Genomic DNA, 115,343 nt, shown 5'->3' with positions numbered 1-115,343 from the left:
TCCTGGGGCGCCATGCTGGACCCGTATGTCCCCGGCCGCTGGCAGTACCGCTCGCTCACGGTGAACTACCGCACCCCGGCCGAGATCATGGCCGTGGCCGCGGCGGTCCTGGCCGACTTCGCACCCGATGTCGCGCCGCCGGAGTCGGTGCGCGCCGGCGGCGTCCAGCCGTGGTCGCGCCAGCTGCCGAAGGCCGAGATGCCTTCCGCCATCGCGGATTTCATCCGCGACGAAGCGGGCCGCGAGGGCACCAGCATCGTGATCGGCCCGCCCGGCATGCCGGGCACCGTCCCGGCGTCGGAGACCAAGGGCCTCGAGTTCGACGCGGTCCTGGTGGTCGAACCCGACCACATCCTCGCCGATGGCCCGCGCGGCGCGGCCGAACTCTATGTCGCCCTGACCCGCGCCACCCAGCGCCTGGGCGTCCTGCACGAGGGCCCGCTCCCCCGGTCCCTCGCCGGGCTCCAGCGGGTCGAGGCCTACACGTCGAAGTAGAGCTCGAATTCGTAGGGGTGCGGGCGGACATTGATCTCGGCGATCTCGTTGTCGCGCTTGATGCGAATCCAGGTGTCGATGAGATCCTCGGTGAAAACCCCACCCTGGGTGAGGTATTCGTGGTCGTCCTCGAGGCGGTTGATGACCTCCTCGAGGCTGCCGGGGGTCTGGGTGACCTCGGCGCTCTCCTCGGGGGTGAGTTCGTAGAGGTCCTTGTCGACCGGCAACGCGGGCTCGATCTTGTTGGTGATGCCGTCCAGGCCCGCCATCATCATGGCGGCGAAGGACAGGTAGGGGTTGCCCGAGGAGTCGGGGCAACGGAATTCGAGGCGTTTGGCGGCGGCGCTGGTGCCGGTGACCGGGATGCGGACGGCGGCGGAGCGATTGCGCTGGCTGTAGACCAGGTTCACCGGCGCCTCGTAGCCGGGCACCAGACGCTTGTAGGAGTTCACGGTCGGGTTGGTGAAGGCCAGCAGTGACGGGGCGTGGTGGAGCAGCCCGCCGATGTAGTGGCGGGCCAGGTCCGAGAGCCCGGCGTATCCGGCCTCGTCGTAGAACAGCGGTGACCCGTCCTTCCACAGCGATTGGTGCACGTGCATGCCGGACCCGTTGTCGCCGAACAGTGGTTTGGGCATGAAGGTGACGGTCTTGCCGCCCTCCCAGGCGGTGTTCTTGACGATGTACTTGTAGAGCATGAGATCGTCGGCGGCGGCGAGCAGCGTATTGAACTTGTAGTTGATCTCGGCCTGTCCGGCGGTGCCGACCTCGTGGTGGCCCTTCTCCAATTCGAATCCGGCGGCCATCAGATTGGTGCACATCCGGTCGCGCAGGTCCACATCGTGGTCGTAGGGCGCGACCGGGAAATACCCGCCCTTGGGCCGGATCTTGTAGCCGCGGTTGGGTGTGCCGTCGGCATTGAATTTCTCGCCGGTATTCCAGTCCGCCGAGGCCGAATCGACCTCGTAGAAGGCCCGGTTCATGGTGGTGTCGTACACGACGGAATCGAAAATGTAGAACTCGGCCTCGGGACCGAAATAGGCGGTGTCGGCGATACCGGTGGAGCGCAGGTATTCCTCGGCCTTGCGGGCCACATTCCGCGGATCGCGACTGTAGGCGGCACGGGTGTGCGGGTCGTGGACGAAACAATTGATATTGAGGGTCTTGGCCGTCCGGAACGAATCCAATTGCGCGGTCCGCAGATCCGGCAGGAGCAGCATGTCGGACTCGTGGATGGCCTGGAATCCGCGCACCGACGAGCCGTCGAAGGCGATGCCGTTGTCGACCAGATCCGGGCCGAACATGCTGGCCGGGATCGAGAAATGCTGTTGAATGCCGGGGACGTCGCAGAATCGGATGTCGACGTATTCGACTTCCTCGGCGTTGATGTAGTCCTGTACTCCACTGGTGGTAGGGGTGATCACCGCTCGCTCCTCGTGGCCGTTCACGCCTACCCGATCGGACGGCCCGGTCGGGGTCCGGCGGTCCTGTTCGTGCTAACACGATACGTCGCGCGCATAACTCACGGACCCGAATCAGCTTGCCCACCAAGATCATTCGTTAAATTCCGTTGACCCGGATGATCTCCCAGTGGCCCACGAGCCCGAACACGACCGACCAACTCCCCCACCTTTGTCACTGTGCACAAATCAGCCGTCCCAGATCTTCGTCATTGCCAATGGCCCCGGCCGTCCTTTGTGCGGTGTGCTGGGTCTCGTGAGTTCTACACCGGCTGCGGGAACGGCCCCGCGCACGATGGTCGAGGCGTTCCAGGCCAATGTGGCCCGCTATCCGGGGGAGGTCGCGCTGCGCACGCTCGGCGGCGAGGTCGCCATCACGTGGCGCGAGTACGGGGATCGGGTGCGCGCCATCGCGGCCGGGCTGGCGGCGCGCGGCATCGGACGCGGCGACACCGTGGCCTTGATGATGACCAACCGGCCGGAATTCCACCTGTGCGACACCGCGATTCTGCACACCGGCGCGACCCCGTTCTCGGTGTACAACACCAACCCGGTGGACCTGCTCGTCTACCAGTTCGGCAATGCGGGCAACAAGGCGGTCATCTGCGAGAAGCAGTTCGCGCCGCAGGTGCTCGAGGCGGTCGCGAAGGCCGCCGCGCAGGGCATCACGGTCGAGCAGGTGATCTGCGTGGACGGGGCGCTCGAGGGGTGCGTCACGCTCGACGAGATCGAGGCGACCGAGAACGATGCCTTCGACTTCGAATCCGCCTGGCGCACCGTGGATCCCGAGGATCTGCTGACCATCGTCTACACCTCCGGCACCACCGGCCCGCCCAAGGGCGTGGAGCTCACCCACACCAATTTCCTCGAGAACGCCCGCGTGGTGGACGAATTCGGCGGCGGCTCCCCCGCCGACAAGGTGGTCTCCTACCTGCCCGACGCGCACGCCGCCAACCGCTGGTTCGCGCACTACCTGTCCATGCTGACCGGCGGCCAGATCACCACCTGCCCGGATCTCAAGCAGGTGGCCTCCGCGTTGACCGAGGTGCATCCGACGGTGTTCCTGGGCGTGCCCCGGGTGTGGGTGAAAGTCAAAGCGGCCCTGGAGGAACGGTTCGCCGCCGAGTCCAGCCCGGTCAAGCGGGCGCTCATCGCCTGGGCCATCGAGACCGGCCGCAAGCGGGCGCGCGCGGCCTCGGACGGCCGCTCCCAGAGCCTGCTCGACACGCTCCAGTTCCGGCTGGCGGATCGCCTGGTGCTCAACACCATTCGCACCCAGCTGGGCATGGATCGCATCCGCATCGCCGTCACCGGTTCCGCGCCCATCCCGAAGGACACCCACGAGTTCTTCCTCGGCCTGGGCCTGCCGCTGTGCGAGGGCTACGGCATGACCGAATGCACCGCGGGCGCGACCGTCGACCGTCCCGACCGCATCAAGATCGGCACGGTCGGCCGCCCGCTGCCCGGCGCGGAGGTCCGCATCGCCGACGACGGCGAGGTCCTGGTGCGCGGCAAGATGGTCATGCGCGGCTATCGCAACGCCCCGGACAAGACCGCCGAGACCCTCGACGCGGACGGCTGGCTGCACACCGGCGATATCGGCGAACTCGACGCCGAGGGGTTCCTGAAGATCGTCGACCGCAAGAAGGAACTCATCATCAACGCGGCGGGCAAGAACATGTCGCCGACCAATATCGAGAACACGATCACCGAGAACACCCCGCTGGCGGGCACGGTGGTCGCCATCGGTGAGGGCCGCGCCTACAACACCGCGCTCATCTGCCTGGACCCCGATCTGGCCGCCGCCTTCGCCGAGCGCCACCAGCTAACCGACCGGAGCCTGGCGGCCCTGGCTCAGGACCCGACGGTGCTGAAGGCCCTGCAAGAGGGCATCGATGCCGCGAACGCCAAGCTCTCACGCGTCGAGCAGATCAAGAAGTTCGCGGTGCTGCCGGAGGTGTGGGCACCGGGCAGCGATAACCTCACGGCGACCGGCAAACTCAGGCGCAAACCAATAGCTATCAACTACGCCGCTACTATCGAAGCGCTGTACGGGTAGTAGGAGAGTTGATGCACGCGCGATTGCGGGACCGAGCGCTCGAGGAGCTGTACCGGCGCGCGGTCGTGGCGCGCGAGGCCGTCCCCGAGGCCGTCGGCCCCTACCGCACCCTGCCGGAACCGCTGGTCACCAGCGGTTTCGAGCGCGGCACCAAGCTGAATGTGGACCTGTTCTTCGACTACATTCGCACCGGTCGCGCGCCCTCCCCGGAGGACACCCACGAGCTGGTGCAGATCGCGTTGAGCCGGGTGCGCGACGGTGAGACCCTCGAGGATGTCCTGAGCCGCTACAGCGTGGGCGCGGAGTACATCTGGTCCCAGCTCAAGGCGACGGCCACCGGGCCCGAACGCGAGCTGCTCAATGACGCGGCGGTGTCGCTGCTGCAGTACGTCACCCTGATGACCACCCGCATCGCCACCGCGTGCGTGCAGCGGGCGCACGATCCGCGCTGGGAGTTGCTGGAACGTCGCCGAGCCATTGCCGATGCCCTGCTGACCGGTCGCGATCCCATCGAGTGGGCGGAGGAACCGGCCATCGCGGTGCCGGACGCGTTCCTGGTGGCCGTGTTCCGGCTCGGCGCGGCCAAGAGCGTGGACACCAGCGAATTGCGGCATCGTGTCGAGGCCATCCCCGGCGTGTTCCTGCGGCTGGACAGCGGCGGCTGGACCGCGCTGCTCCCGCTGCACCCCGGCGACGATGGCACGGCGACCGTGGCCGCGCTCTCGGGTCGGCTCCCGGTGCACGGCACCCGGCCCGCCCTTGGGCAGGCTGCACAACCGGGCGAGGCCCCGCTTCCGAAAACCGGTCCGCCCGCACCGTTCTGGGTCGGGGTCGCCGTGGCCACCGCCCGCGCCGAGGTGCCCGCGATCTTCGCGGAGGCCCGCGTGCTCGCCGAGCTGGGTCGCTGCCTGGATCGCCCGCAGCCGGTGTGCCGTCGTCCGGACCTCATGTTCGAATACACCGTGGCCGCGGGCGGTCCCGCGCGCATCGGTCTGGCGGCGGTGCTCGCACCGCTGGATTCGCAGCCGCTGCTGGCCGAGACGCTCGAGGTCTTCGTGGACACCGGATTCAACCAGCTGGCCACCGCGCGCCTGCTCAATATCCACCGCAATACGGTCACCTACCGGTTGGCCCGGGTGCACGAGCTGACCGGTCTGGATCCGCACCGCCCGACCGATGCCATGACCCTGTCCGCCGCCCGCATTGCCCGCCGCCTGGAATCCGCCTCGTTCGCACCGTAATTCGCGTCGCGCGCCACCCATCGGTTTGGTCATATGCACAATGGGCCGTCGCACAGTCTTGGCTATTGCCGGTAGCGACGCGGCGGCGCTGTGCGGTGTGCTCAAACCCGACGACGAGGTCATGCGATTCGGCACACGGCCTCCCTACATCCGCAGAGGTAGATCGTTGAGTAGCTTCATCCGGCCGCGCCGCTGCCGTCTCGCGCCCTGGGCCGTGGCCGGTTTCTCGGTCCTGGCCATGACCGTCACCGCCACCACGCCCGCCGGGGCCGCGCCCGTGTGGGGGCCGGTGCCGAACGCGCCCGCGAATTTCGGTCTCCCGTCGGACTATCAGCCGACCCCGGAGAAGTACGGCGTGGGATATCAACTGGGGCAGATTGTTCCGATGTCCGACGGCACGCAATTGCAGGCCGAGCTGCGCTATCCCACCGATCCGGCGACCGGGCAGCGTGCCGCGGGTGATTTCCCGGTGATCGTCAACTTCACCACCTACGGCGCGGTCACGAGCGCGTTGACCGCCGCGATCACCAGCGTCATCGACGAACTGCACATTCAGCTGCCCGATCAGCTGAAGGACGCCCGCCGCATCATCAACCAGGCCACCTCCATGCAGGACATGCTGGTGCGGCACGGCTATATCGAGGTGACCGCGGATGTGCGCGGCACCGGCGGTTCGACCGGGGCGTGGAGTCCGGCGTCCAAGCAGGACGGTAGGGACGGCGCGGAGTTGGTGGACTGGGCGGCGAAACTGCCCGGCTCCAATGGCAAGGTCGGCATGTACGGCTATTCGTTCCCGGGCCTGTCGGCCATGCGGACCGCCGAAACCGTCGGCCCCGATTCGCCGTTGAAGGCGATCGTCCCGTTCGCGGTGCCGAACAATATCTTCGACGAGGTGCTCAATCACGACGGCATGATGAGCCCGCTGCTGCTCACGGTCATCTCGCTGATGGTCCCGTATCTGAGCCTGATCGGGCCGTTCGTGAGCGCGGTCGTCTCGCCGCAGCAGTTCCTGAAGTCCCTCGCCGATCACCTGGCCGCGGTGGTCGGCCCGGATACCAGCACCGTGAAGCTGCTGTTCGACGCCTACACCGGCGGCGCCACCGCCTACGACAACTCCTGGTGGCAGGACCGGCGTTTCGAGACCGATCTGCACAACCTGGTGGACAAGGGCATCGCCATGTACCAGGTCGACGGCTGGTGGGACCTGTACCAGGAGGGCGCGGTACGCAATTACGCGCAGCTGCAGAACCTTTCGGCCGGACGCGACCAGTTCGCACCCATGGCCGCGGATCAGAAGGCCGACGGCCGCTACCAATTGCTCATGGGCCCTTGGTATCACGTCGGTCTGGGCCTGGGACCCGGCTCGCGCATGGACACCGATCTGATCACCCTGGCCTGGTTCGACCGGTGGCTCAAGGACATTCACAACGGCGTGGACGAGACCGCCAACCCGCTGCACGTGATCGACACCAACAACAATGCCGCCGACACCGCCCGCTACCCGTTCGAGCAGGCCGCCATCCAGCAGCGCTACTTCGACGGCGACCGGCTCGTCGCCGACAAGCCCGGGTCCACCGACGCCTCGGATCACTTGGACTACACCGGCATCGACACCATCTGCAACCGCGAGTCGCTGGGCCAGTACGCGGCGGGCCTGTTCGATTTCGTGTTCCGCGTCTTCACCGTCTCCAACCCGTGCACCGAGTGGGTGCAGGGTCCGACGGCGGGCCTGCGCTACACCATGGACCCGGTCACCGAGCCGACCATGCTGGCCGGTCCGTCGAGTGTCACCCTGTACGCCAATTCGACGGGCACCGACGCCGCCTTCCAGGTGTGGCTCGACGATGTCGCGCCCGACGGCACGGCCGTGAACATTACGGGCGGTTCGCAATTGGCGAGTCAACGCACCCTGGATCCGGCCAAGACCTGGAGCGATGCCGACGGCACCGTCTACGCGCCCGAACACACGGTCCTGAAGGAGAACGAGCAACTGCTGGCCCCCGGTGACGTGGTGAAGATGGACATCAAGATCCGCCCCGCCTTCCACCGCCTCGAACCGGGCCACGCCCTGCGCCTGCGCATCACCTCGGGCACCTTCCCCTCGACCATCCCCAACCCCGCCGATCTGGGCCGCCTGCTGGGCACCTCGCAGCAGATCCAGCGGAACTCGCTCTACCCGTCGGCATTGGTCGTGCCGCTCGCACCGGCGGGCTCGTTCACGCACTGAGTGGGTCGGCCGAACCGGTTGCGCTACAGGTGCATCCAGTTCGGCCACACCCGCGCCCACGGCTTCTTCTCACCCGTGCACACCCAGATGGTGACGTCCTGGGTATTACCCTTGAACCCGAGCCGGGTGTTGACCTTGCCGACCGGTTCCACATGCTCGAACTGGCTGCGCAACACCGCCTCGTAGCCGCCGACCGCGATGACCGCGCTGGCATTGTCGGGCGGGGTGCCGAAGTAGCCGAAGCCGCGGCTGGGACTGTAGATCGGCGGCAGCTCCTTGCGACCGAGTTCGTCGAGAGCGCTTGCCTGCCAATAGGTGTCGGTGATGATGACGGGGTGCGCCGCCTCCTGCGGCGGCAGGGCACGGTAGACGCGAATCACCTCGTCGGTGAGCTCGTGCCAGCCGAAGGACCCGTAGACGCCGATATTGATGGCCGCCTCGGCGTCGTCCTTGGGCGGGCGCACCTGGTCGGCGGGCCGCCACGGCGTCGAGTACAGGGTGAAAGCCGTTGCGACCGAGGCCAATACCGCGACGAAGGCGACGAGCACCCGCCGCCACAGCGGCTGCACGCGCTCGGCCGTCCCGACCACACCCACCGCGCCCGCCGCGATCATGACCGCGTACATGCCCGCCGCGTAGTAGATCCGGCCGCCGGTCAGCAGGAACGCCGCGAACAACAGCAGCAGCGTCACCCCGAGAAATCGATACGGCCGCAACGATTCCCACCGCAGCAGCACCCACAGCCCCCACAACAGCAGCAGGGCCCCCAGATACCCGGCCAGGCTCACCGACATCGGCACGAACAGCAGCCGTCCGCCCAGAATCCCCTGCTCGGCCCCGATCACCCCGCCCATCTTCAATTGCGGCCACGCATGCCGCGCCTGCCAGAGCAATTCCGGAATGGTCGCCACCACCACGATCGCGCCGCCGACCCACAGCAACGGCCGCCGCACCAGCTCGCGCGGCCCGCACAGCAGACCGCTCGCCGCGACCGCGATCCAGAAGAACGGGATCAGCCACTTCACCTGCATGTCCACCGCGGTCACCAGCGCCGCGGCCAGCAGCAGCCGGTCGTCGCGGGTGCGCACCCAGCGCACGATCAGCCAGGTGATGATCACCCACAGCGCGGTGTCGACCGCATTGGTGGTGAGCATGGTGCCCTGCAGCAGCAGGAACGGTGAGCTCGCGTACCCGAGGGCGGCCAGCAGTTGCGCCCAGCGCCCACCCTCGAATTCGCGGGCGAGCATGGCGCACAGCACGATCGCGGTCACCGTCAACGCGACCGACGGCAGCCGCAGCACCAGGAACGATCCGGGTGCGAGGGTGTCCATCGACCGGGCCAGCAGCGGCAGCACCGGCCCCTGGTCGGCGTACCCGAACGAGGGTCGCCGCCCGGCGGCCAGGAAGTACAGCTCGTCGCCGAAATATCCGTAGCGCGAGGCCGACAGCACCAGTACCACCGCCGCGGGCACCGCGACCGCCGCCACCGTCCACCACGCCATGGGCGGGCGATCCTCGACCTTGGCATGCCGCCCCGAACCGGGCCGCGGGGCCGGGCGATCCACCACATCGGTCACTGCGCACTCCTGCTCGGCGGGACACGCTCCGGACAAAAGGGAATCTACAGCTTCTTTTCGGCAAACCGGCGATATGGCGCGGACCGCCCTTGCCGCCGGTCCCCTCGGCCTATACTCGATGCCGGTGTGACTGCCGCGCAACGCGTTTCAGCGAAGGAGGCCCGGCATGACCGAGCAAACACCGGAGACCAATCCCTACGGCACCCCGACCACGAGCGGTCCGGAGCCACTCCGCTCGTATCAGAAGCAGCTCAATACCGTGATGCGAACCCTGCTCAAGGTGCCCTTCCTGGGCCCGCAGGTCGGCAAGCGGCTGTGCGTGCTGCACGTGGTCGGCCGCAAATCCGGCAAGGTGTACGACATACCGGTCGCCTATACCCGCCACGACGGCGACATCCTCATCGGCACCGGCAAGTGGGCGTGGGTGAACAATATTCGCAAGGGCACCCCGCTCGCGGTGTCCTTCGGCGGCCCGAAGCGAACCGCCGACGCCGAGGTGCTCACCGACGCCGAATCGGTGGTGCGGCTCTCGGAGGTCATCGCGCGCGACAACAAGCAGTGGGCCAAGTTCAACGGCGTCGGCTTGGATGCCCAGGGCAACCCGAACAAGGCCGACGCCTACCAGAGCTGGCAGAAAGGCACCGTGATCATCCGGCTCACGGTGCACTAGCCCGGCGCTTCAGTCGACGCGGCGGGCCTGGACGTAGTCCTCGGCGTTCAGGCCCACCAGCACCTGCCGCACCAGCGGCGGGGCCCACGAGGCCGACGCGTCGTGCCCGACCACCGGATCGGCCAGCGTCACCGTGTGCCCGCGGGTCTCGAATTCGAAGGTCCCCGCCGCCCGAATGTTCTCGAGCCAGTCCACATCCCGCCCGTAGGTCAGCGCGATGCGATAGCCGCCGTCGCGCTCGAAGACCATGACCGGGGACCGATACACCCGCCCGGACTTGCGGCCCTTGTGAATCACGATCCCGAAGAACGGCGCGACCCGGGCCATCACGCCCAGCACCGGGTTGCTCACCTTCCGATTGATCCGCGCGAGGGCCTGGGGCAGCGGCATGGTCTCGTCCTCCCTGACGAAAACGGTTGCGTCCCTGACGCTACGCCGCCCCGACCGTCCGCGCTCGGCATCGCTAGGGTGGCGTCGAGGACGCCGGGTGACGCGGCGCGACGGGAAGGAGAACCCGGCCCATGCCGGAGATGATCGCGGTCTACGACGCCGCCGGTCGCGAGATCGGCGCGCAGGAGCGCGCGGTGGTGTACGCCGAGGGGATCTGGCATGCCAGCGCGGGCGTGCTGGTGCGTTCGCGCGATGGTTCGAAGGTGTATGTGCACAAGCGAACCGACACCAAGGCCGTCTTCGCCGGTATGCACGACTGCCTGGCGGGCGGGGTGCTGGGCCCGGGTGAGGATCCGGCCGAGGCGGCGGTTCGAGAACTGGGCGAGGAGCTCGGTATCGAGTTGGGGCCGGGCGACGAGCGTCCCGTGCCGCTGGTCAGCGCGTCCTGGGACGGCGAGTGGGCCGGGCGGCCGATGCGCTGCCATCTGTTCGCCTACGAACTGCGCTACGACGGCCCGATCCGGCATCAGCCGGAGGAGATCGTGGACGGATGGTGGTGGACCGACGCCGAATTGCGCTCACACCTCGCGGACCCGACCTGGCCGTTCGTCCCCGACACCCGCAGCCTCATTCCGGATCTCCTGCGGTAATCGGCCCCGGACACAGCGACAGCCCATCGAATCCCGCGCGGCTCGATGGGCTGTCGTAGCTCGGTGGCTCAGTTGCCGGTCGAACCGGGGGTGCCACTGCCCGAGAACAGTCCCTGGATGGTCTTGATCAAGACCTGGGCCAGGAAATCGGAAGCGGATCCAGTTCCCACGTGCTACTCCTCATCTATACAAACGACATGTCGGGCATGTGAATCATGCACGGTTCACATTCGAGGGGAAGCTGTTTCCGCTGGAAACTTTTCCCCGACCCAACCGGAGCTCCACGGTAGAACGGGTTTCACCAGGGTTTATATCGTTTCGATAAATATGTGACTTACATCACACGCTTATCCGGATGACGCGCTCGACCCAGCCCATGCGGCGAAGGCTCCCGGGTTGCGGGTCTGCAGCAGAACCCGTCCCGGTCCGGTGAAATCGAAGACCAGCCCCTCGCCGGATTTGAGCGATTGCAGCGAGCGGCCCGACACCGCGCGGCGAATGAGGAAGTTCATGGCCAGGTCGTAGGCGACCACGTGCCCGGTGTCTATCGTGACCTGTTCGCCGGGGCCCAAATCGATGACATCGATGGCCCCGAACACCCCGAGCACCACCTCGCCCTGCCCGTGCGCGCGCAGCCCGAAACCGCCCTCGCCGCCGAACAGATTGGCCAGCCCACCCCATTTCGCCTCCACGGTGACCCCGTGCGAGTTGGCGATCCACCCGCCGCGGCTGATGAAGAAGGGACGCTCGGGGGTGATCGGTAGGGCGAGCATGTCGCCGGGCAGTGCCGGGGCCACGTCCACCCAGCCGCCCTCCGGCGGCGCGGTGAACGTCGACACGAAGAACGACTCCCCCGCCAGCACCGACCGCTTGAGCCCGGCCAGGATGCCGCCTTCGGCCTTGGCGGCCAAGGCGACTCCCGCCGAATGGGCGACCATGGCCCCGGTCTCGACGCGCATGGGTTCGCCCCCGGCCAGGAAGCATCGGGCAATGGTCGACGACGGATTGTGCCGCAACTCCACCTTCATGCCGCGAGATTAACAGCGCGGACCGGCGCGGGGGCGAACCTCACGATCGCGTTATTTGCCGCCCTCAGTGAGGGTGACCGGCTGTGCGGTGTAAGAGGTTCCGGTGACATCGACGCCTTGGCTCTTCAGCAGATCCAGGGCCTTGGTGACGTATTCGACGGTGTAGGCCGAGGTGTCGGGGTCCTTGGTGAGGACGGTCTTGCCCTCCTGGTTGCGGGTGGTCTTGGCGATGGCGACGGTGCGGTCCCAGGCGGTCTTGTCGATCATCCCGATTCCGTTGGGGGACGGCCAGATCAGCTTGTTGACCTCGGTGATCTGCCACTGCTGGTGGCTCGCGCCGAGGGTCGATCCGGCGGCGACGGTGAGGTCGCGGCACTTCTCGACATTGTCGCGGCAGTAGGCCCAGCCCTTCAGCGAGGCGGCGATGAACTTCACCGTCTGGTCGGCGTATTTGCTGTCCTTCAGCTTCTCGGTATTGGCCCAGATGGCGTCCTGGAGCATGGCCACGCCCTGGTCGTTCCAGTCGATGGTGGCGAAATCGTCCGCGGTGTAGAGCTTTCCGGTGGCCGGGTTCTTCACCTCAAGCAGCTGGGCGTACTCGTTGTAGGACATGGCCTGCGCGGCGTCGATGTCGTGGGCGAGGAAGGCGTTCATGTCGAACTGCTGCTGCACGAGGGTGACGTCCTTGGACGGGTCCAGGCCCGCCTTGGTCATGCCCGCGAAGAGCTCGAATTCATTGCCGTAGCCCCAGTTTCCGACCTTCTTGCCCTTCAGGTCGGCCGGGCCGGAGATGCCCGCGCTCTTGAACGACACCTGTTTGGTGCCGGAGCGCTGGAAGATCTGCGCGACATCGGTGATGCCCGCACCGGCCTCCCGCGACGCGAGGGCCTTGGGTACCCACGCGATGGCGTAGTCGGCCTGCCCTTGGGCCAGGACGGTCTGGGGGACGATATCGGTTCCGCCGTCGAGGATTTGGACGTCGAGGCCTTGCTCCTTGTAGAAGCCCTGCGAGACGGCGGCCAGGTAGCCCGCGAACTGGCCCTGCTTGAACCACTGCAACTGCAGCTTGACCTTGGTGAGTCCGTCGGAGGTGGTGGAATTGTCGGTGGTGCTGCATCCGGACAGTGCCGCCACCGCCAGGGTGGCGGCGGCCAATACGGCCCGGATCCGGAATCTGCGTGCGGTACTTCTCATTTCGATCTCCCAAGGATGGTGCGGGGTCTGCGGGTGAGCTGCTCGAGCAGCAGCACGGCGGCCAGGAACACCAGGCCGAGGAGCATGGCGGCCAGGACGTAGGCCCAGGCGCGCGGGTAGGCGGTATTGGCGGCGGCGGAGGTGATGCGGCTGCCCAGACCGTGTTGGAGGCCGCCGAAGTATTCGGCGATGATGGCCGCGATCACCGCGCCGGGTGCGGCGATGCGAAGGCCGGTGAACAGGTACGGCAGCGCGGCGGGCAGGCGCACGGTGCGGGTGATCTGCCAGCCGGTGGCCGCGTAGGCGTGCATCAGGTCGGCCTGCACGCGCGGGACCTGCCGCAATCCCCGTGCGGTGCTGACGAAGACGGGGAAGAAGACCACGATGGTGGCGACCAGGCGGCGGGGTAGGTCGGTGGTGGTGGAGTACATGGAGTTCAGCAGCGGGGCCAGGGCCACGATCGGGACGGCGGCGGCACCGGCGGCCAGTGCGCCGAGAATGCCGTTCACGACCTGGAATCGGACCGCGACAATGGCGGCGGCGATACCGAGCACCGCGCCCGCGAGCAGGCCGACGAGGGCGTTCTTGCCGGTGGCGACGGCGGCTTCGAGGATCGCGTGATGGTTGTCCCCGAAGGCCTTTCCGATGGCGCTGGGTGAGGGCAGCAGGAAGGTGGGCACCCCCGCCGCGACGGTCAGCACCTGCCACAGGACGAGCAGGGCAACGCCGAAAAGCACCGGCGGCAGCCAGGTTCTGAGGACGTGGGTCATCGGATGTCCCGTCCCGCGGTGCTTTTCGGCGTGCCCGTACCCCCGTGCCCCTCATGCAAGGCGGCACGGACGGCGGCCACGGCGGAGAAGAACTCCTCGCCCGACCGCACATCCTCCTCGCTGTCGCGGTCCCAGCCGCCGGTGGACAGGATGTCGGTGATCCGGCCCGGTCGCGGTGACATGACCACGACGCGGTCGGACAGGAAGACGGCCTCGGGAATCGAGTGCGTCACGAAAAGCACCGCGGCCCCGGTCTCTTCGGCGATCCGCAGCAGCTCGCCCTGCATCCGCTCCCGGGTCATCTCGTCGAGCGCGCCGAAGGGCTCGTCCATCAGCAGCAGGGGCGGCTTGCGGGCCAGGGCCCGCGCGATGGCGACGCGCTGCTGCATGCCGCCGGACAGTTCGGCCGGAAAGCGGCGGGCGAACTCGGTCAGGCCGGTGATCTCCAGCAATTCGGCGCTGCGAGAACGCCTTTCCTGCTTTCCGACGCCGTGCAGCTGCAACGGCAGCTCGACATTCTCCTGCACGGTCCGCCAGTCGAGGAGTCCGGCCTGCTGGAACGCGATCCCGTAGTCCTGATCGAGCCGCGCCTTGCGCGCCGTCTTCCCGTGCACCACAACGGTTCCCGAACTGGGTTCTTCGAGGTCGGCGACAATGCGCAGCAGGGTGGACTTGCCGCACCCGGAGGGGCCGATCAGTGAGACGAATTCGCCCGCGGCGACGGTCAGGTCGATGTCTTGCAGGGCGGTCACTGCTCCCGCCCCGAAGATCTTGCCGACCGCCCGCAACTCGATGGCGGGCACGGCGTCGGTGGCGGGTTTCGATAGGGACGCGGATGCCTCCACGGTCACGGGGTACCTCCGGACGAACAGCCGATATCGCTTGGGCGCGTGGCCCGTTCGGCATTGGCAGGGATGGGTAGAGCTCGAATCAACGCCGTGCTCCCGAGGTGTGGCCCGGGCGGGCATAGCGGCGCAGCAGCCCTTCGAGCGCGGCGACCAGCCCGGTCAGCACCACGCCCAGCAGCGCGGCGGCGATGACCGCCGCGTAGAGCCGGGCGGCATTGCCGGTGGACTGTTGGGAGAACACGATGATCTGCCGCCCGATCCCGCCCGCGGTGCCGGTCGAGATCTCGGCGACGACGCTGCCGATCACCGACGCGGCGGCCCCGAGGCGCAGCGCGGGCAGGATGTGCGGCACGGCCGCGGGCAGCCGCAGGTGCAGCAGTGTGGCCCACCAGCCGGCCGCGCAACTGTGCAGCAGTTCGACCGAAGCCTTTGCCGGAGACTGCAATCCGCGCAGGGTGCCGATGGCGACCGGGAAGAACACCAGGTATGAGGCGATCACCACGATGCTCATCCACGGCTGCCAGGGCTGCCCCGCGATATTGATCTTTCCGCCCCACCCCGCGACCAGCGGCGCCAGCGCGATCAGCGGAACGGTCTGGGAGACGATCACATACGGCAGCAGCCCCCGCTCCACGAACGAGAACCGCTGCATGAGCACGGCCAACGCGATGCCGACCAGCGTGCCCAACCCGAGGGCCAGCAGCGCGAGTTCCAAGGTGAAACCGGCTGTGCGCAGCAGGGTCGCGCCGACCGTGGTCTTCCCGTCCCGCTCACCCAGCACCGTCAGCACCGCCCAGGAGTGCGGCAGCGCGGCGTCGGTGGTGCGCGGGAGCACCCGCTGACCCCCGACGCTCACGCCATTGGCGGGCACGAGCGCCTTCACCAGTTCCCAGACCGCGATCACCAGCGCGAACGCGGCGACCGGATACAGCAACCGCCAGCCGCCGCCCGCACCGCGTCGCGTGCGGGCGGGCACGGGTGGCGCGCCCGCCAATTCGACGGCATCGGCGGTCCGCACCACCGTCGGGGTCGTCATCCGCTCACCGTCGCTTCGATCGGGTCGGCCAGGCGGGGCAGGACGGATTCGCCGTAGGCCTCGAGGGTCGCGGTCTTGGCGTCGTGCTGCAGGTAGACGGCGAACTGGTCGACGCCCATGGCCTTCAGTTCGCGCAGGCGGGTGAGGTGTTCGTCGGGGGTGCCGAGCACGCAGAAGCGGTCCACGATCTCGTCGGGGACGAACTCGGCGTGGGTGTTTCCGGCGCGGCCGTGCTCGTTGTAGTCGTAGCCGCGGCGGCCGGCGATGTAGTCGGTGAGCGCGGTGGGGACCTCGGAGTCCGCGCCGTAGCGGGACACGATGTCGGCCACGTGGTTGCCGACCATGCCGCCGAACCAACGGCATTGCTCGCGTGCGTGTTTCAGCGCGCCGATGGTGCCGTCGGTGATGTAGGCGGGGGCGGCCACACAGATGGTCACCTCCTTCGGATCGCGACCCGCGCGCTCGGCCGCGGCGCGCACGCGAGCGATCGTCCAGGCGGTGATGTCGGGATCGGCGAGTTGGAGGATGAACCCGTCGGCCACCTCACCGGTGAGATCCAGTGCGCGCGGGCCGTATCCGGCCACCCACACCGGCAGCCGGGAGTGCTGCGCCCACGGGAATCGGATGGTGGTGTCGCCGACCTTGGCGCTGCGGCCATTGCCCAATTCCTGGATGACCCTGATGGATTCGCGCAGCGTCGCGAGCGTCGCGGGCCGCCCGCCCAAGGTCCGAACCGCCGAATCACCCCGCCCGATCCCGCAGATCGTGCGATTGCCGAACATGTCGTTGAGCGTCGCGAAGGTGGAGGCGGTGACCGTCCAATCCCGGGTGGACGGATTGGTCACCATCGGCCCCACCACCACCTTGCGGGTGGCCGCGAGGATCTGGCTGTAGATGACGTACGGCTCCTGCCACAGCAGGTGCGAATCGAAGGTCCACACGTGCGAGAACCCGTGCGTCTCGGCGATTCTCGCCAGCTCCACCACCCGTGACGCGGGCGGCGTGCACTGCAGCACCACACCGATATCCATGCGGCACTCTCCCCTTCGTTGCTCGGGTGATCAGATGAGGTTCTGGGACAGTCCGCGTTTGAGGAACCGGCCGTGCCCGGCACTGCCCAGGTACTGCCCGCCGTCGACCAGGACGCGACCGCGCGAGAGCACGGTGTCCACGTGGCCGTCGATCTCGAAGCCCTCGTAGGCCGAGTGGTCCATGTTCATGTGGTGGGTCTTGCCCAGGCCGATGCTGGTGTGCCCGTTGGGGTCGTAGATCACCACGTCGGCGTCCGCGCCCGGGCTGATGACGCCCTTGCGCGGATACAGTCCGAACATGCGCGCGGGCGCGGTGCAGCACACCTCCACCCACTTCTCGAGCGAGATGCGGCCGTCCTTGACGCCCTGGAACATCAGGTCCATGCGGTGTTCGACGCCGCCGATCCCATTGGGGATCTTGCTGAAATCGCCGACGCCGAGCTCCTTCTGGTCCTTCATGCAGAACGGGCAGTGGTCGGTGGCCACGGTGGTGACGTCGCCGGTGCGGATGTAGCGCCACAGCTCGTCCTGATGGCCCTCGGCGCGGGCGCGCAGCGGGGTCGAGCACACCCATTTCGCGCCCTCGAAACCCGGTGCGCCCAGGTTCTCCTCGAGGGAGAGGTACAGGTACTGCGGGCAGGTCTCGCCGAAGACGTTCTGGCCCTTGCCGCGGGCCTCCGCGATCTGTTCGAGGGCCTGCTTGGCCGAGACGTGCACGACGTACAGCGGTGCGCCGGTCAGCTGCGCCAGCATGATCGCGCGGTGGGTGGCTTCTTCCTCCATCTGCCACGGCCGGGTCACGCCGTGGTAGTAGGGGGAGGTCTCACCCCGCGAAAGCGCCTGTTCCACAAGCACATCGATGGCTATCCCGTTCTCGGCGTGCATCATGAGCACCGCGCCGAGATCGCCCGCGGTTTGCATGGCGCGCAGGATCTGACCGTCGTCGGAGTAGAAGACGCCCGGGTAGGCCATGAACAGTTTGAAGCTGGTGACGCCCTCGGACACCAATTCGCTCATGCCCTTGAGGGATTCGGCGTCCACCGAACCGACGATCTGATGGAAGCCGTAGTCCACGGCGCACTTTCCGGCCGCCTTCTCGTGCCACAGGGCCAGGGAGTCCTGGACCCGTTCCCCCGGCTTCTGGACCGCGAAATCCACGATGGTCGTCGTCCCGCCCCACGCGGCCGCGCGGGTGCCGGTTTCGAAGGTGTCGGAGGCTTCGGTGCCGCCGAAGGGCAACTGCATGTGGGTGTGGCCGTCGACGCCGCCGGGGATGACGTAGTTGCCGGTGGCGTCGATGACGGTGTCGGCCGTGGCGGCCAGGTCGGTGCCCAGCGCGGTCGAGCCCGGTTGCACCACGGCGGCAATGGTTTCGCCGTCGATCAGGACGTCGAGGGGTTGAGATCCGGTGGCGGACACCACTGTTCCGCCGTGGATGAAGATCCGGCTCACGGCTCCACCAGCTTTCCGTAGGCGTCCGGTCGCCGGTCGCGGTAGAAGGCCCAGCGGTCGCGCACCACCTTGATCAGGTCCATGTCGAGGTCGCGCACCACGAGTTCGGGCGCGGTGTCGGAGGCGACCTCGCCCACGAACTTGCCCTCGGGATCGACGAAGTAGCTGGTGCCGTAGAAGTCGTCGTCGCCGTACTCCTCGATGCCCACCCGGTTGATGGCCCCGATGTAGTACTCGTTGGCGACGGCCGACGCGGGCTGCTCCAACTTCCACAGATAACTCGACAGTCCGCGCGAGGTCGCCGAGGGATTGAAAACGATCTCCGCGCCCGCCAATCCGAGCGCGCGCCAGCCCTCCGGGAAATGCCGGTCGTAACAGATGTAGACGCCGATCCTGCCGACCGCCGTATCGAAGACGGGCCAGCCGAGATTCCCGGGCCGGAAGTAGAACTTCTCCCAGAAACCGTTGACGTGTGGAATGTGATGTTTTCGATATTTTCCGAGATAGGTGCCGTCGGCGTCCACCACGGCCGCCGTGTTGTACAGCAGCCCCGGCTGTTCCTGCTCGTAGACCGGCAAGATCATCACCAGCCCGAGCTCCCGCGCCAATGCCGCGAATCGCTCCACGGTCGGCCCGGGCACCGACTCGGCGTAGTCGTAGAACTTGGTGTCCTGCAACTGGCAGAAATACGGGCCGTAGAACAGCTCCTGAAAGCAGATCACCTTGGCCCCGGCCGCCGCCGCTTGCCGCGCATAGTCCTCATGCGCCTTGATCATCGACTCTTTATCGCCGGTCCAGCTCGTCTGCACCAGCGCCGCTCGAACAATCGCCATAGCTTGTGATACTGCACCTGAAACGAATCCGCTTGTGTTACAAGTTGATGGAAACAGTTTCGTGACCGTAAATCCTCCGACCCGGCTCCCCGACTCCTCCGACCAGGCACGCAGAATCGCACTGTGACAACCGAACTCGGACCACCCCACGCGGCCGGGGACGATGCCATCTCCAACGACACCGCCGACCCGACCGACAACTCCGCCGCCGCGCTGGCGCTGGCCGTGCACGACCGCACCGCCACCGGCATCGCCGCCGCGATCAGCCATCGCATTCGCTCGGGTGCGCTGCCGCCCGGAACCCGCTTGCCGACGGTCCGCGAGGTGGCGCGGGAGCTGCGGGTCTCCCCCGCCACCGTCAATCAGGCCTGGCGCGCGCTGGCCGCGGCCGGGGCCATCGTGGCCCGGGGTCGAGCGGGCACCTTCGTCGAGGACCTGCCGCACCTGTGGACCGCACCCGCCGTCGGCCGCTATCAGCGGCTGCATCCGCAGTCCGACAACGCTTTTCGCATCGATCTCTCCCGCGGTACCCCCGATCCGGCGCTGCTGCCCGATCTGACCTCGGCCCTGCGCGCGCTCGGCGACGAGAGCCGCGACGATCTCTCGGCCACCTACCTCGGCGAGGCCGTGCTCCCGGAACTGGAGGCGGCCGTGCGCGCGGACTGGCCCGCGCGCGCCGAACGATTCACCGTGCTCGACGGCGCACTCGACGCCGTCGACCGACTGCTCGCCGCACATGTCCGCCTCGGCGATGCCGTCATCGTCGAAAATCCTTGTTTCCCACCCTTTCTGGACATGCTAGCCCGACTCGCCGCCCGCGCCGTGCCGGTGGAGGTGGACCGTTGCGGCATGCTCGCCGACCGCCTGTCCGCGGCCTTGGCCGCCCACACCCCCGTCGCGGTGCTGCTCCAACCTCGGGCCCAGAATCCGACCGGAGGCTCGCTCACGGCCCAGCGCGTCCGCGAACTCGCCGATGTGTTGGCCGATGCGGCCGTCGTCGCCGGTGCCGCGCCGCTGATCATCGAGGACGATCACAGCGCGGGCATCACCCATGCCCCGCTGCGTTCCCTGGCCACCCGCCTACCGGCCCGCACCGTCCACATTCGCTCGTACTCCAAATCCCACGGTGCGGACCTGCGGCTCGCGGCCGTGGGCGGCCCCGCCAGCTACCTCGACCCGCTCCTCGAGCGCCGCATGCTGGGCCCCGGCTGGTCCTCCCGCCTGCTCCAACGCGTCCTGCTTCACATGCTCACCGACGACACCGCCCGGGCGACCGTCACCACCGCCCGCACCATCTACCGCGCCCGCGCCGAGGCACTGCGAAAGTCCCTGTCCCGCTACGACATCCAGCTACCCCCCGGCGACGGCATCAATCTCTGGTTCCCGGTGGCCGACGAGAACGCCGCCCTCATCTCACTGGCCGCCGCGGGCATCAAGGCCGCGCCCGGCGGCCCCTTCGAGGTCACCGACCATCCCCACACCGATCATCTGCGCCTGACCGTCGCCGCCCTCGGCGATGCCGAAATCCCGGAGGTGGCACGCCATCTCGCCACCGCCGCCGAGGCGACGCCGACCTACCGCCGCGCCCGTCGTCCCTGAGGCCGATACGCGGCGAGGAAGACCTCGACCCCCGCATCGGCGTATTTGTCGAGTTCGGCTGCGCTGAACTCGGTGTCGTCGCCGCAGAACATGACCTTGTTGACCGGGATCGAAACCACCAGCCAGGTGAAGTGATTCGCCGCCAGGTCCGGATCGTCGACCTGCAGCAGGCCGCGGTCGGTCAGCTGGGCGAAGCAGGAGGCGAGCATGGCGTGCACGCGTTCGGGTCCCGCGTCGAAATAGGCGCGTCCCAGGTGCGGGAAGCGCCCGGCCTCGGCGATGACCAGTCGCCGGACGCGCAGTTGCGCGCTGCGGGTGAGCAGGTAGACGAACCGGTGCGCGACATCGCGCAGCGTCGACTCCACGTCGTCGGTGGCGGCGAGTTCGCCGATGGCCTCGCGGAAGATCTTGTCGATCCCCTCGAGTCGATCCAGCACGATGTGTTCGAACAGCTTGTCCTTGCTGCCGAACCGTTTGTAGATCGTCTGCTTCGAAGATCCTGCGACAGCGGCGATCTCGTCGGTCTTCGCGCCGACGTACCCGTCGCGCAGGAAGACTTCCATCGCGGCTTCCATGATGCGCTGTCGCGCCTGCTCGGCCGCACTGCTCTCCATTGACACGCTAGAGAGTGTACCGTACTGTTCAGTTCACCCAGAACTGTACCGTACGGTTCACCCTCGATGGAGAATCTTATGCGCAAGATCATTTCCAGCCTGTTCGTTTCCGCCGACGGCGTCGCCGAAGCCCCCGAAACCTGGCACTTCCCCTACTTCAACGACGAAATGGGCGCTGCCATCGGGGCGGCCATGGCCACCTCCGACGCCATGCTGCTCGGCCGCGTGCAGTACGAGCAGTTCGCCGCCCACTGGCCGACCAGCGACGACGAGTTCGCCGACTTCATGAACAACCAGAAGAAGTACGTCGTCACCAACACGCTCACCGAAGCCACCTGGAACAACACCGAAATCATCACCGGCGACGTGCGGTCGGGCTTGGAAGCGCTCAAAGCATCCGAGGGAGCCGACATCGCCATCACCGGCAGCCTCACCCTCGTGCAGTCCCTCCTGCGCGACGGGCTGCTCGATCAGCTGCAACTGTTCGTCCACCCCGTCGTCCTCGGCAAGGGCGCGCGCTGGTTCGACAAGCTCGACGACACCGTCGAACTGAAGCTGTCCTCCGCCGAAACCTTCACCACCGGCGTGATCAACCAGATCTACGCCCCCGCCAAATAGCAATCGGCACGGTCGCGATAGGAAGGTTTCCCGAGCCGTCACTTCGAGGAGACCGTATGGACCACCTGGAAATTCGCGCTGCCCTGCGCGAACTGGTCGAGCGCTACGCGGCGCACGCCGATCGTCGGCGCGACGCCGCGATCGCCGAACTCTTCACCGAGGACGGCACTCTGGTGATCGAGCGGGGCGGCGCTCGACCCACAACCACCGTTCGCGGCCGCGCCGCTATCGAGGCCGCGATGAAGCCCCTGGACCGCTACCGAGTCACCCAGCACGTGATCGCGAATCAGCTGCTCGATTTCTCGGGAGATGCGGTACATGGCGAAACCTACTGCACCGCTTCACATGTCTACGACACCGAGGACGGGCCACGCGTGTTCGTCATGCATATCCGGTATGCCGACACCTTCGAATACGACGGCCGGAACTGGCTGTTCGCGGAGCGTCGCCTACTCGTCGATTGGACCGAGGACCGTGTGATCACGGTCACGTGAACCGGGCAGTCCGTTACAGTCGCTCGGGGCCAAGCGATTGGCCCATTAATGCGATACCCCAATCGACGTTGTTTGGAGGGACACGTGAATACGCTCGCCCGAAGCACCACCCGATTCGCCCTCGCCGCGGCCGCCGTCGGCACCGCTTTCACCCTCGCCACCGGCACCGCCGCCGCCGACGACTGGCCGGTTCAGCAGCCCAACAGCCCGATCTACGTCCACGACGCCACCGGTTTCCTCACCCCCGCCGACCTGGACTACTGGAACCCCTTGGTCAACCAGCCCCGCCTGACCTCCCCCTACGGCAACTCCACCCGAGTCGTCTGCGCCGGATTCCACGGCGTGGACACCGACTGCTGGCAGGCCGACGCCGACGGCAACCCCCACAAACTGAAGCGCTTGCAGGCCAACTTCCCGAACCTCACCGGCTCCAGCGCCCCCGGCGGCGGCGTCAGCCACTGGGTCTACCCCGGATTCATCCCCGGAATCAGCTGACCGACAACGGTATCCGCACAAGCGAAGGGGCTCGCATCCGAAAGGATGCGAGCCCCTTGTAGTTTCCCTGCCTACAGGTACTGGCCGGTGTTGGACTCGGTGTCGATGGCGCGGCTGGCGCTGGCGTTCTTGCCCGTCACCAAGGTGCGGATGTAGACGATGCGCTCGCCCTTCTTGCCGGAGATGCGCGCCCAGTCATCGGGATTCGTGGTGTTGGGGAGGTCTTCGTTTTCGGAGAACTCGTCAACGATCGAATCGTAGAGATGCTGGATGCTCAGGCCCGGATTGCCGGTTTCCAGGACGGACTTGATGGCGTACTTCTTGGCCCGGTCCACGATGTTCTGGATCATGGCGCCGGAGTTGAAGTCCTTGAAGTACAGGACCTCCTTGTCACCATTGGCGTAGGTGACCTCCAGGAAGCGGTTGTCCTCGCTCTCGGCGTACATGCGGTCCACCACGCGTTCGATGGTGGCCTGCACGCACTTGCCGCGATCGCCGTCGAACTCCTCGAGATCCTCCGAGCGCAGGGGCAGCGTCTCCGTGAGGTACTTGGAGAAGATGTCCTGTGCCGCTTCGGCATCCGGGCGTTCGATCTTGATCTTCACGTCCAGGCGGCCGGGCCGCAGGATCGCGGGGTCGATCATGTCCTCGCGGTTGGAGGCGCCGATCACGATCACGTTCTCGAGGCCCTCGACGCCGTCGATCTCCGAGAGCAGCTGCGGCACAACGGTGGTCTCCACATCGGAGGAGACACCCGAACCGCGGGTGCGGAAGATCGAGTCCATCTCGTCGAAGAACACGATCACCGGAGTACCTTCGGACGCCTTCTCGCGAGCCCGCTGGAAGATGATCCGAATGTGGCGCTCGGTCTCGCCCACGAACTTGTTGAGCAGCTCGGGACCCTTGATGTTGAGGAAGAAGGACTTGGCCTCCTTGGCATCCTCACCGCGCGCCTCGGCGATCTTCTTGGCCAGCGAGTTGGCGACGGCCTTGGCGATCAGCGTCTTACCGCAACCGGGCGGGCCGTAGAGCAGCACGCCCTTGGGCGGCCGCAGCGCGTACTCGCGGAATAGATCCTTGTGCAGGAACGGCAATTCGACCGCGTCGCGAATCTGCTCGATCTGGCGCGAGAGGCCACCGATGTCCTCGTAGTTGACATCCGGCACCTCTTCGAGGACCAGATCCTCGACCTCGGCCTTGGGAATCCGCTCGAAGGCGAATCCGGCCTTGGTGTCGACCAGCAGCGAATCACCCGGCCGCAGTTTGCGAATCGGGCGATCCGGATCTTCCAAATCATCCACGTCGACCAGCGCGGACAGCGGCCCGGACAACCAGACCACCCGCTCCTCGTCGGCATGCCCGACGACCAGGGCGCGACGCCCGTCGTCGAGAATCTCACGCAGCGTGCCGATCTCGCCGATGGCATCGAAGCTGCCCGCCTCGACCACGGTCAACGCCTCGTTGAGGCGCACGGTTTGACCGTAGGTCAGGGTGGTGGTGTCGATATTCGGCGAACACGTCAGCCGCATCTTGCGCCCCGAAGTGAACACATCGACCGTCTGATCGTCGTACACGCCGATGAGGACGCCGTAGCCCGAAGGTGGCTGGCCGAGGCGATCCACTTCCTCACGGAGAGCGACCAGTTGCTGGCGCGCTTCCTTCAAGGTGTCCATCAGTTTGGTGTTGCGAATCGTCAGCGAATCGATGCGCGCTTCCAATTCCCGTGTGCGATCCGGCGTGTCGGCGAGTTGCCTCCGGAGTGCAGCGGCCTCGGCACGTACCGCCTCGAGTTCCCTCCAGGCTGCCGAATCCGAATGTTCGATGGGGCTCATGATGCTGCTCCTCCCAGTCCCGGTCTATCAACGCTACCGGGCTCTAACCGTTCCCGCTTTCCGACATGGTTTCGTCGTGATCACATCTAGGCTGCGGCCGACCTGCCGAGCAGGCATGTTAGCCTGCCCTAACCTGTTTCCGGTGAGTTAACACCGGACCAAGCCGAAAGGTGCCGTTGATGCTCCTTCCCACCAGTCGTACCTCTGGTATGCGCAACGTCACGCGGACGCTCCGTGTTTCCAGTCGGACACTCCGTGTTTCCGTGGCTACCGTCGCGGCCCTCGCCGCCGTTACGGCAACTCTGACCGGCTGCAGCTCGGACGACAAGGGTTCTTCGTCCTCCAAAACCACATCATCGACGGCCGCCGCCGCGCCCGCGCCGACCGCGGAGACACTGCAGGGCATCCTCACGGCCTTCGCCGACCCGGCCAAACCGGCTGCCGACAAGGCCAAGTTAGTCGTCGATGGGGACAAGCGTCTCGGAAATATCGACACCATGAACCAGGGTCTGGCGCATTACCAGGTCGGGTTCACCGTCGGCGACATCAAACAGGACGGCACCAAGGCCGACGCGAAAGTGTCGGTGACCTCGCCACACGGCACCATGCCGGACGTTCCGATGACCTTCGCCTACAGCGACGGCGCGTGGAAGCTGTCCGACGCCGGGGCGTGCACCATCCTCGGCATGGCCCGCGCGGCCTGCCAGTAACACCCGCTCGATTCACGAAAGTTCACGAAAGGCACGTTCGTTCATGCTCGCTCGCTCGATTCGTCTGTCCCTGTCCGTCGCCGCGGCCGCCGTCGCGCTCACCGCGGGCGCGGGTGTCGCGGGAGCCGACACCCCCGCGCCCTCGGCCGAGGAGCTGCAGACGACCCTGACCCGCTTCACCGACCCGTCGGTTCCGGCCGCGGACAAGGCGAACCTCATGGTCAACGGCGGGGCGCGCACCGCCAACCTGGACAAGATGAACCAGGGCCTGGCGAACTACGGCACCATCGGCTGGACGGTCTCGGACGTACAGGCCAACGGCGACAACGCCAATGCCTCGGTCGCGATCTCCTCCCCGCACGGCACCATGCCGGGCGTGCCCATGACCTGGCAGCACACTGACGCGGGCTGGCAGCTGTCCGAGAGCACCGCCTGCACCATCCTGGCGATGGGCAAGGCGCCCTGCTGAACCGGGAAAACCGCCCGCACACAAGCTGATACGCGAGAACCCCCGCCGAATGTCGGCGGGGGTTCTCGCGTCGAGAGATATATCTTGCGTCAGCCCTTGGACGGACGCCGCTGCGGCTTGGGTGCGGTGACACCGTCGGCGAGGCGGCGGGCCTTCACCAGGAACGCCGTGTGGCCCTGCATGCGATGCTCGGGGCGCACGGCCAGCCCTACCACGTGCCAGGGCCGGACCATGGATTCCCAGGCGGTCGGTTCGGTCCAACAGCCTTGGCGGCGCAGGGCTTCCACCACTTCGGAGAGCTGGGTGGTGGTGGCCACGTAGGCGAGGAAGACGCCGCCGGGGATGAGGACCTTGGAGACGGTCTCGAGGGCGTCCCAGGGCTTGAGCATGTCCAGGATCACCCGGTCGACCTGCTCGCCGGAGTAGTCGGCGACATCGCCGAGGGTGAGTTCCCAGTTGGCGGGGCGTTCGCCGAAGAAGCGCTCGACATTCTTGACCGCGTGCTCGGCGTGGTCCTCGCGGATCTCCCAGGAGATGACCTTGCCCTCGGGGCCGACCGCGCGCAGCAGCGAACAGGTCAGCGCGCCCGAGCCCGCGCCCGCCTCGAGGACCTTCGCGCCGGGGAACATGTCGCCCTCGTGCACGATCTGGGCGGCGTCCTTGGGGTAGATGACCGCCGCGCCGCGCGGCATGGACAGCACGTAGTCGGTGAGCAGCGGGCGAAGTGCCAGGTAGGGGGTGCCTTTGGCGGAGTTGACCACGCAGCCCTCGTCGGCGCCGATGAGGTCGTCGTGCTTGATGTGCCCGGCGTGGGTGTGGAACTCCTTGCCCTCCTCCAGGATCACCGTGAACTTGCGCCCCTTGGCGTCGGTCAGCTGTACCCGGTCACCGATCTCGAAAGGGCCGGTCCGTCTGGCCGTCATGCTTCTCCGTTCTGCGTGGTTGTCGCGAGTTCGCGTGGTCGTGCGTCGCTGCGATGCCGTCGTGCGTCGCTGCGGTTTTGCTGTGGCTCGAACGCACGCACCTTGTCGGTGCCTGCGTTTAGCCTGCCAGGTATGTCGGTTGACGTGATCAGTACCCCGGAGACAGAGCGCTTCGCCCCACGGGGGCCCGCGCTGTCGCCTTCGCGGGCAATCGATTTCAAGCAGTGCCCGTTGAAGTACCGGCTGCGCGTCATCGATCAGATTCCGGAGCCGCCCTCGCTGGCCGCCGTGCGCGGCACCGTGGTGCACGCCGTGCTGGAGGCCCTGTTCGGCCTGCCCGCCGCCGAGCGCGATGTCGAGGCGGCCCTCGCGCTCGTCGAACCCGCCTGGGCCGGTGTGCGCGAATCCCGGCCCGAGGTGGGCGGCCTGGTTCCCGACGAGGCCCTGGAAGGCTTCCTCGCCGAGGTCCGCAAGCTGGTCGGCGTCTACTTCCGGCTCGAGGATCCGACCGGGTTCGATCCCGAATCGTGTGAGACCTTCATCGAGGCCGAACTGCCCGACGGCACGCCCCTGCGCGGGATCGTGGACCGGCTGGACCGTTCGGCCGCGGGTGAGCTCACCGTCGTCGACTACAAGACCGGTCGCGCCCCGGGCCTGGCCTACGAAACCAAGGCGCTGTTCCAGCTGAAGTTCTACGCCCTGGTCCTGCTCCGGACCCAAGGCCGGGCACCCGCCGAACTGCGGCTGATGTACCTGGCCGACGGCGTCACCCTCACCTATCGGCCGGACCCCGAGGAGCTGTTCCGATTCGAGCGGATCCTCTCCGCGCTCTGGGCGGCGATCGTGACCGCCGCCGAGACCGGGGAGTTCCCGCCGAGCCCGGGGTGGATGTGCCAGTACTGCGATTTCAAGCGACTATGCCCGGAATTCGGTGGCACCCCACCGCCTTTCCCGTCCGGTGAGGACGAGCCCCGCCCGGAGCCCGCCCTGCTCCCCGAGGACTAGAAGGCGCGGCAGGAGCGGATGTCGGTGGCGAGGATGGCCTTGGCACCCAGATCCGCGAGCTGATCCATGAGCTCGTTGCCGTTCTTGCGCGGCACCAGCGCGCGCACGGCGACCCAGTCGGGATCGGTGAGCGGGGCGATGGTCGGCGATTCCAGCCCGGGGGTGATGGCGACCGCCTCGTCGAGCAGCGACTTGGGGCAGTCGTAGTCCAGCATGAGGTACTGCTGGGCGAAGACCACGCCCTGGATGCGCGCGACCAGCTGGTTGCGGGCCTTGTCGTGCTGGTCGGCGCCCTTGGCCTCGATCAGCACGCCCTCGGAGTCGCACAGCGATTCGCCGAAGGCGACCAGGTTGTGCTGGCGCAGGGTGCGCCCGGAGCCGACCACGTCGGCGATGGCGTCGGCGACGCCGAGCTGGATGGAGATCTCGACCGCGCCGTCGAGGCGGATGACCTCGGCCTCGATGCCGCGCGCCTTCAGATCCCCGCGCACCAGGTTCGGGTAGGAGGCGGCGATGCGCTTGCCGTGCAGGTCCTCGACCTTCCAGTCCTGCCCGGCCGGGGCGGCGTAGCGGAAGGTGGAGCGACCGAAGCCGAGCGCGAGCCGTTCCTGCACGGGCGCACCGGAATCCAGCGCCAGATCGCGGCCGGTGATGCCCAGGTCCAGCTCGCCGGAGCCGACGTAGATGGCGATGTCCTTGGGCCGCAGGAAGTAGAACTCGACCTGGTTGGCCGGGTCCAGCACGCTCAGCTCACGCGAGTCGGTGCGCTTGCGGTAGCCCGCCTCGGAGAGGATGCCGACGGCGGATTCGGAGAGTGCGCCCTTGTTGGGGACGGCGACGCGAAGCATGGGAGGTCCTTTCGGAACGAAGGGAAGACGGTGACGACAGGGGGACGAGCGAACGGCGGCCGCGCTCACGGGAGCGCGGCGCACCGGCGCGTCACAGATGTCGGTACACGTCCTCGAGCCGCAGGCCGCGGCCCACCATCAGCACCTGCACCCAGTAGAGCAGCTGCGAGATCTCCTCGGACAGTTCCTCATCGCTCTGGTACTCGGCGGCGATCCAGACCTCACCCGCCTCCTCGAGCACCTTCTTGCCCTGCGCATGCACGCCAGCGTCCAGGGCGGCGACGGTGCCCGACCCCTCGGGGCGGTTGGCGGCACGATCCTGCAGCTCGGCGAACAGGGCTTCGAAAGATTTCACGGGGAGTGATTCTCTCAGACGGGCGCACACTCCCCGCAATCGGTTATACGGTGAGCAGTTCGGTCAGTTCGGCCACCGCCCCGCGCAGCTGCTCGGCGAACGCGTGCATGGCCGGGGCGACCTGCTTGGGTGTGGCCAGGTAGAGGTTCCAGCGGTCGGGCAACAGCACGTAGGCGATGCCGATGCACTTGGGGCTGGTCGAGCCGAAACCGAAGAACCGGATGTTCACCGACGGCGCGGAGCTGGTGCTCAGGTAGTCGTCGCGGGTGATGATCCAGCCGGGGCTGTCGTAGAAGGCCATGGGCGCGGTCGCCCCCAGCTGTGCGCCGCGACGGCGCTGGATCCACTGCAGCTCCCACAGATGCTGCTCGGGCGCCTCGCCGCGCTGGCATTCCTGGGCGCGGCGCACGTGCGCCTCGGCGGCGGCGCGCACGGCCGCCAGCTTGGCGTCCTTGTCCAGCGCCGGATCCTCCATGGCCGCAACGAATTCCAGCATTTCCGGGGTGATCACGCGCATGGCCTCGGTGCGGCCGTTGCGGAACTGGCGGGTGGCGATGGATTCGTAGGTCGCGCCATTGAGGCCCTTGCTGCGCTTGTGCGCGAGCTGATAGCTCAACTGGGCCAGGGCGTCCGGAGAGATGCCCAGGCTCTTGGCCCGCTGCGTCCCGAAGTCGAACGATACCGTGGTGGTGGCGTTGTCGGCGGCGTACTGCGCGAAAGACGCGGCGGCGGAGGCGATCTCGGTCTTGGCCTCCGGGCCGAGCACGAATTCGATGGGTTCGGTGGCGGGCAGGCCCTGCGGCTGCGCCCCGGACTGCTCGGCGTGCGCGGTCACCGGCGCTTCGAGCAGGGTGTCGACGAAGGACAGGATGGTGGTGCCGTCGAGCCCGCAGTGCTCGACATTGATGCCCGCCTCACCGTCGGCGAAGACGATGAACGACACCGACTTGTCGAACCAGCGGTTGCCGCTGTCGCCGTGCAGCAGCTGATCGCAGGCGTGCAGGGTGTCGCGGGGGGCGAAGTCCTCCAGGCAGATACAGAACAGCGCCGTCTCGATGGTGTCGAAGGCCGCGGCATTGGTGGGCCGCAGCGCGGCGTACACCGGGGCCCAGTCGGCGCGGGCCAGGGTGGTCAGATGCCCGGGCGCGGCATTGGTGGCGGCGCGGCGCGCGCCCGCCTTCATGACGGCGCGCAGACCGGCGACGAGGTCCTCGGGCGTGTACGGCGCGCCGCCCGCCCCGATAACGTCCATCCGGAACATGTTGCCGCGATAGAAGACAACGATGTGCCGCGCCTGCGAATGCCCCGGCCATTCCTCGGTGTAGGGCACCCGCACCGTGTCCTGCGGCGTGTTCGGGATGCGGGTCTCGGAGAACAGGAACTTGTTCTGCGCCATATTGAGTCGGGTCCCGCGCTGGGTGGCGGGCGGGATCTCTTCGGAGTCCAGGCGCAGCTTGTAGTTGACCGCGGCCGAGATCAGCGCGGCGGCCCGTTCGCTCTGGTCCGCGCTCGTGGAGGCCGCCAGGACGGTGTCATCGCGGAAGAGGAAGAAGAAGTTGGCGTTCAACGCGATTCGGTCCCGGCGACCCAGATACCGGGAGGGCCAGAACTCGTCGAGCCAGCTGCCGACGCCGGGGGTGCGGTCGTAGCGTTCCAGGTCGGCCTGCAGGGTGCGGGCGGGGCTGTCGGGGCGCAGCAGGTCCTCCACGGCGGCCGCGGTGGCGGCGTACTGGTCGGAGGTCAGCAGTGGCGCGCACCAGTGCAGGAATCGGGTGCAGCTTTCCTCCAGCGTGGGCAGCGGGACGCGGGGCAGCTGCTCGTCGTATGCGAAGGTGCTGTCGCTCAAGGGGTGTCCTCGGTGTCGATGGGTCAGGGGTGGCCTGGCTTTTGCACACGCGTGACCGCCCCCCGAGCGATCACTGCCCCCATTCTTGCCATCGAACCGGCCGGCGCGCCAGCGATTCGAGCGAATCCCGACACGCCGGGAACGGGAGCTGCTTTACTGCGCCACAACAGTTTTCATGCGAGCCACTGACCGGAGGATCCCGGCTCGCACAGGGTCTTCAAACGCACGTCCACCTCGTCGGCGCCGAGATAGTATCCGGTCTGCTCGAATCCGCCGATGGTGTGCACCGGGTAGTCGCCGTAGCCGATGCGCAGGAAGTCGTCGCCGCTGAGTCCGTGCACGGCCCAGTCGAAGGCGACCCGTGTGCGGGCCACGATCGTGCGCAGCGCGCCCAGGTGGTAGCCCCGGGTCACGAATTGCGCTGGGACGCCGCGCAATCCGATCTTGAGCGGGCGCGCGAGGGCATCGCGGCCACCCAGGTCGACCACCAGCCCCAGATCCGTGTGCCGGTAGGGCTTCACCTCTCCCCCGCGCAGGGTGGCGAGGAGATTCTTGGCCATGTGCTTGCCCTGGCGCATGGCGTGCTGCGCGGTGGGCGGGCACACCTTGTCCGGGCCCGCGGCCAGATCGGGGACCGCGGCCGCGTCGCCGAGCGCCCACACGCCCCGCAGTCCGGGCACGCTGAAATCGGGGTGGACGACAATGCGCCCGTGATCGGTGTCGGCCCCGAGGTGTCCGGCCAATGGGCTGGGCGCGACTCCGGCGGTCCACAGCACGGTCCGCGACGGAATGAACCGGCCGTTGGTGAGCGTGACCCCGCGCGCGGTGACCTCTTTCGCCGAGGCGCCCGAAATGAGTTCGATGCCGCGTTCGGCCAGAATCTTTTTCGCGTCGTGGCCCAGCCGCTCACCGAGCTCGGGCATGATCCGGTCGCCGTGGGTGACCAGATGCCAGCGCACCATGGTCGATTCGGCCTGCGGGAAGTAGCGGCGGGCGGCGGCCTGGCAGACCTTGTTGAGCACCGCGGTGGTCTCGGTGCCCGCGTAGCCCGCGCCGATGGTGACGAAGTTGAGGCGCTCGCGGTCGATGTCCTCCTCGCCGCTGACGGCGGCCACGTCGAGCTGGCGCAGCACGTGGTCGCGCAGGTACATGGCCTCCGACAGCGTCTTCATCCCGAACCCGTGCTCGCTGAGCCCGGGCACGTCCTGGATGCGGGTGATGCTGCCGGGAGCCAGGACCAGGTGATCGAATTCGTAGGCGCATTCCTCACCGGAGTGCCGCCGCACGATGATCTGCCTGGTCTTCGGATCGACGCCGACCGCCATGCTGGGAATCACCTCGGTGCGCCGCAGCACCCGCCGCAGCGACACCGAGACCGAGCGTGGGTTGAGCGTGCCGGAGGCGACCTGCGGCAAGAGCGGCAGATACAGCAGGCCCGCATCGGGCGTGACGAGTTGGACCGACGCCTCGTCGGGCTTGACGCGGCGTTCCAGATAGCGGGCGCACTCCACGCCCGCGAAACCACCGCCGACAATTACGATCTTCGCTGGTGCCACGACTTCACCGTAACAATCCGGCGCTGTTCGCAGGTGAATCCGGCATGTCTTTTCATTTTTTCGGACGGGAAATGTGCAGCTGCGCGTACAGCCAACCGTCCGATTCGTATTCGGTGGTGTCGATACCCTTGTCCGCCAAGGCGTTCAGCACCCGGGCCTGCTCGTCCGCCGAGGCGAAACGCCGCTGACGGAACATTCCGGGCGCGCGCTCGGTGCGGTAGCCCAGCGTGGACAGGGCGGCGGCAATGGGGTCGTAGGAGAACATACGTAGCACGAAATGGGCCATCCACGGCAATTTTCCGCCGTGCGCGTGCGCGACCCGTAGGAGTGTGCGCTCGGTGATGTAGCCGACGCAGCCGGTGGAGATGATCAGATCGGCCCCGGCAAGTGTGCGGCGCTGCGCCTCGGTGGGGTCCCCGGATTCCAGGTCGGCGTGCACGATGTCCTGGAGGAAGCCCGCGGCGTGCGCGTAGTCCAGCGCGGGGCGCGAGGCGTCCATGCCGACGAATCGGACACCGGGCAGGCGGTCGTCGGAGGCCAGCAGCTCCCGATCGCGATCGATGAGTTTCGCGGTGTCGCCGGTGCTGCGATAGTGCTCGGCCAGTTCGGCCATGCCGGTGTCCAGGCGCAGCAGTGCCGCGTTCACGCCGTAGGAGCAGCCGATATCCAGCACGGTGGGTGCGGCGATGCCGGTGGCGGTGCGATATTCCGCCAGCAGTCGCTGAAAATGGGGTTTCGCCAATTCCGGTATCTGATAATCCAATTCGGCCATCCGCGCGTAATAGTCGCGCGGATCGTCGCGGTCGTAGATGTCGTCGAACGAGGCTTTCCCGGTGGAGCTGTGCAACGAAACCGGCACGCGCTGGTCCTCTCAGTCGAGCAGTGAGTCGCCGCGGACCTCGCCGACGGCCACGTGATCCGGCGTCACCCGCCCGAACAGCTGCCGGGTCCGCTCGGCCGTGCCGATCAGTCCCGGCGTATCGCTGTAGGCGAAGATCGCCGAATGCCGTTGCACCGAACCACCCACGGGTGCGACCCGATGCAACGAGAATCTCCCCTGAAACAGCTGCAGGTCACCGGGTTTCAGCGCCAGTCGTTTGACGAAGCGCTCCCCTTCCCCGGTGAGCACGGCCTTCACGTCCGCGAGGTTCTCCGCCTCCCGGGACCGGATCCCCGGGCAGTACTCGAACACCCCGCCACTTTCCGGTTCCTGGGTGAGCATGCTGACGGTGAACTCGTTGGTGTCGAAGTGCCACGGATGCGAGTTGCCGGGCGCGACGACGTTGAGGCACAAGCCCGCCAGCGGATCGGTGTACTCGTGCAGTTCGGCCAGCCCGAAGCAGTCGGCCACGAACCGCTGGAATCGCTCGTCCCTGTACAGCCGGTGGATCAGCGCGTCGCGGGGAATGAGATCCCTTGCCACGAAGGCGTTTCCGCGCCTGAGCACGATCCGTCCCGGATGGTCTTCCGGCAGTGGCGAATCCAAGGGAATGTTGTAGGCGTTGACGTCCTCGACCGTGTAGTACGCGTGCGGAGCCAGCGCCACGCCCTCATTTCGCAAGGTGCTCAACAACTCCGGTCGAATGAAGCCGCGCAGGACGCAACACCCGTCCGCGGTGAGTTCGGCCCGGGCCGCCGCGACGGCAGTCTTCCACCCCGCGCTCCCCGGTGAGTCCAGCGGATATCGCGCCCCATCCACTCCAGGCACCGACTGCCCGGTTCCATTCACTTCCGACGCGTCCGCCCAACCCCCAACCGCAACCATGCCGCCCATTGTTGCCGCCACACCCTGCGACACGCCCGGGTTCTCCCCCGAATTGTGAACACTCACTTTTCCTGCGAGCCACAGGTTCTCAGGTGTCACAGCGGCCGTTCGCGCATCCGTTCTTGCATTCGAATATGCACCGCCACGGGCGAATTCGGACTGTTTGACAACGGCGTCAATGCGGGTACACCGGTAGTGAGAGGACCGGCGCATGAATGGTCAGGGGTCTTGGGAAACAATTACCCGGGCATTGAATCGAGTATCCGGGCCGGGGAAGCGCGGGGGCGAGTGGACCACCTATCTGTGTCCGGTGCACGAGGCGGATGGGCGGCGGCATCGGCCGTCGTTGGGGGTGGTGTACAACCGGCAGCGGCAGCGGACCGTGGTGCGGTGTTTTGCCGGGTGCTCGGATGAGGATGTGCTGGAGCGGTTGGGGCTTCGGGTGCGCGATCTCTTCGATGGGCCGCCGGTGCAACGCGGGGCGCTCACGCGGGAGACCAGTGAGCCAGGATTGGCGGATCGGGCCATATTGGCTGCGGGACTGACGCTTTCGGCACACAGGCGCGACTACGGGCCGCCGATCGGGCGGCCCCGCCGGATCGCCGCGTACATCTACCGGTGGCCGGACGGGAGTGCGGCGGGGTGCGTCTTTCGGGTGCGAACGCTGCATCGGCAGGGGTATGTGAAGAGTTTCTATCAGCAGCGGCGGACCGAGAGCGGTTGGGAGTACGGCGGATTCGCGCATGTGCCGTTTCATCTGCCGGAGGTGATCGAGGCGGTGCGCGACGGGCGGGACATTTTCGTGTGCGAGGGTGAGGCGGATGTGTTGACCGCGACGCACGCGGGGCTGACGGCCACCTGCAATGCGGGCGGTGCGAACGGGTGGCATCGGGATCACGCCGAGTGGCTGCGGGGTGCGCGGCGGGTGTGGGTGGTGGCCGACCGGGATGCGCCGGGGTATCGGCATGCGGCCAAGGTGGCGGAGTCGCTCAGCGATGTGGTCGCGGAGCTGCGGGTGGTGCAGGCGCGGGACGGGAAGGATCTCAGCGATCACTGCGATGCCGGGCACCAGATTTCGGAGTTGGAGCCGGTGCCGGTGCTGGACGCGCACTACCGCGCGATGTGATTCAGGGCGCGCCCTCGACCGCGCGCTGGTAGCGGCCGATCAAAGTGCGCAGCGCCGTGACCAATTCCGGGGAGTCGACGATCTCGAAGTCGGCGTCGAGCAGGCCCAGGTAGAGGGCGAGCATCTCGGCGTGGTCGGAGCCGGGTGTGAAGGCGCAGCGGTTCTCGCCGAGTTCCTCGACGTCGATGGGGATCGGGATGCGGGCGCGGACGTGCGTGGCGGGGGCGTGGACGATCACGCGGGCACGGAATCGCCAGGTCGCCTCGCCGACTCCGCGTTCGACGTACGCGGCGATCTCGCGATCGGGCGGCAGTGCGCGCGGTGTGAAGCGCGGGCCGGTCGGCGTGCGCGGGTCCATGCGATCCACCCGGAATGTGCGCCAATCGGCGCGGTCGAGGTCCCAGGCCAGCAGGTACCAGCGCTGGTTGTGGTTGACGAGGCGATAGGGCTCGACCGCGCGGCGCGCGGCGGAACCGGAGTGGGTGCGGTAGTCGAATCGCAGTCGTTCGTGATCGCGGCAGGCGGCCGCGACGGCGGTCAGGGTGTCCGGGCTGACGCGCGGGCCGCGCATGGGAACGGGCAGCGCATGCTGAAACGCGCTCACCCGATGCCGCAGCCGCGACGGCAGAATCTGCTGCAGTTTGGTCAACGCCCGCAGCGAGGTCTCCTCGATGCCGAGCACGGAACCGCTTGCGGCGGTGCGCAACCCGACCGCCACGGCCACCGCCTCGTCGTCATCGAGCAGCAGCGGCGGCAGCGCCCCACCGGTCCCGAGGCGGTAGCCCCCGTCCACGCCCGGCCGGGCTTCCACCGGATAGCCGAGTTCCCGCAGCCGATCCATGTCCTTGCGGATGGTGCGCGGGGTGACGTCGAGCCGGTCGGCGAGATCGGCCCCGGTCCAGTCGCGCCGGGATTGCAGCAGCGACAGCAGGCGCAGCAGCCGGGCGGAGGTTTCCAACATTTTTCGATGGTATCCGCGAATTGCGGAACGAACCGTTCCGCAATGGCTCCTACCGTGGGTAGCAAGCGCAAGATGAAGAGCCTCGGAAGAGAATCTTCCTAGTGAACGGAACACCTTGATGAGCACCGAGATTCACGCTTTCCGCCTCGATGTCCCCCAGTCCGAGCTGGATTACCTGCACGACCGCCTCGCGCATGCCCGCTGGGCCGCCCAGCTCCCCGGCACCGGCTGGGAGCGCGGCATCCCCGAAGCCACTCTGCGTGAGCTGGCCGACTACTGGCGCACCGAATTCGATTGGCGGGCCCAGGAAGCCAAGCTCAATGCCTTCCCCCAGTTCACCACCGAGATCGACGGCCAGACCATTCACTTCCTGCACGTCCGTTCGCCGCGCCCGGACGCGCAGCCGCTGCTCATCACCCACGGCTTCCCCAGCTCCGTCGCGGAATTCCTGACCCTGATCCCCCTGCTCACCGATCCGGCCGAGGGCCAGGCCTTCCACGTGATCGCCCCCTCGCTCCCCGGCTACACCCTCTCCACTCCGCTCTCGGCCACCGGCTGGACCATGGCCCGCACGGCCCGGGCCTGGATCGAACTCATGGCCCGCCTCGGCTACGACCGCTACGGCGTGCACGGCGGGGATGTCGGCGGCGGCGTGTCCGGTCTGGTGGCGGCCCTGGACGGCGAGCACGTGACCGGAGTCCACGTGGTCACCGACCCCATGACCGCCGCCAATGTCGCGACCTTCCTGCCCGGCCTGGCCGACCGCCTCGACCCCAACGACCCCATCGACAAGGTCATCCTCGACCGCATGGACGCCTTCCGCCGCGAGGGCTCCGGCTACCTCGCCATCCAGAACTCCCGCCCCCAGACCATCGGCTACGGCCTGGTCGACTCCCCGCTGCTCCAATTGGCCTGGATCGCCGAGAAATTCGAGAGCTGGACCGACCTCCCCATCGACCGCGACCAACTCCTCACCACGGTCGGCCTCTACTGGTTCACCGCGTCGGGCGTCTGGGCCGCCCACACCCTCTACGAACAGTCCCACTCCACCGAATGGGGCGCACCCCCGGCCGTCCCCCAGGGCTTCGCCGTCTTCGGCGCCGACGAAACCGTCCGCCGCGTCGTCCCGGCCCCCGCCGACGCCCACTGGACCGAATACGAACGCGGCCTCCACTTCCCAGCCATGGAAGACCCCACCAACCTCGCCACCGACCTCCGCACCTTCTTCACCCCCCTGCGCTGATCGGCGAAACCCCGTACCGGCCCGGCCCTCTCGCCGGGCCGGTCCTATTTCGTCTCGAGCACCGCGGCGCGGGCCGCCCGCAGGTCTTCGAGGTCGGCGAGGGTCAGGTCGACGAGGCTGTCGCGGAAGGTGCGGCCCGGGGCGTTGGGGACGGGGACCTCGCAGGGGACCACGAGCAAGGTGCATCCGGCGGCTTGCGCCGCGATGGAGCCGGTTGGTGAATCCTCGATCGCCACGGTGTTTTCCGGGGCTACGCCGAGGAGTTCGGCGGCGCGCAGGTAGAGGTCGGGGGCGGGCTTGCCGTGGGAGACCTCGTCGGCGCAGACGGTGGCGCCGAAGAATTCGCGGCCGATGGTGTTGAGGCCGAATTCGGTCAGGGAGCGTTTGGTGTTGGTCACCAGGGCCATGGGAATGCCTGCGGCGCGGAGCATTTCGAGGGCTTCGCGGGCGCCGGGGCGCCACGGGACGGGGCCGTGGAACAATTCGGTGACGCGGTGTTCCATCCAGGCCTCGCCGTGGGCGACGGTTTCGGGGGTGTGGTCGATGCCCAGGCCGTCGAACAGGATGCGGAAGGCGTTCGGGCCCGAGGCGCCGATGAGGGCGTGGCGGACCTCGTCGGTCAGGTCACGGCCGTATTCGCCCGCGAGCTCGCGCAATGCCAGGTCCCAGAGTTTCTCCGAGTCCAGCAGCGTTCCGTCCATGTCCCACAACACCGCATCCAACCGCGCGACCACCTGCGCACTCCTTCCACCGACACCTGAATCGGCCCCGCCGCGGCGGGGCCGATTCAGCCTATCGGTTACGAGTCAGACGCCCGACGCGGTGATCAACAGCCGACCGGTCGAGGAATCCACCTGGAACCACCGGTTCTCGGTGCTGACCTGACCGTTCTTGGAGACATAGGTGAGGGTGGCGACGGCACGGTTGTCACCCTGCGCGGTGACCGCGCCCACACTGACCGAGGAGATGCCGCCCCAGAACGAGGCGTAGTTGCTGTACCCGCCCGTGGCGGACTGATACCCCGGCGACAGCATGGACCACGCGCCGCTCACATTGCCCGGCAGCATGCCGTAGTAGCTCTGGATGAACGAGGTCACCGAGGCGGCCGAGGGCGGACCGAACGGCGTGGTCGACGGCGGCGGCGTGGTGGTCGGCCGCGCCGACGAACTCGGAGCCGCCGAGGAGGACGGCGGCACGGTCGTGGTCGTGGTCGGCGCGTGCGTCGCACCGCCCGCCTGGCCCTCGCGGCTGGGCTGCTGGGTGCCGACGTCGGCGGGCCCCTGGTTCTCCGGAGCCGAGGTCACCGGCGCGGTGGCCGGGGCCGTGACGCTGCCGCCGCCTCCGGCCTGGGTTTGATTGCCGCCACCGCCACTGCGGCTCACCGCGAGTCCGATGACCGTGGCCAGAATCAGCGCGCCGACAACGCCCGCGGCGATCAGCATCAGCTGACGCGGATTCCGCGGCCCACCAACGGTTTTCACACCCGCCGGGCCGGTCGGCGGCGGCACGTTCGGCACCGTCCCGCGCGGCGCGCCCGCCCCGCCCTTGGTCATATTGACGTGCACGGTCGCGTCCTCGGCATTGCTCGGCGCACCGGTGCGCGAGGTCGACAGCACCGTGGTCTTGGCCGAACCGTCCACGGCCGCAGCCGCTTCCACCGACGGCAGCACCTTCGTCACCTGGATCGGCGCGGCGGGCGCACGACCCTCCGCGACGGCCTGCAACCGCTCCGCGGCCTGCGCCATGGTCGGCCGATCCCCCGCCTCGGCGGCGAGCAGATCCATCAGCACCGGCCCCAGCGCGGCCGCGTGCGTGGCCTGCGGCACCTGCGCTCGCGCCACCGAGTGCAGGACCGCGAGCGGGTTGTCGCCCTCACCGAACGGCGGCTTGCCCTCCACGGCGGCGTAAAGCGTTGAGCCCAAGGCGAATACGTCCGACGCCGGTTCCGGGTTCTCCCCGCGCGCCACCTCCGGCGACAGGTAGGCGGGCGTACCGGCCAGGAACCCGGTCGAGGTCACCGTGACATCCCCGGTGGCCCGCGAGATGCCGAAGTCGGTGATCTTCACCGTGCCGTCGTCGGCCACAAGGATATTGGCGGGCTTGACATCTCGGTGCACGATGCCGGCCTTGTGCGCGGCGGCGAGCGCCTCGGCCACCTTGGCGCCGATGCGGGCCACCTCGGTCGGCGCGAGCCTGCCCTTCTCCCGCATCAACGCCGCCAGGCTCACGGCGTCCACGTACTCCATGACCAGCCAGGGCTGGCCGTCCTCCTCCGCCACGTCGAACACGGTGACGGCGTTGGGGTGATGCAGGCGCGCCGCGATGCGCCCCTCACGCATCGCCCGCATCCTGGCCTCCACGGCCTGCGACCGGGTCAGGCCCGGCGTCAGCAGCAACTGCTTGACCGCGACGGTGCGCCGCAGTCGAACATCGGTCGCGCGCCACACGACCCCCATCGCACCGGTGCCGATCGGATCCGTTAGTCGGTACCGCCCCGCAATCAGCCGGTCTGAGCTCATGTGGTTATGCCCCTCCTGCAAGCTTTCGCGCCGAGCACCCTGCAACTCTGCGCGAAAGCCCGGAAACCCTGGTGAAGATATTAAGCGTTGAAGTACTTGGCTTCCGGATGCAGCAGAACGAACGCATCCGTCGACTGCTCCGGATGCAGCTGCAGCTCTTCCGACAGGATCACGCCGATCCGACCGGCGTCCAGCAGCTCTACGAGTTTGGCCCGATCCTCCAAGTTCGGGCAGGCGCCATAACCGAACGAGTACCGTGCGCCACGGTATCCGAGTTTGAAGTAATCCAGCACATCGGCGGGATCCTCGTCAGCGACCGAATGTCCTTCCAGTGTGAGCTCTTCCCGGATGCGACGGTGCCAAAACTCGGCGAGCGCCTCGGTGAGTTGCACGCCGATACCGTGCACCTCGAGGTAGTCGCGGTAGTTGTTCTCGGCGAACAGCACATTCGCGAAGTCGGCGATGGGCTGACCCATGGTGACCAGTTGGAATGGCATCACATCCACCTGACCGGTTTCGATCGCGTCCTTGCGGGAGCGAATGAAATCGGCGATGCAGAGGAACCGGTCGCGCTGTTGCCGCGGGAATGTGAATCGGAAGCGTTCCGGCGCATCGGGTTTCGGCTCGGTGAGAACAATCACATCGTCGCCCTCGGAAACCGCCGGGAAATACCCGTAGACGACCGCGGCGTGCTGCAGCACACCCTCGGCGATGAGGCGATCGAGCCAATACCGCAGGCGCGGACGGCCTTCGGTCTCCACCAGCTCCTCGTAGGAGGGTCCGTCGCCGCCGCGCTGGCCGCGCAGGCCCCACTGGCCCAGGAACAGCGCGCGCTCGTCGAGCAGCCCGGAGTACTCGTTCACCGCCAGGCCCTTGATGATCCGCGTGCCCCAGAACGGCGGCGTCGGCACGGGCAGCCCGGTGGCCACATCGGAGCGCTCGGGCACCTCGACGGGCACCTCCTTGGCCTTGCGCTCCTCGGCGATCCGCTTGGACCGCTCGTGGCGGGCCTTGCGCTCGGCCAGCTTCTCGGCCTCAGCGATGGCCTCGGGCGAGTTGGGATCCAGACCGCCGCCGCGCTTGCGGTTCATGATCTCGTCCATCAGGTGCAGGCCCTCGAAGGCGTCGCGCGCGTAGTGCACATCGCCCTCGTAGACCTCGGTGAGATCGTTCTCGACATAGCCGCGGGTCAGGGCCGCACCGCCGAGGAGGACCGGGAACTGTGCGGCCACGCCGCGGGAGTTCATCTCCTCGAGGTTCTCCTTCATGACCACGGTGGACTTCACCAGCAGCCCGGACATGCCGATGACATCGGCCTTCTTGTCCACCGCGGCATCGAGGATGGCCGAGATCGGCTGCTTGATACCGAGATTCACGACCTCGTAGCCGTTGTTCGACAGAATGATGTCGACCAGGTTCTTGCCGATGTCGTGCACGTCGCCCTTGACGGTGGCCAGCACGATGCGGCCCTTGCCCGAGTCCTCGGTGGCCTCCATGTGCGGTTCCAGGTGCGCCACAGCGGTTTTCATCACCTCGGCCGACTGCAGCACGAACGGCAGCTGCATCTGGCCCGAACCGAACAGCTCGCCAACGGTTTTCATGCCCGACAGCAGCGTCTCGTTGATGATCTGCAGCGGCGGAACCTCTTTCATGGCCGCGTCCAGATCGGCCTCGAGGCCATTGCGCTCACCGTCGACGATGCGCCGGGCCAGCCGCTCGAACAGCGGCAGCGCCGCGAGCTCCTCGGCGCGCGAGGCCTTCGAGGAAGCGGCCGAGACGCCCTCGAACAGGGCCATCAGCTTCTGCAGCGGGTCGTAGTCCTCGGTGCGGCGGTCGTAGACCAGATCCAGCGCCGCCTCGCGCTGCTCCTCCGGAATCCGGGCCATGGGCAGGATCTTCGACGCGTGCACGATCGCCGAATCCAGTCCGGCCTGGACGCATTCGTGCATGAACACCGAATTGAGCACCTGCCGCGCGGCCGGGTTCAGACCGAAGGAGATGTTCGAAAGACCCAGTGTGGTCTGCACATTCGGGTGCCGCTTCTTCAGTTCGCGGATGGCCTCGATGGTTTCGATGCCGTCGCGGCGCGACTCCTCCTGGCCGGTACCCAGGGTGAAGGTCAGCGTGTCGATGATGATGTCGGACTCGTCGAGCCCCCAGTTGCCGGTGATGTCGGCGATGAGCCGCTCGGCGATCTCCACCTTCTTCTCGGCGGTGCGCGCCTGGCCCTCCTCGTCGATGGTCAAGGCCACCACGGCCGCACCGTGTTCGGCGACCAGCGCCATGGTCTGCTGGAAGCGCGAATCCGGGCCGTCGCCGTCCTCGTAGTTCACCGAGTTGATGGCGCAGCGCCCACCCAGATGCTCCAAACCGGCCTTCAGCACCGGGGTTTCGGTGGAGTCCAGCATGATGGGCAGGGTCGACGCGGTCGCCAGCCGCGAGGCCAGCTCGGCCATATCGGCGGTGCCGTCACGACCCACGTAGTCCACGCACAGGTCCAGCATGTGCGCGCCGTCGCGGGTCTGATCCTTGGCGATGTCGAGGCACTTCTGCCAATCACCGGCCAGCATCGCCTCGCGGAATGCCTTGGAGCCGTTGGCATTCGTGCGCTCACCGATCATCAGGATCGAGGCGTCCTGCTCGAACGGGACGGCGCTGTAGATCGACGAGACACTCGGCTCGTGCACGGGGTTGCGCTTGGCCTGCTCGACCTCGCGCACCGCCTCGGCCACCTGCCGAATGTGCTCGGGCGTGGTGCCGCAGCAGCCGCCGACCAGCGACAGCCCGAACTCCGAGACGAACTGCGAGAGCGCGACCGCCAGTTCCTCGGCGGTGAGCGGGTATTCCGCACCCTTCGCGCCCAGAATCGGCAGACCGGCGTTCGGCATCACCGACACCGGCAACTGCGCGTGCTTGGACAGATGCCGCAGATGCTCGCTCATCTCGTCCGGACCGGTCGCGCAGTTGAGCCCGATCATGTCGATGCCCAGCTTCTCGAGCGCGGTCAGCGCCGCGCCGATCTCGGAACCGACCAGCATGGTGCCGGTGGTCTCCATCGTCACGTGCGTGATGATCGGAATCCGGCGGCCCGCGGTCGCCATGGCCCGGTGGCTACCGGTCACCGCGGCCTTGACCTGCAGCAGGTCCTGGCAGGTCTCGATCAGAATGGCGTCCGCGCCGCCGTCGAGCATGCCGAGGGCGGCCTCGGTGTAGGCGTCGCGCAGCGCGGCGTAGGGCGCGTGACCCAGGGTCGGCAGCTTGGTGCCCGGGCCCATGGACCCCAGCACATACCGGGGAGTCCCGTCCGCGGACTTGCCCATCTCGTCGGCGACCTCGCGCGCCAGGCGGGTGCCGCGCTCGGACAGATCGCGAATCCGATCCGCGATGTCGTAGTCGGCCAGGTTGGGCAGATTGCATCCGAAGGTATTGGTCTCGACCGCGTCGGCACCGGCCTCGAAGTACGAGCGGTGGATGTGCCGCAGCACGTCGGGGCGGGTTTCGTTGAGGATCTCGTTGCATCCCTCGAGGCCACGGAAATCGTCCAGGGTGAGATCCGCGGCCTGCAGCATCGTGCCCATCGCACCGTCCCCGATCACGACACGCCGCCTGAGCGTGTCCAAAAGGGTGGTGTCGAATTCGGCGCGGCTGCGTACAGACATGTACTCAAGAGTAGTGGGAAGGCACGACAATCCCCGCGTCGGTGTGGCGTGCTACTCCCGAGTCCGACATTGCGCGTCGCATGCACACCCGTTCGATGCACACCGTAGGCTGACCGGGTGAACGCCAGTGAATCCCCGGTGCCACCCGAATCGGACCTGCCTACGCTGCGGGATCCGGTGCTCGTGGCCGCCTTCGAAGGCTGGAACGATGCCGCCGACGCCGCCAGTGGCGCGGTCGAGCATCTGGAACTGATCTGGGACGCGCAGCCGCTGGCCGAGCTCGACTCCGAGGACTACTACGACTATCAGGTCAACCGGCCGACGGTGCGCCAGGTTGACGGGGTGACCCGCGAGATTCAGTGGCCGTCGGCCATGTTGTCGGTGTGCTCGCCCCCGGGCAGTGATCGCGATGTCGTGCTGCTGCGCGGAGTGGAACCGAATATGAGGTGGCGCAGCTTCTGCAACGACATCCTCGAATTCGTCGAACAGCTCGGCGTGTCGACGGTGGTGATCCTCGGCGCGCTCCTGGCCGATACCCCGCACACCCGGCCGGTTCCGGTGACCGGTACGGCATACAGCAAGGAAGCCGCGGAGCGCTTCAACCTGGAGCAGACCCGATACGAGGGACCGACCGGTATTACCGGGGTGCTGCAGGACGCGTGCGTGCGCGCGGGCGTTCCGGCCATCTCCTTCTGGGCCGCGGTGCCGCACTACGTGTCCCAGCCGCCGAATCCGAAAGCCATTATCGCGCTGCTGCACCGGGTCGAGGACGTGCTCGATGTCGAGGTGCCGCTCGGCGGACTGCCCGAGCAGGCCGAGGAGTGGGAGGGCGCGGTCAATGAAATGACCGCTGGCGATGAGGAAATCGCGGAGTACGTGCGCTCGTTGGAGGAGCGCGGCGACGCCGAGGTCGATATCAACGACGCCATGGCCAAGATCGACGGTGACGCCATCGCGGCCGAGTTCGAGAAGTACCTGCGCCGTCGCGGTCGCGGCGGCTTCGGCCTCTGAGCGACAGTCCGATTCGGGGCCATTTTCCCGAATTGTCCCGAAAACCATTGCCGCACCTGCGTACTCGACGCAGGTGCGGCTTGTCTTCGGGGTGAAGAGGCGTTCCGCCGAGCTAGTGCTCGACGGTCCAGACTTGCGCGGAGGCCTCGTGCGCCAGCTTCGCGATCAAGATGTCGCGCGGAATGGTCTGGCCCGCAAGATGATCGAGCGACGGCACCACCACATGATGGGCATCGGCACGCTTGAGCTCGGCCGTCAACTCCGCGAACGCGGTGCCATCGCCCGGGGTCGATTCATGGAACGTGGCGGCGAAGCAGAGTCCGGCCGACTGCGCGAGCCCGCACATGGCGTTCTCCAGCTCTTCGCCGCAGCCATCGGCCAGGTCGTCACGCACGTACCCATAGATCAACGCTTCCACCCGAACCTCCGTTGGATTGGGATCGCTGTCATGAAGTGTGCCCTGTGGAACAGCTTGGCGTAATCACGAATGCAATTGCAGATGTCAACCCACTGACATCCAGATGCCCTATCCGGGTCCATCCGGCGTTAACTGGTGAGATACTACAGAGCGTGTCCGCCGGTGACGATCGACCTGTCTGGGCTGTCCGAATGCGTGCCGAACGGGATGCTCGGGGGTGGTCACAGGCCGATGCGGTACGGGCCATGCGCGCCAAGTCGACTCACAATCTGCCAACCGACAGCACACTTCTGCGCAACTGGCGGCGGTGGGAGTCGGGCGAGTCGCGGCCCGATGATTTCTACGCCCCGATCATCGCGGCGGCTTTCGACACGGTGACGGCGGCGTTCTTCCCCAAGTCCCGACCCAATCGCGATGACGAGATGCTGTCGGCGACCGGCATGGACACGCTGGAATTCATTGGGCGACTGCGCATGTCCGATGTGTCGGGTTCCACGCTCGATGCCATCCGCATTACCGCCGATCGGCTGTGTTCGGAGTATCCGTGCGCCGATCCGCACGAGTTGCATGCCGAGGGCACGGCGTGGCTGCGCCGCATCACGTCCCTATTGGACGGCCGACTGACTCTGGCGCAGCATCGGGAAGTCCTGGTGCTCGCGGGATGGGTTGCCCTACTGGTCGGTTGCGTTGATTACGACCTGGGGTGGCGGACCGCGGCCGAGGCCACCCGGCGCGCCGCCCTGTCCCTGGGCCAGGAGGCCGAGCACGCCGAAATCATCGGCTGGGGAGCCGAAATGGCCGCTTGGTTCGCATTGACGCAGGCCAACTACAAGGGCGCGATCGAAGCGGCGGAGGCCGCGCACGCCACTACGGGACGATTGGGCGTCGGCGTCCAGCTGGCCGCCCAGCGCGCCAAGGCCTGGGCGCGGCTCGGGGATCGCCGGGAGGTGGAAAAGGCCCTCGCGCAGGGCCGTTCGATCCTGGACACCATCGAGCATCCCGCCAATCTGGACAATCACTTCGTCGTCGATCCGCAGAAGTTCGACTTCTACGCCATGGACTGCTGCCGGGTTGCCGGCGACGACCGGCGGGCGGAAAGCTTTGCCCGCCAGGTGATCCTGAACGCCACCCGGCCCGACGGCAGCATCCGCAAACCCATGCGCGTGTCCGAGGCGCATCTGACGCTGGCGGTGGTCGCGGTGCGCGATCGCAATCTGGAGCTCGCACTCGACGAGGGCATGCAGGCCTTCACCGGCAAGCGACGCTCGCTGCCCTCGCTCATGTGGATCGCGGGCGAGACCGCGCGCGAGATGATCGAGCGCTTCCCGGGCGACCCGCGCACGCGGACCTATCTCGATCAGCTGCGCTCGCTCGCGGCAGGCTGAGTTCTACCCGCTTTCCGTCCGGCCCGTTGGGTACGCTCCAGCGCATGGACTTCAGTCTGTGGACCTGCGCTGCCCGAGGGCACGAGACCTATGCCCCCACCGAGCCCGAGCTCGCGGCACGCCTCCACGTCGCCACCCCGGCGGGCGAATCCTGGCGCTGCCTGCGCTGCGGCGATTTCGTGCCCGGCGAGCCGCGCCGCACCGGACCCGCCGACGACGCGCCCGAGGTGCCGCGCGGGCATCTGCTGCGCGACCGGATCATCATGCGGCTGCTGGCGGCGGAGCGGGTCATCCGCGGCATCGTTTTCATTCTCCTGGGCGCTGGCGTATTGAAGCTGCGCGGTTCCCGCGAGCATTGGAAGGCCAACTGGGACAAGGACCTTCCGCTGATTCGGCAGCTGGCCGATCAGATCGGGTTCAATCCGGATCATTCGAAGATCATTCGCGGCATCGACAAGGCGTTCACGCTGTCGCCGAATGTGCTGGTGTGGATCGCGGTCGGCCTGTTCGCCTACGCGGCCATCGAACTCATCGAGGCGGTCGGCCTGTGGCTGGTCAAGCGCTGGGGTGAGTATTTCGCGGTCATCGCGACGTCCATCTTCCTGCCGTTGGAAATCTACGAGCTGACCGAGAAGATCACCTTCCTGCGAGCGGGCGCGCTCCTGATCAACGTGGCGGCCGTGGTCTGGTTGCTCTGGAGCAAGCGGCTTTTCGGCCTCAATGGCGGCGCGGCGAAGTACTACGCCGAACACCACTCCGAGAGCCTGCTCACCGTCGAGCGCGCCGCCGTGGCGGAGCAGCGAAACGCACAGCAGCGCACCGAACGGATCGTCACCAGGCACCACCCCTGACACAGCGGGACCGCTGTAACCCCGGCATCTATTCATATAGGTCGCGGCGTGGCGCCCCCGGTAACTCCGCCACGCCGCGACGTCCCGGTGGGACTACGGGGTGACGATATTGAAGTTGGGGTTCGGCTTGTCCATGACATCCTTGAGCTGCTTCAGTTTCAGGGCGTCGCCACTGACCTTGATCGCGCCGGACTGGACTTCCTTCACGATTTCCTTGGCCCCGGTCATGACCGCGATCAGCTCCAGGCGCGAGAGGGTGAAGGTGGCGTCGGGGGCCGGGCCCTTGAAGTCGGCCGGGACCACGTAGTGGATGAGCACGCCATTGCGGAGCTCGGTGCGGTAGGTCTTGTTCTCCTCGGGAATGATCCAGTGGGCCACCAGGTTCAGGTCCCAGGCCTTGGGGCCGTTGACCAGGAAGGCCGCGGAGTCGAAGACCTGATCGACGCTCAGGGCGCTGATCATGCTGGCGGAGTTGGCCTTCGTGGGGGTCCCGAAATTGCCATTGCGCAGCTCGTAGGCGCCGGAGAGGTAGAAGTTGCGCCAGGTGGCGTTCTCCGAACCGTAGGCGAGCTGCTCGAAGGCGCTGGCCTGCAGCATCTTCGCCTTCTCATTGTTCGGGTCGGCGAAGATCAGGTAGTTGAGAACCTGGACGCACCAACGGTAGTCGCCGTCGGAGTAGGCCTTGCGGGCCACCTTCAGCACACCGCTCGCCCCGCCCATGGCCTCCACGTGCCGCTTGCCGGACTCGACCGGCGGATGCTCCCACAGGTGCGCCGGGTTGCCGTCGAACCAACCCATGTAGCGCTGGTAGACGGCCTTCACGTCGTGGCTGACCGAACCGTAGTAGCCGTGGTTGTACCACTTCTGCTCGATGGCGGGCGGCATCTGGATCATCTCGGCGATCTCGATGCCGGTGTATCCCTGGTTGAGCAGGCGCAGGGTCTGGTCGTGGAGGTAGGCGTAAGTATCGCGTTGCAGCGTCAGCCATTCGGTGAGCTTGTCGCCGCCCCAGGTGGGCCAGTGGTGCGAGGCGAAGGCGACATCGGAGATGCCCGCGAACATATTGATGGTCTCGGTCAGATACTGCGACCAGACGTGCGCGTCCCGCACCAGCGCACCGCGCAGGGTGAGCAGATTGTGCAGGGTGTGGGTGGCGTTCTCGGCCATGCACATCGCGCGGAAGTCCGGGAAGTAGAAGTTCATCTCCGCCGGAGCCTCGGTGCCCGGGGTGACCTGGAAGACGACGCGGACGCCGTCGATGGTCTCTTCCTGGCCGGTGTGGGTGATGTCGTGGGTGGGCGGAATGAGGCTGACCATGCCCGTGGAGGTGGTCATGCCCAGGCCCGCGCCGACCATGCCCTTCTCACCGCGCGGCAGTGCCGCGCCGTACATGTAGGCCGAGCGACGCGCCATGGCGGTACCGGCGAAGATGTTCTCCTCCACCGCGTGTTCGGTGAAACCCGTTGGCGCGTACACCGGTACGCGACCCGACGAGACGTCCTCGGCGGTGATGACGCCCAGCGCGCCACCGAAGTGGTCGACGTGGCAGTGGGTGTAGATCATGGCGGTGACCGGCTTGTCGCCGCGGTGCGCGCGATACAGGTCCAGGCCCGCCTTGGCGGTCTCCACCGAGATGAGCGGGTCGATGACGATGATGCCGGTCTTGCCCTCGATGATCGTCATGTTCGACAGGTCCAGGCCGCGAACCTGGTAGATGCCCGGAACCACCTCGTAGAGGCCCTCCTTCACCACCAGCTGCGACTGCCGCCACAGCGAGGGGTGCACCGAATTGGGGCAGCTGCCCTGGATGAAGCCGAAGGAGTCGTTGTCCCAGACCGTATTTCCCTGGGCATCCTTGACGACGTCGGGTTCGAGCTTGGCGATGAAACCCTTGTCGGCGTCGGCGAAGTCCTGGGTGTCGTTGAACGGCAGTGACGACTGCGCCTGCTTGTGCTGGTCGACGATGTGGTCGCTGGGATCGACCGAGTTCTTCGTGGTCTGTTCGGCGGCCGAGCCGCCCGAGGAGTCACTGTCGCAGCCCGCGACCGCCGCACCCACCCCGACGGCGGCGAGCGCGGCCGCGCCCACCCCGAACACCCCGCGTCGGGAAACCCGGAAACCGCGCGGCTTCCGATGGCCCCCGGTGTTCGTGAGGTCTTCGTCGGTCATCAGCACTCTCCTGTCATGCGGTGGATGTGGCGACAGAAAGACGGGTAGCTGAATAGCCGCCACTGATTCTGCCCTGCCGGCGACCCTACTCACTATTGCAGTCTCTCTGCAATAGACTGCAAACATGACGTCGCTCATAACCCCCGTGCTCCTCCGCCGGACCTGCGCGCACGCGGTCCGACCACATGTGATCGGATTCTTGCCATGAGCGAGGGCAAGGGCGAGAGCCCGCGGCGGCGGCGCAATCCCGAACAGACCCGCAGGGCCATCATCGAAGCCTTGCTGTCGGCCGTGCACGAGGGCGAGTACGACCCGACCACCCGCAGCATCGCCGACCGCGCCGGAGTGTCCGAACGCAGCATTTTCGTGCACTTTCCGACCCGCACCGCCCTCCTCACGGCCGCGGTGGACCAGCAGTCCGAGCAGGTGGAGGAGCTCATCACCGACGCCGATCCGGCATTGCCCCTCGATCAGCGCATCGACGCCGTGGTGCGCCAGAGCGAGGCGATCTTCGCTCTGCAGCGCGAGCCACGCGTGCTCGGCCTCATCGAATCCTTGCGCACCCCGGCCGTCGACGAGCGAATGCGCCTGACCGACAAGCGCATTCGCGATGCCCTGGGCCGAGTGTTCGCCCCCGAGCTGGCCCGCAACGAGGGCGAACAGCTCCTGGACCTGATCGACGCGACGGTCGGCTGGCCCTACCGCCACCACCTGATGGACCGTCGTGGCCTGTCCAAGCGCGCCGCCTCCGACGCCATCCGCCGCGCCCTCACGGCCATGCTGGAGCGCTGACCTGCACCGGCCGCGCGATTCCCGGCCGCCACCGGCCGCTCTCCCGTACCATCCCGGTTTACCTGCCGAACAACGGATTTCCTGCCGGAGGCACGCCATGCAGTATCGGCCCACGGCACCGGAGTTGCTGACGGCACTCGCGGATCTGCTGGAGCGCACCCTCCTCCCCGCGCTACCGCCCGAATTGCGACATCAGGCGCGCGTCGGCGCGCATCTGGCACGAATGCTGGAACGGGAGCTGACACTCGAATCCCTGCCCGACCCACCCGAGGTCACCGACGACGAGGCGCTGTGGGCGGCCCTGGTCCCGGTCGTCCGCGCCGACCTGGCCATCGCCAAGCCCGGCTATGACGCCTGGGAGGGCGAATGAACGGCGACCTCGTGGCGGGACTGTCCCGCTTCCTCTCCGACGACATCGGCCGAACCGTGCCGGTGTCGGATGTCCAGCCGCTTTCGGCGGGCGCGCGGCGACGCAATATCGCCTTCGACGCCGACCTCGGCGGATGCGTGCTCCGCCTGGTGGCGACCCTCGTTCCCCCTAGCATCCAGCTGCTCCCCGTCGAGGTGGAGGCGGGCGTGCGCGAACTGGCCCGCGAACATGACGTCCCGGTTCCCCACGTGCTGGCCGTCTGCACCGACACCGGCTACGTCGGCGAGCCGTTCATGCTGTCCGAGAGGCTCGACGGCGAGACCGTGCCCCGCCGCGTCCTGCGCCTGGTCCAGCAATCCGGCAACGGCGACCTGATCGCCGAACAGCTCGGCCGAGCCATGGGCAGCCTGCATGCCATCGACCCCGACAAAGCCTCCCCCGACCTCCCCGGCCGAGCCGACGTCGATCCCGCCGAAGCCCTTCTGACAGAAGCGGAATCACAGGTATCCCACCTCCTCCCCGACCGCCCGGTGTTCGCCCTGGCCCTACGCTGGCTGACCCGCAACCTCCCCAGCTCTCCCGACCGACTCACGCTGGTGCACACCGATATTCGCAACGGCAACCTCATCATCGGCCCCGAAGGCCTTCGCGCCGTCCTGGATTGGGAAGGCACCCAACGCTACGGCGACCCCATGCGCGACGCCGCCTGGTCCGCCCTGCGCATGTGGCGCTTCGGTCTGGACGACCGGGAAATCGGCGGCTTCTCCACCCGCTCCCCCTTCCTTCGCGGATACGCCTCCGCCGGTGGCACTTTCGACCCCGACCGCTTCCGCTGGTGGAAGGTGGCCTGCACCTTGGCCTGGGGAACCATGCTCGCGACCCAGACGGCAGCTTTCCTGGATGGCACGGTCCCCAACATCGTCATGGCCGCCAGCGGCCGACGCATCCCCGAAATCGAATGGGACCTGCTCATGCAGACCCGCCCCACCGCATCGAGGTGACCAGCCATGGATTTCGAACTCCCCGACCACCTCCAGAAATACCTGGCCGAACTGGACGAGTTCATAGACCGCGAAATAGTCCCGTTGGAACAAACCGACGATAATATTCGATTCTTCGACCACCGCCGCGAAGACGCCCGCACCGACTGGCACCGCGGTGGCCTACCGAACGCCGAATGGGAAGACCTCCTGGCGGAGTCGCGCAGAAGAGCGGACGCCGCCGGCCACCTCCGCTACGCCTACCCCGCCGAATACGGCGGCCGCGACGGCGGCAACCTCGACATGGCCGTAATCCGCGAACACCTGGCCCGCCGCGGCCTGGGCCTACACTGCGACCTCCAAACCGAACACGCGGTGGTAGCCAACAACATAGGCCTACTCCTCATGCACGAATACGGCACCGCCGCCCAAAAATCCGACTGGATCGACGACCTGGCCACCGGCGCGAAGTATTTCGGATTCGGCATCACCGAACCCGCCCACGGCTCCGACGCCACCTACATGGAAACCACCGCCGTACGAGACGGCGACTCCTGGATCATCAACGGCGAGAAAACCTTCAACACCGGCATGCACCGAGCCGACGCCGACCTGATCTTCGCCCGCACCTCCGGCAAACCGGGCGACGGTGTGGGGATCACCGCATTCCTGGTCCCCGTCGGCACACCAGGCTTTCAGATCGCCGAGTTCCTCTGGACTTTCAATATGCCCACCGACCACGCGCATGTGGTGTTGAGGGATGTCCGGGTGCCCGCCGAGACCATCTTCGGCAAGGAAGGGCGGGGGCTGGCAGTCGTGCAGCACTTCTTCAACGAGAACCGCCTGCGTCAGGCGGCATCCAGCCTTGGTGCCGCGCAATTCTGTATCGACCAGTCGATCGCATATGCCAAGCAGCGCAAGACCTTCGGGGTACCGCTGGCGGCCAATCAGGCGATTCAGTTTCCGGTGGTGGAGTTGAGTACGCAGTGCGAGATGCTGCGGAGCTTCATCCACCGAACGGCGTGGGCCATGGATCGGTACGGGGCATTCACGCAGTCCGCGCAGGTGTCGATGTGTAACTACTGGTCCAATCGGTTGTGCTGTGAAGCCGCCGATCGGGCGATGCAGATACATGGCGGGCTTGGGTATTCGCGGCACACGCCCTTCGAGCACATCTACCGGCATCACCGGCGGTATCGGATCACCGAGGGTAGTGAGGAAATCCAGATGCGGAGAGTGGCCGGGTATCTCTTCGGCTTCATGCAGCAACAAGCGCCAAAAGGCGTCTAACGACGAAAGAACAAGAGATAAAAGAAGAAAAGATAAAAGATGCCTGGAGGAGGGAGAGAGGGTGGCCGAGCTTGCGAGGCCCTCTCACCTACCAGCCGACACCGGGAAAGACCCGCACCTTCCAGCCGCCTCACCTACCGGCACCTCACTCACGTTCCAGCCCGCTCACCGCTCGGCCGTTCATCTGTCCCTATGGAATTGTCAATGGACTTGAAGCCGTGGAGCTGTCGAACGATTCGGGTCTGTGTTTGTTGGGTTTTCTCGAGAAGGTGATGCGTGCAGTCCGTGGGCTGGGAGGTGAGGTGGCGGCTCCCGACCTGGCGTCAGCCCCAGTGCGGTAGGGCAGGCGAGGTGACCACGCTTCCTCATTGTTTTGCGCACGCCAGCAGGGCAGGGGCAGCCGGGCGGCAAGCAACCCGAGAGGCCCCACCTGTTGTCGGCGTTAACACTGGTGAATTTGACGCAAGCGTTCGTGGCGTGCGCGAGCCAGCGACCGCGCCAACAACTCAGGCGCGTGGTGGGATTCGTTGATGCGCGGTGTGCCGGTGGGATCGATATGTGAGGGTGCGATCCACCCGATCCGCCCCGGCGTCTCCGACTCCGGACCCAAAACCACGGTTTTCCAGCCACCGGGCCCGTCGTGGACCAGCGCATGGCAGGAATCGCACGCCAGGGTGAGGTTTTCGATGTCGGTGGCCCCGCCCTTGGACCATTCGGTCACATGATGCACCGCAGCCATGGTGGCCGGGGCCGTGCATCCGGGTCGACTGCAGCCCTTCTCGGCCGCGATCAACGCCATCCGCTGATCGGGTGAGGCGAGGCGGTTCTTCTTGGCGCGCCCCAAATGCAGGGGACGACCGGAGTGGTCGAAGAGGGCCAGGAAGGGGATGGCCTGCTCGGCCAGCCGCAACGCCTCGGGGATGGAGATGGTGCCACCGGAGGCGGTGGTGGTGACCCCAGCAGCGGCCTCGAGCTCGGCCACGGTCATGGTGAAGATCGTCGACACCGGCAGGCCCCGGTGGTGACCGAACTGAGCCGGACCCAGATCCGGGCGCAGCAGCGCCAACAGCGCGTCGTGGGTGCGCTGCGCGGTCGAACGCCGATCGCGTTGCGCGGCAGCCTCCACCGTCTCCGGGTTGAGGTTTTCGTCGGCCACCCACGGGCTCTGCGGGTCGTCGGGGTTGCACATGCCCGGGCGCGCGGCCTTGGCCAGGTAGGGGTCGAGCACCGCGCTCAGGGCGGGGGTGATCAGCCCGGAGATCGGACGCATCCCATCGGCGCGCTGCGCGCCGAGGCTGACCCCACGCATCCGCGCACGATCCTCCTCGCTGCTGCGCTTGCCATCCGGATCCAGGTAGGCCAACAGATGCTCACCCGCCTTCGGGAGCGCGTCCGGGCCGGTCTGCACGGCCAAATGCACCAGCTGGCTCTCAGCGATGGCACGATCATCGGCGTTCACGCTCCCAGGAATCCGACCCATGATCTTCACGATCGCGCGCACATGCGCCTCGGAGATGAACCCGCACTCCTGCGCCGAAGCCGTCCACGCCAACTCCACGGGCCGCTCCCCGCCACTCGGATCGGTCTTGGCCGCCAACACCTGCACCGCGTTCGCCCGCGCCAACGCTTCCCCACGCCCCAAATGCAGCGTCTCGGCCAAAAACCGCGACAACTTGCCCACCCCGGCCTTCTGCGGCAACGACCGAACCTCGGCCTCGGCAGCCAACTTCCGAGCCACCGCCTCCAACTGCCGCCGCGCCTCCTCCACCTCCCGCATCGTGGACACGACCTCGTCATCGGTACACGGCATCAACGACTGGTAAATGAGGTCATCGGCAGCCCCACGCAACGCGGCAGTCGCCGCGAGCGCATCAGCGTAAACCAACTCCCCACATTTCATACCCCAATTCTAGCAATCGAATTCGCAACAGTACATGTGAATTCCATTGTGACTAAATGAAATTCACTTCACCAACCGCCGCTCATTGGCGACAGCCACAGCCGCCGCCCGATTATCAACCCCCAACTTGTCATAAATCCTCCCCAAGTGCGTCTTAACCGTCGCCTCACTAACATGAAGCGCCCGAGCAATTTCCCGATTCCCAAGCCCCCGCGACAACTGCCCAAGAATATCCAACTCCCGAGCCGTCAATGCGGGCTGAGGATTTCGCATTCGATTCATGACGCGCTCCGCGACCGGCGGCGACAAAGCTGTACGACCCTGTGCCGCAGCGTGAATGGCGGCGAACAGTTCCTCCGGGCGTTCGGCCTTGAGTAGGTAACCCGTCGCGCCTGCCGCGATCGCCCTGGTGATGTCCGCATCGGTGTCATAGGTGGTGAGCACCAGGACATGTGGCGCAGGGCCATCGACCGAGGTGATGAGGCGGGTGGCTTCGATGCCGTCCATGTCGGGGCCCAGCTGGAGGTCCATGAGCACGACGTCCGGCGACACGCGAGCGGCCAGGGCGACGGCTTCGGGTCCGCTGCCTGCCTCACCGACGACGTCGATGTCCGGGGCGCTCCCCAGCAGCGCACGCAACCCCGCGCGCACCACCGCGTGATCGTCGCAGATCACCAGGCGGACAGGACTTTTCGCATTGGTCATGGCCGCTCCACGGGGACTTCGGCGGAGACGACCGTGCCGTCGCCGGGTGTGGATTCGATGGTGAGGGTTCCCCCGAGCTGGCGTAGTCGGGCGCGCATGGCGGGTAGGCCGTGACCTCGCGCCGCGGACACCGCGGGCGCGGCCGGGTCGAATCCCTTTCCGTCGTCGGCGATGTCGAGGACGAGGCGGTCGCCGAGGTCGGTCAATGTGAGCGTGACAGTCGTCGCATCGGCATGCTCGCGGGTATTCGCCAACGCGCCCTGTGCGATTCGCAACAGTGCCGCTTCGACGCCTGCCGATAGCCGAACCGGCGTGCCCTCGATGTGGATGCGCACGGTCAGCGAGTCGCCGCTCTCCCGTGCTGCCATTGCCCGCAATGCCTCTGCCAACGAGCTGCCTGCCGCCAGGTCCGTCGGAGCCAGGTCATGGACGAATCGCCGCGCCTCCGCCAGATTGTGTTCGGCCACCGCCGCCGCACCGCGCACATGCTCGCGGGCCTGGCCGGGATCGGTGTCCCAGATTCGGTCGGCGGCCTGCAGCAGCATGCGCTGACTCGAAAGCCCTTGGGCCAGTGTGTCGTGTATCTCCATGGCCAAACGCTGACGCTCGGCGAGAATTCCCTCACGGCGTTCGGTGGCGGCCAGCTCCCTACGGGTCGCACGGAGGTCGTCGATGAGGGCGGCTTGGCGTTCGGTCTGGCGGAGCAGGCCGACGAAGAGGGCGGTACTCAAGGCGGCGACCGCCGGGGGTGCGAGCAGGAGGTTCGGGTCGGCCCAGCCTGCGAGTTTCAGTTGGGCGTAGACCACCAGGGCGGTCAAGCCCACCACCAGCGCCAGGGCCACCCGCAGCGGGAGGATGCGCAGGCCGGTGTACAGCAGCGGGACCGCGCACCAGGCGAAACTGGGTGCGAGGACGACCAATACCGCCCAGGCGACCACCAGCAGTGCGAACCACAGCACCCGACGCGAGGCGCGCACCTCGCTCACCACATAGAGCACCGCGAGCCCGATCGAGAGGCCGATCACCCAGGGCAGGCGCGGGCTGTCGTGGTGGCGCAGGACGAAGCGCAGTAGCGAGGCGGCCAGCAGGACGTAGAAGGCGCTGTGCACGACGGTGCCCAGCAGCCGGGTGTCGTCGCGAGGCTGCGCCGACACCTGAGCCTCAGCCGGCATGCGGGCACCTCCTCGGCGACGGTGACGTGGACAAACACCCTCATTCTGCCGTGCCCGCACCGCCACCCGGGTCATCCGATCGGCTGATACGGGCATCGACCGGACCGCATGCCGGTTCCTATCCGCCGAGCCGATGTCCGGCACACCTCCGAGCACCAGGCTGGAAGCCGAACAGAGCGAACAGCTTTCAATCGACTCCACGAAGGACCCGCCATGACCGACCACCAGCCCAATCCCACCCGCAAGAAGCTCATCATCGGCGGCGCGGCGGCAGCCGTCGTGGCCGCGGGAGTCATCGGCGTGGTGTCGGTGAACGCGCAGGATCCCGACCCGGGCAGCAAGACCCCCGTCGTCGCCGATGTCGCGAATGGAAATCTGCAGCAGAGCACGCATCTCACCATTGCCGCCGCCACCAAGGCCGCGCAGGCCGCGTTGGATGCGGCGGTCAAGGAGAACCAGCATGTGACCGTGGCCGTGGTCGATCGGGACGGCAATACCGTGGTGACGCTGCGCGGGGATGGCGCGGGGCCGCAGTCCTATCAGTCGGCGCAGCAGAAGGCGTTCACCGCGGTCTCGTGGAACGCCCCGACCTCGCAGCTGGCCAAGCGGCTCGACGGCGCGCCGCATTTGGCCGATATTCCGGGCACGCTCTTTCTCGCGGGCGGTTCGCCGGTGACCGCGAAGGGTGGGGCTCCGATCGCGGGGATCGGGGTCGCGGGTGCGCCCAGTGGTGATCAGGATGAGAAGTTCGCGCAGGCGGGAGTCGCGGCGCTGGGTAGCTGAGACGACGCCGGGACCTCGGGAATCGGGCAGTCGAGTCCGCATCGGGCGCGCCGACACTCGGCACGATTCCGAACCGGTCGGCAGGGAGTACTAACCTTCTCCCGGTGACCGAGTCCGCTGACGGATTGCTGCCCGACCCGAGTGGGGTCGGGTCCGAGGAGATTCCGCATGCCGACCGGCTGCGACTGTTCTCGTTCGCCACCGCCGAGAAGCGGGCCGACTACCTGTGGGTTCTGCGGGCCTTCGATACCGCGCGGGCCGCCTACGTGGTGCTGCTGCACGCCTCGGACGTCGCCGACACGCTCAATCGTTGCCCGGGCGCGCCCGCGCTCACCGCGACAGAGGTGGGGCCGCTGCTCGAGCAGTTGCATCAGTGGGGTGTGCTGGAACGCAGCTATGACGGGACGCGGGCGGCCACGCTCGCCGAATATCGGAACCGGCACTTCGTCTATCAGTTCTCGCAGGCGGGATATCAGGCATATCGGGCGGTTTCGGATGTGCTGGAGGCCCGGCTCGATGAGGCGGCCCTTTCGCGATTGGTGCTTCCGGAGCTGCTCGCGGATCTGCACACCCTCGCCGAGGCCAACAAGAGCGCCGACGCGCCGCGCGTGTACCGGGTGCTGAACCGGCTCGACCGCGCCCTCTCGGATCTGGCCGAGCGGGCGGCGCACTTCTATCTGACGCTCGGCGATCTGGTGCGGACCACCGAGGCCACGCCGGAAGCCTTCCTCGCGCACAAGGACGCGCTGCTGGCGCACATGCGCGAATTCTCCATGGACCTGGCACGTTTCGCGCCGCGCCTGGCCACCGCTATCCGTGAGGTGGAGGACACCGGCGTCGAGAATCTCATCGAGCGCGCCGCCCGCTGCGACGAACGCGTCCTGTTGAATACCGCCGAGCGCCAAGCGGATTGGCGTGCCCGCTGGCAGGGTCTGCGCGGTTGGTTCGTCGGTGACGAGGAGGGCGGGCTCACCGAGTGCGAGCGGCTGCGGGAGGCGACCATGAGCGCCATCGCGGCCGTGCTGTCGCTGCTGCGGCGGGTCACCGAGACCCGTAAGGGCGGGGTGAGCCGCGAGTCGGCGCTGCGTCACCTGGCCGGATGGTTCACCGCCGCGCCGACCGCCGACGCCGCCCACGCGCTCTACGACGCCGTCTTCGGTCTGGGCCGCCCCCGCCATCTGGCCATGCAGCACCCGGACGCCGATGTGATCCCGGCCATCCGGTCCTGGTGGGACGCACCGCCTTTGGAGATCGCCCGCACCCTCGCCGAAACCGGCCGCCCGCCCACGCCCGGCGCGCCCGCCCGCCTGCAACGCAATGACGCGGGCATTCGCCGCCTGCGCCAGGTCCAGCTCGACGCCCAACGTGCCCGCGCCGAGGCCGCTCGCTCCCTGGCCGCCGCCGACATCTACGACCGCGAACTCGATGAGGGCGAAACCGAGGTCCTGCTCAAGCTCCTCGACGCCGCCTCCACCGCCTGGGTCCCGGTCAGCGGCCGCGTCCCGGGCACCTCCGGCTCCGACAACGGCGTCACCCTCACCGTCTCCGAACACCCGGGCTCAACCCTCGTCCGCACCTCCAAAGGCGTGCTGCACCTCAACGGCCGGCGCCTGGAAGTGCATGAGACCGCAGCCCTGCGCAACCGCAAATCGGCTGCGCCACAATCGAACCCCTCGGCCACCGGGTCGCGGCGCGGTAGTGCGACCGCGGGACCGGGCGACGCCACCCCGCCCGGCGCAGGGTCGGACGGCCCCGAAGGCGAGGTGGGCTGATGCACGCGCGGAGTATCGATTCGCTGGCGTTGGACAGTTATCAGCGCGCGGCGCGGGTCATTCTCGCCAATCATCTGGTGACCCGGACCTATCCGGATCGGATTGCGCTGCCGCTGCTTCGGCGGTGGGCCACCGAGCTGCGGGAGGATTTGGCGGAGCTGTTCGGGTATCGGCTGGAGGTCACCGAGACGACGGCGCGGTTGTTCCCGGTGCTCGATCATCTCGATGCCGGGCGGCCCGCGCGGACGACCGGGGATCGGCTTTTCGATCGGCGGCGGTACGCCTACCTCGCGCTGGCACTCGCCGCGTTGGGGCGGGCCGGGGATCAGATCACGTTGTCGGAGTTGGCCGATCAGGTGGCCGCGTACACCGAGCGGGTCGAGGGACTCGAGCTCGCGCCGGATCGGGCGGCGGATCGGGATGCGTTCGTCGACGCGGTCGGGTGGTTGGCGGCACGCGGGGCGGTCACGCTCGCCGATGGTGACGCCGGGGGCTGGGCCAGTGATCCGGAGGCCGGGGAGGCGCTCTACGACATCGACCGGTCGGTGGTGTTCGCCCTGTTCCGGCCGCCGCGGGCGCTACAGCACCTGCAGAGTGTGACCGGCCTGCTCGGTGAGGAGGCGGGTGGTGCCGATACCCGCTCGCCCGCAATGGCTTTGGCCGCCCGCAAGGTGCGCCGTGCACTGGTCGAACAGCCGGTCGTCTACGCCGATGAACTCGACGAGACCGAGCGGTCACTGCTGGCGCAGGAGAAGCTGGTGACCGAGGTCGAGTACCTGACCGGACTGCGGGCCGAGCGGCGCGCGGAAGGCGTTGCGCTCATCGACAGTTCGGGGCGGCTGTCCGACGTTCGATTCCCGGGTACCGGCACCCTGGCCCAGGTGGCGCTGCTGCTGGCGGGCGAGATCGCCGATCTGGTCCTGGATATCGACAATCCGGTCGAGCGCAGGCCCCGCCCCTCGCGCCCGCTCGCCGATCTGGTGGAGCAGCTCGACAGCGCCATCCCGGCGACCACCGTCTTCGCCCCGCTGGCCGATCCCCTGGATGTCTTCGGCGCGCACGAGGATTCGGACGAGGAACCGGAAGAACCGGAGATTCCGGAGTTCCCGTTCATCGAGTCGTCCTGGATCCGCGACACCGTCCAGATGCTGACCGACCGCTATGGCAATACCTTCGCCGCCCAGTGGCAGGCCGATGTGCCGGGCCTGATGGGCGAGGTGGTGTCGCTGTTGGAACGGCTGCGCCTGGTCGAACTGGTCGACGGCGGGCTGCTCATCCTCCCCGCCCTGGCCCGCTACCGGGGCGCGATCGTCACCATTCGCACGCGCGCGGAAACCGAATTGTTCATCTCCCCCACGCAACTGGGCGCGGACGGCTCGACAGAGAAGGGAACCACGGACTGATGGCCGACCACATTCACGGAGGAGTGCGCTTCGTCCCCTCCCGGGCGGGCATCATCAACCTGTGGGACTACCGCGATCAGGAGTTCTGCTTCGCGGACGGTCGCCTGGTGCTGCGCGGGCCCAATGGCTCGGGCAAGACCAAGGCCCTCGAGGTGCTGTTCCCGTTCGTGCTGGACGGGCGCATCGAGCCGCGGCGGCTCAACCCGTTCGCGGGTGAAGAGCGCACCATGAAATCGAACCTGTTGTACCGCAAGCAGGAATCGGCCTACTCGTATGTGTGGATGGAGTTCGCGCGCGGCAGCTGGGACGATCCGGAGACGGTGACCATCGGCATCGGCATGCGCGCCACCCGCTCCAACGACAAGGTCACCCGCTGGTATTTCGTCGCGGATGGCCGTGTGGGCGTGGACTTCTCGCTGCTGGGCCCCGACGACCGGCCGCTGACGCGCAAGCAGTTGGCCGAGCAGATCGGCTCCGACGCCATCGTGGATCGGCCGGTGGAGTACCGCGCCGCCATCGACGCGCGCATGTTCGGTCTCGGTCAGCAGCGCTACGACCAGCTCATCAATCTGATTCTGACCCTGCGCCGCCCACAGCTGGCCAAGAATCTCGACCCGCGCGGGCTCTCCCAGGCCCTCACCGACGGTCTGCGCCCGCTCGACGAGCAGCTCATCCTCGACGCCGCGCGCTCGTTCAGCGATATGGAGGAGGTCGGCCGCACCCTCGAGGGTCTCGTCCAGGCCGATACCGCCACCCGCGATTTCGTCAAGGTGTACCGCAAATACCTTGCCGTACAAGCCAAGTCCGATATCGACCAGGTGCAGACCCGCCTGGACGCGGTCACCCACGCCAGCACCGCCCTGCACGCCGCCGCGGCCCTGCGCAAGCGCCGCGACTCCGAACGCGCCGCCGCCGAGACCCGCGCCGAGGACGCCGACCGCGCCTACGAACAGGCCCTCGCCGACCGCGAGACCCTCCAGCGTTCCAGCGCCTACGAGGGCAAACAGCAGCTCGACGACCTGGCCGACGCCGTGCGCCGCCTGGAATCCTCCGCCGCCGTCCACAGCGACAAGGCCCTCAAGTCCCGGCAGACGGTCGACCAGCGCCTCGAGGAGGCCGAACGCGCCCAGGCCGCCGTCGCCAACGCCTCCTCCGCCCTGACCCGCGGCGAGGACGAATTGCGTTCCGCCGCCGAAGAAGCCGGCATCGCCTGGACCACCCTCCCGGAATCGGCCCGCACCGAACACCTCACCACCACCGTCCGCTCCCACGCCGAGGAACGCGACGCCGACGTCCGCGCCGTCCGCCGCGCCCTCACCCTGGTCGACCAGGCCGTCACCGAACGCACCCGCGCCGAACGCGCGGGCCAGCGCGCGATCGAGCTGCGCGACGCCGCCACCGCCGAACTCGCCGAGGCCGAAGCCGAAGTGGCGCTGGCCCGCGCCGATGCCGCCACCGCCCTGCGGGATTGGTGGGACACCCACCGAGAGGTGTACTCCCCCATCCGCACCGGGCTGTTCGAGGCGATCAACGACGCTCTCGCGGCGGTAGGCACCGAGCGCGTTGCCCGACCCCCCAAATCGGCGGCCAAGGGCAAGAAAGGTCGCGGCGGAGCAGCGGCCACCGAAAGCCATTCGCCGACAACCGGAACCGGCGGCTCCGCGCTCGAAGCCGCGGAGGCGCGCGCGGCGGCGGCGCTCGACGAAGACGTCGCTCCCGCCACCCCGGCCGAGGTGCTGGCCGAGCGCACCGAACCGCTGACCGACGAGATTCGCGCGCGGCGGCAGGAGGCGCGCGCCCGCGCCGCCCAGGCCACCGCGCGCGCGGTCGAGCTGCGCGCCGAACGCGAATCCGTGGCGGCCGAACGTGACGACGCGCCAACGGCTTTCGCCGCACGCACCGATATCCGCGGTGACCGTCCCGGCGCGCCCCTGTGGCGGCTCGTGCGCTTCGCCGACGATGTCGGACCGCGGGCCGCCGCAGGCATCGAGGCGGCGCTGCAGGCCGCGAACCTGCTCGACGGCTGGGTGTGCGCCAGCGGCGAGGTACCCGATCACGCGTCCGACCAGTTCCTGCTGCCGCTGCCACCGAAGGAACGGCCCAGCGGACGCACCCTGGCCGACGTGCTCGTCGTCGAGGACGACACCGAGGCGCTGACCGTCCCGCGCCAGACCGTCGCCGATGTGCTCGCGTCGATCGCGCTGCACGAAATCGGTTCGGCCGCCGCTGCCACGGGCAAGGCCGGCGTGACCTCCGCGGACGCACCGTCGGCTGCCGCGTTGGGGCGCATGGCAACCGGAGCCGACGCACAGCCGATCGCCGAGAGCGGCGTCGCCATCGCCGCCGATGGCCGCTTCCGGCAGGGAGTTCTGGTCGGCCGCCATTTCAAGGCCGACGCGGAGTTCATCGGCGCCACCGCCCGAGCGCGCCGCCGTGAGCTGCGCCTGGCCGAATTGGCCACCGCGATCGAGACGGCGGTCACCGAGGCCGAGACCGCCAAGGCCGAGGAGCAGGCCGCCACCGAGGAGCTGGCCCGGATTGCCGCCGCCGCCAAGGCGCTTCCGCGGACTACCGCCGTGACGGCCGCGCTGCGCGGGGTCGCCGAGGCGGCGGGCATGCTGCGGTCGCGGTCGGAGGCCGCCGCGCAGGCCGAGAAGGATCTGGATCAGGCGGTCGCCGATTACACCGCCGCGGACAAGAAGGTTCGGGCCATCGCGGCCGAGCATCGCGCGCCGCGGGATCCGGCCGAGTTGGATGCATTGGCCGCCGCGGTAAGGCATTTCGAGAACGCCGGGACCGCGCTGCTGCGGTTGCGCGGCGATCATCAGCGTGAGCACGAGCGGGCGCGGGAGGCCGGGGATCGGCTCGAAGAGTCGAAGGATCTGGCCGAGGCGTTCGCCGAGGAGGCGGAGGCCGCGCGGTCCGGGTACGAGGAGCAGCTGCGCAAGCTCGAAACCCTGCGTGAGGCACTGGGAGCCGGTGCCGCCGATATCGATCGGGACCTCGAGGTGGCGCGCGAGAAGATCGACGCGGCGCGGGCCGAGCAGAAGGCCGCCCGCAAGGCCGCCGCCGAGGCCATCGAGGCGGTCGGCACCGCCGAGGGCGCGCATCGGGCCGCGCACGACACCCTGGGCACCGCGCTCACCGAATTGCTGGCCGACGTAAGGCATTTGGCCCCGTACGCGCGACCGGATCTGCTGAGCCTGCTGGGCGCGCCCGCCGACAGCCGCTGGCCCGCCAGCGACGCCGCGTGGTCCACCCCCGAGCAGCTGCTGTACCGGATCGAGAACGGCGATCCCGAGCAGGAGCCGAAGGTGCTGCCCGACGAGGTGGCGACGCTGTTCGAGAACCTCGCCGCCGCAACGGCTTCGGTGAAGGCGGGCGAGGCGGCCCGCAAGTCGACCCGCAGCGCGGTCACCACCGCCCTGCAGGAGTTCGATGCCGCGCTCACCGCCGCCCGCCAGGACTACCGCCTGCACTGGGACGCCGCCGACGGCCTCACCGTCGTGCAGGTGCACGACGACCACGGCCTGTCCTCGCTGGCCGATTTCGCCGAGCGCATCGGCGCGGCCCGCCGCGATCAGGAACTGCTGCTCACCGATGCCGAGCGCCGCATCCTCGAGGACGCGCTGCTGACCGGCCTGGCCCAGCAGATCCACGAACGCACCAGCGACGCCCGCGATCTCATCGCCCGCATGGGCACCGAGATGAAGCAGCGCCGCATGTCCTCGGGCAACACCATCGGCGTGCACTGGGTGCTCGCCGACAATCTCTCCGAACCAGCGCGCGCGGTCTGCAAGCTGCTCGACCGCGACTCCTCGGACCTCACCCCCGAGGATCTGTCCACCATTCGCGCCTACTTCGCCGCCGAGATCCGCACCGCCCGCGCGGCCCACCCCGAGCGCTCGTTCCCCGAAATCCTCGCCGCCACACTGGACTACCGCACCTGGCGCGTCTTCTCCTTCACCATCGTGACCGCCGACGGCACCGAGGACCGCCTCACCGTGGCCCGCCACAGCGCCCTCTCGGGTGGCGAGCAGTCGGTGTCACTGCACCTGCCGCTGTTCGCCGCGGCACACGTCATGCTCGATTCGGCCGACCCGCAGGCCCCCCGCCTGCTCGCGCTGGACGAGGCGTTCGCGGGCGTCGACGACAACGGCCGCAGCGAACTCCTCGGCCTCTCCGTCCAATTCGACCTCGACCTCTTCATGACCGGCTACGACCTGTGGATCACCTACCCCCACGTCCCCGCCTGCGCCCACTACGACCTCGCCCACTCCGCCGCCGAGAACACCGTCAGCGCAACCCTGCTCGTCTGGGACTCCGCCGACCTGCTCGCCGAACACGACGGCACCGACCTCACCGCCGCCCTCGGCTCCCCCAACCGCCGCCGCCTCCCGCACGGCCTCGAGGGCGCGATCCCGCTCGACGAGGAACTCGAAACCGCAGGCTGACAACCGAACCGCGCCACGACACCCGGTTCGGTTTGCTGGCAGCGCCGACGGCGCACCGAGCAACCTCGCTGGTTCGCAACGGGCACAGGCCCAGTCGGCGATCGTGGGCGCTCTCGGGGCCGCTCCCGATACGCGGGCCGCCCGCCATAACGTCACACGACGAAGCGGCGGTAGCGGACCCGTTTTCGGCTCGCCACCAAGCCCCCTTGCGGAGGTTCGGGAGCTTTGTCCATCTGGTCCGATCCGGGAAAGCGGTTGCGGGGGAACGGGGGTCGGCAACCCCACTGGACACGAAGTTCGGGCGGGTCCCCGTACTGCCCTGACTTACACCCGAATCCGCGTGTCGCGGCGCGGCGCGCCGTAAGGATTGGACCATCGGCAAATCAACAGTTTCGCGGTTGGGCTTTCATCGACTAGAAATGTTCTCCGTGCCTACCGGAATCACAAGTCAGCCATCCGGACTCCCTGGACGGGGGTCCAAATGACTATCGAACATCCGCGCGAGGACGACGTCAGCCAGCTGGCGCAGCGGGTCGAGAAGGCCCGGGGTCGGCTGGCGTATCAGTACGATCCCGCTCTCACCGATGCCCTGTCGGAAAACGAGCTCGTCGCCGAACGCGAGCTAGCCGAACGCATTCGCGAGCAGGAGCGTGCGCAACGCTGGAAGCAGGCCGAGGCCGCTGCGAGCGCCGCGGATCGGGCCCGGCAGACCACCGAAGAGATTGAGAAGGCCGACATTCGCGACTTGCTGCTCGCCCGCAAGGCGATCGCCGCGCAGCGGCGAGAATCGAGCCCGCACGCCAAACTGGCGTCGCTGTACAAACATCGGGCGTGGAGCCAGCGCGCGCTCGCCGGTGTGGTCGCGGCCGGCATGCTCTGGTCCGCGGTCAACGTGCAGCACAATATCGCGCCCGGCGGTGCGAGCGATCCGCTGTACTGGTTCAGCTATCTGCTCGAAGGCATGATCAGCGTCTGCCTCGTGATCATCATGATCGGCACCAACAAGGTCGCCGAGTGGGGTGTGATCGACAGCCGCAAACAGGTTGTGGTGGCCGAGATCGCGCTGCTGAGCCTCACGGTCATCCTGAACACCTACCCGTATCTCAAGACCGGCAGCTGGTACGACGTCGCGGTGCACGCCATCGCCCCGGTCATGATCGGGGTGGCCCTGCTCATCCACAATGCCGCGGCGAGCCGCTACGGCCTGGCCATCGTGCGTGCCACGGACCAGATTCAGCATCTACCCGATCCGGGCGAACAACTACGCCGATCCATGCCGACCGTAGTGTCCTTCCCGAACCGTCCGGGTCCCACGCCGACACCCGCCACCACCCCGGCGCTGCCCGCGGCTCCGGCCGAACCGGAGAAGACCGTCGAGGCCGAGGCCCAGGTGGTCGAGCCCGATATCCGGACGGCGAAGTCCGAATCGCACTCGAGCAACGGTAAATCCGCCGACAAGGAACGCCGTTCCGCCACCGGCAAGACCCGCAAGGTCGAGGACGAGCGCTCCCCGCTCGCCGATCTGACCGATCCGGTCCCCCCGCTCAATGTCTACGACACCGGCCAGTTCCGGATCGCCGAGACCCTCGAGCAGGAACTCGCCGAACTGCAGGCCGCCCGGCGCCGCGCCCGCGCCGCGTCGCGCTCCCGCAATGGCAGCTCCCTGGACGACGACTGAGCCTCTTCTCGACCAGCCACGCACCTTAGCGAGCCCGAATCGGCCGGTGCCCCACTGACATCGGCCCGATCCGCCGCCAACACCCCGGTGACCCGCAGCCAGCGGCACCGGGGTGGCGTCGTTTTCGGGCCCGGACAGCCGGCGGGCCCGCTCCCCGGAGGGGAACGGGCCCGTGCGACAACGTGATTCAGTGCGACAATGTGATTCAGTGCGCGGTCGGTTCCACCGGAACGACGACGGCCGAGCGGGGCTGCGCCGGGGTGCCGGCGTGCTGGATGTAGCCGAGCCAGCCGGTGCCGACGAAGACGGCGAGCAGCACCGCGGTGGGAAGCTCCACGGCCAACCAGCCGACGGCGAAGACGGTGTCCCGCAGGGGGCGGGCGGGGCGGGTGACGCGGACCGGTGGGCGTTGGTGCCGGAGTGTGCCGTGATTCGAACGGAACTGCCTGCCCTGCCTACCCACCAAGACCTCCATCATCAGAGAAAGCGCTGAAATTCAGCATGCCCAATCGGCGGTACACGCACAGCGGCCAACGAGCGGACAACGCAATGTCCGGTCGGGCCACACACAACTCCGGCGTGCACTCGCACCAGGCAGTATGCCGAACGGGACGGACATTGGGGGCACATTGACCGGACATACCGGTGCATCACGCCCGGTGTGTCGCCGCCACCAGGCATTCCACTCCGGCGCAAGGTCTCGGTTCGGCGTTGTTCACCGCCCGGCGGGTTCGCCGCACAGTCCCGAGAAGTCGCGCAGCACAACATGATTGCGGTCGTGACAGCTGCCCAGCGCGTGATCGGGATGCAGTCCCAGGTACTGGCTGCGGGTCCGGGTGCTCCAGCGCCGCGCCGACTCGGTCCGCGTTTTGTAGAAGTTCACCATGTACCCGCCCTCGTAGATCCGCACCAGCGTGTATCCGCCCGGATACTCCTTGACCGCGCCCACCTCGAGGAATTCCACCCCGACCCCGGAATCCGGGCGGCTCAACCGATTCCGGTGGGTGTGCCCGCTGTGGTGCAGGAACACGCCGGGCGCGGTCGCGTACATGGCGTGCAGCGCGCCCGCGTTGAAGCGGTCCATGACGAAGCCCGGTCCGCCCGGATTGCTCACCGCCGCATGCCGGGTCACCGGATGATGGCCGAAAACGAGTGTCGGCCGGTCGGGTTCGCCGCGCAGCAGTTCACGCAGATGTGCCAGCTGGGGCGGGCTGATGGTGCCGCCCGCGCCGCGTGGGCGGGTGGTGTCGAGCCCGATCAGCCGCAGACCGCCGGCGAAGTATTCGACCAGGCGGTCGCGCGGATGGAAGACCTCACCCCAGTGGTCGGGCTCCTCCGGCGGCCGAATGTCGTGATTTCCCCGGCACACGACGTAATCCCGCCCCAGCGTGCCCCAGTCGTCCAATCGCTCCCGGACACCCCGGCACTGCGCGGCCGTCCCCGAGTCGGTCATATCGCCGGCCACGATGAGCTGGTCCACGGTTCGGTCGGGTAGTCGAAGGTCGTCGAGCATGGCCTGCAGCATGAATTCCGGATACTCGTCGGTGCTGTGCCGCAGGCCCTCGAACAGTCCCGCGAACAGCCCGCTGGCCGGTTCCCCGTAGTGCAGGTCGTTGGCCAGCGCGAGCGTGCGAATCAGCCGCCCGGGCGGCGGGGTCAAAGTCGTGAGGACGCCGGTGGATTCGGGCGTCCCGGACCGCCGCGTCACCAGGGTGCGCGCCGGTACCGCCCGCCGACCGTCCGAGTAGGCCTCGAAGCGATAGGCCCGACCCGGTTCCAGATTCCGGATCTCCGCGTAGTGATACGCGGTGCGCATCCCCTCGAAATGCCACACCCGCGCGTCCGCCCGCCCGTCCGCGGGCCCGATGCGCACCTCGGTATCGGCGGGTACCGGCCGCAGCCGCCCCGTCCGATCCCGCGCCCGCGTGGTCCACGTGAGGACGGCCGAATGATCGGTCACCGTCACCACTTCCAGATCCGAGGCCACGATCGCCTCGCGCCGCTCGCGCCGCTCGCGCCGCGCCTCCGCGGCGAATACCGGGCGCGGTGTCCGCACGGCCACCGCCGCCCCCGCGCTCGCCGCATTGGCCAGCCACATGGTCCGAAGTCGCGGTTCCAGCATCACATCTCCGTCCGCCTGCTCCCCCAAGAGCGACGGTACGGTTACCAGATAAACCTCCAGGTGCCCGAACATGACCGATCAGCTTCCAATTACGGACATTCAGGTCATGATCGGGGCCGCGCGATATCTACGGGACCGTCCGGGCGTCGCTAACGCATGCTGGCATCGGGGAGACGGGCCGGGAGGGGGCCGTCGGGGTAGGTGGCCAATTCGAAGTGCCACCATTCGTTGTCGTACATCCGGCACAGGCCCCAGTGATCGCCGTTGTCCTCCAGCCACTGCGCGCCCTCGCGGGGGCCGACGTCGATGGCCTGGCCGGTGACATGGGTGGATTCGCCCGGGGGCAGAACCCAGCGACGGGCCGCCTCGGGGCTGCCGTAGGTCTGGATCCCGTCCTCCCACAGGGCTTCCTGCTCCGCCCAGGTGCGGTATCCGGACGTGATCCACAACGAAATCCCCGCCGTAGCGGCAGCCGCGGCCGCCGCGTTGTAGGCCGCCGCCAGCGCCGGGTCCAGGCCGTCGGTGCTCGCGGCGATGAACGCGGCCGTCGGCATGGCCTGGGCCGCGGCGATTCCCGGTCGAAACCCGCCGAGGGCGCCGCCGATCACCAACCCGGCACCCGCCGCCAGTGCGGTGAGGGCGGTCCGACGCGAGCAATGACAGCCGCCCGGCATGGACTGCTCACCCCGGCCGTTCATTCGCATCGATCCGCCTCTCGCACTTCGGAATTCCATGCCGACACCCTGCCGCACCGGGGCTACGGAATCAGACCCGTTCCTTGGAGCGCTCACGCACGCGCAGGGCGATGGGCTTGGAGGTTTCGGCGAAGAAGTCGTTGCCCTTGTCGTCGACGACGATGAAGGCGGGGAAGTCCTCGACCTCGATCTTCCAGACGGCTTCCATGCCCAGTTCCGGGTATTCGAGCACCTCGACGGACTTGATGCAGTCCAGGGCCAGGCGGGCGGCGGGGCCGCCGATGGAGCCGAGGTAGAAGCCGCCGTGTTCCTTGCACGCCTTGGTGACCTGCGCGGAGCGGTTGCCCTTGGCCAGCATGACGTGCGAGCCGCCCGCGGCCTGGAACTGGTCGACGTAGGAGTCCATGCGGCCCGCGGTGGTCGGGCCGAACGAGCCCGAGGCATAGCCATCGGGGGTCTTGGCCGGACCGGCGTAGTAGACGGCCATGTCGCGCATGTACTGCGGCATGGGCTCGCCCGCGTCGAGGCGCTCCTTGATCTTGGCGTGCGCGATGTCGCGCGCCACGACCAGCGGACCGGTCAGCGAGAGCCGGGTCTTCACCGGGTACTTCGACAGCTCCGCGCGGATCTCCGACATGGGCCGGTTCAGGTCGATCTTGACGACATCGCCGCCGAGGATGGCGTCGGTCTGCTCCGGAAGGTACTGCGCCGGTTCACGTTCCAGCTGCTCGAGGAACACGCCCTCGGGGGTGATCTTGGCCAGCGCCTGCCGGTCGGCCGAGCAGGACACCGCGATGGCGACCGGGCAGGACGCGCCGTGGCGGGGCAGGCGGATGACGCGCACGTCGTGGCAGAAGTACTTGCCGCCGAACTGCGCGCCGATGCCGAAGGACTGGGTCAGCTTGAAGACCTGCTCCTCGAGCTCGAGATCGCGGAAGCCGTGCGCGGCCATCGACCCCTCGGTCGGCATATTGTCCAGGTAGTGCGCCGAGGCGTACTTTGCTGTCTTCAAGGCGAATTCGGCCGAGGTGCCGCCGATCACGACCGCCAGGTGGTAGGGCGGGCAGGCCGCGGTGCCCAGCGAGCGGATCTTCTCGTCCAGGAACTCCAGCATGCGATCCGGGTTCAGGATCGCCTTGGTCTCCTGGTAGAGGAACGACTTGTTGGCCGAGCCGCCGCCCTTGGCCATGTAGAGGAACTTGTAGGACGGCTGCGCGGGATCGCCCGGCTGCGAGTACAACTCGATCTGCGCGGGCAGATTGTTGCCGGTGTTCTTCTCGTCCCACATGGTGATCGGCGCGAGCTGCGAGTAGCGCAGGTTCAGCTTGGTGTAGGCGTCGAACACACCGCGCGAAATCCATTCCGCGTCATCGACTCCGGTGAGCACGCCCTCGGACTTCTTGCCCATGACGATGGCGGTGCCGGTGTCCTGACACATCGGCAGGATGCCACCGGCCGAAATGTTCACGTTCTTCAGCAGATCCAGCGCCACGAACCGGTCGTTGCCGCTGGACTCCGGATCGTCGATGATCTTGCGCAGCTGCCGCAGATGCGCCGGGCGCAGGTAGTGGCTGATGTCGTGCATGGCCTCGGCGGTGAGCATGCGCAGCACCTCGGGCTCCACCTGCAGGAAGGTGCGCCCACCGGCCTCGAACGTGCTCACACCCTCGGTGGTCAGCAGCCGATACGGCGTCTCGTCCTTACCAATCGGCAGCAGATCCGAGTACAGAAAGTCCGGCGCGGTCACGAATCGCACTCCTCGAGCAGGGCTGGGGGCCGAGCAGCCGGGGCTGGGGGCTGGGCGGCCAACGGTTCAAGCAGACCGACTGTACCGACCCGCCCGCGCGCCCCGATGAGCAGGCAGCGGTATCGGTTTCGAGGCCCGGCCCCGAACACCCTCGCAACGTTCGCTCATTTGCAAGTGCATTTGCACACTCGAAATCCGTTGTGACAGGCACCACCTCCTGTCAGACTCGATCCGGGGCCACGCCGAACGGGCACCGGTTGCACCTTCAACCGAGCAGGTGTTACCTGTGCATGATGCGCTTATCGGCGGCGGGGAGGAACTAGCATGAGTGCGGAACCCGGGAGCAGAACTGTGGCCGAAACCCGTTGGCTCGACGATGTCGAGATGCGAGCGTGGCTGGGATTCGTCTTCACCCGCGACCTCATCGCCGCCGCCGTCGGCCGGGATTCCCTGCGCGAATCCAACCTGACCTACGTCGAATACACCGTGCTGGCCCGCCTGGCCGACGCCCCCGACCACCGCCGCAGCTTCGCCGAACTCGCCGCCGTGCTGGAGTGGTCGCAGTCGCGGCTCTCGCATCAGATCACGCGCATGGAGAAGCGCGGACTGGTCGCCCGCGAATCCATCCCCGACGACGCCCGCCGCACCGCCGCCGTCCTTACCGACAAGGGCGCGCAGGTCCTCGATTCCGCCGCCCCCTCGCATGTCGACAGTGTGCGTCGTCACATGATCGATGTGCTGGACCGTGGCCAGCTCAGCGCGCTGGCCGATATCTACGACACGTTGCTGGCTCATCACCGAAGACCGGAAGCCCGTGACGAGCACACATCCTGAGGAACAACCGGTCACCTGGGTTTGGTTTGGCACCGATCGGGTACTGGGTAAGACTAAGCTCGGCAGCGGCTTCCGACGGCGGTCGGCACCGAGCACACGACCGGTTATCCGGTCGCAGAAGTGAGCACACCGACCTGGCCTTAGCGAAAGGGGCAGGAGTTTCCATGTCCGACGTGTCCATCGGTCTCTCGGCGGATTCACTGCCCGCGGGTCCCGTCGACAACCTGCTTCCGCAGCTTGTCGAACACCTGCGGCAGAACCGCACCGAACTGCGCGAGGAGTGGGCCCGTCGCATTACCGATGCCCAGCTGCTCACCGCCATGACGCCGGAGGAAATCTTCTCCGAGGCCACCTCCGTCTACGACAACTACGTCGAGGTGCTCGAGACCGGTAGCGTCGAGGCGCTGCAGGCCTACGCGCGGGACCTGTCCGAACGCATCATCCCCAGAGGAGTCGAGACCGACGAGGTCGTCGGCATCGTGCTCCTGCTGCGAGACGTGCTGGCGCGCAGCCTCTTCGAGAAGTACCAGTCCGACTTCGAGCTGCTCAAGCTGGTGCTCGACGCCTACGAACCGGCCGCGAACCGCATCGCCAACACCGTGGCCGTGTCCTTCGTGCAGGAGCGCGAGCGCGTCATCCGCCAGCAGCAGGAAGCCATCCGCGAGCTGTCCACGCCGGTTCTTCAGGTGCGTGAGCAGCTGCTGATTCTCCCCATCATCGGTGTGCTGGACTCCCAGCGCGCCCGGCAGTTGACCGAACAGCTGCTGCGGGCGATCCGCGCCAATCGCGCCAAGGTCGTCGTCATCGATATCACCGGTGTGCCCGCGATCGACTCCACGGTGGCCAACCACCTGGTGCAAACGGTCGACGCCTCCGGTCTCATGGGTGCGAATGTCATCATTACCGGCCTGTCGTCGGAGATCGCGCTTACCCTTGTCACCATCGGCCTGGATCTGTCGAAGATGAACGCCGTCGGTGACCTCCAGGGTGGCATCGAAGAAGCGGAGCGGTTGCTCGGCTACGAGGTGTCGCGCGTCACCGATCGCGACGGACGGTAATCAGGGCGGGGCAGATGCCGGTACCCATCCTCAAGCAGGGCACATATCTGATCGCGTCGGTGCAGTCAGCGCTCACCGACGCCGATACCGAGCGCCTGCAGGACGACCTCATGGTCTATGTCAGCCGCTACCGTGCCCAGGGCATCATCGTCGATGTCACGGCAATCGACGTAATGGACTCCTTTGCCGCCAGATCGCTGCGTACCATCGCCCACATGACCAAGCTGCGAGGCGCGGAAACGGTCATCGTGGGCCTGCAGCCCGAAGTCGCTTTCGCCATGGTGCAATTGGGACTTACCTTCGAGGACATGCATACGGCCCTGGACCTCGAAGAGGGACTCTCGTGGCTGAACAAGAAGACGCAGAGTCGCAGTCAAAAAGACGGTCGTGATCGTGGCCGCTGACGACGTGGTGATCGCGGTGAACGTGTCCAACGACATCGTGACCGCTCGGCAAGCGGGGCTGGAGTTGGCTGCCAAACTCGGCTTCTCGCTTTCCGATCGCACCATGATCGCGACCGCCATTTCCGAAGTGGCGCGCAATATCACGAGTTACGCGGGCACCGGCGAGATCCGGCTCGGGGTCCTCGACCGCGACGGCCGCCGCTCGATGGTGGTGCAGGCCAAGGACAATGGGCCGGGCATCATCGACATCCCTCGCGCCATGGAGGACGGATTCTCCACCGGGCGCGGGCTGGGCCTGGGTCTGCCGGGCGCCAAGCGACTGATGGACGGCATGGTCATCACCTCCGAACCCGGTAAGGGCACGCTCGTCGAAATGTGGAAGTGGGTGCCCACCGGTGCGTGAGGACGGCTTCATCGGCGCGGTCGAATGGGCCGTCGCCGGTCGCGCACTACCGGGGCAACGAGTTTCGGGCGACCGGTCGGTTGTCCTCGATGCGGGCGGGGGCTCGGTGCTCTTCGCCGTGCTCGATGGTCTGGGTCACGGCGCGGCCGCCGCGGACGCCTCCGATCGCGCCGCCCAGGTGCTCTCCGAGAACCGCGCGGAGCCCCTGGACGTGCTCATGCTGCTGTGCCATCGCGCCATGGCCGACACCCGGGGCGCGGCGGTCTCGTTGGCCCTGTTCGACTCCGGTGACCGCGTGCACTGGCTCGGTGTCGGGAATGTCGAATCCCGCATTGTCGCAGCAGCTCCCGGCAAACCGGCCATTCGCGCCACCGTGCTGCTGACCGGCGGCATCGTCGGCTACCTCCTGCCGCCCAACCTGCAGCCGCAGACCGTGCCGGTGCGCCCGGGCGATCTGCTGCTGATGTCGACCGACGGCATCACCTCGAGCTTCGCCGACTCCATCGACATGTCCAAGCCGACCGCGGAGATCACCGCCGAGGTCCTGGCCCGCCACGCCAAGGACACCGACGACGCGCTGGTGCTGGCGGCCCGGCATCGCGGGCATTCCCATCCCTCCCAACCCATTCCGACGGTGAAGCCATGAGCAGGTACCCGGCGTGAGTGCGGTATTGGCCGCGTTTCGCGAGGCGTACGCCGCCGCGCTGCGGCTGCACCTGCGCGCACCCAATCAGAACACCCTCGCCGAGGCCTTCGAGCTGGGGCGGCGGGCGCTGGTGGAGGGCGTGAGCATTCTCGACCTCACCGAGCACCACTATCGGCTGCTCGAACATGACGGGGTCATGCCCGTGCCGGACGGCACCGATCGCACCGAGGCGGCGCTCGAATTCCTGCTGCAGACCATGGCGGCCCTGGACGTGGCCACGCGCGGCTTCCTGGACGGCACCCGGCGCTACGAGCAACAGCGTTCGCGCGCCGACGATCTCGCCGGACGCGACGCGTTCCGCACGGCGCTGGTGGAGTCGCTGCAGGACGGGTTCTTCGTCGTCGATTCGCAGGGCACGCTGATCGAGGTGAACTCCGCGTTCGGCGCGCTGACCGGGTACGGGCCCGACGGCATCCCCTATGCGCTCCCCCACCCCTGGACCGTGCCGGAGGCCCCGCGCTATCCGGATCTGGGCACCGATGCCGCGCGGTTCGTCATGCCCATCCGCCATCGCGACGGGCGGCACCTTTGGCTGGCGGTCTCGACCAGCTCGCTGGTGAAACCCGAGAACGGCGAACGCATTTTCGTCGGCACGCTTCGCGACGTCACCGCCGAACACGATGCGCAGGCCCGCGATCAGGCGGTGTCGCGGCTGGCCACCGCGGTCGGCGCGGCCACCAGCGTGGTCGAGGTGCTCACCGTCGGACTCGAGGAGTTGCGCCGGGCCGTGGGCGCGGAGGCCGCGGTCGTCTCGGTGTGGCCCAACCGGCACACCGGGCCGGAACTGTATGTGTCCGAGGACAATCCGTACACCGGCGCGGGCGTCGCGCCGCACGACACGCAGCCCATCCCGCTGCCCGAACGCATGCTGCACGGCGGCGCGGAATCGCGGCAGGTGCTCGACGCGCGCGCCCGGGCGTTACTGGATCGGGCGCGCCTGCAGCCGGGCCGGACCATGTACGCGATTCCGGAGGGCGTGACCAGTTCGGAGGGAATCGTCGCGCCGCTGGGCGAGAGCGGCGATTCGGCGCTGTGGCTGCGGTTCTCCGCGCCGCGCGTCATCACCCCCGGCGACTGGGCCTTGTTCTCGCTGCTGGTCGGCCATTTGAGCCTGGCCGTGCAGCGCGCCCGCAACTTCGATCAGGCCCGCTCGACGTCGCTGACCCTGCAGCGCGCCATGCTCGGCCCGATCGAGCTGCCCCCGCGCTTCTCGGTCCACTACGAGCCCGCGCTGCCACCGCTGGAAATCGGCGGCGACTGGTACGACGTGGTGCGCCTCGAGGACGGCACCATCGGCGTGGTGGTCGGCGACTGCGTCGGCCGCGGCCTGTCCGCCGCCGTCGTCATGGGCCAATTGCGTACCGCCGCACGCGCATTGCTGCTGCGCGGCGCGGGCCCGGCCCAGCTGCTGGCCGAGCTCGACACCGTCGCCTCGCGCATACCCGGAGCCATGTGCACGACCGTGTGCGCGGCCATCCTGGATCCCGTGCGCGGACTGGTCCGCTACTCCAATGCCGGGCACATGCCGCCCGTGCTCGCCGAACCCGGTAAGCGCGGCCGGCTTTTGGAGGGCGGTCGCGCGGTTCCCTTGGCCACCTTCGATATTCCGCGCCGCCCGGAGGCCACCACCCCCATGGCTCCCGGTTCCACTCTGGTGTTGTTCACCGACGGCCTGGTCGAGCAGCGCAATGTGGACATCGAGGACCGCTTCGTGGAGCTGGCCGACGAATTGACCCGTGTCGCCGGGCAATTGCCGCGCGAGGTGGCCGATTCGGTGCTGTCGCGGCTGCGTCCGGTCGGCGGATACGACGACGACGTGGCCATGGTCGTGTACCGGCAGCCGCCCAAGACCCTGCGCCTGGACGTGCCCGCGGAGGCCCATGAGCTGTCGAACATTCGGCGCGCGCTGCGCGCCTGGCTCTCGGCCGCGGCGGTCCCGCACGATCTGGCGGTCGATCTGGTGGCGGCCGCGAACGAGGCCTGCAGCAACAGCATCGAGCACGCCTATCTCGGCGGTGAGCCGGGCCGGGTGACGCTCAGCGCGGACTGCGGGGTGGACACCCTGACCATCGAGGTGACCGATTCCGGAGCGTGGCGTCCGCTGCCCGCCGATCCGGGTCATCGCGGGCGCGGCATCGCCATGATGCGCGCGCTGACCGATCACCTCGACATCGACCACTCCGGTCCCGGCACCCGGGTGCGGATGTCGGTGCGACTGATGGCCGTTTCATTTTCGGCGGCCGGGCGCATGTGAAAAGGGGCCTGCCGACACGGATTCGGCGGGCGGATTCGGAGGACTCCGAAAGAGTGCGGTAGCTGCGGTTTTCGCTATAACGCCGACTACCGAAAGAATACCGAGTTGGCAGACGATGCAGCACGAACGGACGGATCATGGCAGATTTGACAAACGTGACCACTACTTCCGGAGACGGCTATCCATTCGCCGACACGATGACCACCACGGTCACCGAGCGCGACGAGGCGACGGTCCTCACCGTGGCCGGTGACGTCGACCTCGCGACCGCCCCCGCACTCGAGAACGCCATCGACGCGGCGCTGTCGCCCAAACCCGACGCGCTGGTCATCGATCTGACCGCCGTCAGCTTCCTCGCCTCGGCGGGCATGGCGGTCCTGGTCGGCGCGCACAAGCGCGCCGGCACCACCCGCATCGCGGTGGTGGCCGACGGTCCGGCCACCAGCCGCCAACTCAAGGTGACCAGCCTGGACCAGGTGTTCGCACTGCACCCGACCCTGGACGAAGCGCTGGCCTCACTGCGCTGAGCCGGACCGGTCCGACTCCGAGACCCATAGAAGAGACCCCTGGAAACGACGAAGCCGAGTCCGGTTCGCCCGGACTCGGCTTCGTCGCTGCATGCCTCGATCAGATGAGCTCGCGCAGCTGCTCGATCAGCTTCACGCGCTCAGCCGGGGTGGCGGCCATGGGAACCACGTTCAGCGCGGTGACACCGGCCTCGCGGAAGGCCGCCACGCGCTCCTTCACGAACCCGGCCGAACCGATTAGGCAGACATCGCGCACCAGATCGTCGGGCACGGCCTTGGCGGCGGCGTCCTTCTCGCCCTTCAGGTACAGCTCCTGAATGCGATCGGCCTCGGCGCCGTAGCCGTACTTGGTGGCCAGGGTGTGGTAGAAGTTCTTGCCCTTCGCGCCCATACCGCCGATATAGAGGGCCAGGTGCGGCTTGACCCACTCGCGCAGCCCGTCCACATTGTCGCCGATGGCCAGCGCCGGGCCCGCGAAGATCTCGAGGTCGCCGCGCGCCGGATCACGCTTGGCCAGACCGGCTTTCACCGATTCGCCCCACACCGCGTCGGCCTTCTCCGGCAGGAAGAAGATGGGCTGCCAGCCCTCGGCCACCTCGGCGGCCAGCTCCACGTTCTTCGGGCCCAGCGCGGCCAGCAGCACCGGAATGTTCTCGCGCACCGGGTGATTGATGAGCTTGAGCGGCTTGCCCAGGCCGGTGCCCTTACCCTCGGGCAGCGGCACCTGGTAGTACTTGCCCTGGTAGTTCACGCGTTCGCGCTTCCACACCTGGCGGCAGATCTCGAGCGCCTCGCGGGTGCGGCCGATGGGGGCGTCGTAGGGCACGCCGTGGAAGCCCTCGATCACCTGCGGGCCCGACGCGCCCAGGCCGAGAATGAAGCGGCCGTCGGAGACGTAGTCCAGGCCGGCCGCGGTCATGGCGGTGAGGGTGGGCGTGCGGGTGTAGAGCTGCAGGATGCCCGAGGCCAGCTGTACCCGTTCGGTCTTGGCGGCCAGGTAGCCCAGCGCGCTCACCGCGTCGAACGAATACGCCTCGGGCACGAACACGATGTCGAGGCCGGCGCGTTCGAGGTCGGCGACCTCGGCGGCGATCTCCTTGAAGCCGTCGGTGTAATTGATCGACAGTCCGATACGCATGCCCGGGACCTTACCCACCTATTGGCGCACCGACAGCGGGCGGGTTGCTGAACAGCGCCACCCGTGCCGGCACGGGCCCGGCAGTGCCGATAGGGGCGAGCGACGAGGGGGCCGATAGGGTGGGCGGCGCATCCATCGAATTCCCCGTGCTGCCAAGGGAGGCCACCCGCATGACTCAGGACACCACCACCTTCGGTGACTCGACACTGGCGGGGTACCTGGGTGAGTTGGCCGCCAAGGTGCCCGCCCCCGGCGGCGGCGCGGTCGCGGCGCTGCACGCGGCCCAGGGCGCGGCGCTGGTGGCCATGGTGGCGCGCTACACCACCCGAGCCAAGGACGCCGACAACCGCCCGGTCGTCGACCGCATCATCGAGGCCGCCGACGCGGCCCGGGCGCGCTCGCTGGCCCTGGCCGACGCCGATGCCGCCGCCTTCACCGGCGTCGGCAATGCCTACAAGCTGCCCAAGGAGACCGAGGCCGAGCAGGCCGCCCGCGCCGAGGCCATTACCGCGGCCCTGCTGCAGGCCGCCCGCGTTCCGGCGGCCGTGGTCGCCGAGGCCGACGAGATCATCTCCCTGGCAACCGAACTGCTGCCCATCGGAAACCCCAACGTGGTCACCGATATCGGCGCGGCCGCCGACTGCGCACGCTCGGCCGCGGCCAGCTCGCAGCTGAACATCGCCATCAACGTGGCCTCGCTCGACGGTGCGGCCGGTGCCGAATTCGGGCCCGTGCTGAAGCGGATCGAGGAGATCATGGCCCGCGCCGACGCCCTGCACGACGACGTGGTCGCCGCCATCACCCGCTGAGGTCGCGGCACCGTCACACGGGCACGCCGCGAATCCGCCTGCGCTGTACCCCGTTCCGTTATGGAGCGGGGTACGGCCCTTTTCCGGGCTCCTACCTCAGCGACACGAACGTCACAAAGCCCCCACGCCGGGGCATTGGTCACGAACCGGGAACATTTCCAGAGGGAACTGATCATCTGGTCATAGGCTGAGGAACCCAGGCCCACACCCTCTCGAAGGGATGGAAACGATGCGGAAAGCGATTCGCGCTCTGCTCGTCGCAATGTTTCTCGCGGCGGCGGCCGCTTTCGGTTCCGGAGCCGCGGGCGCGGCCCTGACCTCACCGAATCTCCCAGCCGTTCAAGCGATTTCACCCAGTCCCGGTCAGGTGGTCGGCATCGCCGCACCGGTGACCGTGCAGTTCGCCTCGGCCGTCACCGATCGCGCCCGAGCCGAGCGCATGGTCGACGTACGTGCCGAGAACTCACTCGCGGGCAGTTTCACCTGGCTCAGTGATCGCCAGCTGATGTGGCAGCCCGCCCACTATCTGCCGGTGTCCTCGCCGATCTCGGTGTTCGCCGGTAATCAGCACATCAAGTTCGCGACCAATGGCGGGACCACCGCCGATGCCGACATGTCCGCGCACACCTTCACGGTGTGGGTGAACGGTGTCGCGCGAACCATGCCCGCCTCCATGGGCAAGCCGGGTCGCGAGACTCCGGTCGGCACCTTCCCGGTGCTGTCGCGCGAGCGGTCGGTCACCTTCGACTCGCGGACCATCGGGATTCCGCTCAGCGATCCGGAGGGCTATCTGATCACCGGCGAGTTCGCCGAGCGGCTGACCTGGGGTGGCGTCTACGTCCACTCCGCGCCGTGGTCGGTGGACTCGCAGGGCAATGCCAATGTCAGCCACGGTTGCATCAACCTCGCCCCGGCCGATGCCGAGTGGTACTACGACAACGTCTCCATCGGAGACCCCGTCACCACTCATTGGTGATTCACTAATAAAAGGGCTCCCACGGTGGTGGGAGCCCTTTTTCGCGCTGGGTCAGCGCAGCGATTCGGCGGCCTGGACCACGTGGCGCATGAGCAGCGCGGTGGTGACCGGGCCGATGCCGCCGGGGACCGGGCTCAGGGCCGACGCCTTGCCGGAAACCGAGTCGGCGTTCACGTCGCCGGTGATATTGCCGTTCTCGTCCTCGTTGGTGCCCACGTCGATGACGACCGCGCCCTCGCGCACGTGCTCACCGGTGATCAGGCCCGCGCGGCCGACCGCGGCGACCACGACATCGGCGGGGGTGGTGACGGCCGGGAGGTCCGCGGTGCGGGAGTGGGCGATGGTGACGGTCGCGTTCTCGGCCAGCAGCAGCTGAAGCAGGGGCTTGCCCACCACATTCGAGCGGCCGACCACGGTGACCAGACGCCCCGAGAGCGGAATCTGATGGAACTTGGCCAGTTCCACGACCGCCTCGGAGGTGGCGGGCGGGAAACCGGGGAGCCCGGAGGCGAGCAGGCCCAGCGACAGCGGGCTGACGCCGTCGACGTCCTTGGCGGCGGCGATCGCGGAGCTCACGTCGTCGAGGCCGACGCCCTTGGGCAGCGGGGTCTGCAGCATGATGCCGTCGACGGTGGAGTCCTTCGACAGTTCCTCGAGCTTGGCGCGGATCTGTTCGGCGGTGGCGTCGACACCCAGATCGACATTGTCGCAAGCGATTCCGAGGCGTTCGGCGGCGCGGTTGAGGGACTTCACGTACCAGACGCTGGCCGGATCGTCGTTCGCGATCACCAGGGCCAGGCGGGGGGCGGCGCCCTGCTCGGCGAGCGCGGCGGCGCGCTGCTTGGTGTCGGCGTTGATATTGGCGGCGAGATCCTTGCCGGGAAGCGAAGTCGTATCCACGGGTGCACAGCCTATCGCGCGGCAGGAATGCGCCGTGCCGCGGCAGGACGGCGGTCCTGCGCTACCGCCGCGCCTCGCGCGCGTTCCCCACTGTGAGGTGGATCAAACCGCGAAATCTGTACGGCAAATACCCGACAACGACGGTGGGCAGTCGTATCGTGTCTCCATTCGGATCGAGCCAATAGTCAGCAAATTGAAGAGATAGCCAGCTACGCAATGCGTGACCCCCTCCGAAAGGTCGAAAGCAGTGCAGATCGCCAGGCGTTTTCCCACCTTGCTCGCGGCGGCGGCCGCAGCGCTCACCATTCTCGGCACCGGCGTCGCCCACGCGGATGTCGGCGCTCTCTACAACTCGGCACAGGACAATTTCACCAGTGGCAATGAGGCGGCCGGGCTTTCCGACCTGCGCCAATTGCTCACCGAATCACCGGACGACGCGCAGGCGCTGTCGCTGCAGGCGATCTGGTCGGATTACACCGGGGATCTGATCACCCGCGAGGTGGCGCTGAATCGACTGGGTGGGGTCGACGGCAGGCTGGCCGACGGGACGCGGAACCTGTTCCGCGCCATCGGGGCCGCGGTCGGCACCCTGCCCAATCCGATTCCGGCCATCGCCGGACCGCAGACCGGTATCGCGGTGCTCGGCTACGGTCTGCTGCCCGACGGTTCGATGCGGCCCGAACTGGTGAACCGGCTGCAGGCGGCGTGGCTGCAGGCCATCGCCTCCCCGATGTCGCCGATTCTGGTGACCGGCGGCAATCCACAGAACGGGATCACCGAAGCGTCGGCCATGCAGGGCTGGCTGATCGGGCACGGCATCCCCGCCAGCCGCATTCTGGCCGACCACCGGGCGGGTTCCACCGTGCAGAACGCCTTGTTCGGCGCGCAGATGCTCAGGGACGCCGGTGCCACCAGCGCCATTGTGGTGACCTCCCCCAACCACATTCGCCGCGCCGTGGCCGACTTCATCGTCGCGGGCATCCCGGTCGTGGGCGCGACCACCTCGCTCGAACAGCTGGTCTCCCAGCTCCCGCCCCCGGCCCGCAGCAATCAGCGCGGCATCTACCTCGACGCCACCCGCACCCTGCGCCTCCCCACCGAACGCTGAGCCCGACGCGTCGATCTCTGATCACGCCCGGACCCCGCCCGAATCGCGCGGATGTCCGGGCGTGCACAATTGCCCGGTGAGCTCCCCCGACACCGACACCCTGGTCGCCCGTCTCCGTGCGGCCGGGTGCGTGTTCGCGGAGGACGAGGCCGCGCTCCTGCTCGAGGCCGCCACCGACGCCGGCCACCTCGAATCACTTGTCACCCAACGCATCGCCGGATTCCCCCTGGAGCACCTGCTGGGCTGGGCGGAATTTCGCGGCCTGCGCGTGGCGGTCGCGCCCGATGTTTTCGTTCCACGCCAGCGCACGGGATTCCTGGTCGAGCAGGCAGTAGCCCTGGGGCGCGGGTACAGTGCGCCGAACTCCACGCTGGTCGCGCTCGATATGTGTTGCGGCTGTGGGGCGCTGGGGCTGGCGTTCGCGAAAGAGCTGGCGGCCGAGGGGATTCGGGTCGAGCTGACCGCCGCCGATATCGAACCCGCTGCCGTTGCGTGTGCGCGGGAGAATCTGCTAGCCGTCGGTGGACGGGTTTTCGAGGGTGATCTGTTCGATGCGGTGCCCTCCGAGCTGCGGGGGCGCGTCGATGTGCTGTTGGCGAATACGCCCTATGTGCCGTCGGCGGAGATCGCGTGGATGCCGCCGGAGGCTCGGGATCATGAGCCTCGGCGGGCGCTCGATGGCGGGGTCGACGGGTTGGATGTGCTGCGGCGGATCGCGGCGGTCGCCGGTGAATGGCTCGCTCCCGGTGGGCATTTGCTCGTGGAGGAGAGTGCGGAGCAGGCTCCGGTGGCGGCGGGGATCATGCGGGCGCACGGGTTGACGGCGCGGATCGCCGAGGATGATGAGCTGGGTGCCACCGTGGTGATCGGAACTCGGGGATGAGCGTGCGGGGTGTGCTGTTCGATGTCGACGACACGCTCATCGACTACTCCGCGACGGCGCGGATCGGGATCCTGCGGCATCTCGAGGCGGAAGACGCGCTGGGGCGGTTCGAATCTCCCGATGCGGCGGTGGCGCTGTGGCGGGCGATCGAGGAGGAAGAGTATCCGCGGTATCTGGCCGGGGAGTTGACCTTCACCGGGCAGCAGCTGGTGCGCACCGAGCGATTCCTGGCCGAAATCGGCATGACCACAGACGATCCCGTGGCGTGGTTCGGTCGGTACGCGGCGCGGCGAGATACCGCGTGGGCGGCGTTCCCCGATGTCGCGCCCGCCCTGCGTGCCTTTCACGGTCGGGTCGGGCTCGGGGTGATTTCCAATGCGTCGCTGCCCTATCAGACCGGCAAGCTCCGAAAGGTGGGGCTGCTGCACCATTTCGGGGACGCGATCCTGTGCTCGGACGAATTCGGTTCGGCCAAACCGGCTCCGGAGATCTTCCTGGCCGGGTGCGCCATGCTCGGACTGGCACCCGAGCAGGTCGCCTATGTGGGCGACCGCTACGACGTGGACGCGCTCGGGGCCAGAGATGCCGGGCTGCGGGCGTATTGGCTCGACCGCAGCGGGCTCGGTAGCGCGAACGACGCCGGGATCACCGTCATTCGCTCGCTGGCCGAACTGGATTCACCCGGCAGCTGAGCCGCTCAGCTGGCTTCCAAGGACTTGCGGATCTCCGCCTCGATATCGAGCTGTGCCCGGGCCGCGGTGAGCCCGGCCGAGACGTCGGCCGCGGTGCGCTGGGTGGCCGCCGAAACATATTGCGCGACGGCGGCTTCGATGGTCTCGACGCCCTTCGTGGCCACGGCGCGCTGCTCCGCGCGGGCGGTGGCGGGCAGGGCGGCGATCGCGACGAGGCGGTCGTCCCAGGCCAGCGCCGCCTGTTCGATCTCGGCGCGCAGCACGATGGTGGTGCCGTCATCGAGGGTGTTGGCGGTGCGCACGGCGGTCATGGCGTCGCGCAGGCGGCGGTGCAGGCGCGGCTCGGGATCGTGCGAGCCCGCCCACGACGCGGGGGCCCGGGTGGGCGTGCCGGGGATGACCTCGTTGGCGGCGGCGTTGGCCCGCTGCTGCCGCGAGTTCAGCACCACGATCCCGGCGACCGCCGCGCCCAGCAGGATCAGGACGACGAGCACGAAAATCAGCATGGTCGGCTCACTTTCATCGATGGGTGGTGGGATGCGGCGGGGCGACGGTGGTGTGGCCCGGCCCGGTCGGATGCGCCGGGGTGTGATGGCCGCGGGTCGCCGCGTAGATGCCGATGACCGTGGCGATGATCGCGAGCACCGCCAGAATGGCGGCGATGATCTTCACCTTGCTCCACGGCCGGTCCCCAGAAACCTCGCCGGTGAGGCCGTTGATGTACACCTGGTAGGGCTGGTTCATGTACACGACCGTGAGCAGCCAGATCGGCAGCAGCAGATGCTTGTACGCCAACCAGTTCCACGAGGTGTTCAGCTGGTGAATACGCTGGTGATCGCCGCCGATATCGGCGCGCACGCTGGATTCGATGGCCGCCTCGATGCGCTGCTGCGCCTCCGGGAACGACTCCTCGGCATCCTTGTCGTAGGTGCGGCACAGGTGACCCGCCACGAATTCCGGTGAATAGGCGCGCGCCCGCTCCACCGGCCACGGCTCCAGCGCGCGAATCCTATTGCGATTCAGATTGTCATTGGCCAGCACCGGCAGATCCGCGAACTCGTTGCCGACCTCACCCGCCACCGGATACCAGCGGGTCCGCGTCTCATAGATGGGATCCCCATCCTCATCGGTCCCGACCCGCACCTGATAGTCGTCGCCGCGCTCACCCTGGTACCAGCTCGCGGTATCCGCGTCATAGGTGAAATACGCGGTATAGAGACTAGAGAACGCCCCGACGCGTTTGAACTTCTTGAAATTCGACGGCGCGAACCACCGCCCCGAAACCCATTTCTCGACGAGCTCCCGAGCCTGCTTCTCCCCCACCAGAAACGGCACCACGCCGTCCACGGGCAACCGCGCAGGCGCATTGTGCACATCATCGCGCTGAATCGGCGTAGCGCAGTACGGGCACTTGGTAGCGGTCAGGCTCCCGGTGAACCCGGTAGTGCCACCACAGTTCTGGCACTTCACCTCCCACTCCCCCGTCACCTGCGGCCCGGCCTGCCCCGCCTGCATCTCCCGCAAGGCAGCGATCGCAGGCCCCAACTCCCGAGCCTCCACCGGCACATCCGGCGCACTCACCGCCGCCCGATTCCCACAACTGGGACACAACAAATCCTGCCCCACCGGATCGAACACCAACTGCGCCCCACAGGCCGCACACGGATAAGTCCGAGTCAACTCCGTCCGATGCAACATCGCCCGATCCGGCGCGACCGGTTCCCGCTGCCCCGGAACCACTTCCGGCGCGGGCGCGTTGGATTCCACCGCCCCCGGCACGATCACGGGTGCCACCAGCACAGGCTGCGACATCGCCCCCGCCGGTGCCGACACCGCCTGATTCGGCACGAATCCACCCGGCAATGGCGGAGGCCCGCTCGGCGCACCGGCCCCCGGCAACGGCGGCGGTCCAACCGGCCGCTGCCCCTGCACCGGAAGCGGCGGCGGCGCAACCGCTCCCGGCCCTCCCGCAGGCGCGGCCGCCGGGGCTGCCGTGGCGGGTTGGCCGGTCTGGCGTGGAAGTGGCGGCGGCACAGATGATCCCGGCCCTGCCGGAGGGGCTGGCGGCCACTGGTTGTAAGGCGCGGGTTGCGGGTGCCCGGTGGGGGGCTGCGGCGTCCAGGGGCGGGGCTCGGCCGTCTGGGCAGGGGCCGGGTCGCCGCTCGGGAGTGGAGGTGGGCTGGAGGGGTATGGGGACTGGTTGTCGTTCATCGGGGCTCACTCGGTGTGGCGGAGTCGGGTCGCGCCATGGGTCGGATGTGGTGGTGCACCGAGTCGAGGGCAGCGCGAATCACCGATCGCGGGGGTCATGGGTCGCGATCGGTCATTCGGGTGGCGCTGTCGGTCGGCCGGGCTCGGGATGCGGTGGGCGGGGGCGCTATCGGGGCGGCAGGGGCGGCGGGTTGCCCGGCAGGGGGAAGAGGTTTTGGAGGGCGGGGACGGCGATGGCGGGTTCCCAACCTGCCATGCCCTCGGTCCAGACGTTGGTGTCGCGCTGGAGCTGGCCGGACGAGACGTATTGGCGCAGTTGGTCGATGGTGAACGGGCCCGCGGCCTGGCCGCCGTTGTCGAAGTGGAACTGCTGCTGGCCCGGGAGCGGCGGCGGGGCCGCCTGCTGGGGTGCGGCGGGCTGCTGCGGCTGGGCGTAGCCACCCTGCTGCGGCTGGGCGTAACCCTGTTGGGGTTGTTGGGCGAAGGTGCCCTGCATGGCTCCGGCCATTTGGCCGCCCAGCACCACGCCCATGCCGGCCTGCATGGCGGCTCCCATTCCGCCGCCGGGGTTCTGGGCGGCGGCGAGCATGGCGTCGGCGGCCTGCATCTGCTGGTAGCGGTTGAGGTCGACATTGTTCATGAAGCCGCCCGCCTCGACACCGCGCGCGACGCCGCGGGTCATGGCCTGCTGGATCTCCTCGGGCAGCGAGATCGTCATGGTGACGCCCTCGACCCCGATGCCGAACCCGGACAGCCGCTGATTGACGAATTCGCCCAGCTTGCCGGACAGTTCGACCTGTCGGCCCTGCAGATCGATGGCACCCAGGCCCGAGGCGAGCACCATGTCCGAGAAGGCCAGGGCGACATTGCCGCGCAGCTGCTCGCTGAGCACGTCGGCGTCGACCTCGGCATTGGTGCCGATCATCTGGCGCAGGAACACCTCGATATCGGTGACCCGCACGTTCGCGGTGCCATTGGCGCGGATCTGCACCATGCGGAAGTCGGGGTCACGCACGGTGACCGGTTGCGGTGTGCCCCAGCGCATATCGGTGACCGCGCGGGTATTGACGTAGTACACCTCGGACCGGAACGGCGAGTTGAACCCGTGCCGCCACCCCTGCAGGGTGGACATGATCGGCATGTTCTCGGTGGTCAGCGTGTAGTGCCCCGGCCCGAATTTGTCGGCCAACTGCCCCCGGTACACGAAGACGGCCTGCTGCCCCTCCCGGACGATCAGCTCCGCACCGTTCTTGATCTCGTTCTCGTAGCGGGGAAACCGCCAGGCGAGCGTGGTGCGGGTGTCATCCAACCATTCGATGATGTCGACGAATTCGCCGCGGATCATGTCGAACAGGCCCATTAAGTTCTCTTCCTCCCTCAGGGCGTACGCCCAACCCGGCCGAGTATGGCACGGGTAGCTGACGCGCACGGTTCACGTGGCTATCGCAGCGAACCACACGAATCGTTAATGATTCATGAAGGAGTGTCGGTCGCGCGAATCGCTCGTCGCGTACCGAACAGGAAGAGCACCACCAGCAGCACGCTGAACCACACGTAGGTGTTGCCGATGAAGTGCTGCCAAGGTGTCCAATGGGTTTCGCGGTGTTCGCCGTCGGGCAGGTAGTTCTGCGGTCCGATCACGAAGATCGCGGTGGTGACGGCGGTGATCAGGTACCACCACGCGGCGGTGCGCGCGGGCAGCCGGGTCGCGTAGCCGAGCATGCCCAGCAGGGCCGGGGCGATCCAAATCCAGTGGTGCGACCAGGAAATCGGGGACACCAGCAGGGTGAAGACCGCGTTGATCGACAGCGCCAGCGGCGGGAAGTCGGCGGCGCGGCGCATGGCGGGCACCACCAGCGCCAGCAGGGCGGCGCTCAGCACCAGCCACAGGATGGTGAGCAGCGGCTTGTGGACGTCGAAGCGCGACAGCACCGCTTGAATCGACTGATTGGTGTGGAAGGCCGACCCGCTCAGCCCCGACACATTGCCCATCCCGCCGAACCAGTACTTCACCGACGCGTGCGGCAGCACGACGAAGGTGAGCGTGGTCGCCACCGCACCGGTGATCGCGGCGGTCGCCGCGGCCTTGTAGTCGCGCCGAATCAGGAAGTAGAGGATGAACGCCGCGGGCGTCAGCTTCACCGCGGCCGCGATGCCGATCAGCATGCCGCGCCGCCACCGCGGCTTCTCCGCCAGACAGTCGGCCACCACCAACACCATCAGCAGCAGGTTGACCTGACCGAAGTCCAGCGTCGAATGCGTCGGTTCCAGCAGCAGCCCCAGCGGCGTGGCGCAGGCGGTCACCCACAGCGCGAGCCGCTCCCGGCTCTCCCCCGGCCACACCCGCCGCGCCACCAGATAAAAGGACAGCGCCAACGCGATCACCGAGGTCACGAAGAACCCGCTGCGCGCCACTTCCCACGGCAGGAACGCGAAGGGTGAGAGCACCAGCGCCGCGAACGGCGGATAGATGAACGGCAGCCCGATGCCGATGGTGGTCTGCGGCAACGACCCGTACATATCGCCGCCGTGCCAGAGCGTCTGCACGCCCAGCCGGTACACCTGCAGATCGATGAACCCGCCGGTGATGCGCGTGAACGGCCACACGGGCAGCAGCAGACACAGCGCGGAGAAGCCCACACAAATCGCCGGAACCAGCCACATGACCCGCCCCAATCGGCGGTCCGGCACCTTCGGCACTGCAACAGCGGTCAAACCAGTCATCCGCGACCACTTTATCGGCGTCCCTCCCCGGCCGTACACCCGCATCGGCCGATCCCGTCGAAGACGCGCCGACGCGATGGTCAGGACTCTCGGTGAGCACAACCCTCGTGGGACCGCTCTGGTGCACACACACTGGCGGGTAGTGCGGAGGTTGCCGACGGCTTCGGAAGGTGATCATGCGAATCGAGCAGCTCGAGTATGTCCAGGCGGTGACCCGATTCGGGTCGCTGCGGCGGGCCGCGGAGGAGCTGCACCTGTCGCAGCCGGCCTTGAGTGAGACCTTGCGGAATCTGGAGCGGGAGCTCGGGGTCGAGTTGCTGGACCGGCGGCGGTCGGGGGCCCGGATCAGCGGTCAGGGCCGGGAGTTGCTGCCCCACATCGCCCAGGTGCTCGAGGCCGTCGACCGGCTCAAGAAGGCGGCCGACGATCAGCACCGGGTCTCGCGGATGGTCCGGGTGGGGACGGTGAACGCCGCGACCGCCGCGCTGGTGCTGCCGACGATCCGGGAATTCCGCGGCGCGTATCCCGAGACGCAGGTGGAGGTGGTGGAGGCGCAGCAGGCCGAGATCCATCGGGCGCTGCGGGAGGGCAGTTTCGACCTCGGCTTGGTGAACTACCTGCGCGGTGACGATCTGACCCCGGAGTTCCATACCACCGAACTGCTCTCGGGACAGCCGGTGGTGTGCATGCGGCCGGACAGTCCGCTCGCCCAGCTGCCCGCGATCGGTGTCGAGGATCTGCTCGCCGAGCCATTGATCGTCATGCGGTCGGGATATGTGATGCATCGCTTCGTCAACCGTCTGCTGAATGGGCGGCATCCGTTGTTCTCGTATTCCACCGACGGCGCGGAAATGGGAAAAATGATGGTGGCCCAGGGTTTGGGCGTCACCGTGCTCCCCGATTACAGCATTATCGGTGATCCACTCGTGCACAGTGATTCGATCACCTGGCGTCCGCTGGATTGCCGAGTGTCCGAGGTATTCCTGGTGGCGCAGCAGCGCAAGTCCGGCGTGCCGCCCTTCGCGGCCCGCGCCCTGCACGAGTTGTTGGTGAGACGGGCCGGGGCACTCGATTCCCCGGCCGCGTGAGCCGCCTCCGACCGCCACTCGAAAGGCGTGCGCGCATGGTAGGGAAACCCGATCGCACCATCGAAACTGCCTGGTGGACAACCCATTTCGGCGATCATAGACTCGCCGCCATGACAGCCGTTTCGCTCACCCGGCGGCGGCATCTGGATTTGATGCGCATCGCCGGACCGGGTTGTTCCCGCTGAGGATTCCTCCGGCCGCGCGCCCATTTCGCCGCGCGGGAACCCACCCTCTTCTCTCCCGACCCGATGGAGCACCTGTGTCTACGGAGCATGAAAACGACCATCTCGCAGAACCTTTGAAATTCGCGTATTGGGTGCCGAATGTGAGCGGCGGACTCGTCGTCAGCACCATCGAACAGCGCACCGACTGGAGCTACGACTACAACCGGAAACTGGCCGTGCTGGCCGAGAACAATGGCTTCGACTACGCGCTCACCCAGGTGCGGTACATGGCCAGTTATGGCGCGGCCTATCAGCACGAGTCGACCAGTTTCAGTCTCGCCCTGCTGCTGGCCACCGAACGGCTCAAGGTCATCGCGGCCGTCCACCCCGGGCTGTGGCAGCCGGCGGTGCTGGCCAAACTGCTGGCCACCGTCGATCACCTGTCCGGCGGACGCGCGGCGGTGAACGTGGTGAGCGGCTGGTTCAAGGGCGAGTTCACCGCGCTCGGGGAGCCGTGGCTCGAACACGATGAGCGCTACCGCCGTTCGGAGGAGTTCATTCGCGTGCTGCGCAAGAGCTGGACCGAGGACGAGGCGCAGTTCGCGGGTGACTTCTACCGGCTGCGCGGTTTCGATCTGAAGCCGAAACCCCTTGCTGCGCCGGACCGCCCGCACCCGGAGATCTTCCAGGGCGGCAATTCCACGGCGGCGCGCGCCATGGCCGGGCGGGTGTCGGACTGGTATTTCAGCAATGGCAAGGACTTCGACGGCATCACCGAACAGATCACCGAGGTGCGGGCCGCGGCCGCCGAGCACGCTCGCACGGTGCGTTTCGGGCTGAACGGATTCCTCATCGCCCGCGATACCGAGGCCGAAGCGCGCGACACGCTGCGCGAGATCATCGCCAAGGCCGATCCGGAGGCCGTGGAGGGATTCCGCGGCGCGGTGCAGCAGGCGGGCAACGCCACCGGCGACAAGCGCGGCATGTGGGCCGACTCCAGCTTCGAGGATCTCGTGCAGTACAACGACGGATTCCGTTCGAAGCTCATCGGCACGCCCGAGCAGATCGCGCGGCGCATCGTCGAGTACAAGAAGCGCGGGGTGAACCTGCTGCTGCTCGGATTCCTGCACTACCACGAGGAAGTCGAGTACTTCGGCAAGCACGTGCTGCCGATCGTGCGGGAGCTGGAGGCCGAACTGGCCACCGGCGCGGGCACTCCGGAGCCGATCGGAGCCGCGCGATGACCGCGGTGCGTCCGACGACCATCTCCGACGCCGAGCTGGACGCGATCTTCGAGCCGATCTTCGACCGCATCGCCGAGGGTGCGGTGGACCGCGAGATCGATCGGCGGCTGCCGTTCGAGGAGGTCGGTCTGCTGCGCGAGGCGAAGTTCGGCGCGCTGCGCGTGCCGGTCGAGTTCGGCGGCTACGGGGTGACGGTGCGGCAGCTGTTCCGGCAGCTCATCGCCCTGGCCGCCGCGGAATCGAATCTGCCGCAGGCCTTGCGGGTGCACTTCTCCTTCGTCGAGGATCAGCTGCTGGCCGACCCCGGCCCCGAGCGCGAGCACTGGCTGCGCGCGGTGGTGGCGGGAACACTTGTTGGCAATGCCATCACCGAGCCCGGTGTCGGCGCGGTCGACCGCTATCGGACCCGCCTGACGCGCGACGGCGAGCGGTGGCGGCTCAATGGGACGAAGTACTACAGCACCGGGTCGCTGTACGCGGATTACATTCTGGCCGCGGCCGATCGGGACGGTGAGCGGGTCGGGGTGCTGGTGGACGCCACGGCCGAGGGTGTGCGTCAGCACGATGACTGGGACGGTTTCGGGCAGCGGCTCACCGCCAGCGGCACCACCGAATTCACCGATGTCGTGGTGACCGAGGATCGCATTCTCGGTCCGGGATACGGTGCGCCCGGTCCCACCTACGCCACGGCCTATCTCCAGCTGGTGCAGTTGTCGGTGCTCGCCGGGATCGCCCGACGCGCCGAACGCGATGCCCGCGACTGGGTTTCGGCCCGCACCCGCGGCTACACCCACTCCGCCGCGGACCTGCCCCGCCGAGATCCCCTGGTGCAGCAGGTGATCGGACGGCTCTCGGCCGCCGCGTTCGCCGCCGAGGCCAGTGTGCTCGCGGTCGCCGACGTGCTGGACGAGGTGCTGGCCGCGGGTGCCCGGGACGAAAAGCTGGTGGTGGCAGCCGAACTCGCGGCCGCGCGCGCCCAACTCGCGGTCATCGATCTGGTCCTGCCCGCGACCACACTGCTGTTCGAGGTCGGTGGGGCGTCGGCGGTGTCGGAGCGGCTGCGGCTGGATCGGCACTGGCGCAATGCCCGCACCGTCGCGGTGCACAATCCGGCCATCCAGAAGGCGCGCGCCATCGGCGATCACCTGCTCAATGGCGCGGACCTGCCGTTCGCGTGGAGCGCGGGCGAGCGCACCGCCACGCAGACTCCAGGGGCTGCGCAGACTCCGGAGGCGCGGTCATGACCCGCCGGATTCGGTTCAACGCCTTCGACATGAACTGCGTGGCCCACCAATCCCCCGGCCTGTGGCGGCATCCCGAGGATCAATCGCACCGCTACAAGGAGCTCGGCTATTGGACCGAGTTGGCGAAGCTGTTGGAGCGCGGGCGATTCGACGGTATCTTCATCGCCGACGTGCTGGGCACCTACGACGTGTACGGCGGTGACGACAGCGCCGCGCTGCGGCAGGGTGCGCAGATTCCGGTGGCCGATCCGCTGCTGCTTGTCTCGGCCATGGCGGCGGTGACCGAGCATCTCGGGTTCGGCATCACCACCGGCACCGGCTTCGAGCATCCGTATCCGTTCGCGCGTCGGCTGTCCACCCTCGACCATCTCACCAACGGGCGGCTGGGCTGGAATGTGGTGACCGGCTATCTGCCCTCGGCCGCACGCAATTTCGGCGCGGACGATCAGCTCGATCACGACGAACGCTACAACCGGGCCGACGAATATCTCGAGGTGCTCTACAAGCTGTGGGAGGGTTCATGGGAGGACGACGCGGTGGTCCGCGACGCGGCGCGCGGCGTCTACGTGGATCCGGCCAAGGTGCATCACATCGGGCATTACGGCGAGCACTACACCGTGCCGGGCATCCATCTGTCCGAGCCGTCGCCCCAGCGGACGCCGGTGATCTATCAGGCCGGTGCGTCGCCGCGCGGTGTGCGCTTCGCCGCCGAGAACGCTGAGGCCATCTTCGTCGCGGGACCCTCCAAACGGGTGCTGGCGCAGACGGTTTCCCGGATCCGGGACGCGCTGGAGAGCGCGGGCCGAGACCGCTATGCCGCCCGTATCTATGCGCTGGCCACCATAATCACCGACGCCACCGATGAGGCCGCGCGCGCCAAACACGAGGAGTACCTGTCCTACGCGAGTGTGGAGGGCGGGCTGGTGTTCATGTCCGGCTGGATGGGCATCGACCTGTCCACCTATGACCTCGACGACCCGATCGGGCAGGTGGAAAGCAATGCCATCCAGTCCGCGGTGGCCGCGTTCCAGGAATTCGACGACGACGGCCGGGAGTGGACGGTCCGCGATATCGGCCGGTGGGCGGGCATCGGCGGCATGGGCCCGGTCTTCGTCGGCTCGGGCCACACCGTCGCCGATCAGCTCCAGGAGTGGGTGGCCGACACCGACCTGGACGGCTTCAACCTGGCCTACGCCATCACGCCCGGCAGCTTCGAAGACATTGTGCGTCACGTCGTTCCGGTGCTGACCGACCGTGGCGCGTACGCCACCGACTACGTTCCCGGCACCCTGCGCAACGCCCTGTTCGAGGCCGGGGACCGCCTACCGCTCGACCATCGCGGCGCGAGCTATCGCCTCGGCGGCGCGCGCTCGACCGTCTCGACCCCTTTGACCGCCTTGACCGGAAGGGAGATCCACGCATGACTTCCACCAACTCCACCCGTTCGGCCGTCGTGATCGGGGCCGGGCAGACCGGCGTCACCGCGGCGCTGGGCCTGCTCGACGCCGGGTTCGAGGTCACCCTCTACAGCGACCGCGATCAGCGCGCGCTGCGCGACGACGTCCCGGCCACCGGCACCGCGCTCGAATTCGGTGAAACCCAGCAGGCCGAGGCGGCGCTCGGACTCGACACCTACACCGCGCGGGCACCCCGGCACACCGGACTCAGCGTCCGCATCGCCGGGCCCGAGCGCGAGGAATTGATCGCCTTCGACGGGCATTTCGAGGGCTACGCGGGCGTCGCGGTCGATACCCGGCTCAAGGCGGACGAGCGGCTCACCTCCTTCCAGGGGCGCGGTGGCCGGTTCGTCGTCGAGCAGGTCACGCCCGAGCGGCTCGACTCCCTCGCCGCCGCAGCGGATCTCACGCTCGTGGCCACCGGTCGCGGCGGACTGTCCGAGCTGTTCGAGGTCGACCCCGCCCGCTCCCCCTATGCCGCGCCGCAGCGTTCGTTGCTCACGGTCACCGTGACCGGGCTGGGTCACGACGAGTCGGTGTTCGCCCATCGCAGCCGCGCGGGCGGCGCGCACAGCGGCTTCTCCATCTTCGCCGACCAGGGTGAGGGCTGGTGGGGGCCGTACCTGCACAAGGACGCGGGCCCGAGTTGGGCGTTCCTGGGTTGGGCGCGTCCGGGCAGCGAGTGGGAAAAACGTTTCGCCGCCGCCGATTCCGCCGAATCGGCGCTGGGGATCGTGCGCGGGCTGTACCGCGACTACATCGACTGGGACCTGCCCGAGGTGGAGTCCGCCCGGGTGATCACCGAGGACCCGCACTCGTGGTTGAAAGGCGCTGTCCGCCCGGTCGTTCGGTCCGGCGTCGGGCATACGGCGGGCGGCCACGTGGTGGCCTCGCTCGGCGACACCTCGGCCGCCTACGATCCCATCGCGGGCCAGGGCGCGCAGAGCGGACTGATCCAGGCGCAGCGCCTCGTCGCGGCCGCCGCCGTCCACGACGGGCCGTTCGACGAACGGTGGATCAGCGAGCAGTACCGGGCCTTCCTCGCCGCGCGCGGCGACGCGGCCAACCGGGTCACCCGCCTGTTCCTCGGCGATCCCGAATTCGCCGACATCGGCGGTCAGCTCTTCGCCGCGGCCGCGGTGCAGCCGCGCTTCGCGTCCGCGCTCGTTGGACTGTTGCACCGGCCGCAGCCGTTCCTGGGCGTCGATTCACTCGCGGCGGCAGGCGATTTCATCACCGAGGTCACCGGCGAGGACGCGGCTGAGGTGCTCGCCCGCTTCCAACCCGCCGGGCGCTTCGAACGTTCCGCCTTCAACGCCAGCCTCGCCAGCGCCTGAGCCCCAGGGAAGGGAATCACCGTGAGCACGACCGGAATCGATGGGGGTAGACCATGACCCAGATCGCGGTGCCGCCGGTGACCGCGCACGTGATCGCCGACGCCGCCGAGGCGTTGGCGGTCGCGGCGGGGCTCGCCGAACGCTTCGCCGCGGGTGCGGCCGAGCGCGACGCACGGCGGCGGTTGCCGCGTGCCGAGCTCGACGAGCTGTCGGCCAGCGGGCTGCTCGCCATCACGGTGCCGCGCGCCCACGGTGGCGCTGAAGTGTCTACTTCCGTTGCGGTGGAGGTATTTCGGCTGTTGGCCGCGGCCGACCCCAATATCGCGCAGATTCCGCACAGTCACTTCGTGTACGTGAACGCCTTGCGGCAGAACGGGAGTGCGGAGCTCCAGCGCCTGCTGTTCGCGGAAGTGCTGGCGGGCAAGCGGTTCGGCAATGCGCAGTCCGAGGCGGGCACCAAGCACGTCCAGGACTACCGCACCCGGCTGCGCGCGCATCCGGATGGCGGCTTCGTGCTCGACGGGGTCAAGCACTATTCGACCGGTGCCTTGTTCGCGCACTGGATTCCGGTGCTGGCCAAGAACGACGCGGATCAGATCGTGGTCGCCTATGTCCCGGCCGACAGCGACGGGCTCACCGTCGTCGACGACTGGGACGGCATGGGTCAGCGCACGACCGCCAGCGGGACGGTGCGGCTCGAGGGCGTGCGCGTACCGGCGACTCATGTGGTGCCGCACCATCTCACGTTCACCGGTCCGCAGCTGTACGGGGCCCGCGCCCAGGTCCTGCACACCGCGATCGATGCCGGGATCGCCCGCGGCGCGCTCACCGAGGCGGTCGAATTCGTGCGCACCCGCAGCCGCCCGTGGTTCGAGGCCGGTGTCGAGCGCGCGGACGAGGATCCGCTCACCGTGCAGCGGTTCGGCGAACTGGAGGTCACCGTCCGCGCGGCCGAGGCGCTGCTGGGTGTCGCGGGCCAGGCCATTGATCGCGCCCAGGCCGATCTGGACGATGACAGCGCTGCCGCCGCCTCCATCGCGGTGGCCACCGCCAAGGCGGCCGCCGACCGGGCCGCGCTCGAGGTGACCAATGCCCTGTTCGAGGTCTCGGGCACCCGCTCGGCGCTGGATTCGCTGAATCTGCACCGGCATTGGCGCAATGCCCGCACCCATACCCTGCACGATCCGGTGCGCTGGAAGCTCCAGCACATCGGCCGCTATCTCCTCACCGGTACGCCGCCGCCGCGGCACGGTGTCCTCTGATCGGAGCCCATACATGTCTACTCTGTTGATCCTGTCCGGCAGCCCGTCGACGACCTCGCGGACCGCGGCGCTGTCCGAACATCTCGCCCAGCGCCTGCGCGGCCACGGTCATCTAGTGACTGCCGTGCGGGTGCGCGACCTGCCCGCCGAGGCGCTGCTGTCCGCCGATGCCACCGATCCGGCGGTCGCCGCCGTGGTCGCCGGAATCGCGGCGGCCGACGGCGTGGTCGTCGCGTCGCCGGTCTACAAGGCGGCCTACAGCGGTGTGCTCAAGACGCTGCTGGATCTGCTGCCGCAGTTCGCGCTGGCCGGAAAGGTGGTGCTGCCGGTGGTCACCGGTGGCAGTCCCGCGCATGTGCTGGCGATCGATTACGCGTTGCGGCCGGTGTTGTCCTCGCTCGGGGCCGATCACATCGTGCCCGGCTGGTTCGTGCTCGATCAGCACATCGAACCCAATCCGGACCGGTCCGACGTGACCCTCGACCCCCGGGCCGCCGAGGCGCTGTATCCGGTGGTCGATGCGTTCTCCGCCGCGGTATCCGCACGCCGGGTACCCGCCACCGCGGCCTGATTCGGGAGGGCATGCGAATCATGGTGCGATTCCACTGGTTTCTCCCCACCTACGGCGACAGCCGGTATCTGGTGGGCGGCGGTCACGGCACCGCCATCACCGCCGCGGGCGGCGACCGGCCCGCCGATATCGGCTATCTCACCCAAATCGCGCGCAGCGCCGAGCAATTGGGCTTCGAGGCGGCATTGACGCCCACCGGCGCGTGGTGTGAGGACGCGTGGTTGACCACCGCCATCCTCGCCCGCGAATCCGAGCGACTGAAATTTCTCGTCGCCTTCCGCCCCGGACTGGTCTCACCGACCCTCGCCGCCCAGATGGCCGCCACCTACCAACGCCACACCGGAGGACGGCTGCTGCTCAATGTCGTCACCGGCGGCGAGGATCACGAACAGCAAGCTTACGGCGACCATCTCGACAAGCGACAGCGCTACGAACGCACCGACGAATTCCTCACCGTCGTGCGCAGACTGTGGTCCGGTGAGCGGGTGACGCTGGCGGGCAAGCACATTCACGTCATCGATGCCGCCCTCGACCGCATCCCGCACCCGGTGCCCGACATCTACTTCGGCGGCTCCTCCACCGCCGCGGGCCGGGTCGCCGCCCGCCACGTCGACGTCTACCTCACCTGGGGCGAACCGCCCGACGCGGTGGCGGCCAAGATCGCCTGGATTCGTGAGGAGGCCGCCGCCGCGGGCCGCACCCCGCCGCGTTTCGGTATCCGGCTGCACGTCATCACCCGCGACACCGCCGCCCAGGCGTGGGCCGAGGCCGAGCGCCTGCTGTCGGCTCTCGATCCCGCCACCATCGCCACCGTGCAGGCGGGCCTGTCCCGCAGTGGATCCGAGGGCCAGCGACGCATGCTGGCCCTGCACAACGGCAGCACCGCCGCCCTCGAGGTCTCACCCAATCTCTGGGCCGGTGTCGGCCTCGTGCGCGGCGGCGCGGGCACCGCGCTGGTCGGCAGCCATACCGAGGTCGCCGCCCGCATCGAGGAGTATCACGCCCTCGGCATCGACGAATTCGTGCTCTCGGGTCACCCACACCTGGAAGAGGCCTACTGGTTCGGCGAGGGCGTGCTGCCGATCCTGCACCGAGAAGGCCTGTGGCAGCACCCGTTCAAGGCCGCGGAGTCGAGCGTCGCGGCGGCCATCCCCTTCACGAGTTGAGGCCGCGCCCGTGGGCGTCGAGTCGGATCGCTATTTGCGACCGGTGAATTCGTCCATGGAGTGATAGACGCCGACCGTGTTGAGGTAGAAGTCGCGGACCTTCAGCGGCAGCAGGCCGGAGATGGCGCGGTTGAGGCGCGAGGTCCAGGGCAGGACGACCAGCGCCGAACCCTTCTTCATCTCGTTCCAGGAGGTGTCGACCACCTCCTCCTGTTCCAGGATCGGGGTGAACCAGAAGCCCTTGGCCCCGTCGAACATTCCGGTGTTGATGTAGGTCGGGCAGACGGTCGTGAAGGTCACGTGGGTGTTGCCCGACTGCTCCAACTCCAGGCGCACCGAATCGGACCAGCCGAGGGCGGCCCACTTGGAGGCGGCGTAGACGCTCATGCGCGGATTGGCGACCAGTCCGGCCGAGGACGCGATATTGAGCACCCGCGCCTCATTGCCCTTGTTGGCCACCATGGCGGGCAGGAATTCGAGCGTGATGTACATCGGCGCAAGGGAATTGATGGCCATGGTCTTGTCGATATCGGCCTTGTCCCGGGTCTCCCAGAAGTAGCCGTTGCCGCGCACGATGCCCGCGTTGTTGACCAGGATGTCGATGTCCCCGACCTCGGCGCGCACGGTCGCGCCCGCCTCGGCGATGGCGTCGCGGTCGGAGACGTCCACCACGTACTGGTGAATCTTGCTCGCGCCCTGGGCCGCCAGCTCGGCCGCGGTCTCCTTCAGCGCGGTCTCGTTGATGTCCCACAGCACCACATCGGACGCGCCCTCGCCGACCGCCCGCTGCGCGAAGGATTTGCCCAGGCCCATGGCGGCACCCGTGACCAGGACCTTCTTACCCGCTACCGTCTTCATACCCCTGCATACCCCTGTCGAGTGATCGGCGGAATTCACTTCTGCCGCAGTGTCTTCATGACGTTCAGGTAGAGCGTCATGGTCTTGGCCCACAGCTGCTCCGACATGCCCGGCAGCGGCGCGATGGGCAGGCCCCGCTGCACCGCGATGGTCTGGGTGTCGATGTATTTCAGCAGGCCCTCGGGTCCGTGGCGACGACCGGTGCCGGAAATGCCGAGCCCGCCCGAGGGCGCGGCCACCGAACCCCAGGCCGCGATGAAGCCCTCGTTGACGTTCACCGATCCGGCCCGCACGCGCGCGGCGACCTCGCGGCCCCGCTCGATGTCGCGGCTCCAGACGCTGGCATTGAGGCCGTAGGCGGTGTCATTGGCCTGGGCGACGGCCTCGTCGTCGCTGTGCACGCGGTAGATCGAGACGACCGGTCCGAAGGTTTCCTCGCGGTAGACGGTCATGCCCTCGCGCACGCCCTCGAGGATGGTGGGCTCGTAGAAGTACGGACCGAGGTCCGGGCGCGCCTTACCGCCCGCGAGCACCTTCGCGCCCTTGGCGACCGCGTCGTCGACATGCTTGCGGACGGTGTCGATTTGGCGCGGGAAGGTCAGCGACCCGATCTCGTAGCTGAAATCGAGGGTCTTGCCCAGGCGCAATTCCTTGGTGTGGCCGACGAATTCGGTGACGAACCGGTCGTACACGGTGTCGTGCACGTAGATTCGCTCGATCGATTCGCACAGCTGCCCGGCCGAGGCGAAGCAGGCGCGCACGGCGATCTTGGCGGCGGCGGAGACATCGGCATCCTCGAGCACCAACAGCGGGTTCTTGCCGCCGAGTTCGAGCGAGTAGCCGATGAGCCGCTCGCCCGCCTGTTGGGCGATGGTGCGCCCGGTCGCGCTGGAGCCGGTGTAGTCGACGTAGTCGGCGCGGGCGATGACCTCGGTGCCGACCACCGCGCCGCGCCCGAGCACGGCCTGCCACAGACCCTTCGGCAGGCCCGCGCGCTCGGCGATATCGATGGCCCACAGCAGGGTCAGCGCGGTCTGGTTGTCCGGGCGGCCGATCACGGCATTGCCCGCCAGCAGCGCGGGCAGCGCGTCGGACGCGCCCAGCGCCAGGGGGTAGTTCCACGGCGAGATGACCGCGACCACGCCCTTGGGCCGATTGCGCACCTCGACCTGGGTGAGCACCGGCATGACGCCGCGCGGTTTGCGGTGCGCCAGAATCGATTTGCCCTCGGCGGCGTAGAAGCGGGTGTTCACCGCGACATCGGAGACCTCGTCGAAGGCGTGCACGCGCGACTTGCCGGTCTCGGTCTGCACGATGTCGAGGATCGTGTCCTGTTCGGAGAGCACCAGATCGTGGATGCGCCGCAGCAGCGCCGCCCGCTCCCCGACCGGCACCTTCGCCCATGCGGCCTGCGCTTTGCGCGCGGTCGCGAAGGCGGCCTCCACATCGGCCACCGAGGACTGCGGCAGATCCACGATCTTGACCCCGGTGGCGGGCGCGAACACCTCCACCGAGGGCGCGCCACCCGCGACGGCATGGCCGAGCAACCGCTGGACCAGGTCAAAAGGCAGTGCTTCGGCCGCTGCGAGCTGCGGGGCAGTCGTCATTGCTCGCCCTCTCGAGGAGTCGTGTCCGGGTCGAACCCGCTATTTAATGAACATGGGTGTTACATGAACACTGGTGTTAGATTAATGGATGTGACGCCCACCATGTCAAGCCCAACGACCCCTCGGCGCGGCCGCCCCCCGCAGACCGAGAAGCAGGCCGACCAGGTGCGCGCCCGCATCGTGCTGGCCACCGCGGAGGTCTTCGCCGAGCAGGGCTCGCGCGGGTTGAACGTGGCGCGGATCATCGAGAAGGCCGGGCTGGCGCGGCCGACGTTCTATCGCTACTTCGCCAATGCCACCGAGCCGCTGCACGCGGTGCTGCGGATTTCCAATGAGGATCTGGTCGGCGGCATTCGCGCGGCCCTGGACAAGACCGAGCAGCCGGTCGAGTTGGGCATCAATCTGATCGAGGCCTACCTCCACTGGGCGGGCGGGCACGGCCCGATGCTGGCCCCGCTCTTCGCGGAATTGCACGATCCGGGCTCACCGGTGTCGGCGTATCGGGAGGAGGCCATCGCCGATATCCGAATTCTGGTGCGCGCCAAGATCTGTGATCTGGGTCGCCCGGCACCGCGCGATCTGGATCTCGATACCGCCTTGCAGATCTGCGAGTTCGTCGTCTACCGGATCTCCGCGGCCGCGCCGCACGGTGAACCTGATACCGACACCATCGACGCCGCCCGGTTGACCATGGTGCGCGGTGTGTTGGCCATGCTCGGCATTCGCGAGGACATCGAGTACGCCCTGGAGATTCCGGGCCTGTTCGACGCGGACGATCATTAGCCGGGCTAAGCTCGCTCCATGTCGGAAACCACCCCGCCGCAATCCTTCTCGGCCGTCACCCGCGACATCATCATGGACGTCCCGGTGACCCCCGCCAAGCTGACCGACCGCATCCAGACCCGCCGCATCCGCATGCCCGCGGGCACCCCCGCCGGGCTGCACACCCACAACGGCCCGGTGGTCGGCAGCATCGTCTCCGGCTCGGTGGCCTTCCGCATCGACGGTGAGCCGCAGGTCATCCTGCGTCCCGGTGACGTCTTCTTCGAGCCGGAGGCCGAGCGCATCGCCCAGTTCGACGCGCTCGACGAGGATGTGGTGTTCCTGGGCCACTTCCTGCTGTCCTCGGATCAGGAGCCGACCCTCGAATTCCTGGAGAGCTAGCGGCCTTTCGATCAGCCGATCAGGCGAACGAGCCACGCCGCGGAGATCACCGTGGTGACACCGCCCATGCGAGTGGAGATCTGGGCGAAGGGCATGAGGTTCATGCGGTCGGCCGCCGAGAGGATCGCCACGTCGCCGGTGCCGCCCAGGCCGCTGTGGCAGACGGTGACCAGGGCGGCGTCGATCGGATACATGGCGATGACGCGGCCGACCAGGAAACCGGTGAGCACCATGGCCACGACCACGGCGGTGCAGGCGAGGACGTAGCCGACCGACAGGACGGACATGACATTGTCCAGCGGGAGGTAGACCATGCCGAGGCCGATCATGGTGGGGAAGATGAACCAGCGGGCAATGATCGAATAGACCGCTCGCGCATCCGCTTCGACGCTCGCAGGAAAGACACGGCCGAGCTTGCACAGCACCGCCAGGATGATGACCAGCACCGGGGCGGGGAGGTGGATCAGGCGCTCGAGCAGGGCGGCGAAGACGAACAGGCCGGTGATCATCAGCACGCCCAGGGCGTAGTTCGGCTCGCGCGGCGGCATCGGGTCCGGTTCGGGGGCGGGCAGTTCGGGTGTCGATTCGCGCACCAGCCGCCCGCCGCCGTCCAGCGTCGGGTGCTTGTCACCGAGTCGGCGGAGCACGCCCGCGCTGATGATGGCGGCGATATTGCCGATGATGGCCGCCGGAATCAGCTGCGCCACATAGCTTCCCGGCTCACCGCCCAGCGCCGAGGCATACGCCGAGGACAGCGGGATGACGCCCTCCCCGATACCGCCGCCCAGAATCGGGACCACGATGTAGAACAGCGCCCGGTGAAAGCTGTTGCCGAAGGCCATTGCCACCGCCAGCCCCACCGTCACCGCCGCGACCGTGCCCGCCAGCAGCGGCGGGAAGATGCGAATGAGCCCGCCCACCATGAGTTTCCGGCTCATGCCCAGAATGCTGCCCACCACCAGGGTGGCGATCACGAAGTAGAGGAAGTTCGCCTGCTTCATCAGCGCGGTGACCGCTCGCACGGTATTGCCGTCGAAGACCTTGGCGTACACCAGGATCGACGGTGTCAGCAGGCAGACCAGTGCGCCGCCGCCGATGCGGGACACGACCGGCAGGCGGTTACCGAGGGGCCCGAGCAGCATGCCCAGACCGACGATCACCGCCAGCCCGCCGATCATGTTCTCCGGGATGGCGCGAAACGATCCCGCCAGCAGCACCAGTGCTGTGAGCAGGAGGGGGATGACCAGCGGCACCCCGTCGACCGCGGGCATCGGGTATCGCGTGGTGCGGCGGACCTTGTCGGTGGAACTCATGGCGGCTCACCTGATTTCCAGTGCTGCCCGTACGGCCTTGCCCAGCGATTCGGTGGTGCCGGTGCCGCCCAGGTCGGGGGTGAGTTCCTCGCCGCGCGCGAGGACGGATTCGATGGCGGCCAGCACGGTGGCCGCCGCATCGGTCTCGCCGAGATGGTCGAGCATCATGGCCGCGCTCCAGATCTGGCCGATGGGATTGGCGATGCCGCGCCCGGCGATATCGGGGGCCGATCCGTGTACGGGCTCGAACAGGCTGGGAAAGCGGCGTTCCGGGTTGATGTTTCCGCTCGGCGCGATGCCGATGGTTCCGGCGCACGCCGGGCCGAGGTCGCTGAGGATGTCGCCGAACAGGTTGCTGGCCACGACCACGTCGAACCAGTCCGGGTGCAGGACGAAATTCGCGGTCAGGATATCGATGTGGTACTTGTCGACGTCGATATCGGGGTATTCGCGCGCCATTTCCGCCACCCGCTCGTCCCAGTACGGCATGGAGATGGAAATACCATTGCTCTTGGTCGCGGAGGTGAGGCGTTTCCGGGGCCGTCGGCGCGCCAATTCGAAGGCGTAGCGCAGAATTCGGTCGACGCCGGTGCGGGTCATGACCGTCTCCTGCAGCACCGTCTCGCGGTCGGTGCCTTCGAAGATCCGACCGCCGACACTCGAGTATTCGCCCTCGGTATTCTCGCGCACCACATAGAAGTCGATATCGCCCGGCCCGCGCCCGGCCAGGGGGCTCGCCACGCCGGGCAGCAGACGAACCGGCCGCAGGCTCACGTATTGGTCGAAATGCCTGCGGAACTGCAGCAGGCTGCCCCACAGCGAGATGTGGTCGGGCACCACCTCGGGCCAGCCGACCGCGCCGAAGAAGATGGCGTCGAAGGACTGCAATCGGTCGAACCAGTCGTCGGGCAGCATTTTTCCGTGCGCGGTGTAGTAGTCGGCGCAGGCGTAGTCGAAATGCTCGAATTCGAGTCGGAAATCGTGGCGGGCGGCCGCGCCGTCGAGTACCCGGATTCCCTCCGGCACGACTTCTTTGCCGATCCCATCCCCTGGAATTACCGCGATTCGGTGCACGCGCGTCATGATTTCCGGTCTCCTCACTGCCGACCCGGCGTCATTGCTGTCGGCTGGATCACAACGGTAGGCTCCGGGGACTCGGCGTCGAAAGTGGCGCGGGCGCAAGAGACTTTTGCCGGAATGGAAACAGTGTCGGGAGGTTCGGGTGCGCGGCGGCTTCGCGGACGACATTCTGTTCTTCGATGTCGTGGCCCGCTCACGCAGTCTCACCGAGGCCGCCCGCGAATTCGGCATCTCGGTGTCGGCGGTGAGCAAGCGGCTCGCGCAGCTGGAGGACCGCTTGGGCGTGCCGCTCGTTCAGCGCACCACCCGACGGTTCACGCTCACGCCCGAGGGTGAGCGCTATGCGGCGGGGGCCGCGCGGTTGACCGCCGAGTTGGAGGAGCTCGAGGATTCGATCGCCGAGCAGCACGCGGATCTGCGTGGCCGTCTGCACGTGCGTTCCACCATCGGGCTCGGGCGGGCACACATCGCCGATCTGGTGGCCGAGTTCGCGGCGCTGCACCCGCGCGTCCAGGTCGATCTGGAGTTGTCGTCGGTGCCGCTCAATATCGCGGGGACCGGGTTCGATCTGGATATTCACGTGGGCTCTCTCCCGGATTCCCGACTCACCGCCAAGCGCCTGTGCCGGAACCGCCGAATCGTCTGCGCCGCACCGCGATACCTGGCCGAGCACGGCACCCCGCGACAGCTCTCGGACTTGGAGCGCCACAACTGCATCGTGTTGCGCGAGAACGAGAGTGACTACGCGCTCTGGCGCTTCGACCAGCCGGAGACGGCTGTGCGGGTGGCGGGCAATCTGGTGAGCAATGACGGCGATGTCATTACCCGCTGGTGTCTCGAGGGGCGCGGCCTGATCATGCGCTCGCTCTGGCATGTGGCGCCGCTCCTGCGCGGGGAGGCCCTGGTCCACGTGCTGCCGGAGATTCCGACGCCGAGCGCGGACATCTACGCCACCTACACCGACTCCCCCGCGCTGCCGCGCCGCACGCGGGCCCTGCTCGATCACCTCGAGCGGGGCCTGAACGCGCGGATCACGCCGTCTTGACCGAATCCTGCGACGACCGGGCGCGTTCGAAACGCATGGCAGGATCGGCGACCTTGCCGTACCGCAGTTTCGGCAGGTCGCGCAGATAGTTCATGTGGAGCTTCCACGGGGCGCGATCGCCCTGCTTCGGCAGGATGTCCAGGGAGCGCAGCACGTAACCGGGCTCGAAATTGAGGAAGGGCGCGGTGCCGACGGAGGGGTCGCGGACCGGGGTGGCGCTGACATACCCGTGGGCGTCCATATGGCGCAGTAGCCGAATCACGTACTCGCACACCAGATCCGCCTTGAGCGTCCAGGAGGCGTTGGTGTAGCCGATGATGTAGGCGAAGTTCGGCACCTCGGACAGCATCATCGCCTTGTAGGCCATGGTGTCCGGGAGATTGATCTTGCGGCCGTCCACGACGAGTTCGACGCCGCCGAAGGGGATGAGGTTCAAACCCGTGGCGGTGATGATGATGTCGGCGTCGAGGTCGCGGCCGGATTCCAGGCGCAGCCCGGTCTCGGTGAAGGTGTCGATGCGGTCGGTGACCAGATCCAGATCGCCCTTGCGGATGGCGCGGAAGAAATCGCCGTTGGGCGACAGGCACAGTCGCTGATCCCACGGCTTGTAGCTGGGATTGAAGTGCGTGTCGAGGTCGTAGCCCTTGGGCAGCCAGCGCTCCTGCCAGCCGCGGATCCAGGCCCGCATCCGCTTCGGATAGCGTTGCGAGAGTTGATACATCAGCGTGCTCAGCGCGACATTCTTGCCGCGCGCCAGGGCGTAGGCGGCGCGCGCTGGCAGGAATCTGCGGGCGCGGTTGGCCAGTCCGTCCTCGGCGGGCATGGAGATGATGTACGAGGGCGAGCGTTGCAGCATGGTGACGTGCGCACCCTGCTCGACCAGGGCCGGACCGAGGGTGACGGCGGTCGCCCCGGACCCGATGATCACCACCCGCTTACCCGCGACATCGACCTGCCCGGGCCAATGCTGGGGATGGATGATCGGACCCGAAAAGCGTTCGGTGCCCGCGAATTCCGGGGTGTATCCCTCGTCGTAACGATAGTAGCCCGAGCAGCTGAACAGGAAGTTCGCGGTCATGATCACGGTTTCGCCGTCATGGTCGACGGTCACCGTCCACCGCGCGTCCTCCGACGACCACTCGGCCCGCACCACCCGGTGCCGATAGCGGATGTGCTTGTCGATCCCGTTCTCCGCGGCGGTGTCGCGCACATACGCGAGAATCGACTCGCCATCGGCAATGGCCTTGTCCCCCAGCCACGGCTTGAACCGATACCCGAGCGTGAACATATCCGAATCGGATCGAATCCCCGGATACCGGAACAGATCCCAGGTCCCCCCGCTGGCCCCCCGCATCTCCAGAATGGCGTAACTCCGCCACGGAAACGCGTGCTGCACATGGTAAGCGGCGTCGACACCGGACAACCCGGCCCCGACAATCAGCACATCGACGTGCTCGGGTGTAGTGGCCATAGCTCCAGCCTATCGACCCCGCAACAAGAATTCCCCCACAATCCCCGCGACTCCCGGGATCAATCGCGGTTGCGGAGGCCGCTGGCTCGGAGGACGCGGCGGGCGATGGCGGAGCGGATGGAGTCTTCGGTGCCGAGGATGCGGACGTGGCGGCGGGCTCGGGTGATGGCTGTGTAGAGCAGCTCTCGGGTGAGGAGGGTGGATTCGGGGCCGGGGAGGACGACCGAGACGGTGTCGTATTGGCTGCCCTGGCTGCGGTGGATGGTCATGGCGTAGACGGTGGTGACGCCGGGGAATTGGGTGGGGTGGACGAGGTAGGGTTCGGTGCCGCGTTGGAGGGCGGCGCGCAGGGTGCCGTCGGGCATGCGGACGATGACGCCGGTGTCGCCGTTGTAGATGCGGGCTTCGTGGTCGTTGGCGGTGACCAGCAGCGGCTGGCCCGGATACCAGTGCGCGGCACCGGGATCGGCGCTGATGCCCGCCGCGGTGACCCAGCCCGCGGCCAGCCGGTCCCAGCGTTCGACGCCGTAGGGGCCCTGGCGGTGGGCGCAGAGCAGGCGGTGGGATTCGAGGGCCGTGAGAGCGGCGGTCGCGTCCCCGGCGAGCGCGGCGTCGGTGGCTTCGCGGGAGGCGCGCAGGACGTCGGCGCGTACCTCGGTGATGTCGTCGGGCCCGTACAGGGACAATTCGTCGCCGCCGTCGGCGAGCAGGGCAAGGGCCGCGTCGGCGTCACCAGCGCGGATGGCGACGGCGAGTTCGGCGATGCGGCCACCGAAGCGACGGCCGCGGGTGAGGCGAACGATGCCGCCGCGCAGGCGTTCCCGCTCCCGGCCCGACAGCGCGTCCGGATGCGCGCCGGTGCCGTCCGGATCGCCGCCGAGAATGCGATCCAGGGCCGGATTCGCCTGTCCCGGAACCGGTCCCGCCACCAGGTCGGCGAGCACCGCGCCCGCGTCGACGGAGGCCAACTGGTCCGGGTCGCCGACCAGGACCAAGCGGGCGTCCGGGCGGACGGCGGGGAGCAGGCGGCTCATCATGGTCAGCGACACCATGGAGGTCTCGTCGACCACGATCACGTCGTAGGGCAGGCGATTGAACTCGTTGTGTTTGAACCGGCCCGCGCCCCCGCGCTGCCAGCCGAGCAGCCGGTGCAGGGTGGCGGCGGTGAGTTCGGGCAGTCCGATATCCCCCGCCTGCTCCCGCACCGACTCCTGCATGCGCGCGGCGGCTTTACCGGTCGGCGCGGCCAGCGCGATGCGTAGCGCGGGCGCACCGGGAATGGCCTGCTGATGCGCGACGAGCAGCGCCAATACCCGAGCGATGGTGTGCGTCTTGCCGGTACCGGGGCCACCCGCGATCACGGTCGTCCACTGGGTGGCGGCGAGCGCGGCCGCCAACCGCTGCCGGTCGAGGGGGTCGCCGGGACCGCTCTGATCCGGAAACAGCCGATCCAGTTCGCGCCGAACCAATTCCGCGTCCACCATCGGATGCGAGGCGGCCCGCTCCGTCAGCACGCGCCGGATGGTCTCTTCCTGCCGGTAGTACCGGTCGAGGTAGAGAAGCGGACCGGCTTCGGCCCCGCCGGGTGGGTCGATCAAGCGCAACGGACGCAGCGGCCCCGACGGGCTGCCGGTCACCAGTGGGCTGACTCGCAGTGCGGCGATGACGGATTCGACTTCCGGCCACGGCAGGGTGGTCGGATCGATGGCCGATTCCTCGGTGCCCTCGGCATCCACACCGATCTCGTGCATGCGCCGCACTTCCAGGCACACCGACCCGGATCGCACGGCGCGCACGGCCAGCGCGGTGGCGAAGACCGCCGCCTCGGACCGTTCCCCGCCGAGCCGAGCCAGCCGCAACGCCACATGCACATCGGCCGCCGACAACACCCCGGCGGTATTGAACACCTGCAACAGCCCGGTCCCGCGCTGCGCCAATTGAATTGAGGTCACCGGCCCAGCACCTCCGTGTCTCCGGCGAGCAGGGCGGACAGCTCGATGATCAGTTCGGCGGGCGGGTGCCAGTCGAAAACGCCGCAGCCGTCCGGGGTGTCGGGCCCGACCATGCCGCGCACGAACAGATACCGAATGCCGCCGAGGTGTTCGTCCGGTCGGTATCCGGGCAGCCGCCAGCGCAGATACCGGTGCAGCGCAACCGAATACAGGATGGCCTGCAAGGGGTAGTGCGAGCGCATCATCTCCGCGCCCATCCGGTCGCGGGTGTAGTGCGCGACGGTGAGATCGCCAGTGCCGAGCCGGTTGGTCTTGTAGTCGACCACGATGAATCGCGGTCCGGTGGTGCGCAGGACCGCGTCGATACTGCCGGTGAGATACCCGCGCAGCGGAGTGTCGTCCAGATGCGCCAACTGATCGGCGTAGGGGGCGAAGATATCGTCGGCCGGGACGTGGCGTCGCCACAAATCGGCGATGCGTGGCACGGTGACCCGCGTGGCGGTGGGGTCGTCGCCGCCCGCGAGGGGCAGCTCGAAATCGAGCTCGCTCAACCTGTCCCGGGTCGCGAAATCAGCGAGGGTCCCGAAGCCGATGGGTGTGTGCATGACCGCCAGCAGCGCACCGGAGAGCACATCCGGGTCGGCGTCGAACATCTGCTCGCCGACCGCGTGCAGGCAGCGGGCCCGGATCTCCCCGGCCAGATCGGGCGCGTCGGTGTCGACGTATTCGAGGACCTCGTGCACCAGGGTGCCGAATTCCGCGCCGTAGGGCAGCGAATTCATCAGCGACGGCATGGCTCCCGCGAACACGTCGAGATCGTCGGCCAGCACCGACGGGGTGGCGGGCTCGTCGGCGATACCGCCGCCCTCGGGCAGGTCCGCGGCGGGCAGGGCGTCGTGGGCTCCGGCCGTGAGCGCGGAGTAGGAGGTGCGCCGCCACGCCTGGTCCAGCGTGCGGTCGAAGTGAGCGGCCGCCAAGGGTGCTGCGGCGGTGGCCTTGTCGTCGACGGGCAGGCGCGTCCGGGTGATCTCACGAACCGGTTCGATCGCGATCACGCCGGGTTCGGCGGTCGACGCCCATTCCTGAATGCGTTCGAGCACAACCGAATCCGCGGGCACCGGCACCTTGTCGGCAACCGCCGGGCTGCCCGGTTCGCGGCCGAGCAGCATGCGGTGCAGGGGCGCGGTCTGGGTGTCGAAGGCCGGTGCCCACCAGGCGATCACCTGTGCGCCCGCGCGGGTCAGCGCCACGTACAGCAGGCGCAGTTCCTCGGCCTGTTCTTCCGCCTCCGCCCGCAGCCGACGGGAGCTGTAGCCCGGGGCGTCGGGTCCGCCCACGTCGAGCACGCGCCGTCCCTGCTCATCGTGGAAGAGCAGGGTCGGCGGGTTGCGCAGTTTGGCCGCGTCCCAGGCGAAAGGCAGGTAGACGACCGGGAATTCGAGGCCCTTGCTCGCGTGCACCGTGGCGATCTGCACGGCCGCGGCATCGCGATCGAGGCGACGACTGCGGTCGGCCACGCTTCCCGACGCGGGATCGCGCACCCGGTCGGCGAGCCAGCGGGTGAGGGCGGACAGACCCAATCCCTCACGCAGCGCGGCCTCGTCGAGGAGTTGGGCGATCTGCCGCAGATCGGTGAGCTGGCGTTCCCCGCCTTCCAGGGCGAGCAGGCGGGGAGCCAGTTTCGTTTCGGCGCTGAGCTTTTCGGCGACTGCGGCGAATCCGGCGCGGGCGAACAGCCGCGCCGAATCCCGCAGCTCGGCGCTGAGGCGGCCGACCAGATCCGCTCCCCCGGCGTCGATGTCCGCCGCGCTCAGCCCGAGCAGTGCGGTACCGGCGGCCAGGCGTACCCGGTCGGCGCGGTGCGGCTGTTCGAGGGCGTGCAGGACCCACAGCCATTCGGTGGCGGCGGGCGTGCCGAAAACGCTGGCGCCACCGGCCAGTACGGAGGCGACCCCGGCCGTCTCGAGCTCCTTGCGCACCATCTCCAGCTGGTTGCGATTGCGCACCAGCACGGCGATATCGCCGGGGCCCAGCGGCCTTTCGTCGGGAGTTCCGGCATTGATGCGCACACCGGATTCGAGCAGCCCGACAATATCGGCCGCCACGTCGATGGCGACGCGCTCGCGCTGGCGGCCCACGGTCGGGAAGCCCGCCTTGTTGAGCGACCCCGCGCCCTTGCGCGGCAGACACCGCAGTCGCAGCGGCGTCACCCGCTCGGGCGGACCGGACAGCCGGGAGAACGGCCGGGTCGCCGCCACCCGGTGCACGGTGATCTCCTTGTGCCCCAGGGCAGCTCCGCCCTGCAGGTGTTCCAGCGCGGTCAGCAATCCGGCGTCGCTGCGCCGATTGGTGGTCAGCTCCCGTTTGCAGTCGGCGTGGGCGACCGCGTCCAGATAGCTGAGCACCTCCGCCCCGCGGAAGGCGTAGATGGCCTGCTTGGGATCACCGACCAGCACCAGCGTCGCATGCCCGTGAAAGGCGCGCCGCAAGATGTCCCACTGCAGCGGGTCGGTGTCCTGGAACTCGTCGACCAGGGCGACCCGATACCGATCCCGAATCCGCTGGCAGGCGCGCGGCCCGTGCTCGGGATCGGCGAGCACCTCGTGCAGCAGCACCAGCAGGTCATCGAAGTCCCGCAGCCCTGAAAGCCGTTTCCGCCGAGCCGTTTCCACCCGCACGGCCTCCGCGAACGCGACCCGCTCGGCCGCCGGATCGTCCTCCCCGTCGGCCTCGGGCTGCAACATCGCGTGCGGATCTCCCACGGCCGCCGCGGCCAATCGTTGCGCGTCGGCGGGTCCGAACGGCGCGCCCCCACGCGCATACCGGCTCAGATACAAGTCATCGGCGACGGTGGACACGACATCGTCGATGCCCTCCACCAGCCGCACCCCCGGGTCCTGCTCCCCCGCCAATCCCAGCTCGTCGAGCATCCGCTGGCAGAAACTGTGCGTCGTGGCAATGGTTCCCGCGTCGAAATCCGACAGCGCGGCCAGCAGCCGCTCGCGCCGCGCCGCGATCTCCCCCGGATTCCCCTGCGCCAGATGCCGAATCAACTCGTCCCCGGAAGCCAACGCCCGCTCCGGGTCCCCCAGGGCCGCGGCCACCCCCACGAACCGATCCCGGGTCCGCTCGCGAAGCTCCTGCGTGGCCGCCCGACTGAACGTCACCAGCAGCAATTCGGAGACGTCCACCCCCATCTCGGCGACGAACCGCACCGCCAACCCGACAATGGCATACGTCTTACCTGTCCCGGCGCTCGCCTCGAGCACCGTCGTCCCCACCGGCAGCGCCCCGGTCAGCTCGAACCGATTCGCCGAATCCCCCAGCGCCACAACGTCCCCGCCGTCGGTTGCACCGGCCATCCCGCCCGGCTCGGCTTCGCGCGGCTCCTCCTCCCACAGCCCTTGTCCAGCAGGCTCACTCGACACCTGGGCATCCGGCACGTCGGAGACGATCTCGGCTCCCATTCCGGGAAGCACGCCGCCGTCCCGCGCCTGTTCGGGCACCGGGAGGTTCCGCACGACGACCTCGGTGTCGAGCCCGAGCACGCCGTCTCGGCTCGAGTGATCGGAGCGGCCTCGACCGGATGCGGCACTCGTGTCCACCGGTGGTGCAGGAGCTTCCGCGGACGCGGGCGAGTCCCGCTCGGCGGGCAGCTCGAACAGCTCCGGCACCTCCGGTTCCGAGGTGGCGGGCTCGCGGCGGCGGCGCGGTTCGCCCGCGGTGGTGTCACCGCGGCGGCGGGTGCGGGTGGCCGGGCGCGGGGCCAGGTCCGGATCGGTGAGGGAGAACAGGTCGTCAGTCATGGCTGCCCCTGATTCTCGTTGGTGAGCAACGGATTCCAGAGGCGACGCGCCAGTTCACCGAAACGGGTGGGTTCGGATTCGACGCCGGGCAGGGCGGGGGCGGCGGCTTCGGTGAGCTGACGGAAGCGCGGGGCCGGGCCCAGGACGTGGCGGAGGTAGCGGTCGGTGTTCTCACCGAAGCGGCCGTCGAATTCCTGTTCGGCGGCTTCGAGTGCGTCATCGGGGGTGGCTCCGGCGAGGCGGCGTTCGGCATAGACGGCCGTGGCCGCCGGTGCGATGGGCAGCGGTTCGGACAGGCCCTCGTCGCGCAGGTCGGCCAGATCACGCAGAATTCCGCGCGCCAACGCCGCGGTGGGCGCGGTCAGGGTGGACTGCCAGGCGGGCCGGTGGTGTTTGCCGCGGCCGATGGTGATCGCCCGCCAGCTCTGGTGGGTGCCGGTGGCGGCGAGGGCGAGCAGCCGAATCCAGGCGGCCATGCGATGTTTGGGAGCCAGCCGCGAGTAGGTGGTGCGCAGCAGGGCATCGTCGTGAACGTCGGGCACGGTGCCCGTGAGACGGCGGCCGTCACCCAGTTCGACAGCGATATCGATGGTGCGGGAAGGGATTTCGTGCAACGGACGCGCGACCCGAACCAGCTGGTCGACGGTGCTTTCCACCTCGTCGAGCACGGCCGCGCCGAGGCTGAACGGCGGCAGCGACCCGCGCCGCCATTCGGCCGCCCGCAGGACATTGGGATCGACACCGGTCAGGCGGGCGCTCAGCATGCGCTCGCCCATATTCCATTTGGTGAGTCCGTCGAGCTCGATGGGCAGCCGGTCGGCGATCTCCTCCTCTTCCTCGGGCACCCGAATGCCCAAGCGCTGCCACAGGAACGCGCGCACCGGATGCTCGGCGAAGGCCACCAGATCCGCCAGCTCGACATCTCCGCGTGCGGCGGCGGGCAGCGGCGTGGGCAGGAACGGCGGACGCGGTCCCGGCGCGCGACTCGCGGCCTGCGCGCCCGCCAGCGCGACGGTGTCGAAGCTGAACGGCTCCTCGATGCGGAAGTTGCGACGATCGAAGGGCTGCAACGGGTGTCGCGTCACGACCCGGTCCATGGCGGCCGCGCCGACGTGCGCGCGCACGGTGTCGAGGAGTTCAGCGAGCGGAATGGCGGGCGGGCGGTGCGCGCCCGAGACCGGGTCGGATCCGGTGTGCAGCAACACGAGTCGTTCACCGGCGGCCATGATCGCGTCGAGCAGCAGCTGCCGGTCCTCGCTGCGCGGATCGCGATCTCCGGGCAGTCGATGCCGGGCCAGGGCGTCGTCGCCGTCCACGCCACCGGCACGCGGGAACACCTCGTCGTCGAGTCCGAGCAGCACCACCACCCGATGCGGCACCGAGCGCATCGGCACCATGGTGCACACCGTGAGCTCCCCGGTACGGAAGTTGGCGCGCGAGGGCCGCCCGGCCAGCCGCGCGTTCAACAGCGCGCCGATATCACTGAGCCGCAAAGGAATCAGACCAGCCGGTTCGAGAGCCGTGGCCAGCTCCCGCCGCGCCTGCACACCCATCCACCCATCACTCGAGCGCACATCGGTGAGCAGATCGAGAGCCCGCCCCAGGACCGCCGACCATTCGGCGGCGGGCCGCGCCGACCCCGCCGGCTCCTCCAGCGTCGACCCGCGCAGATCCCGCAGGCACACCGCCAACCGATCCACGAATTCCGCGAACCGCCCCGACAGATCGATGTCATTGCTGTCCACGTCGTCCAGGGGCAGCACCAGATCCAGCCAGTCCTCGCTGGATTCACCCGCCGCGACCCCGAGCAGAATCCGGTCCACCGCGGCATTGAGCGTGTTCTGGGCGAAGTCACCCAGCCCGAACGCCTGCCGCTGGCGCTGCCCGATCCCCCAGCGCGCCCCGGTCTCGGTGGCCCACTCGCGCAGTCGCTCGATATCGTCGTCGTCGAATCCGCAGCGCAGCCGAACCGGTTCGGCCGCACAGAGATCCAGCACCTCGGTGACGGTGACGCGCCCGTCGGCCATGTCCAGCAGCGTGCCGATCACATCGAGCAGCGGATTCACCGCCCGCTGCGCCCGGTCGGCCAGCCGCACCCGCAGCCCGTGCGCGGGATGCCCCGGTTCGGCCCCGTCCAGGGACCACTGCCCGAATGCCGCGCGCACCAACGGCGCGTAGCTCTCCACATCCGGGCACATGACGATCACGTCGCGCGGCTCCAAAGTCGGGTCGGCGGCGAACAATCCGAGCAGCGCGTCGCGCAGCACCTCCACCTGCCGCGACGGCCCGTGACAGGAGTGCACGGCGACGGTCCCGTCGGCCAGCCCCGGCTCCGGCATGAGCGACCAGCGGTCCTGCCGAACGGCGGCCTGCAATTCCGACAGCAGCGTGCGCGGCCCCACGGTGTCCGGGCGCGGGTGATAGGTGTCGATGTGGTCGTATCCCGACAACCGCTGCTGCAGCTCCCGCACGTCCCGCCCGAGCGCGGCCAGCAGCGGATGCCGCACCCGCACACCGGAATTCGGGGTCACCTCGGCGTCGGCGAGCTTGGTCCACAGCGCCGGACTCGGATGCACCAGCCACAGGTGCACCTGC

General features: G+C 68.1%; 97 protein-coding genes (2 of these 97 only partly in view). 50 read left to right on the top strand and 47 right to left on the bottom strand.

Annotated features, from left to right (window positions below; translation table 11 throughout):
* On the top strand, positions 1-495 hold the end of the coding sequence (gene helR / locus VMT65_RS24060; RefSeq protein WP_326310654.1) for an RNA polymerase recycling motor ATPase HelR. It extends 1,698 nt beyond the left edge of the window; only the last 495 of its 2,193 coding nucleotides appear in the window; its start codon lies beyond the left edge, outside the window; the stop codon is at positions 493-495.
* On the opposite strand, the gene glnA is transcribed toward helR, so the two are convergent.
* Positions 480-1,916, bottom strand: coding sequence for a type I glutamate--ammonia ligase (glnA, locus tag VMT65_RS24055; protein ID WP_326310653.1), 1,437 nt, complete (start codon positions 1,914-1,916; stop codon positions 480-482). The genes helR and glnA overlap by 16 nt on opposite strands.
* A gap of 331 nt (positions 1,917-2,247) precedes the next feature.
* Between glnA and VMT65_RS24050 the strand changes: the two genes are divergently transcribed.
* The 3 genes from VMT65_RS24050 (at position 2,248) to VMT65_RS24040 (ending at position 7,479) form a co-directional block, all read left to right on the top strand.
* A complete protein-coding gene (locus VMT65_RS24050; protein WP_326311181.1) occupies positions 2,248-4,011 on the top strand; it encodes an AMP-dependent synthetase/ligase in 1,764 nt (587 codons plus the stop codon).
* Positions 4,012-4,022: 11 nt separating this feature from the next.
* Entirely contained in the window at positions 4,023-5,252 is a 1,230-nt protein-coding gene (locus VMT65_RS24045) for a PucR family transcriptional regulator (protein WP_326310652.1), read from the top strand.
* A 166-nt stretch (positions 5,253-5,418) separates the two neighbouring features.
* A complete protein-coding gene (locus tag VMT65_RS24040) occupies positions 5,419-7,479 on the top strand; it encodes a CocE/NonD family hydrolase (protein ID WP_326310651.1) in 2,061 nt (686 codons plus the stop codon).
* A gap of 23 nt (positions 7,480-7,502) precedes the next feature.
* Here the strand turns inward: VMT65_RS24040 and VMT65_RS24035 are convergent, their stop codons facing one another.
* The gene (locus VMT65_RS24035) at positions 7,503-9,056 is read right to left on the bottom strand and encodes a glycosyltransferase family 39 protein (protein WP_326310650.1); all 1,554 of its coding nucleotides are present in this window, start codon (positions 9,054-9,056) and stop codon (positions 7,503-7,505) included.
* A 166-nt stretch (positions 9,057-9,222) separates the two neighbouring features.
* Between VMT65_RS24035 and VMT65_RS24030 the strand changes: the two genes are divergently transcribed.
* Positions 9,223-9,726 carry a nitroreductase/quinone reductase family protein gene (locus tag VMT65_RS24030; RefSeq protein ID WP_326310649.1) on the top strand — a complete coding sequence of 168 codons (504 nt, stop codon included), beginning with the start codon at positions 9,223-9,225 and terminating at the stop codon, positions 9,724-9,726.
* A 9-nt stretch (positions 9,727-9,735) separates the two neighbouring features.
* Here the strand turns inward: VMT65_RS24030 and VMT65_RS24025 are convergent, their stop codons facing one another.
* Positions 9,736-10,116: a nitroreductase family deazaflavin-dependent oxidoreductase gene (locus tag VMT65_RS24025; RefSeq protein ID WP_326310648.1), complete on the bottom strand. Its 381-nt coding sequence runs from the start codon at positions 10,114-10,116 to the stop codon at positions 9,736-9,738.
* A 131-nt stretch (positions 10,117-10,247) separates the two neighbouring features.
* Here VMT65_RS24025 and VMT65_RS24020 point away from each other — a divergent pair, with 131 nt between their 5' ends.
* On the top strand, positions 10,248-10,766 hold the full coding sequence (locus VMT65_RS24020) for an NUDIX hydrolase (protein ID WP_326310647.1): 519 nt from the start codon (positions 10,248-10,250) through the stop codon (positions 10,764-10,766).
* A gap of 347 nt (positions 10,767-11,113) precedes the next feature.
* On the opposite strand, the gene VMT65_RS24015 is transcribed toward VMT65_RS24020, so the two are convergent.
* The 8 genes from VMT65_RS24015 to VMT65_RS23980 form a co-directional block, all read right to left on the bottom strand.
* Positions 11,114-11,794, bottom strand: a complete 681-nt coding sequence (locus tag VMT65_RS24015; protein ID WP_326310646.1) for a TIGR00266 family protein — start codon at positions 11,792-11,794, stop codon at positions 11,114-11,116.
* Positions 11,795-11,845: 51 nt separating this feature from the next.
* On the bottom strand, positions 11,846-12,988 hold the full coding sequence (locus VMT65_RS24010; protein WP_326310645.1) for an ABC transporter substrate-binding protein: 1,143 nt from the start codon (positions 12,986-12,988) through the stop codon (positions 11,846-11,848).
* A complete protein-coding gene (locus VMT65_RS24005) occupies positions 12,985-13,758 on the bottom strand; it encodes an ABC transporter permease (protein ID WP_326310644.1) in 774 nt (257 codons plus the stop codon). Before VMT65_RS24005 ends, VMT65_RS24010 begins: the two co-directional genes overlap by 4 nt.
* The gene (locus VMT65_RS24000; RefSeq protein WP_326310643.1) at positions 13,755-14,609 is read right to left on the bottom strand and encodes an ABC transporter ATP-binding protein; all 855 of its coding nucleotides are present in this window, start codon (positions 14,607-14,609) and stop codon (positions 13,755-13,757) included. The genes VMT65_RS24005 and VMT65_RS24000 overlap by 4 nt, the downstream gene beginning before the upstream one ends.
* A 79-nt stretch (positions 14,610-14,688) precedes the next feature.
* The gene (locus tag VMT65_RS23995) at positions 14,689-15,642 is read right to left on the bottom strand and encodes an ABC transporter permease (protein ID WP_326310642.1); all 954 of its coding nucleotides are present in this window, start codon (positions 15,640-15,642) and stop codon (positions 14,689-14,691) included.
* A complete protein-coding gene (locus tag VMT65_RS23990) occupies positions 15,639-16,673 on the bottom strand; it encodes a TIGR03842 family LLM class F420-dependent oxidoreductase (RefSeq protein WP_326310641.1) in 1,035 nt (344 codons plus the stop codon). Before VMT65_RS23990 ends, VMT65_RS23995 begins: the two co-directional genes overlap by 4 nt.
* A 30-nt stretch (positions 16,674-16,703) precedes the next feature.
* Positions 16,704-18,125, bottom strand: a complete 1,422-nt coding sequence (gene hydA / locus VMT65_RS23985) for a dihydropyrimidinase (protein ID WP_326310640.1) — start codon at positions 18,123-18,125, stop codon at positions 16,704-16,706.
* Positions 18,122-18,958, bottom strand: a complete 837-nt coding sequence (locus VMT65_RS23980) for a nitrilase-related carbon-nitrogen hydrolase (RefSeq protein ID WP_326310639.1) — start codon at positions 18,956-18,958, stop codon at positions 18,122-18,124. Before VMT65_RS23980 ends, hydA begins: the two co-directional genes overlap by 4 nt.
* A gap of 123 nt (positions 18,959-19,081) precedes the next feature.
* Here VMT65_RS23980 and VMT65_RS23975 point away from each other — a divergent pair, with 123 nt between their 5' ends.
* Positions 19,082-20,557, top strand: coding sequence for an aminotransferase class I/II-fold pyridoxal phosphate-dependent enzyme (locus VMT65_RS23975; protein WP_326310638.1), 1,476 nt, complete (start codon positions 19,082-19,084; stop codon positions 20,555-20,557).
* Here the strand turns inward: VMT65_RS23975 and VMT65_RS23970 are convergent.
* On the bottom strand, positions 20,533-21,171 hold the full coding sequence (locus VMT65_RS23970; RefSeq protein WP_326311180.1) for a TetR/AcrR family transcriptional regulator: 639 nt from the start codon (positions 21,169-21,171) through the stop codon (positions 20,533-20,535). The genes VMT65_RS23975 and VMT65_RS23970 overlap by 25 nt on opposite strands.
* Before the next feature lie 78 nt (positions 21,172-21,249).
* On the opposite strand from VMT65_RS23970, the gene VMT65_RS23965 reads away from it, so the two are divergent.
* From VMT65_RS23965 to VMT65_RS23955, 3 genes are all read left to right on the top strand, one after another.
* Positions 21,250-21,789: a dihydrofolate reductase family protein gene (locus VMT65_RS23965; protein ID WP_326310637.1), complete on the top strand. Its 540-nt coding sequence runs from the start codon at positions 21,250-21,252 to the stop codon at positions 21,787-21,789.
* Positions 21,790-21,845: 56 nt separating this feature from the next.
* Complete coding sequence (locus VMT65_RS23960) at positions 21,846-22,283, top strand: nuclear transport factor 2 family protein (RefSeq protein ID WP_326310636.1); 438 nt, start codon at positions 21,846-21,848, stop codon at positions 22,281-22,283.
* An 84-nt stretch (positions 22,284-22,367) separates the two neighbouring features.
* Entirely contained in the window at positions 22,368-22,778 is a 411-nt protein-coding gene (locus tag VMT65_RS23955) for a hypothetical protein (RefSeq protein ID WP_326310635.1), read from the top strand.
* A 71-nt stretch (positions 22,779-22,849) separates the two neighbouring features.
* Here VMT65_RS23955 and arc read toward each other — a convergent pair whose 3' ends face one another.
* Positions 22,850-24,610 (bottom strand): proteasome ATPase, encoded by a 1,761-nt coding sequence (gene arc / locus VMT65_RS23950; RefSeq protein WP_326310634.1) that lies wholly within the window; start codon positions 24,608-24,610, stop codon positions 22,850-22,852.
* A gap of 263 nt (positions 24,611-24,873) precedes the next feature.
* Between arc and VMT65_RS23945 the strand changes: the two genes are divergently transcribed.
* Together VMT65_RS23945 and VMT65_RS23940 are read left to right on the top strand one after the other, a co-directional pair.
* Complete coding sequence (locus VMT65_RS23945; RefSeq protein WP_326310633.1) at positions 24,874-25,320, top strand: hypothetical protein; 447 nt, start codon at positions 24,874-24,876, stop codon at positions 25,318-25,320.
* Between the two features lie 43 nt (positions 25,321-25,363).
* Positions 25,364-25,789, top strand: coding sequence for a hypothetical protein (locus VMT65_RS23940; protein WP_326310632.1), 426 nt, complete (start codon positions 25,364-25,366; stop codon positions 25,787-25,789).
* Positions 25,790-25,878: 89 nt separating this feature from the next.
* Here VMT65_RS23940 and VMT65_RS23935 read toward each other — a convergent pair whose 3' ends face one another.
* A complete protein-coding gene (locus VMT65_RS23935; protein ID WP_326310631.1) occupies positions 25,879-26,712 on the bottom strand; it encodes a tRNA (adenine-N1)-methyltransferase in 834 nt (277 codons plus the stop codon).
* Positions 26,713-26,844: 132 nt separating this feature from the next.
* On the opposite strand from VMT65_RS23935, the gene VMT65_RS23930 reads away from it, so the two are divergent.
* On the top strand, positions 26,845-27,717 hold the full coding sequence (locus VMT65_RS23930; RefSeq protein ID WP_326310630.1) for a RecB family exonuclease: 873 nt from the start codon (positions 26,845-26,847) through the stop codon (positions 27,715-27,717).
* Here VMT65_RS23930 and hisG read toward each other — a convergent pair.
* From hisG to VMT65_RS23900, 6 genes are all read right to left on the bottom strand, one after another.
* Positions 27,714-28,565, bottom strand: coding sequence for an ATP phosphoribosyltransferase (gene hisG, locus VMT65_RS23925; protein ID WP_326310629.1), 852 nt, complete (start codon positions 28,563-28,565; stop codon positions 27,714-27,716). The genes VMT65_RS23930 and hisG overlap by 4 nt on opposite strands.
* 91 nt (positions 28,566-28,656) lie before the next feature.
* Positions 28,657-28,920 (bottom strand): phosphoribosyl-ATP diphosphatase, encoded by a 264-nt coding sequence (locus tag VMT65_RS23920; RefSeq protein WP_033085388.1) that lies wholly within the window; start codon positions 28,918-28,920, stop codon positions 28,657-28,659.
* 43 nt (positions 28,921-28,963) lie between these two features.
* Complete coding sequence (locus VMT65_RS23915) at positions 28,964-30,766, bottom strand: choline/carnitine O-acyltransferase (RefSeq protein WP_326310628.1); 1,803 nt, start codon at positions 30,764-30,766, stop codon at positions 28,964-28,966.
* Positions 30,767-30,939: 173 nt separating this feature from the next.
* Complete coding sequence (locus VMT65_RS23910; protein WP_326310627.1) at positions 30,940-32,322, bottom strand: NAD(P)/FAD-dependent oxidoreductase; 1,383 nt, start codon at positions 32,320-32,322, stop codon at positions 30,940-30,942.
* Between the two features lie 52 nt (positions 32,323-32,374).
* Positions 32,375-33,181, bottom strand: a complete 807-nt coding sequence (locus VMT65_RS23905) for a class I SAM-dependent methyltransferase (protein ID WP_326310626.1) — start codon at positions 33,179-33,181, stop codon at positions 32,375-32,377.
* Positions 33,182-33,193: 12 nt separating this feature from the next.
* Complete coding sequence (locus tag VMT65_RS23900; protein ID WP_326310625.1) at positions 33,194-34,021, bottom strand: HalD/BesD family halogenase; 828 nt, start codon at positions 34,019-34,021, stop codon at positions 33,194-33,196.
* 316 nt (positions 34,022-34,337) lie between these two features.
* On the opposite strand from VMT65_RS23900, the gene VMT65_RS23895 reads away from it, so the two are divergent.
* Positions 34,338-35,213 carry a toprim domain-containing protein gene (locus VMT65_RS23895; RefSeq protein WP_326310624.1) on the top strand — a complete coding sequence of 292 codons (876 nt, stop codon included), beginning with the start codon at positions 34,338-34,340 and terminating at the stop codon, positions 35,211-35,213.
* Position 35,214: 1 nt separating this feature from the next.
* On the opposite strand, the gene VMT65_RS23890 is transcribed toward VMT65_RS23895, so the two are convergent.
* Positions 35,215-36,174, bottom strand: a complete 960-nt coding sequence (locus VMT65_RS23890) for a helix-turn-helix transcriptional regulator (protein WP_326310623.1) — start codon at positions 36,172-36,174, stop codon at positions 35,215-35,217.
* Between the two features lie 118 nt (positions 36,175-36,292).
* On the opposite strand from VMT65_RS23890, the gene VMT65_RS23885 reads away from it, so the two are divergent.
* Complete coding sequence (locus tag VMT65_RS23885) at positions 36,293-37,417, top strand: epoxide hydrolase family protein (protein ID WP_326310622.1); 1,125 nt, start codon at positions 36,293-36,295, stop codon at positions 37,415-37,417.
* Positions 37,418-37,461: 44 nt separating this feature from the next.
* Here the strand turns inward: VMT65_RS23885 and VMT65_RS23880 are convergent, their stop codons facing one another.
* The 3 genes from VMT65_RS23880 to metH all read right to left on the bottom strand — a co-directional run bounded on the left by VMT65_RS23880 (position 37,462) and on the right by metH (position 43,595).
* Positions 37,462-38,151 (bottom strand): HAD family hydrolase, encoded by a 690-nt coding sequence (locus VMT65_RS23880; RefSeq protein ID WP_326310621.1) that lies wholly within the window; start codon positions 38,149-38,151, stop codon positions 37,462-37,464.
* Positions 38,152-38,223: 72 nt separating this feature from the next.
* A complete protein-coding gene (locus VMT65_RS23875; protein WP_326310620.1) occupies positions 38,224-39,936 on the bottom strand; it encodes a serine/threonine-protein kinase in 1,713 nt (570 codons plus the stop codon).
* An 80-nt stretch (positions 39,937-40,016) separates the two neighbouring features.
* A complete protein-coding gene (gene metH / locus VMT65_RS23870; RefSeq protein ID WP_326310619.1) occupies positions 40,017-43,595 on the bottom strand; it encodes a methionine synthase in 3,579 nt (1,192 codons plus the stop codon).
* 117 nt (positions 43,596-43,712) lie between these two features.
* On the opposite strand from metH, the gene VMT65_RS23865 reads away from it, so the two are divergent.
* Positions 43,713-44,606 carry a PAC2 family protein gene (locus VMT65_RS23865; RefSeq protein ID WP_326310618.1) on the top strand — a complete coding sequence of 298 codons (894 nt, stop codon included), beginning with the start codon at positions 43,713-43,715 and terminating at the stop codon, positions 44,604-44,606.
* 112 nt (positions 44,607-44,718) lie between these two features.
* Here VMT65_RS23865 and VMT65_RS23860 read toward each other — a convergent pair whose 3' ends face one another.
* A complete protein-coding gene (locus VMT65_RS23860; RefSeq protein WP_326310617.1) occupies positions 44,719-45,024 on the bottom strand; it encodes a hypothetical protein in 306 nt (101 codons plus the stop codon).
* Positions 45,025-45,215: 191 nt separating this feature from the next.
* Between VMT65_RS23860 and VMT65_RS23855 the strand changes: the two genes are divergently transcribed.
* Positions 45,216-46,409, top strand: a complete 1,194-nt coding sequence (locus tag VMT65_RS23855; protein ID WP_326310616.1) for an XRE family transcriptional regulator — start codon at positions 45,216-45,218, stop codon at positions 46,407-46,409.
* A 44-nt stretch (positions 46,410-46,453) separates the two neighbouring features.
* The gene (locus VMT65_RS23850; RefSeq protein ID WP_326310615.1) at positions 46,454-47,260 is read left to right on the top strand and encodes a DUF2127 domain-containing protein; all 807 of its coding nucleotides are present in this window, start codon (positions 46,454-46,456) and stop codon (positions 47,258-47,260) included.
* Between the two features lie 93 nt (positions 47,261-47,353).
* On the opposite strand, the gene VMT65_RS23845 is transcribed toward VMT65_RS23850, so the two are convergent.
* Positions 47,354-49,429 carry an alkyl/aryl-sulfatase gene (locus VMT65_RS23845; protein WP_326310614.1) on the bottom strand — a complete coding sequence of 692 codons (2,076 nt, stop codon included), beginning with the start codon at positions 49,427-49,429 and terminating at the stop codon, positions 47,354-47,356.
* 204 nt (positions 49,430-49,633) lie between these two features.
* Here VMT65_RS23845 and VMT65_RS23840 point away from each other — a divergent pair, with 204 nt between their 5' ends.
* The 4 genes from VMT65_RS23840 to VMT65_RS23825 all read left to right on the top strand — a co-directional run bounded on the left by VMT65_RS23840 (position 49,634) and on the right by VMT65_RS23825 (position 52,861).
* Entirely contained in the window at positions 49,634-50,221 is a 588-nt protein-coding gene (locus tag VMT65_RS23840; RefSeq protein ID WP_326310613.1) for a TetR/AcrR family transcriptional regulator, read from the top strand.
* Positions 50,222-50,318: 97 nt separating this feature from the next.
* The gene (locus tag VMT65_RS23835) at positions 50,319-50,591 is read left to right on the top strand and encodes a hypothetical protein (protein ID WP_326310612.1); all 273 of its coding nucleotides are present in this window, start codon (positions 50,319-50,321) and stop codon (positions 50,589-50,591) included.
* Positions 50,588-51,592: a phosphotransferase family protein gene (locus tag VMT65_RS23830; protein ID WP_326310611.1), complete on the top strand. Its 1,005-nt coding sequence runs from the start codon at positions 50,588-50,590 to the stop codon at positions 51,590-51,592. Before VMT65_RS23835 ends, VMT65_RS23830 begins: the two co-directional genes overlap by 4 nt.
* 6 nt (positions 51,593-51,598) lie before the next feature.
* Positions 51,599-52,861, top strand: a complete 1,263-nt coding sequence (locus VMT65_RS23825) for an acyl-CoA dehydrogenase family protein (protein WP_326310610.1) — start codon at positions 51,599-51,601, stop codon at positions 52,859-52,861.
* Between the two features lie 442 nt (positions 52,862-53,303).
* Here VMT65_RS23825 and VMT65_RS23820 read toward each other — a convergent pair whose 3' ends face one another.
* From VMT65_RS23820 to VMT65_RS23810, 3 genes are all read right to left on the bottom strand, one after another.
* Positions 53,304-54,671 carry an HNH endonuclease signature motif containing protein gene (locus VMT65_RS23820; protein WP_326310609.1) on the bottom strand — a complete coding sequence of 456 codons (1,368 nt, stop codon included), beginning with the start codon at positions 54,669-54,671 and terminating at the stop codon, positions 53,304-53,306.
* A gap of 153 nt (positions 54,672-54,824) precedes the next feature.
* The gene (locus tag VMT65_RS23815) at positions 54,825-55,466 is read right to left on the bottom strand and encodes a response regulator transcription factor (RefSeq protein ID WP_326310608.1); all 642 of its coding nucleotides are present in this window, start codon (positions 55,464-55,466) and stop codon (positions 54,825-54,827) included.
* A complete protein-coding gene (locus VMT65_RS23810) occupies positions 55,463-56,638 on the bottom strand; it encodes a sensor histidine kinase (protein ID WP_326310607.1) in 1,176 nt (391 codons plus the stop codon). Before VMT65_RS23810 ends, VMT65_RS23815 begins: the two co-directional genes overlap by 4 nt.
* A gap of 213 nt (positions 56,639-56,851) precedes the next feature.
* On the opposite strand from VMT65_RS23810, the gene VMT65_RS23805 reads away from it, so the two are divergent.
* From VMT65_RS23805 to VMT65_RS23785, 5 genes are all read left to right on the top strand, one after another.
* Positions 56,852-57,421: a GlcG/HbpS family heme-binding protein gene (locus VMT65_RS23805; RefSeq protein WP_326310606.1), complete on the top strand. Its 570-nt coding sequence runs from the start codon at positions 56,852-56,854 to the stop codon at positions 57,419-57,421.
* A 179-nt stretch (positions 57,422-57,600) separates the two neighbouring features.
* The gene (locus VMT65_RS23800) at positions 57,601-59,193 is read left to right on the top strand and encodes a TIGR02677 family protein (protein ID WP_326311179.1); all 1,593 of its coding nucleotides are present in this window, start codon (positions 57,601-57,603) and stop codon (positions 59,191-59,193) included.
* Complete coding sequence (locus VMT65_RS23795) at positions 59,193-60,596, top strand: TIGR02678 family protein (protein WP_326310605.1); 1,404 nt, start codon at positions 59,193-59,195, stop codon at positions 60,594-60,596. The genes VMT65_RS23800 and VMT65_RS23795 overlap by 1 nt, the downstream gene beginning before the upstream one ends.
* Entirely contained in the window at positions 60,596-65,050 is a 4,455-nt protein-coding gene (locus tag VMT65_RS23790) for an SbcC/MukB-like Walker B domain-containing protein (RefSeq protein ID WP_326310604.1), read from the top strand. The genes VMT65_RS23795 and VMT65_RS23790 overlap by 1 nt, the downstream gene beginning before the upstream one ends.
* A gap of 481 nt (positions 65,051-65,531) precedes the next feature.
* Complete coding sequence (locus tag VMT65_RS23785; RefSeq protein ID WP_326310603.1) at positions 65,532-66,728, top strand: hypothetical protein; 1,197 nt, start codon at positions 65,532-65,534, stop codon at positions 66,726-66,728.
* Positions 66,729-66,933: 205 nt separating this feature from the next.
* Here the strand turns inward: VMT65_RS23785 and VMT65_RS23780 are convergent, their stop codons facing one another.
* From VMT65_RS23780 to VMT65_RS23765, 4 genes are all read right to left on the bottom strand, one after another.
* The gene (locus VMT65_RS23780; protein ID WP_326310602.1) at positions 66,934-67,191 is read right to left on the bottom strand and encodes a hypothetical protein; all 258 of its coding nucleotides are present in this window, start codon (positions 67,189-67,191) and stop codon (positions 66,934-66,936) included.
* A gap of 252 nt (positions 67,192-67,443) precedes the next feature.
* Positions 67,444-68,850 (bottom strand): metallophosphoesterase, encoded by a 1,407-nt coding sequence (locus tag VMT65_RS23775; protein ID WP_326310601.1) that lies wholly within the window; start codon positions 68,848-68,850, stop codon positions 67,444-67,446.
* 149 nt (positions 68,851-68,999) lie between these two features.
* On the bottom strand, positions 69,000-69,548 hold the full coding sequence (locus VMT65_RS23770; protein WP_442790303.1) for a M15 family metallopeptidase: 549 nt from the start codon (positions 69,546-69,548) through the stop codon (positions 69,000-69,002).
* 67 nt (positions 69,549-69,615) lie between these two features.
* The gene (locus VMT65_RS23765; RefSeq protein WP_326310600.1) at positions 69,616-71,292 is read right to left on the bottom strand and encodes a fumarate hydratase; all 1,677 of its coding nucleotides are present in this window, start codon (positions 71,290-71,292) and stop codon (positions 69,616-69,618) included.
* A gap of 351 nt (positions 71,293-71,643) precedes the next feature.
* Between VMT65_RS23765 and VMT65_RS23760 the strand changes: the two genes are divergently transcribed.
* The 7 genes from VMT65_RS23760 to VMT65_RS23730 all read left to right on the top strand — a co-directional run bounded on the left by VMT65_RS23760 (position 71,644) and on the right by VMT65_RS23730 (position 77,478).
* Positions 71,644-72,126 (top strand): MarR family winged helix-turn-helix transcriptional regulator, encoded by a 483-nt coding sequence (locus VMT65_RS23760; RefSeq protein ID WP_326310599.1) that lies wholly within the window; start codon positions 71,644-71,646, stop codon positions 72,124-72,126.
* 164 nt (positions 72,127-72,290) lie between these two features.
* On the top strand, positions 72,291-73,184 hold the full coding sequence (locus tag VMT65_RS23755) for an STAS domain-containing protein (protein WP_033085408.1): 894 nt from the start codon (positions 72,291-72,293) through the stop codon (positions 73,182-73,184).
* 14 nt (positions 73,185-73,198) lie between these two features.
* Entirely contained in the window at positions 73,199-73,588 is a 390-nt protein-coding gene (locus VMT65_RS23750) for an STAS domain-containing protein (RefSeq protein ID WP_326310598.1), read from the top strand.
* Positions 73,578-73,991, top strand: a complete 414-nt coding sequence (locus VMT65_RS23745) for an ATP-binding protein (protein ID WP_326310597.1) — start codon at positions 73,578-73,580, stop codon at positions 73,989-73,991. Before VMT65_RS23750 ends, VMT65_RS23745 begins: the two co-directional genes overlap by 11 nt.
* The gene (locus VMT65_RS23740) at positions 73,984-74,637 is read left to right on the top strand and encodes a SpoIIE family protein phosphatase (RefSeq protein ID WP_326310596.1); all 654 of its coding nucleotides are present in this window, start codon (positions 73,984-73,986) and stop codon (positions 74,635-74,637) included. Before VMT65_RS23745 ends, VMT65_RS23740 begins: the two co-directional genes overlap by 8 nt.
* Positions 74,638-74,650: 13 nt before the next feature.
* A complete protein-coding gene (locus VMT65_RS23735) occupies positions 74,651-76,951 on the top strand; it encodes a SpoIIE family protein phosphatase (protein ID WP_326310595.1) in 2,301 nt (766 codons plus the stop codon).
* Positions 76,952-77,148: 197 nt separating this feature from the next.
* Positions 77,149-77,478, top strand: coding sequence for an STAS domain-containing protein (locus VMT65_RS23730; RefSeq protein ID WP_326311177.1), 330 nt, complete (start codon positions 77,149-77,151; stop codon positions 77,476-77,478).
* A gap of 100 nt (positions 77,479-77,578) precedes the next feature.
* Here VMT65_RS23730 and VMT65_RS23725 read toward each other — a convergent pair whose 3' ends face one another.
* Positions 77,579-78,616 carry an LLM class F420-dependent oxidoreductase gene (locus VMT65_RS23725; protein ID WP_326310594.1) on the bottom strand — a complete coding sequence of 346 codons (1,038 nt, stop codon included), beginning with the start codon at positions 78,614-78,616 and terminating at the stop codon, positions 77,579-77,581.
* 170 nt (positions 78,617-78,786) lie between these two features.
* Between VMT65_RS23725 and VMT65_RS23720 the strand changes: the two genes are divergently transcribed.
* Complete coding sequence (locus VMT65_RS23720) at positions 78,787-79,425, top strand: cyclodeaminase/cyclohydrolase family protein (RefSeq protein ID WP_326310593.1); 639 nt, start codon at positions 78,787-78,789, stop codon at positions 79,423-79,425.
* A gap of 229 nt (positions 79,426-79,654) precedes the next feature.
* On the top strand, positions 79,655-80,401 hold the full coding sequence (locus VMT65_RS23715) for a L,D-transpeptidase (RefSeq protein ID WP_326310592.1): 747 nt from the start codon (positions 79,655-79,657) through the stop codon (positions 80,399-80,401).
* Between the two features lie 51 nt (positions 80,402-80,452).
* Here VMT65_RS23715 and VMT65_RS23710 read toward each other — a convergent pair whose 3' ends face one another.
* Complete coding sequence (locus VMT65_RS23710) at positions 80,453-81,301, bottom strand: bifunctional 5,10-methylenetetrahydrofolate dehydrogenase/5,10-methenyltetrahydrofolate cyclohydrolase (RefSeq protein ID WP_326310591.1); 849 nt, start codon at positions 81,299-81,301, stop codon at positions 80,453-80,455.
* 247 nt (positions 81,302-81,548) lie between these two features.
* Here VMT65_RS23710 and VMT65_RS23705 point away from each other — a divergent pair, with 247 nt between their 5' ends.
* From VMT65_RS23705 to VMT65_RS23695, 3 genes are all read left to right on the top strand, one after another.
* Entirely contained in the window at positions 81,549-82,409 is an 861-nt protein-coding gene (locus VMT65_RS23705; RefSeq protein ID WP_326310590.1) for a YdcF family protein, read from the top strand.
* 76 nt (positions 82,410-82,485) lie between these two features.
* The gene (locus VMT65_RS23700) at positions 82,486-83,292 is read left to right on the top strand and encodes a putative protein N(5)-glutamine methyltransferase (RefSeq protein WP_326310589.1); all 807 of its coding nucleotides are present in this window, start codon (positions 82,486-82,488) and stop codon (positions 83,290-83,292) included.
* Positions 83,289-83,984 carry an HAD family hydrolase gene (locus VMT65_RS23695; RefSeq protein WP_326310587.1) on the top strand — a complete coding sequence of 232 codons (696 nt, stop codon included), beginning with the start codon at positions 83,289-83,291 and terminating at the stop codon, positions 83,982-83,984. The genes VMT65_RS23700 and VMT65_RS23695 overlap by 4 nt, the downstream gene beginning before the upstream one ends.
* Positions 83,985-83,989: 5 nt before the next feature.
* On the opposite strand, the gene VMT65_RS23690 is transcribed toward VMT65_RS23695, so the two are convergent.
* The 4 genes from VMT65_RS23690 to VMT65_RS23675 all read right to left on the bottom strand — a co-directional run bounded on the left by VMT65_RS23690 (position 83,990) and on the right by VMT65_RS23675 (position 88,919).
* The gene (locus tag VMT65_RS23690; protein WP_326310585.1) at positions 83,990-84,490 is read right to left on the bottom strand and encodes a hypothetical protein; all 501 of its coding nucleotides are present in this window, start codon (positions 84,488-84,490) and stop codon (positions 83,990-83,992) included.
* A 13-nt stretch (positions 84,491-84,503) separates the two neighbouring features.
* A complete protein-coding gene (locus tag VMT65_RS23685; protein ID WP_326310584.1) occupies positions 84,504-85,778 on the bottom strand; it encodes a hypothetical protein in 1,275 nt (424 codons plus the stop codon).
* A gap of 583 nt (positions 85,779-86,361) precedes the next feature.
* Positions 86,362-87,555, bottom strand: a complete 1,194-nt coding sequence (locus tag VMT65_RS23680) for an SPFH domain-containing protein (RefSeq protein ID WP_326310583.1) — start codon at positions 87,553-87,555, stop codon at positions 86,362-86,364.
* 113 nt (positions 87,556-87,668) lie between these two features.
* Positions 87,669-88,919 (bottom strand): glycosyltransferase 87 family protein, encoded by a 1,251-nt coding sequence (locus tag VMT65_RS23675; RefSeq protein ID WP_326310582.1) that lies wholly within the window; start codon positions 88,917-88,919, stop codon positions 87,669-87,671.
* 176 nt (positions 88,920-89,095) lie between these two features.
* Between VMT65_RS23675 and VMT65_RS23670 the strand changes: the two genes are divergently transcribed.
* From VMT65_RS23670 to VMT65_RS23635, 8 genes are all read left to right on the top strand, one after another.
* Positions 89,096-90,007: a LysR family transcriptional regulator gene (locus tag VMT65_RS23670; protein ID WP_326310581.1), complete on the top strand. Its 912-nt coding sequence runs from the start codon at positions 89,096-89,098 to the stop codon at positions 90,005-90,007.
* Positions 90,008-90,266: 259 nt separating this feature from the next.
* Entirely contained in the window at positions 90,267-91,415 is a 1,149-nt protein-coding gene (sfnG, locus tag VMT65_RS23665; RefSeq protein WP_326310579.1) for a dimethylsulfone monooxygenase SfnG, read from the top strand.
* Positions 91,412-92,659, top strand: coding sequence for an acyl-CoA dehydrogenase family protein (locus tag VMT65_RS23660; protein WP_326310577.1), 1,248 nt, complete (start codon positions 91,412-91,414; stop codon positions 92,657-92,659). Before sfnG ends, VMT65_RS23660 begins: the two co-directional genes overlap by 4 nt.
* Positions 92,656-94,083 (top strand): LLM class flavin-dependent oxidoreductase, encoded by a 1,428-nt coding sequence (locus VMT65_RS23655; protein WP_326310576.1) that lies wholly within the window; start codon positions 92,656-92,658, stop codon positions 94,081-94,083. Before VMT65_RS23660 ends, VMT65_RS23655 begins: the two co-directional genes overlap by 4 nt.
* On the top strand, positions 94,080-95,453 hold the full coding sequence (locus VMT65_RS23650) for a styrene monooxygenase/indole monooxygenase family protein (protein WP_326310575.1): 1,374 nt from the start codon (positions 94,080-94,082) through the stop codon (positions 95,451-95,453). The genes VMT65_RS23655 and VMT65_RS23650 overlap by 4 nt, the downstream gene beginning before the upstream one ends.
* Before the next feature lie 53 nt (positions 95,454-95,506).
* Complete coding sequence (locus VMT65_RS23645) at positions 95,507-96,715, top strand: SfnB family sulfur acquisition oxidoreductase (protein ID WP_326310574.1); 1,209 nt, start codon at positions 95,507-95,509, stop codon at positions 96,713-96,715.
* 13 nt (positions 96,716-96,728) lie between these two features.
* Positions 96,729-97,286 carry an NADPH-dependent FMN reductase gene (gene ssuE / locus VMT65_RS23640; RefSeq protein WP_326310572.1) on the top strand — a complete coding sequence of 186 codons (558 nt, stop codon included), beginning with the start codon at positions 96,729-96,731 and terminating at the stop codon, positions 97,284-97,286.
* A gap of 17 nt (positions 97,287-97,303) precedes the next feature.
* Positions 97,304-98,452 (top strand): LLM class flavin-dependent oxidoreductase, encoded by a 1,149-nt coding sequence (locus VMT65_RS23635; protein ID WP_326311176.1) that lies wholly within the window; start codon positions 97,304-97,306, stop codon positions 98,450-98,452.
* Positions 98,453-98,482: 30 nt separating this feature from the next.
* On the opposite strand, the gene VMT65_RS23630 is transcribed toward VMT65_RS23635, so the two are convergent.
* Positions 98,483-99,310 carry an SDR family oxidoreductase gene (locus tag VMT65_RS23630; protein WP_326310570.1) on the bottom strand — a complete coding sequence of 276 codons (828 nt, stop codon included), beginning with the start codon at positions 99,308-99,310 and terminating at the stop codon, positions 98,483-98,485.
* A gap of 35 nt (positions 99,311-99,345) precedes the next feature.
* On the bottom strand, positions 99,346-100,917 hold the full coding sequence (locus tag VMT65_RS23625; protein WP_326310569.1) for a succinic semialdehyde dehydrogenase: 1,572 nt from the start codon (positions 100,915-100,917) through the stop codon (positions 99,346-99,348).
* Positions 100,918-101,019: 102 nt separating this feature from the next.
* Between VMT65_RS23625 and VMT65_RS23620 the strand changes: the two genes are divergently transcribed.
* Positions 101,020-101,700, top strand: coding sequence for a TetR/AcrR family transcriptional regulator (locus VMT65_RS23620; protein ID WP_326310568.1), 681 nt, complete (start codon positions 101,020-101,022; stop codon positions 101,698-101,700).
* An 18-nt stretch (positions 101,701-101,718) separates the two neighbouring features.
* On the top strand, positions 101,719-102,081 hold the full coding sequence (locus VMT65_RS23615; RefSeq protein WP_326310567.1) for a cupin domain-containing protein: 363 nt from the start codon (positions 101,719-101,721) through the stop codon (positions 102,079-102,081).
* A gap of 11 nt (positions 102,082-102,092) precedes the next feature.
* Here VMT65_RS23615 and VMT65_RS23610 read toward each other — a convergent pair whose 3' ends face one another.
* On the bottom strand, positions 102,093-103,394 hold the full coding sequence (locus VMT65_RS23610; RefSeq protein ID WP_326310566.1) for a 2-hydroxycarboxylate transporter family protein: 1,302 nt from the start codon (positions 103,392-103,394) through the stop codon (positions 102,093-102,095).
* A 6-nt stretch (positions 103,395-103,400) separates the two neighbouring features.
* Entirely contained in the window at positions 103,401-104,477 is a 1,077-nt protein-coding gene (locus tag VMT65_RS23605; protein ID WP_326310564.1) for a tartrate dehydrogenase, read from the bottom strand.
* Between the two features lie 139 nt (positions 104,478-104,616).
* On the opposite strand from VMT65_RS23605, the gene VMT65_RS23600 reads away from it, so the two are divergent.
* Positions 104,617-105,519, top strand: a complete 903-nt coding sequence (locus VMT65_RS23600) for a LysR family transcriptional regulator (protein WP_326310562.1) — start codon at positions 104,617-104,619, stop codon at positions 105,517-105,519.
* On the opposite strand, the gene VMT65_RS23595 is transcribed toward VMT65_RS23600, so the two are convergent.
* The 4 genes from VMT65_RS23595 to recC all read right to left on the bottom strand — a co-directional run.
* Positions 105,506-106,990 carry a flavin-containing monooxygenase gene (locus VMT65_RS23595; RefSeq protein ID WP_326310561.1) on the bottom strand — a complete coding sequence of 495 codons (1,485 nt, stop codon included), beginning with the start codon at positions 106,988-106,990 and terminating at the stop codon, positions 105,506-105,508. The genes VMT65_RS23600 and VMT65_RS23595 overlap by 14 nt on opposite strands.
* A 59-nt stretch (positions 106,991-107,049) precedes the next feature.
* On the bottom strand, positions 107,050-108,942 hold the full coding sequence (gene recD / locus VMT65_RS23590) for an exodeoxyribonuclease V subunit alpha (RefSeq protein WP_326310559.1): 1,893 nt from the start codon (positions 108,940-108,942) through the stop codon (positions 107,050-107,052).
* A complete protein-coding gene (locus tag VMT65_RS23585) occupies positions 108,939-112,304 on the bottom strand; it encodes a UvrD-helicase domain-containing protein (RefSeq protein ID WP_326311175.1) in 3,366 nt (1,121 codons plus the stop codon). Before VMT65_RS23585 ends, recD begins: the two co-directional genes overlap by 4 nt.
* 440 nt (positions 112,305-112,744) lie before the next feature.
* A protein-coding gene (gene recC, locus VMT65_RS23580; protein WP_326310557.1) for an exodeoxyribonuclease V subunit gamma crosses the window boundary here: on the bottom strand, positions 112,745-115,343 show its 3' portion. 728 nt of this gene lie beyond the right edge of the window; the window shows 2,599 of its 3,327 coding nt (coding positions 729-3,327); the start codon falls outside the window, past its right edge — the gene reads right to left on this strand; it ends in the stop codon at positions 112,745-112,747.

The sequence above is a fragment of the Nocardia sp. CDC153 genome (assembly GCF_035818515.1).
Lineage (GTDB): Bacteria > Actinomycetota > Actinomycetes > Mycobacteriales > Mycobacteriaceae > Nocardia.
Note: the sequence above shows the minus strand (reverse complement) of the source record. Positions and strands in the feature narration are given on the sequence as shown.

Excerpts from the sequence above, each read along its gene's own strand:
- VMT65_RS24050 (WP_326311181.1), top strand. The coding sequence starts at position 2,248 with ATGGTCGAGGCGTTCCAGGCCAATGTGGCCCGCTATCCGGGGGAGGTC.
- VMT65_RS24045 (WP_326310652.1), top strand. The coding sequence starts at position 4,023 with ATGCACGCGCGATTGCGGGACCGAGCGCTCGAGGAGCTGTACCGGCGC.
- VMT65_RS24030 (WP_326310649.1), top strand. The coding sequence starts at position 9,223 with ATGACCGAGCAAACACCGGAGACCAATCCCTACGGCACCCCGACCACG.
- VMT65_RS24025 (WP_326310648.1), bottom strand. The coding sequence starts at position 10,116 with ATGCCGCTGCCCCAGGCCCTCGCGCGGATCAATCGGAAGGTGAGCAAC.
- VMT65_RS24020 (WP_326310647.1), top strand. The coding sequence starts at position 10,248 with ATGCCGGAGATGATCGCGGTCTACGACGCCGCCGGTCGCGAGATCGGC.
- VMT65_RS24015 (WP_326310646.1), bottom strand. The coding sequence starts at position 11,794 with ATGAAGGTGGAGTTGCGGCACAATCCGTCGTCGACCATTGCCCGATGC.
- VMT65_RS24010 (WP_326310645.1), bottom strand. The coding sequence starts at position 12,988 with ATGAGAAGTACCGCACGCAGATTCCGGATCCGGGCCGTATTGGCCGCC.
- VMT65_RS24005 (WP_326310644.1), bottom strand. The coding sequence starts at position 13,758 with ATGACCCACGTCCTCAGAACCTGGCTGCCGCCGGTGCTTTTCGGCGTT.
- VMT65_RS23995 (WP_326310642.1), bottom strand. The coding sequence starts at position 15,642 with ATGACGACCCCGACGGTGGTGCGGACCGCCGATGCCGTCGAATTGGCG.
- VMT65_RS23990 (WP_326310641.1), bottom strand. The coding sequence starts at position 16,673 with ATGGATATCGGTGTGGTGCTGCAGTGCACGCCGCCCGCGTCACGGGTG.
- VMT65_RS23980 (WP_326310639.1), bottom strand. The coding sequence starts at position 18,958 with ATGGCGATTGTTCGAGCGGCGCTGGTGCAGACGAGCTGGACCGGCGAT.
- VMT65_RS23970 (WP_326311180.1), bottom strand. The coding sequence starts at position 21,171 with ATGGAGAGCAGTGCGGCCGAGCAGGCGCGACAGCGCATCATGGAAGCC.
- VMT65_RS23965 (WP_326310637.1), top strand. The coding sequence starts at position 21,250 with ATGCGCAAGATCATTTCCAGCCTGTTCGTTTCCGCCGACGGCGTCGCC.
- VMT65_RS23960 (WP_326310636.1), top strand. The coding sequence starts at position 21,846 with ATGGACCACCTGGAAATTCGCGCTGCCCTGCGCGAACTGGTCGAGCGC.
- arc (WP_326310634.1), bottom strand. The coding sequence starts at position 24,610 with ATGAGCCCCATCGAACATTCGGATTCGGCAGCCTGGAGGGAACTCGAG.
- VMT65_RS23940 (WP_326310632.1), top strand. The coding sequence starts at position 25,364 with ATGCTCGCTCGCTCGATTCGTCTGTCCCTGTCCGTCGCCGCGGCCGCC.
- VMT65_RS23935 (WP_326310631.1), bottom strand. The coding sequence starts at position 26,712 with ATGACGGCCAGACGGACCGGCCCTTTCGAGATCGGTGACCGGGTACAG.
- VMT65_RS23930 (WP_326310630.1), top strand. The coding sequence starts at position 26,845 with ATGTCGGTTGACGTGATCAGTACCCCGGAGACAGAGCGCTTCGCCCCA.
- hisG (WP_326310629.1), bottom strand. The coding sequence starts at position 28,565 with ATGCTTCGCGTCGCCGTCCCCAACAAGGGCGCACTCTCCGAATCCGCC.
- VMT65_RS23890 (WP_326310623.1), bottom strand. The coding sequence starts at position 36,174 with ATGTTGGAAACCTCCGCCCGGCTGCTGCGCCTGCTGTCGCTGCTGCAA.
- VMT65_RS23885 (WP_326310622.1), top strand. The coding sequence starts at position 36,293 with ATGAGCACCGAGATTCACGCTTTCCGCCTCGATGTCCCCCAGTCCGAG.
- VMT65_RS23875 (WP_326310620.1), bottom strand. The coding sequence starts at position 39,936 with ATGAGCTCAGACCGGCTGATTGCGGGGCGGTACCGACTAACGGATCCG.
- metH (WP_326310619.1), bottom strand. The coding sequence starts at position 43,595 with ATGTCTGTACGCAGCCGCGCCGAATTCGACACCACCCTTTTGGACACG.
- VMT65_RS23855 (WP_326310616.1), top strand. The coding sequence starts at position 45,216 with ATGCGTGCCGAACGGGATGCTCGGGGGTGGTCACAGGCCGATGCGGTA.
- VMT65_RS23850 (WP_326310615.1), top strand. The coding sequence starts at position 46,454 with ATGGACTTCAGTCTGTGGACCTGCGCTGCCCGAGGGCACGAGACCTAT.
- VMT65_RS23845 (WP_326310614.1), bottom strand. The coding sequence starts at position 49,429 with ATGACCGACGAAGACCTCACGAACACCGGGGGCCATCGGAAGCCGCGC.
- VMT65_RS23840 (WP_326310613.1), top strand. The coding sequence starts at position 49,634 with ATGAGCGAGGGCAAGGGCGAGAGCCCGCGGCGGCGGCGCAATCCCGAA.
- VMT65_RS23835 (WP_326310612.1), top strand. The coding sequence starts at position 50,319 with ATGCAGTATCGGCCCACGGCACCGGAGTTGCTGACGGCACTCGCGGAT.
- VMT65_RS23830 (WP_326310611.1), top strand. The coding sequence starts at position 50,588 with ATGAACGGCGACCTCGTGGCGGGACTGTCCCGCTTCCTCTCCGACGAC.
- VMT65_RS23825 (WP_326310610.1), top strand. The coding sequence starts at position 51,599 with ATGGATTTCGAACTCCCCGACCACCTCCAGAAATACCTGGCCGAACTG.
- VMT65_RS23820 (WP_326310609.1), bottom strand. The coding sequence starts at position 54,671 with ATGCCGTGTACCGATGACGAGGTCGTGTCCACGATGCGGGAGGTGGAG.
- VMT65_RS23815 (WP_326310608.1), bottom strand. The coding sequence starts at position 55,466 with ATGACCAATGCGAAAAGTCCTGTCCGCCTGGTGATCTGCGACGATCAC.
- VMT65_RS23810 (WP_326310607.1), bottom strand. The coding sequence starts at position 56,638 with ATGCCGGCTGAGGCTCAGGTGTCGGCGCAGCCTCGCGACGACACCCGG.
- VMT65_RS23805 (WP_326310606.1), top strand. The coding sequence starts at position 56,852 with ATGACCGACCACCAGCCCAATCCCACCCGCAAGAAGCTCATCATCGGC.
- VMT65_RS23795 (WP_326310605.1), top strand. The coding sequence starts at position 59,193 with ATGCACGCGCGGAGTATCGATTCGCTGGCGTTGGACAGTTATCAGCGC.
- VMT65_RS23790 (WP_326310604.1), top strand. The coding sequence starts at position 60,596 with ATGGCCGACCACATTCACGGAGGAGTGCGCTTCGTCCCCTCCCGGGCG.
- VMT65_RS23785 (WP_326310603.1), top strand. The coding sequence starts at position 65,532 with ATGACTATCGAACATCCGCGCGAGGACGACGTCAGCCAGCTGGCGCAG.
- VMT65_RS23775 (WP_326310601.1), bottom strand. The coding sequence starts at position 68,850 with ATGCTGGAACCGCGACTTCGGACCATGTGGCTGGCCAATGCGGCGAGC.
- VMT65_RS23770 (WP_442790303.1), bottom strand. The coding sequence starts at position 69,548 with ATGAACGGCCGGGGTGAGCAGTCCATGCCGGGCGGCTGTCATTGCTCG.
- VMT65_RS23755 (WP_033085408.1), top strand. The coding sequence starts at position 72,291 with ATGTCCGACGTGTCCATCGGTCTCTCGGCGGATTCACTGCCCGCGGGT.
- VMT65_RS23750 (WP_326310598.1), top strand. The coding sequence starts at position 73,199 with ATGCCGGTACCCATCCTCAAGCAGGGCACATATCTGATCGCGTCGGTG.
- VMT65_RS23730 (WP_326311177.1), top strand. The coding sequence starts at position 77,149 with ATGACCACCACGGTCACCGAGCGCGACGAGGCGACGGTCCTCACCGTG.
- VMT65_RS23725 (WP_326310594.1), bottom strand. The coding sequence starts at position 78,616 with ATGCGTATCGGACTGTCGATCAATTACACCGACGGCTTCAAGGAGATC.
- VMT65_RS23720 (WP_326310593.1), top strand. The coding sequence starts at position 78,787 with ATGACTCAGGACACCACCACCTTCGGTGACTCGACACTGGCGGGGTAC.
- VMT65_RS23715 (WP_326310592.1), top strand. The coding sequence starts at position 79,655 with ATGCGGAAAGCGATTCGCGCTCTGCTCGTCGCAATGTTTCTCGCGGCG.
- VMT65_RS23695 (WP_326310587.1), top strand. The coding sequence starts at position 83,289 with ATGAGCGTGCGGGGTGTGCTGTTCGATGTCGACGACACGCTCATCGAC.
- VMT65_RS23690 (WP_326310585.1), bottom strand. The coding sequence starts at position 84,490 with ATGCTGATTTTCGTGCTCGTCGTCCTGATCCTGCTGGGCGCGGCGGTC.
- VMT65_RS23680 (WP_326310583.1), bottom strand. The coding sequence starts at position 87,555 with ATGGGCCTGTTCGACATGATCCGCGGCGAATTCGTCGACATCATCGAA.
- VMT65_RS23675 (WP_326310582.1), bottom strand. The coding sequence starts at position 88,919 with ATGACTGGTTTGACCGCTGTTGCAGTGCCGAAGGTGCCGGACCGCCGA.
- VMT65_RS23670 (WP_326310581.1), top strand. The coding sequence starts at position 89,096 with ATGCGAATCGAGCAGCTCGAGTATGTCCAGGCGGTGACCCGATTCGGG.
- VMT65_RS23660 (WP_326310577.1), top strand. The coding sequence starts at position 91,412 with ATGACCGCGGTGCGTCCGACGACCATCTCCGACGCCGAGCTGGACGCG.
- VMT65_RS23655 (WP_326310576.1), top strand. The coding sequence starts at position 92,656 with ATGACCCGCCGGATTCGGTTCAACGCCTTCGACATGAACTGCGTGGCC.
- VMT65_RS23650 (WP_326310575.1), top strand. The coding sequence starts at position 94,080 with ATGACTTCCACCAACTCCACCCGTTCGGCCGTCGTGATCGGGGCCGGG.
- VMT65_RS23645 (WP_326310574.1), top strand. The coding sequence starts at position 95,507 with ATGACCCAGATCGCGGTGCCGCCGGTGACCGCGCACGTGATCGCCGAC.
- ssuE (WP_326310572.1), top strand. The coding sequence starts at position 96,729 with ATGTCTACTCTGTTGATCCTGTCCGGCAGCCCGTCGACGACCTCGCGG.
- VMT65_RS23630 (WP_326310570.1), bottom strand. The coding sequence starts at position 99,310 with ATGAAGACGGTAGCGGGTAAGAAGGTCCTGGTCACGGGTGCCGCCATG.
- VMT65_RS23625 (WP_326310569.1), bottom strand. The coding sequence starts at position 100,917 with ATGACGACTGCCCCGCAGCTCGCAGCGGCCGAAGCACTGCCTTTTGAC.
- VMT65_RS23620 (WP_326310568.1), top strand. The coding sequence starts at position 101,020 with ATGTCAAGCCCAACGACCCCTCGGCGCGGCCGCCCCCCGCAGACCGAG.
- VMT65_RS23615 (WP_326310567.1), top strand. The coding sequence starts at position 101,719 with ATGTCGGAAACCACCCCGCCGCAATCCTTCTCGGCCGTCACCCGCGAC.
- VMT65_RS23610 (WP_326310566.1), bottom strand. The coding sequence starts at position 103,394 with ATGAGTTCCACCGACAAGGTCCGCCGCACCACGCGATACCCGATGCCC.
- VMT65_RS23605 (WP_326310564.1), bottom strand. The coding sequence starts at position 104,477 with ATGACGCGCGTGCACCGAATCGCGGTAATTCCAGGGGATGGGATCGGC.
- VMT65_RS23595 (WP_326310561.1), bottom strand. The coding sequence starts at position 106,990 with ATGGCCACTACACCCGAGCACGTCGATGTGCTGATTGTCGGGGCCGGG.
- VMT65_RS23585 (WP_326311175.1), bottom strand. The coding sequence starts at position 112,304 with ATGGCCGGTGCAACCGACGGCGGGGACGTTGTGGCGCTGGGGGATTCG.